Source organism: Streptosporangium nanhuense, from assembly GCF_059358815.1.
In genome coordinates this window covers 57672-170640 of record NZ_JCADBG010000018.1, presented here as the reverse complement: position 1 = coordinate 170640, position 112969 = coordinate 57672, and the positions used below count along the sequence as shown (strand labels likewise).

114 protein-coding genes and 1 tRNA gene (2 of these 115 only partly in view) are annotated in these 112969 nt (G+C 69.7%); 84 read left to right on the top strand and 31 right to left on the bottom strand.

The annotated features are described in order from the left end of the window. On the bottom strand, positions 1-118 hold the start of the coding sequence (locus tag AC5L38_RS30765; protein WP_350970973.1) for a class I SAM-dependent methyltransferase. Its footprint begins 593 nt before the window's first position; only the first 118 of its 711 coding nucleotides appear in the window; the start codon lies at positions 116-118; its stop codon lies beyond the left edge, outside the window. Positions 119-504: 386 nt separating this feature from the next. Here AC5L38_RS30765 and AC5L38_RS30760 point away from each other — a divergent pair, with 386 nt between their 5' ends. The 3 genes from AC5L38_RS30760 to AC5L38_RS30750 all read left to right on the top strand — a co-directional run bounded on the left by AC5L38_RS30760 (position 505) and on the right by AC5L38_RS30750 (position 4419). Further along, positions 505-2730 carry an ATP-binding protein gene (locus tag AC5L38_RS30760; protein WP_495246294.1) on the top strand — a complete coding sequence of 742 codons (2226 nt, stop codon included), beginning with the start codon at positions 505-507 and terminating at the stop codon, positions 2728-2730. Positions 2731-2972: 242 nt separating this feature from the next. Then, positions 2973-3545, top strand: coding sequence for an RNA polymerase sigma factor (locus AC5L38_RS30755; protein ID WP_495246293.1), 573 nt, complete (start codon positions 2973-2975; stop codon positions 3543-3545). Then, positions 3532-4419 (top strand): hypothetical protein, encoded by an 888-nt coding sequence (locus AC5L38_RS30750; protein WP_495246292.1) that lies wholly within the window; start codon positions 3532-3534, stop codon positions 4417-4419. The genes AC5L38_RS30755 and AC5L38_RS30750 overlap by 14 nt, the downstream gene beginning before the upstream one ends. Positions 4420-4636: 217 nt before the next feature. Here AC5L38_RS30750 and AC5L38_RS30745 read toward each other — a convergent pair whose 3' ends face one another. Beyond that, the gene (locus AC5L38_RS30745; RefSeq protein WP_495246291.1) at positions 4637-5653 is read right to left on the bottom strand and encodes an adenosine deaminase; all 1017 of its coding nucleotides are present in this window, start codon (positions 5651-5653) and stop codon (positions 4637-4639) included. Between the two features lie 513 nt (positions 5654-6166). Between AC5L38_RS30745 and AC5L38_RS30740 the strand changes: the two genes are divergently transcribed. Next, positions 6167-8284 (top strand): ATP-binding protein, encoded by a 2118-nt coding sequence (locus AC5L38_RS30740; protein WP_495246290.1) that lies wholly within the window; start codon positions 6167-6169, stop codon positions 8282-8284. Continuing rightward, positions 8281-10317 carry an ATP-binding protein gene (locus tag AC5L38_RS30735; protein WP_495246289.1) on the top strand — a complete coding sequence of 679 codons (2037 nt, stop codon included), beginning with the start codon at positions 8281-8283 and terminating at the stop codon, positions 10315-10317. The genes AC5L38_RS30740 and AC5L38_RS30735 overlap by 4 nt, the downstream gene beginning before the upstream one ends. 86 nt (positions 10318-10403) lie before the next feature. Here the strand turns inward: AC5L38_RS30735 and AC5L38_RS30730 are convergent, their stop codons facing one another. Further along, positions 10404-11609: a pyridoxal phosphate-dependent aminotransferase gene (locus AC5L38_RS30730; RefSeq protein WP_495246288.1), complete on the bottom strand. Its 1206-nt coding sequence runs from the start codon at positions 11607-11609 to the stop codon at positions 10404-10406. 245 nt (positions 11610-11854) lie between these two features. Here AC5L38_RS30730 and AC5L38_RS30725 point away from each other — a divergent pair. The 50 genes from AC5L38_RS30725 (at position 11855) to truA (ending at position 51137) form a co-directional block, all read left to right on the top strand. Next, positions 11855-11927 (top strand) — tRNA-Trp (locus AC5L38_RS30725). 75 nt (positions 11928-12002) lie between these two features. Next, a complete protein-coding gene (gene secE / locus AC5L38_RS30720) occupies positions 12003-12251 on the top strand; it encodes a preprotein translocase subunit SecE (RefSeq protein WP_329089906.1) in 249 nt (82 codons plus the stop codon). Between the two features lie 77 nt (positions 12252-12328). Continuing rightward, positions 12329-13117: a transcription termination/antitermination protein NusG gene (gene nusG, locus AC5L38_RS30715; RefSeq protein ID WP_329089908.1), complete on the top strand. Its 789-nt coding sequence runs from the start codon at positions 12329-12331 to the stop codon at positions 13115-13117. A gap of 146 nt (positions 13118-13263) precedes the next feature. After that, positions 13264-13695 (top strand): 50S ribosomal protein L11, encoded by a 432-nt coding sequence (gene rplK, locus AC5L38_RS30710; RefSeq protein ID WP_495246287.1) that lies wholly within the window; start codon positions 13264-13266, stop codon positions 13693-13695. A 174-nt stretch (positions 13696-13869) separates the two neighbouring features. Continuing rightward, on the top strand, positions 13870-14583 hold the full coding sequence (rplA, locus tag AC5L38_RS30705) for a 50S ribosomal protein L1 (protein WP_389917231.1): 714 nt from the start codon (positions 13870-13872) through the stop codon (positions 14581-14583). 145 nt (positions 14584-14728) lie between these two features. Next, a complete protein-coding gene (locus AC5L38_RS30700) occupies positions 14729-15559 on the top strand; it encodes an SCO4651 family lipoprotein (protein WP_495246286.1) in 831 nt (276 codons plus the stop codon). A 539-nt stretch (positions 15560-16098) separates the two neighbouring features. Further along, positions 16099-16623, top strand: a complete 525-nt coding sequence (rplJ, locus tag AC5L38_RS30695) for a 50S ribosomal protein L10 (protein ID WP_362678388.1) — start codon at positions 16099-16101, stop codon at positions 16621-16623. An 84-nt stretch (positions 16624-16707) separates the two neighbouring features. Continuing rightward, positions 16708-17097 carry a 50S ribosomal protein L7/L12 gene (rplL, locus tag AC5L38_RS30690; RefSeq protein WP_389917234.1) on the top strand — a complete coding sequence of 130 codons (390 nt, stop codon included), beginning with the start codon at positions 16708-16710 and terminating at the stop codon, positions 17095-17097. Between the two features lie 368 nt (positions 17098-17465). Then, complete coding sequence (locus tag AC5L38_RS30685) at positions 17466-17993, top strand: Rv1363c family protein (RefSeq protein ID WP_495246285.1); 528 nt, start codon at positions 17466-17468, stop codon at positions 17991-17993. Next, positions 17990-18514, top strand: coding sequence for a hypothetical protein (locus tag AC5L38_RS30680; RefSeq protein WP_495246284.1), 525 nt, complete (start codon positions 17990-17992; stop codon positions 18512-18514). The genes AC5L38_RS30685 and AC5L38_RS30680 overlap by 4 nt, the downstream gene beginning before the upstream one ends. 443 nt (positions 18515-18957) lie before the next feature. Further along, complete coding sequence (gene rpoB, locus AC5L38_RS30675) at positions 18958-22425, top strand: DNA-directed RNA polymerase subunit beta (RefSeq protein ID WP_344746613.1); 3468 nt, start codon at positions 18958-18960, stop codon at positions 22423-22425. A 27-nt stretch (positions 22426-22452) separates the two neighbouring features. After that, complete coding sequence (locus AC5L38_RS30670) at positions 22453-26340, top strand: DNA-directed RNA polymerase subunit beta' (protein ID WP_495246283.1); 3888 nt, start codon at positions 22453-22455, stop codon at positions 26338-26340. Positions 26341-26924: 584 nt separating this feature from the next. Then, the gene (rpsL, locus tag AC5L38_RS30665; protein WP_435288898.1) at positions 26925-27224 is read left to right on the top strand and encodes a 30S ribosomal protein S12; all 300 of its coding nucleotides are present in this window, start codon (positions 26925-26927) and stop codon (positions 27222-27224) included. A 2-nt stretch (positions 27225-27226) separates the two neighbouring features. After that, positions 27227-27697 carry a 30S ribosomal protein S7 gene (rpsG, locus tag AC5L38_RS30660; RefSeq protein WP_012887827.1) on the top strand — a complete coding sequence of 157 codons (471 nt, stop codon included), beginning with the start codon at positions 27227-27229 and terminating at the stop codon, positions 27695-27697. Positions 27698-27784: 87 nt separating this feature from the next. Beyond that, entirely contained in the window at positions 27785-29833 is a 2049-nt protein-coding gene (fusA, locus tag AC5L38_RS30655) for an elongation factor G (protein WP_495246334.1), read from the top strand. Between the two features lie 160 nt (positions 29834-29993). After that, positions 29994-31187, top strand: coding sequence for an elongation factor Tu (gene tuf, locus AC5L38_RS30650; RefSeq protein ID WP_344913796.1), 1194 nt, complete (start codon positions 29994-29996; stop codon positions 31185-31187). Positions 31188-31521: 334 nt separating this feature from the next. Then, positions 31522-31830 carry a 30S ribosomal protein S10 gene (gene rpsJ, locus AC5L38_RS30645; RefSeq protein WP_030912931.1) on the top strand — a complete coding sequence of 103 codons (309 nt, stop codon included), beginning with the start codon at positions 31522-31524 and terminating at the stop codon, positions 31828-31830. A gap of 14 nt (positions 31831-31844) precedes the next feature. Then, complete coding sequence (gene rplC, locus AC5L38_RS30640) at positions 31845-32498, top strand: 50S ribosomal protein L3 (RefSeq protein WP_329089937.1); 654 nt, start codon at positions 31845-31847, stop codon at positions 32496-32498. Further along, positions 32495-33142 carry a 50S ribosomal protein L4 gene (gene rplD / locus AC5L38_RS30635; RefSeq protein WP_350970956.1) on the top strand — a complete coding sequence of 216 codons (648 nt, stop codon included), beginning with the start codon at positions 32495-32497 and terminating at the stop codon, positions 33140-33142. The genes rplC and rplD overlap by 4 nt, the downstream gene beginning before the upstream one ends. Then, entirely contained in the window at positions 33142-33444 is a 303-nt protein-coding gene (gene rplW, locus AC5L38_RS30630) for a 50S ribosomal protein L23 (protein ID WP_030912923.1), read from the top strand. The genes rplD and rplW overlap by 1 nt, the downstream gene beginning before the upstream one ends. 91 nt (positions 33445-33535) lie before the next feature. Then, the gene (rplB, locus tag AC5L38_RS30625) at positions 33536-34372 is read left to right on the top strand and encodes a 50S ribosomal protein L2 (protein WP_329089941.1); all 837 of its coding nucleotides are present in this window, start codon (positions 33536-33538) and stop codon (positions 34370-34372) included. A gap of 11 nt (positions 34373-34383) precedes the next feature. Next, the gene (rpsS, locus tag AC5L38_RS30620) at positions 34384-34662 is read left to right on the top strand and encodes a 30S ribosomal protein S19 (protein WP_012887835.1); all 279 of its coding nucleotides are present in this window, start codon (positions 34384-34386) and stop codon (positions 34660-34662) included. Positions 34663-34738: 76 nt separating this feature from the next. Beyond that, positions 34739-35092 carry a 50S ribosomal protein L22 gene (gene rplV / locus AC5L38_RS30615; protein ID WP_030912916.1) on the top strand — a complete coding sequence of 118 codons (354 nt, stop codon included), beginning with the start codon at positions 34739-34741 and terminating at the stop codon, positions 35090-35092. Beyond that, complete coding sequence (rpsC, locus tag AC5L38_RS30610) at positions 35092-35961, top strand: 30S ribosomal protein S3 (protein WP_344746699.1); 870 nt, start codon at positions 35092-35094, stop codon at positions 35959-35961. Before rplV ends, rpsC begins: the two co-directional genes overlap by 1 nt. A 2-nt stretch (positions 35962-35963) precedes the next feature. Further along, complete coding sequence (gene rplP / locus AC5L38_RS30605; RefSeq protein ID WP_030912912.1) at positions 35964-36383, top strand: 50S ribosomal protein L16; 420 nt, start codon at positions 35964-35966, stop codon at positions 36381-36383. Continuing rightward, positions 36383-36619 carry a 50S ribosomal protein L29 gene (gene rpmC / locus AC5L38_RS30600; RefSeq protein ID WP_030912909.1) on the top strand — a complete coding sequence of 79 codons (237 nt, stop codon included), beginning with the start codon at positions 36383-36385 and terminating at the stop codon, positions 36617-36619. The genes rplP and rpmC overlap by 1 nt, the downstream gene beginning before the upstream one ends. Next, a complete protein-coding gene (gene rpsQ / locus AC5L38_RS30595; RefSeq protein WP_326635528.1) occupies positions 36612-36893 on the top strand; it encodes a 30S ribosomal protein S17 in 282 nt (93 codons plus the stop codon). The genes rpmC and rpsQ overlap by 8 nt, the downstream gene beginning before the upstream one ends. A gap of 181 nt (positions 36894-37074) precedes the next feature. Further along, the gene (gene rplN, locus AC5L38_RS30590; RefSeq protein ID WP_012887841.1) at positions 37075-37443 is read left to right on the top strand and encodes a 50S ribosomal protein L14; all 369 of its coding nucleotides are present in this window, start codon (positions 37075-37077) and stop codon (positions 37441-37443) included. Next, a complete protein-coding gene (gene rplX, locus AC5L38_RS30585; protein ID WP_495246282.1) occupies positions 37443-37820 on the top strand; it encodes a 50S ribosomal protein L24 in 378 nt (125 codons plus the stop codon). Before rplN ends, rplX begins: the two co-directional genes overlap by 1 nt. Further along, the gene (gene rplE / locus AC5L38_RS30580) at positions 37820-38398 is read left to right on the top strand and encodes a 50S ribosomal protein L5 (RefSeq protein WP_329089947.1); all 579 of its coding nucleotides are present in this window, start codon (positions 37820-37822) and stop codon (positions 38396-38398) included. Before rplX ends, rplE begins: the two co-directional genes overlap by 1 nt. Positions 38399-38400: 2 nt before the next feature. Then, positions 38401-38586 (top strand): type Z 30S ribosomal protein S14, encoded by a 186-nt coding sequence (locus AC5L38_RS30575; protein WP_012887844.1) that lies wholly within the window; start codon positions 38401-38403, stop codon positions 38584-38586. A gap of 146 nt (positions 38587-38732) precedes the next feature. Further along, complete coding sequence (rpsH, locus tag AC5L38_RS30570; protein ID WP_329089949.1) at positions 38733-39131, top strand: 30S ribosomal protein S8; 399 nt, start codon at positions 38733-38735, stop codon at positions 39129-39131. A gap of 18 nt (positions 39132-39149) precedes the next feature. After that, on the top strand, positions 39150-39692 hold the full coding sequence (gene rplF / locus AC5L38_RS30565; protein ID WP_344746701.1) for a 50S ribosomal protein L6: 543 nt from the start codon (positions 39150-39152) through the stop codon (positions 39690-39692). Positions 39693-39694: 2 nt separating this feature from the next. Then, positions 39695-40078 (top strand): 50S ribosomal protein L18, encoded by a 384-nt coding sequence (gene rplR / locus AC5L38_RS30560; RefSeq protein ID WP_344746702.1) that lies wholly within the window; start codon positions 39695-39697, stop codon positions 40076-40078. 73 nt (positions 40079-40151) lie between these two features. After that, positions 40152-40784 (top strand): 30S ribosomal protein S5, encoded by a 633-nt coding sequence (gene rpsE, locus AC5L38_RS30555; protein ID WP_329089955.1) that lies wholly within the window; start codon positions 40152-40154, stop codon positions 40782-40784. A gap of 3 nt (positions 40785-40787) precedes the next feature. After that, positions 40788-40970 carry a 50S ribosomal protein L30 gene (gene rpmD / locus AC5L38_RS30550; protein ID WP_012887849.1) on the top strand — a complete coding sequence of 61 codons (183 nt, stop codon included), beginning with the start codon at positions 40788-40790 and terminating at the stop codon, positions 40968-40970. Positions 40971-40972: 2 nt separating this feature from the next. Continuing rightward, positions 40973-41428: a 50S ribosomal protein L15 gene (gene rplO, locus AC5L38_RS30545; RefSeq protein ID WP_495246281.1), complete on the top strand. Its 456-nt coding sequence runs from the start codon at positions 40973-40975 to the stop codon at positions 41426-41428. Between the two features lie 179 nt (positions 41429-41607). Continuing rightward, a complete protein-coding gene (gene secY, locus AC5L38_RS30540; RefSeq protein ID WP_389917241.1) occupies positions 41608-42927 on the top strand; it encodes a preprotein translocase subunit SecY in 1320 nt (439 codons plus the stop codon). Further along, positions 42927-43577 (top strand): adenylate kinase, encoded by a 651-nt coding sequence (locus AC5L38_RS30535; RefSeq protein ID WP_495246280.1) that lies wholly within the window; start codon positions 42927-42929, stop codon positions 43575-43577. Before secY ends, AC5L38_RS30535 begins: the two co-directional genes overlap by 1 nt. A 123-nt stretch (positions 43578-43700) precedes the next feature. Continuing rightward, positions 43701-44519, top strand: a complete 819-nt coding sequence (gene map, locus AC5L38_RS30530) for a type I methionyl aminopeptidase (protein ID WP_495246279.1) — start codon at positions 43701-43703, stop codon at positions 44517-44519. 32 nt (positions 44520-44551) lie between these two features. Next, positions 44552-44998, top strand: a complete 447-nt coding sequence (locus AC5L38_RS30525; RefSeq protein WP_495246278.1) for a DUF1707 SHOCT-like domain-containing protein — start codon at positions 44552-44554, stop codon at positions 44996-44998. Positions 44999-45109: 111 nt separating this feature from the next. Beyond that, positions 45110-45592, top strand: coding sequence for a hypothetical protein (locus AC5L38_RS30520; protein ID WP_495246277.1), 483 nt, complete (start codon positions 45110-45112; stop codon positions 45590-45592). 647 nt (positions 45593-46239) lie between these two features. Beyond that, complete coding sequence (gene infA / locus AC5L38_RS30515; protein ID WP_012887858.1) at positions 46240-46461, top strand: translation initiation factor IF-1; 222 nt, start codon at positions 46240-46242, stop codon at positions 46459-46461. A gap of 25 nt (positions 46462-46486) precedes the next feature. Further along, positions 46487-46600, top strand: a complete 114-nt coding sequence (rpmJ, locus tag AC5L38_RS30510; RefSeq protein WP_003956441.1) for a 50S ribosomal protein L36 — start codon at positions 46487-46489, stop codon at positions 46598-46600. A 213-nt stretch (positions 46601-46813) separates the two neighbouring features. Next, positions 46814-47194 carry a 30S ribosomal protein S13 gene (gene rpsM, locus AC5L38_RS30505; RefSeq protein ID WP_012887859.1) on the top strand — a complete coding sequence of 127 codons (381 nt, stop codon included), beginning with the start codon at positions 46814-46816 and terminating at the stop codon, positions 47192-47194. A gap of 45 nt (positions 47195-47239) precedes the next feature. Then, positions 47240-47644, top strand: a complete 405-nt coding sequence (gene rpsK, locus AC5L38_RS30500; protein WP_012887860.1) for a 30S ribosomal protein S11 — start codon at positions 47240-47242, stop codon at positions 47642-47644. A gap of 20 nt (positions 47645-47664) precedes the next feature. Further along, positions 47665-48291 (top strand): 30S ribosomal protein S4, encoded by a 627-nt coding sequence (gene rpsD / locus AC5L38_RS30495; RefSeq protein ID WP_030912875.1) that lies wholly within the window; start codon positions 47665-47667, stop codon positions 48289-48291. A 98-nt stretch (positions 48292-48389) separates the two neighbouring features. After that, the gene (locus tag AC5L38_RS30490; RefSeq protein ID WP_089210160.1) at positions 48390-49406 is read left to right on the top strand and encodes a DNA-directed RNA polymerase subunit alpha; all 1017 of its coding nucleotides are present in this window, start codon (positions 48390-48392) and stop codon (positions 49404-49406) included. A 152-nt stretch (positions 49407-49558) separates the two neighbouring features. After that, entirely contained in the window at positions 49559-50113 is a 555-nt protein-coding gene (gene rplQ, locus AC5L38_RS30485; protein ID WP_495246276.1) for a 50S ribosomal protein L17, read from the top strand. Between the two features lie 133 nt (positions 50114-50246). Next, positions 50247-51137, top strand: a complete 891-nt coding sequence (gene truA, locus AC5L38_RS30480) for a tRNA pseudouridine(38-40) synthase TruA (RefSeq protein ID WP_495246275.1) — start codon at positions 50247-50249, stop codon at positions 51135-51137. A 93-nt stretch (positions 51138-51230) separates the two neighbouring features. Here the strand turns inward: truA and AC5L38_RS30475 are convergent, their stop codons facing one another. The 3 genes from AC5L38_RS30475 to AC5L38_RS30465 form a co-directional block, all read right to left on the bottom strand. Continuing rightward, complete coding sequence (locus AC5L38_RS30475) at positions 51231-53606, bottom strand: hypothetical protein (protein WP_495246274.1); 2376 nt, start codon at positions 53604-53606, stop codon at positions 51231-51233. A gap of 391 nt (positions 53607-53997) precedes the next feature. Then, positions 53998-54936 carry a hypothetical protein gene (locus AC5L38_RS30470; protein WP_495246273.1) on the bottom strand — a complete coding sequence of 313 codons (939 nt, stop codon included), beginning with the start codon at positions 54934-54936 and terminating at the stop codon, positions 53998-54000. 35 nt (positions 54937-54971) lie between these two features. After that, positions 54972-55721, bottom strand: coding sequence for a CAP domain-containing protein (locus tag AC5L38_RS30465; protein WP_495246272.1), 750 nt, complete (start codon positions 55719-55721; stop codon positions 54972-54974). Positions 55722-56200: 479 nt separating this feature from the next. On the opposite strand from AC5L38_RS30465, the gene rplM reads away from it, so the two are divergent. The 3 genes from rplM to glmM all read left to right on the top strand — a co-directional run bounded on the left by rplM (position 56201) and on the right by glmM (position 58594). Next, positions 56201-56644, top strand: coding sequence for a 50S ribosomal protein L13 (gene rplM / locus AC5L38_RS30460; protein WP_344746717.1), 444 nt, complete (start codon positions 56201-56203; stop codon positions 56642-56644). 69 nt (positions 56645-56713) lie between these two features. After that, on the top strand, positions 56714-57235 hold the full coding sequence (gene rpsI / locus AC5L38_RS30455; RefSeq protein WP_495246271.1) for a 30S ribosomal protein S9: 522 nt from the start codon (positions 56714-56716) through the stop codon (positions 57233-57235). Positions 57236-57238: 3 nt separating this feature from the next. After that, on the top strand, positions 57239-58594 hold the full coding sequence (glmM, locus tag AC5L38_RS30450; RefSeq protein WP_495246270.1) for a phosphoglucosamine mutase: 1356 nt from the start codon (positions 57239-57241) through the stop codon (positions 58592-58594). A gap of 198 nt (positions 58595-58792) precedes the next feature. On the opposite strand, the gene AC5L38_RS30445 is transcribed toward glmM, so the two are convergent. The 9 genes from AC5L38_RS30445 to AC5L38_RS30405 form a co-directional block, all read right to left on the bottom strand. Continuing rightward, positions 58793-59248 (bottom strand): hypothetical protein, encoded by a 456-nt coding sequence (locus AC5L38_RS30445; RefSeq protein ID WP_495246269.1) that lies wholly within the window; start codon positions 59246-59248, stop codon positions 58793-58795. Between the two features lie 14 nt (positions 59249-59262). Then, complete coding sequence (locus AC5L38_RS30440) at positions 59263-60615, bottom strand: AAA family ATPase (RefSeq protein WP_495246268.1); 1353 nt, start codon at positions 60613-60615, stop codon at positions 59263-59265. A 46-nt stretch (positions 60616-60661) separates the two neighbouring features. Continuing rightward, positions 60662-61378 carry an ABC transporter permease gene (locus AC5L38_RS30435; protein ID WP_495246267.1) on the bottom strand — a complete coding sequence of 239 codons (717 nt, stop codon included), beginning with the start codon at positions 61376-61378 and terminating at the stop codon, positions 60662-60664. A gap of 2 nt (positions 61379-61380) precedes the next feature. After that, positions 61381-62295: an ABC transporter ATP-binding protein gene (locus tag AC5L38_RS30430; RefSeq protein WP_362678441.1), complete on the bottom strand. Its 915-nt coding sequence runs from the start codon at positions 62293-62295 to the stop codon at positions 61381-61383. After that, positions 62292-63194, bottom strand: a complete 903-nt coding sequence (locus AC5L38_RS30425) for an ABC transporter permease (RefSeq protein ID WP_495246266.1) — start codon at positions 63192-63194, stop codon at positions 62292-62294. The genes AC5L38_RS30430 and AC5L38_RS30425 overlap by 4 nt, the downstream gene beginning before the upstream one ends. Further along, positions 63187-64092, bottom strand: a complete 906-nt coding sequence (locus tag AC5L38_RS30420; protein ID WP_495246265.1) for an ABC transporter ATP-binding protein — start codon at positions 64090-64092, stop codon at positions 63187-63189. Before AC5L38_RS30420 ends, AC5L38_RS30425 begins: the two co-directional genes overlap by 8 nt. A gap of 84 nt (positions 64093-64176) precedes the next feature. Next, positions 64177-65124: a DUF389 domain-containing protein gene (locus AC5L38_RS30415; RefSeq protein WP_495246264.1), complete on the bottom strand. Its 948-nt coding sequence runs from the start codon at positions 65122-65124 to the stop codon at positions 64177-64179. Between the two features lie 118 nt (positions 65125-65242). Continuing rightward, positions 65243-65833, bottom strand: a complete 591-nt coding sequence (locus AC5L38_RS30410; protein WP_495246263.1) for a hypothetical protein — start codon at positions 65831-65833, stop codon at positions 65243-65245. A 200-nt stretch (positions 65834-66033) separates the two neighbouring features. Continuing rightward, the gene (locus AC5L38_RS30405) at positions 66034-66606 is read right to left on the bottom strand and encodes a TetR/AcrR family transcriptional regulator (protein WP_495246262.1); all 573 of its coding nucleotides are present in this window, start codon (positions 66604-66606) and stop codon (positions 66034-66036) included. A 90-nt stretch (positions 66607-66696) separates the two neighbouring features. Between AC5L38_RS30405 and AC5L38_RS30400 the strand changes: the two genes are divergently transcribed. After that, on the top strand, positions 66697-67530 hold the full coding sequence (locus AC5L38_RS30400; RefSeq protein ID WP_495246261.1) for an NAD(P)H-binding protein: 834 nt from the start codon (positions 66697-66699) through the stop codon (positions 67528-67530). Then, positions 67527-67745: a hypothetical protein gene (locus tag AC5L38_RS30395; protein WP_495246260.1), complete on the top strand. Its 219-nt coding sequence runs from the start codon at positions 67527-67529 to the stop codon at positions 67743-67745. The genes AC5L38_RS30400 and AC5L38_RS30395 overlap by 4 nt, the downstream gene beginning before the upstream one ends. On the opposite strand, the gene AC5L38_RS30390 is transcribed toward AC5L38_RS30395, so the two are convergent. The 4 genes from AC5L38_RS30390 to coaA form a co-directional block, all read right to left on the bottom strand. Next, positions 67709-68287 (bottom strand): GNAT family N-acetyltransferase, encoded by a 579-nt coding sequence (locus AC5L38_RS30390; RefSeq protein ID WP_495246259.1) that lies wholly within the window; start codon positions 68285-68287, stop codon positions 67709-67711. The genes AC5L38_RS30395 and AC5L38_RS30390 overlap by 37 nt on opposite strands. A gap of 36 nt (positions 68288-68323) precedes the next feature. After that, positions 68324-68599, bottom strand: a complete 276-nt coding sequence (locus AC5L38_RS30385) for a helix-turn-helix domain-containing protein (protein ID WP_495246258.1) — start codon at positions 68597-68599, stop codon at positions 68324-68326. Beyond that, positions 68599-69255: a DUF2975 domain-containing protein gene (locus AC5L38_RS30380; protein ID WP_495246257.1), complete on the bottom strand. Its 657-nt coding sequence runs from the start codon at positions 69253-69255 to the stop codon at positions 68599-68601. The genes AC5L38_RS30385 and AC5L38_RS30380 overlap by 1 nt, the downstream gene beginning before the upstream one ends. A 175-nt stretch (positions 69256-69430) precedes the next feature. Next, the gene (gene coaA, locus AC5L38_RS30375) at positions 69431-70366 is read right to left on the bottom strand and encodes a type I pantothenate kinase (protein ID WP_495246256.1); all 936 of its coding nucleotides are present in this window, start codon (positions 70364-70366) and stop codon (positions 69431-69433) included. A 186-nt stretch (positions 70367-70552) separates the two neighbouring features. Here coaA and glmS point away from each other — a divergent pair, with 186 nt between their 5' ends. The 12 genes from glmS to tsaD all read left to right on the top strand — a co-directional run bounded on the left by glmS (position 70553) and on the right by tsaD (position 82427). Next, a complete protein-coding gene (gene glmS, locus AC5L38_RS30370; protein WP_495246255.1) occupies positions 70553-72400 on the top strand; it encodes a glutamine--fructose-6-phosphate transaminase (isomerizing) in 1848 nt (615 codons plus the stop codon). Positions 72401-72577: 177 nt separating this feature from the next. After that, positions 72578-73993 (top strand): PhoX family protein, encoded by a 1416-nt coding sequence (locus tag AC5L38_RS30365; protein ID WP_495246254.1) that lies wholly within the window; start codon positions 72578-72580, stop codon positions 73991-73993. 39 nt (positions 73994-74032) lie between these two features. Then, positions 74033-74383, top strand: coding sequence for a holo-ACP synthase (locus AC5L38_RS30360; RefSeq protein WP_495246253.1), 351 nt, complete (start codon positions 74033-74035; stop codon positions 74381-74383). Positions 74384-74393: 10 nt separating this feature from the next. Further along, positions 74394-75965, top strand: a complete 1572-nt coding sequence (locus tag AC5L38_RS30355; protein WP_495246252.1) for an NAD(P)H-hydrate dehydratase — start codon at positions 74394-74396, stop codon at positions 75963-75965. Next, the gene (gene alr, locus AC5L38_RS30350; protein ID WP_495246251.1) at positions 75962-77089 is read left to right on the top strand and encodes an alanine racemase; all 1128 of its coding nucleotides are present in this window, start codon (positions 75962-75964) and stop codon (positions 77087-77089) included. The genes AC5L38_RS30355 and alr overlap by 4 nt, the downstream gene beginning before the upstream one ends. Before the next feature lie 20 nt (positions 77090-77109). Then, positions 77110-78201 carry an alpha/beta fold hydrolase gene (locus tag AC5L38_RS30345; protein WP_495246250.1) on the top strand — a complete coding sequence of 364 codons (1092 nt, stop codon included), beginning with the start codon at positions 77110-77112 and terminating at the stop codon, positions 78199-78201. 62 nt (positions 78202-78263) lie between these two features. Then, entirely contained in the window at positions 78264-78716 is a 453-nt protein-coding gene (tsaE, locus tag AC5L38_RS30340) for a tRNA (adenosine(37)-N6)-threonylcarbamoyltransferase complex ATPase subunit type 1 TsaE (RefSeq protein WP_495246249.1), read from the top strand. 264 nt (positions 78717-78980) lie between these two features. Beyond that, positions 78981-79649, top strand: a complete 669-nt coding sequence (locus AC5L38_RS30335) for a hypothetical protein (RefSeq protein WP_495246248.1) — start codon at positions 78981-78983, stop codon at positions 79647-79649. Positions 79650-79655: 6 nt separating this feature from the next. Next, positions 79656-80219, top strand: a complete 564-nt coding sequence (locus AC5L38_RS30330) for a class F sortase (protein WP_495246247.1) — start codon at positions 79656-79658, stop codon at positions 80217-80219. Between the two features lie 63 nt (positions 80220-80282). After that, positions 80283-80954, top strand: coding sequence for a tRNA (adenosine(37)-N6)-threonylcarbamoyltransferase complex dimerization subunit type 1 TsaB (gene tsaB / locus AC5L38_RS30325; protein ID WP_495246246.1), 672 nt, complete (start codon positions 80283-80285; stop codon positions 80952-80954). Further along, on the top strand, positions 80951-81403 hold the full coding sequence (rimI, locus tag AC5L38_RS30320) for a ribosomal protein S18-alanine N-acetyltransferase (protein WP_495246245.1): 453 nt from the start codon (positions 80951-80953) through the stop codon (positions 81401-81403). The genes tsaB and rimI overlap by 4 nt, the downstream gene beginning before the upstream one ends. Further along, positions 81396-82427, top strand: coding sequence for a tRNA (adenosine(37)-N6)-threonylcarbamoyltransferase complex transferase subunit TsaD (tsaD, locus tag AC5L38_RS30315; RefSeq protein WP_495246244.1), 1032 nt, complete (start codon positions 81396-81398; stop codon positions 82425-82427). Before rimI ends, tsaD begins: the two co-directional genes overlap by 8 nt. A gap of 165 nt (positions 82428-82592) precedes the next feature. On the opposite strand, the gene AC5L38_RS30310 is transcribed toward tsaD, so the two are convergent. Then, positions 82593-83651 carry an alkene reductase gene (locus tag AC5L38_RS30310; protein ID WP_495246243.1) on the bottom strand — a complete coding sequence of 353 codons (1059 nt, stop codon included), beginning with the start codon at positions 83649-83651 and terminating at the stop codon, positions 82593-82595. 108 nt (positions 83652-83759) lie between these two features. On the opposite strand from AC5L38_RS30310, the gene AC5L38_RS30305 reads away from it, so the two are divergent. Further along, the gene (locus AC5L38_RS30305) at positions 83760-84413 is read left to right on the top strand and encodes a MarR family winged helix-turn-helix transcriptional regulator (protein ID WP_495246242.1); all 654 of its coding nucleotides are present in this window, start codon (positions 83760-83762) and stop codon (positions 84411-84413) included. 48 nt (positions 84414-84461) lie between these two features. Here AC5L38_RS30305 and AC5L38_RS30300 read toward each other — a convergent pair whose 3' ends face one another. Continuing rightward, the gene (locus tag AC5L38_RS30300; protein WP_495246241.1) at positions 84462-85793 is read right to left on the bottom strand and encodes a hypothetical protein; all 1332 of its coding nucleotides are present in this window, start codon (positions 85791-85793) and stop codon (positions 84462-84464) included. A gap of 238 nt (positions 85794-86031) precedes the next feature. Further along, positions 86032-87198, bottom strand: a complete 1167-nt coding sequence (locus tag AC5L38_RS30295; RefSeq protein WP_495246240.1) for a class I SAM-dependent methyltransferase — start codon at positions 87196-87198, stop codon at positions 86032-86034. A 243-nt stretch (positions 87199-87441) separates the two neighbouring features. On the opposite strand from AC5L38_RS30295, the gene groES reads away from it, so the two are divergent. The 3 genes from groES (at position 87442) to AC5L38_RS30280 (ending at position 90397) form a co-directional block, all read left to right on the top strand. Further along, entirely contained in the window at positions 87442-87753 is a 312-nt protein-coding gene (gene groES, locus AC5L38_RS30290) for a co-chaperone GroES (RefSeq protein WP_329090052.1), read from the top strand. Between the two features lie 91 nt (positions 87754-87844). Next, entirely contained in the window at positions 87845-89467 is a 1623-nt protein-coding gene (gene groL / locus AC5L38_RS30285) for a chaperonin GroEL (RefSeq protein ID WP_495246239.1), read from the top strand. Positions 89468-89758: 291 nt separating this feature from the next. Next, a complete protein-coding gene (locus tag AC5L38_RS30280; protein ID WP_329090055.1) occupies positions 89759-90397 on the top strand; it encodes a sigma-70 family RNA polymerase sigma factor in 639 nt (212 codons plus the stop codon). 246 nt (positions 90398-90643) lie between these two features. Here AC5L38_RS30280 and AC5L38_RS30275 read toward each other — a convergent pair whose 3' ends face one another. Together AC5L38_RS30275 and AC5L38_RS30270 are read right to left on the bottom strand one after the other, a co-directional pair. Beyond that, positions 90644-91021: a DUF5319 family protein gene (locus AC5L38_RS30275; RefSeq protein ID WP_326635634.1), complete on the bottom strand. Its 378-nt coding sequence runs from the start codon at positions 91019-91021 to the stop codon at positions 90644-90646. A gap of 78 nt (positions 91022-91099) precedes the next feature. After that, entirely contained in the window at positions 91100-92137 is a 1038-nt protein-coding gene (locus tag AC5L38_RS30270) for a helix-turn-helix transcriptional regulator (protein WP_495246238.1), read from the bottom strand. A 559-nt stretch (positions 92138-92696) separates the two neighbouring features. Here AC5L38_RS30270 and guaB point away from each other — a divergent pair. The 3 genes from guaB (at position 92697) to AC5L38_RS30255 (ending at position 96480) form a co-directional block, all read left to right on the top strand. Next, positions 92697-94178, top strand: a complete 1482-nt coding sequence (gene guaB, locus AC5L38_RS30265) for an IMP dehydrogenase (protein WP_495246237.1) — start codon at positions 92697-92699, stop codon at positions 94176-94178. A gap of 155 nt (positions 94179-94333) precedes the next feature. Then, entirely contained in the window at positions 94334-95452 is a 1119-nt protein-coding gene (locus tag AC5L38_RS30260; protein ID WP_495246236.1) for a GuaB3 family IMP dehydrogenase-related protein, read from the top strand. 101 nt (positions 95453-95553) lie between these two features. Beyond that, a complete protein-coding gene (locus AC5L38_RS30255; protein WP_495246235.1) occupies positions 95554-96480 on the top strand; it encodes a hypothetical protein in 927 nt (308 codons plus the stop codon). Positions 96481-96499: 19 nt separating this feature from the next. On the opposite strand, the gene nagA is transcribed toward AC5L38_RS30255, so the two are convergent. After that, entirely contained in the window at positions 96500-97636 is a 1137-nt protein-coding gene (gene nagA / locus AC5L38_RS30250) for an N-acetylglucosamine-6-phosphate deacetylase (protein ID WP_495246234.1), read from the bottom strand. 221 nt (positions 97637-97857) lie between these two features. On the opposite strand from nagA, the gene AC5L38_RS30245 reads away from it, so the two are divergent. Next, positions 97858-99600: a glycerol-3-phosphate dehydrogenase/oxidase gene (locus AC5L38_RS30245; RefSeq protein WP_495246233.1), complete on the top strand. Its 1743-nt coding sequence runs from the start codon at positions 97858-97860 to the stop codon at positions 99598-99600. A gap of 128 nt (positions 99601-99728) precedes the next feature. Here the strand turns inward: AC5L38_RS30245 and AC5L38_RS30240 are convergent, their stop codons facing one another. Both AC5L38_RS30240 and AC5L38_RS30235 read right to left on the bottom strand, forming a co-directional pair. Further along, a complete protein-coding gene (locus AC5L38_RS30240) occupies positions 99729-102641 on the bottom strand; it encodes a M36 family metallopeptidase (protein WP_495246232.1) in 2913 nt (970 codons plus the stop codon). A 264-nt stretch (positions 102642-102905) separates the two neighbouring features. Further along, positions 102906-105200: a beta-propeller domain-containing protein gene (locus AC5L38_RS30235; RefSeq protein ID WP_495246231.1), complete on the bottom strand. Its 2295-nt coding sequence runs from the start codon at positions 105198-105200 to the stop codon at positions 102906-102908. 146 nt (positions 105201-105346) lie between these two features. Here AC5L38_RS30235 and AC5L38_RS30230 point away from each other — a divergent pair, with 146 nt between their 5' ends. Together AC5L38_RS30230 and AC5L38_RS30225 are read left to right on the top strand one after the other, a co-directional pair. Further along, entirely contained in the window at positions 105347-106870 is a 1524-nt protein-coding gene (locus AC5L38_RS30230) for a succinic semialdehyde dehydrogenase (protein WP_495246230.1), read from the top strand. Positions 106871-106902: 32 nt separating this feature from the next. Beyond that, positions 106903-108594 (top strand): FAD-dependent oxidoreductase, encoded by a 1692-nt coding sequence (locus AC5L38_RS30225; protein ID WP_495246229.1) that lies wholly within the window; start codon positions 106903-106905, stop codon positions 108592-108594. 107 nt (positions 108595-108701) lie between these two features. Here AC5L38_RS30225 and AC5L38_RS30220 read toward each other — a convergent pair whose 3' ends face one another. The 3 genes from AC5L38_RS30220 to AC5L38_RS30210 all read right to left on the bottom strand — a co-directional run bounded on the left by AC5L38_RS30220 (position 108702) and on the right by AC5L38_RS30210 (position 110946). Next, entirely contained in the window at positions 108702-109445 is a 744-nt protein-coding gene (locus tag AC5L38_RS30220) for a helix-turn-helix domain-containing protein (RefSeq protein WP_495246228.1), read from the bottom strand. Between the two features lie 462 nt (positions 109446-109907). Beyond that, entirely contained in the window at positions 109908-110444 is a 537-nt protein-coding gene (locus tag AC5L38_RS30215; protein ID WP_495246227.1) for a hypothetical protein, read from the bottom strand. Positions 110445-110478: 34 nt separating this feature from the next. Next, positions 110479-110946, bottom strand: coding sequence for an Lrp/AsnC family transcriptional regulator (locus AC5L38_RS30210; protein ID WP_440073361.1), 468 nt, complete (start codon positions 110944-110946; stop codon positions 110479-110481). Between the two features lie 65 nt (positions 110947-111011). Here AC5L38_RS30210 and AC5L38_RS30205 point away from each other — a divergent pair, with 65 nt between their 5' ends. Beyond that, positions 111012-112394 (top strand): pyridoxal phosphate-dependent decarboxylase family protein, encoded by a 1383-nt coding sequence (locus AC5L38_RS30205; protein ID WP_495246226.1) that lies wholly within the window; start codon positions 111012-111014, stop codon positions 112392-112394. 14 nt (positions 112395-112408) lie between these two features. On the opposite strand, the gene AC5L38_RS30200 is transcribed toward AC5L38_RS30205, so the two are convergent. Then, positions 112409-112816 (bottom strand): winged helix-turn-helix transcriptional regulator, encoded by a 408-nt coding sequence (locus AC5L38_RS30200; protein WP_495246225.1) that lies wholly within the window; start codon positions 112814-112816, stop codon positions 112409-112411. Positions 112817-112899: 83 nt separating this feature from the next. Here AC5L38_RS30200 and AC5L38_RS30195 point away from each other — a divergent pair, with 83 nt between their 5' ends. Next, a protein-coding gene (locus AC5L38_RS30195) for an NAD(P)H-binding protein (RefSeq protein ID WP_495246224.1) crosses the window boundary here: on the top strand, positions 112900-112969 show its 5' portion. 761 nt of this gene lie beyond the right edge of the window; the window shows 70 of its 831 coding nt (coding positions 1-70); the start codon lies at positions 112900-112902; the stop codon falls past the right edge of the window.

The following is a 112969-nucleotide window of genomic DNA, read 5'->3' as shown; positions in this document are numbered from 1 at the left end:
CCAGCATGGACCGGCCCACGTGCGGGGCGACCATGTCGAGCTCGTACTGCCGGTAGTTCTTGGCCTCGTCCCCACCCAGGTGGTTCTCCAGGGCCTCGTCACCGGCCGCGGGTTGCACTACGCGGTCATACCCAGACATGCGGTTCCGTCCAGCTCGCTTACGGAAGGGCCGCGGCGAGGCCACGGCCAGGGACAGCCAGAGTCTAGTGGCGCTTCCCTCGCGGCGTTCCCTTAAACGCTTCACGACCGGGGCCGCTCCCCGGGACGAGGACCCTCCCGGCGGGCGGCACGCCCTTCGTTCCCACCCCGATTACCGGCTCCGCCGAATCAGCCATAAAGCACCAGCATTTCCAAGCCTCACGCCGTACGGAGGAAGTTCGACCTCGACCCGGCGGTGAGATTTGCACCGGGGGAGAAGGAAACCCCCCTGGGAAATGGCGGGCCGCCCGGTTCGTGATTTGGAAACGATGCGATTCCCGGTGAGTGAAAAAGGAGCGCGAATCGATGGAAAAGATCCAATGGTGGCGCGGGAACCTGTCCGCGGAGACGAATGGCTTCATCGGCAGGGAAAGCGAGACGCGGCGGCTGCTGGGGTTCCTGGCCGGCGCGCCGCTGACCACGGTCACCGGTGTCGGGGGCGTCGGCAAGTCACGAATCGCGGTCAGGGCCGCGCGGGAGCGGCAGGAGCACTACCCGGACGGCACCTGGCTGGCGGAGCTCTCCGGCGAGCGCAACGGCGATCTGCTCGCCCACACGGTCGCGGCCGTCCTCGGCCTCCCGGAGCGGTCCGCGCGGTCGCAGGCCGAGACGCTCGTCGAGTTCCTCGCGAGCAGGAGACTCCTGCTGCTCCTGGACGCCTGCGAGCACCTCCTGCCCGCCTGCCGCGACCTCGTCGGCGAGATCCTGGCGGCGGCACCCGGCGTACGGATCATCGCGACCTCCCGCCGCCCCCTCGGGCTGCCACAGGAGGCGTTGCTGCACGTCGAGCCCTTCGAGACACCCGGCCCCGGGACGTCCGCCCGGCGGACGGAAGGCACCGGAGGCACCGGAGGCACCGGAGGCGCGGAAGGCACGGCCCCCGGGGGCACGGCGCCGGAGGGGGCGGCGGGAAGGGCTGGAACGGAAAGATCGGAGCCGAAGGGAGAACCCCCCGATGAGCCGGAGAAACCGGGGGGCGACGACGCGCTCCGCCTCTTTCTCGCCCGGGCCGGGGACGTGCGATCCGGTCCGGAGACGATCCGGGCCGGCACGGAGACGACCCGGCCCGGCCTGACGACCCGGCCCGGCACGGCGGCCGCGGCCGCGGCCAGGATCTGCCGGCGGCTCGACGGCGTGCCGCTCGCCGTCGAACTGGCCGCCGGAGGGCTGGTTTCCCTGCCGGTGGAGCGGCTCGCCGACCACCTGGACGACCACTTCGAGGTCTCCCGGGGCCGGGCGCCGATCCCCCGCCACCGGATCCTGCGCGCCGCGATCGGCTGGAGCCACGAGCTGTGCGCCCCGGAGGAACGCCTGCTCTGGGCCAGGCTCTCGGTCTTCGCCGGAGGCTTCGACACGGCGGCGGCCGAGTGGGTGTGCGGCGACGAGCACCTGGACGACGTACCCGGCCTGCTGGAGAGCCTGGCGGAAAGGTTCCTCCTCGTCCGCGTGCCCGGCGGCTACCGGCAACCCGCCGCGGTCAGGGAGTACGGCGGGGAGCGGCTCGCCCTGCTGGGCGAGGACGCCCGGCTGGCGCAGCGGCACCGCTACCACTACCTCGACCTGGCACGCAGGGCCGAGGCCGACTGGTACGGCCCCGCCCAGGAGGAGTGGGCCGCCCGGCTCGCCTTCTCCATGACCGACCTCCGTCTCGCCCTCGACCCCGCCTCCCCGACGTCCGTCGAGCTCGCCGGAGCGCTCTGGATCCTCTGGTTCTGCCTGGGCCGGCTGAACGAGGGCCGCTACCACATGACGCGGGCGATCGAGGCGGCTCCCGTCACCGACCCCGGGCTGCCCCGGCTCCTGTGGGCCGACGGCTGCGTGGCCATCGCCCAGGGGGAGCTGGAGGTGGGCCGCCGCCGGGCGGAGGAGGCGCTGTCCGCGGCCCTCGACTGGGGTGACTACGCGGCGGCCGGGCACGCCCAGCTCCGGCTGGCCAGCAGTTCCCTGTGCTCGGGCGCCCTGGAGGACGTCGAGCCCCGCGTCGAGCGCGTCCGCGAGTACTTCCGCCGCGCCGACGCCGCCACCGTCAGCGAACCCCTCGCCCTGGTGACCGCGGCCATGGCGGTCACCTGGCGGGGCGAGTTCGACAGGGCGGTCTCCGTACTGAAGGAGGTGCAGCGGCTCTGTGACGCGCGCGGCGAGCGCTGGGCCCGCGCCTGCGGCGACTACGTCCTGTCCATCGCCCAGCTGGGCCTCGGCAGGGTGGCCGAGGCGGCGGAGGCCGCCCGGCAGTCGCTCGACGTCAAGTGGCGCCTGCGCGACGCCGCCGGGGTGGCGCTGGCGGTCGACCAGCTCGCGGTGATCGCCGCGGTCGAGGGCGACGGCCGGCGCACCGCCAGGCTCCAGGGGGCGGGGGTACGGCTGTGGGCCACCTTCGGGCTCCCGGGGTGCCGCTCGGAGGGCATGTCCGAGCCGAGGACCGTCGCCGAGCGGACGGCCAGGCAACTGCTCGGCGACGAGATCTACGACGCGGTCTTCGCCGAGGGCTACGAGGCCGACCCGGACGCGGCGGTCGCCTATGCCCTCCTCTGAAAGGCCTTCCTCTGAAAGGCTCTCCTCTGAAAGCCCTCACCCCACGGGGGGCTTTCGCTCCGCTGGAAGTCCTCACCCCCTGAGGGCCCTCGCCCCGCCGAAGGCACACCCCGCCGGAAGCCCTCGCCTCTACGGAAGTCCCCGCCCCGCCGAAAGCCCCCGTCCCGCCGAAGGCTCCCGCCCTCGGCGGCCGATTCCGATCGCGCTCGCGGACAGGGGCTTCCGCAGACGGCTCATATGCGGTGAAATCTCTCACGACATCCGCGAAGGAGCCCCCGACGGACGACGACGAGGCGATCACCCGGTCGCTCGCCGGTGACCTGGACGCCTATGAGGTGCTGGTCACCCGCTACAGCGCGCTCGCGCACCGGACGGCGGCCATGCTCGGGGCCGCCGACGAGACCGAGGACGTGGTCCAGGAGGCGTTCGTCAAGGCACACCGCCACCTGGCCTCCTTTCGCAGGGACGCGCACTTCCGCCCCTGGCTGCTGCGGATCGTGGCCAACGAGACGCACAACCTGACCCGCTCCCGCGGGCGCCGCGACAAGCTGGCCGCGCGGCTCACCGAGGCCGTTCCCGTCCCGGGTGAGGGGCCCGAGGAGGCGGCGGTCGCGACCGACCGCAGGGCGCGACTCCTCGACGCGGTGCGTACGCTGCCCGAACGGGAACGCGAGACCGTGGTCTGCCGGTACTTCCTACAGCTGTCGGAGGCCGAGACCGCCCAGGTGCTCGACCTTCCCGTCGGTACCGTCAAGTCGCGGACCTCCCGTGGCCTGGCCCGTCTGCGTGAGGAGGTGGCCCGTGACCTCACCTGACGACCTCGAAGCCATGCTCCTCGACCTCGGCCGGTCCCTCGACGTCCCGTCCCCGCCCCCCGCCGACGTCGCGCGAGCCGTACGAGCCCGCCTCGAAGCACCACTCGCCCCCGAGAAAGCGGCCCCCGGGAAAACCGCCCCCGAGACGGCGGCACCGGCCACCGGGACACCGGCGAGGACCCCTGGAGCTCCCGCCCCCGAGGCGCCCGCGGTCCCCGGTGGTCCCGGAACGCTTCGGCGCGGGTGGGAGGCGCTGCGCGCCGGGGGCCGGGCGCGCCGGCGGGCCGCGGTCGCCGCCGTCGCGATCCTCGTCGCCCTGCTGCTGGGGGCGACGCCCGCGGGAAGGGCGGCGGTCGTGGAGATCCTGCGCTTCGCGGGGGTCGAGTTCAGGACCGGCGGTCCCGGGCCGCTGCCCTCGGGAGTGCCCCAGCCGCTGCCTTCAGGAGTGCCCCAGGCGCTGCCCGGCGAGCGCCGGGTCACCCTGGAGCGGGCGCGGGAACAGGTGGCGTTCCCGATCTCCCTCCCGGCCGCGCTCGGCGACCCCGCCGAGGTCAGGGTGAGTGACGGAGGCAGGGTGGTCTCGCTGTTCTGGCCCGGCCTCAGGCTGGACGAGTACGACGGCAGCCTCCATCTCGTCTTCCGCAAGGAGCTCGGCCCGCCCTGGCCGCAGGAGACCGGCGTGGGCACCTCGACGGCACAGTGGATCCCGGTCCACCACGGCCTGACCTACCTGCCCAGGAGCGGCGGCCAGGCCGCGATCCGTCCCCGCCCGGCCGGGCCCACCCTCATCTGGCAACGGGAGCGGGTCGGCCTGCGCCTGGAGGGCGTCGGAGAGCTCAGCCGCGCCCTGGAGATCGCCCGCTCGGTCCGCTGACGCCGGCCGCGAAGCCTCGCCGGTCCGAGGCCTCGCCCGTCCGACGCCTCGGCGGCCGGCGGGCCGCGCGGCGCGTCGCGGCCGGAGATCGCCCGCTCGGCCTGGCGGTCTGACGGCCGGACACGTCGGTGGCCGTTGGGCCGTGGTCGAGGGTGTCCGCTTGACGCACCGGGCGGACGTGTCGGTGGCCGGTGGTTCGTAACCGGGAAGCGCCCGCTCAGTCCGCCGCCAGCCAGTCGTCGATCTCCTGGAGAAGCTTCTTGCGTACGTCGTCCGGAGCCGCCGACGCCCGTACCGACTGGCGGGCCAGCTCGGCCAGCTCCGGGTCGGAGAAGCCGTACACCTGCCTGGCGAGCTCGTACTGGGGCAGCAGCCTGGCGCCGAACAGCAGCGGGTCGTCGGCGCCCAGCGCGATCGGCACCCCCGCCTCGAACAGGCGCCGCAGCGGCACGTCCTCGGCGCGCTCGGCCACCCCGAGACCGACGTTGGACGTCGGGCAGACCTCGCAGGTGATCCCCCGGGCCGCGAGGCGTTCCATGAGCCTGGACGATTCGGCCGCCCGCACCCCGTGCCCGACCCGGTCGGCGTCCAGCACGTCGACGCACTCGGCCACGCTGGCCGCGCCCAGCAGCTCCCCGCCGTGCGGCACCGCCAGCAGCCCGGCCCGCTTGGCCAGCCGGAAGGCCCCGTCGAAGTCGCGGGCCCGGCCGCGCCGCTCGTCGTTGGAGAGCCCGAACCCGACCACGCCCTGATCCATGTAGTGCGTGGCGAGGCGGGCGAGCGTCTTGGCGTCGAGGGGATGGCGGGTACGGTTGGCGGCCACCACGACGGCGATCCCTATCCCCGCGTGGTCGGCGGCCCTGTGCGTCGCGTCGAGCATCAGCTCCATGGCCGAGGTGAGCCCGCCGAACTTCGACGCGTACCCGGAGGGGTCGATCTGGATCTCCAGCCAGCGCGATCCCTCGGCGGCCTCGTCCTCGGCGGCCTCGCGCAGCAGCCGGTAGACGTCGCTCTCCCGCTGCAGGACCGAGCGCGCGATGTCGTACAGCCGCTGGAAGCGGAACCAGCCCCGCTCGTCGGTCGCGCGCAGCTGGGGCGGCCAGTCCTCCTCGAGCGCGTCGGGAAGGTGTAACCCGTGCTCGCGGGCGAGCTCGACGAGGGTCGAGTGCCGCATGGAGCCGGTGAAGTGCAGGTGCAGGTGCGCCTTGGGCAGTTCGCTGAGGGGACGTGGCATTTCAATATGGTGCCGCAACCCCGGGCGGCTCCGACCGACGGCCCCAAGGTTTTGGTCCCAACGTGACGGTCCCAACGTGACGGTCTCAACGTGACGATCTCAACATGACGGGCCCAACGTGGCGGGCCGTTCGCGCGTCGGGGGTCACCTGGACGGCGCGGGGGAGGGCTCACCGCAGGGATCATGAGGTCCGGACCACGCGGGGAAACCCGGCGACGGGGCCAGGACCCTGGTCGCGGCCCGGACCCGAGATCGAGAAGGCCGCCGGGGGAGTCTCGCCGGCCGCCCGGTTCCGTGGGTGCCCCGCCCCCTTCCCGATGTTTCATGGGTCTTTTCCCAATTGCCCATTTATAGGTTTTAAGGTGTTATTTCGGACGAGTGTCGCGGGGTTCGGGGCACACCCGCCCATACCCCATCCCCCGTTATATCGAGGAAATTTAGGAAACGGGCTTTCAGTGGACCATGTCTCCGTGCGACCGTGGAGGCACACGTTGTCAGGACGCTGGGGCTGCCATGGAAGCGGACGTCTTCGTCGGCAGGGAAACAGAACTCGCCGACGTATCCGCGCTGCTCGAAAGGGTCCGGCACGTCACGCTGACCGGTCCGGCCGGGGTCGGGAAGACCGGCCTCGCCCTGCGGCTGGCCGGCGCCCTCGAACCCGCGTTCCCCGGCGGCGTCCACATCGTGGAGCTGTCGGAGGCCCCCACCGACCTCGACTCCCTGGCCGAGACGCTCGCCGACGCGATCGGCACCCGCCGCGAGCCCGGCACCCCGGCGCTGCGGGCACTGGTCGACGAGTTCCTCGCGCGCCGGACCCTGCTCGTCCTCGACACCTGCGACCGCGTCGTCGGCGCCACGGGCATCCTGGTCGGCCTGCTGCTGCGCTCGGTGGAGGGACTGCGCGTCCTGACCACCAGCAGGCAGCGGCTGGGCCTGCCCGGCGAGCACCTCTACCCGGTCGGCGGCCTGCCCGACGCCGACGCCGTCCATCTGATCACCGTCCTCGCCGGTGACAGGCTCGGCGACACCGATCCGGACGAGCTCTGCCGGCGCCTCGACAACCTGCCGCTGGCGATCCGGCTCGCCGTGGCCGAAGGTTCTCCCAGCGACACGGGCACCCTCGACGGGCTCGCCGCCTCCCTCGACGGCCGCCCGATCTCCACCGCCGGGCTCGCCGCCTTCGACGGCCACGTGACCTCGCCCGACGAGCTCGCCTCGGCCCTCGAAGGCCGTGCGGTCCCCGTGGCCGAGCGCGCGATCCACGCGAGCAGGATCGGCGCCGCCCCGCGCGGGCGGGCCGCCGCTCCCCGGCGGCACAGCTCCATGCGCGTCGCCCTCGGCTGGAGCCACGAGCTCTGCACCCCGCAGGAGCGCCTCCTGTGGGCGCGGGCCTCGGTCTTCGCCGGCACCTTCGACATCGAGGCCGCCGAGGAGGTCTGCGCGGGCGGAGCCCTCGCCGCCAAGGACGTCCTCGACGGGCTGCTCGGCCTGCTCGACAAGTCCGTCCTCGTCCGCGAGGAGGGCGAGGGCGGGGTCCGCTACCGCCTGCTCAACACCGTCCGGGAGTTCGGCCTGGTCTGGCTGGAGCGGCTCGGCGAGACCGACGAGATCCAGCGCCGCCACCGTGACCACTACCTCGCGCTGTCCGCCCGCGCCGAGATGAGCTGGCAGGGCCGCCAGCTGGAGTGGTACCGCAGGCTGGTCCTCGAATGCGGCAACATGCGCGGCGCCATCGAATACTGCTACGCCCGTCCGGCGGAGTACCGCAAGGGCCTGGACCTGGTCGGCAACCTGTGGTTCCTGTGGGCGTGCTGCGGCATGCAGGCACCCGGCGACGACCTCCTCCAGCGCGGCCTCGACCTTGATCACACCCCCAGCCCCGAGCGGGTCAAGGCCCTGTGGGTGCACGCCTGGGTCTCGATCCAGCGCGGCGACCTCGTACGCGCCGAGCGCATCCTCAGCGAATGCGCGGCCGAGGACGCCGACGGCTACGCCACGGCCTACGTCAGCCAGTTCAAGGCCCACCTGGCCGTCGTCAGGGGCGACGTGGTGGAGGCCCTGCGGCTCATCAAGCACGCCCGGGTGCGCCACCGCTCCACCGGCAACGTCTTCCCGGGCTTCCTGCCCACCTACACCGTGGTCGCCACCGCGATGATGCTCGCCGACCACAACGACCAGGCCGTCTCCGTGCTGCGCGAGGGGCGCGAGCTCTGCGAGTCCTGCGGCGACTACTGGACGCTCATCCGCCTCGATCTCCTCCTGGCCCAGGCCGAGCACGCCCTCGGCAACACCGCCCCCGCCCTCGAGTACGCCTGCACCTCCCTGCGCGGGGCCCGCCTGTTCGGCGACAGCATCTCCCTCATGGAGGCGCTGGAGGTGTTCGTCGTGATCGCCGAGGCGTGCGCCGACGACTCCTTCGCCGCGACCATGTTCGGGGCCTCCGGCGCCGCGTGGAAGAGCGCCGGCGTCCCGCCCAGCCGCTCGCCCATGATCGCGAGCCGGCTCCGCGCGGCCGAGCTGAGGCTGCGCGGGCGCCTGGGCAGGGCGGAGTTCGACCGGCTGGAGGCGCGGGGAGGTTCGATCAGCCTGCGCGACGCCGTGGAACACGCACTCCAGGGAGACTTTTCTTGACGCGCTGCGGCAACCTGCCGGCCGAGATGAACAGCTTCGTCGGCCGCACCACCGAGCTCGACGAGATCGCGAAACTCCTCACCCGGACGCGCCTGCTCACCCTGCGCGGCCCGGGGGGCGTCGGCAAGACGCGCCTGGCCCTGCGGGCCGCGCGCAACGTGCGCGACGAGTACCCCGACGGCGTCTGGGTGGCCGAGCTCTCCGCCGAGACCGACGGCGGCCTGCTCATCCACGGCGTCGCCGGAGTGTTCGGCCTGCACACCCAGGCCGAACGCCCCGCCCTGGAGTCCCTCGTCGAGTACCTCGCCGACCGGCGGCTCCTCATCGTCCTCGACACCTGCGAGCACCTGGTCGACTCCTGCGCGGCCATGGTCGTGGCCGTCCTGACCGGTGCTCCCGACGTCCAGATCATCGTGACCAGCCGCCAGGACCTCGGCCTGCCGCTGGAGGTCGTCATGGTCGTCGAGCCCTTCCCCGTCCCCCCGCCCGAGGCCCCCGACCTCGCCGAGCACGACGCGCCGAGCCTCTTCCTCGACCGGGCCAGGGCCGTGGCCCCCGGGCTGCGCACGGACGGGCGGGCCATGATGGCCGTCGCCAGGCTCTGCCGCAGGCTCGACGGCATGCCGCTCGCCATCGAGCTGGCCGCCAGCCACATGCGCGGCCTGTCGGCGACCCAGCTCGCCGACCAGCTCGACGTCCACTTCAAGCCGCTGACCGACCGCGAGGGGCCCCTGCGCCACCACACCCTCCGCACCGCCGCCGGCTGGAGCCACGAGTTGTGCACGCCCGCCGAACGCCTGCTCTGGGCCCGCCTGTCGGTCTTCCCGGCGGCCTTCGGCACGGAGGCGGCGCGCGGCGTGTGCGAGGACGAGCGCCTGCCCGACGTCCCCGGCGTCCTCGCCGCGCTCGCGGCCAAATCCGTCGTCGCCCGCGTGGGCGACCGCTACCGCCTGCTCGACACCATCAGGGACTACGGGCGCGACTGGCTCACCGAGCTGGGCGAGAGCGGCGCGATGACCCGCAGGCACCGCGACCACTACCTGTCCGCCGCCCGGCGCATGGGCGCCGAATGGTGCGGCCCGCACCAGCTCGAATGGGCCCGCTGGGCGCGTGAGGAGCTCCCCAACATCCGCGCGGCCCTCGACCGCTGCCTCACCACGGGCGACCACGGCGGCGCCCTGGAGCTGGCCGGAGCCCTGTGGGTGCTCTGGTGCCATCTGGGGCTCGTCCGCGAGGGCCGCCACTATCTCGACCGCGCCCTGGCCGCCGCCCCCGTCACCGACCGGGCCAGGTCCAGGCCGCTGTGGGTCGCCGCCCACCTCGCGCTCATCAGGGGGGACATGTCCCTGGCGCGAAGCAGGGCCGAGGAGGCCGTCGAGAGCGCGCGGCGGCACGGTGACGGCGACGCCGAGGCGCACGCCCTCCTCGCCCTCGCCGAGACCCGCCTGTTCACCGGCGATCTGGACCTGGAGGGCGCGCGGGCCTACGCGCGGCGCGTGGCCGCCGGGCTGAACCCCACCTCACCGGGGACGTTCTTCCTGCCCTCCTTCCTCGCGATGGCCGCCACCTTCGGCGGCGACTTCGACGAGGCGGTGAGGATCCTGGGCGAGGCGCGCCCCCGCAACGAGGCGCGAGGGGAGGTGTCACAGCGCGCCATGGACGACTACGTCCTCTCCCTGGCCCTCTTCGGCCGGGGAGACGTCGCGGAGGCCGCCGCGGCGGCCAGGGCGGCGCTGGAGGTCAAATGGCGGCTGCGCGACACGCTCGGCAGCGTCCTCGCCATCGACCAGCTCGCCAGGATCGCCGTCGCCGCGGGCGACGGCCACCGCGCCGCCTGGCTCCTGGGCGCCGCGCAGCGCATCTGGACCACCTTCGGGCCGCCCGCAACCGAGGCCGACACCCTGACCGCGCTCCGCGAGGCCGCCGGGGCCCGCGCCAGGGACCTGATCGGCGAGATCGCGTACGCGCGGGCCTTCAACGAGGGCTCGGCCTGCCACTTCGAGGGCGCCGTGACCTACGCCCTGAAAACGTGACCTACGCCCTGAAAACGTGACCTACGCCCTGAAAGACTGACCGGCCGGTGCCCTGAGGGACCACCGGCCGGGGAGGAGCCTCGTGCTCAGCCCGCCTGGCCGAGGAACTTGGCGAGGCGGCTCACGCCCTCGGCGAGGTCGTCGTCGCCGAGCGCGTAGGACAGGCGGAAGTAGCCCGGGGTGCCGAAGGCCTCACCGGGGACGACCGCCACCTCGGCCTCCTCCAGGATGATCTCGGCCAGCTCGGCGGAGGTCGCCGGGCGCCTGCCGCCGAACTCCTTGCCCAGCAGCGCCTTGACCGACGGGTAGGCGTAGAACGCGCCCAGCGGCTCGGGGCAGAGCACGCCCGGGATCTCGTTGAGCATCCGGACCATCGTCCGGCGGCGCCGGTCGAAGGCGCCGCGCATCTCCGCCACGGCCGCCAGGTCGCCGGTGACGGCGGCCAGCGCGGCGGCCTGGGCGACGTTGGAGACGTTGGAGGTGGCGTGCGACTGCAGGTTGGACGCGGCCTTGACGACGTCCTTGGGGCCGATCAGCCAGCCCACCCGCCAGCCGGTCATCGCGTAGGTCTTGGCGACGCCGTTCAGGACCACGACCTTGTCGCCCAGCTCGGGGACCGCGGTGGCGATGCTCGCGAACGTCGCGTCGCCGTACGTGAGGTGCTCGTAGATCTCGTCCGTGACGACCCAGAGGTCGTGCTCGACGGCCCAGCGGCCGATCTCGGCGACCTGCTCGGGGGTGTACACCGCGCCGGTCGGGTTGGACGGGGAGACGAAGAGCAGGACCTTGGTGCGGTCGGTGCGCGCCGCCTCCAGCTGCTCCACGCTCGCCAGGTAGCCGGTGGTCTCGTCGGTCACCACGTCGACCTGGACGCCGCCGGCGAGCTTGATCGCCTCGGGGTAGGTCGTCCAGTAGGGGGCGACGACCAGGACCTCGTCACCCGGGTCGAGCAGCGTGGCGAACGCCTCGTAGACGGCCTGCTTGCCGCCGTTGGTGATCAGGACCTGGGACGCGTCCACCCGGTAGCCGGAGTCGCGGAGCGTCTTGTCGGCGACCGCCTGCTTCAGCTCGGGAAGGCCGCCGGCCGGGGTGTACTTGTGGAACCGGGGGTTCCGGCACGCCTCGACGGCCGCCTCGACGATGTAGCCGGGAGTCGCGAAGTCCGGCTCACCGGCGCCGAAGCCGATCACCGGGCGGCCCGCCGCCTTCATCGCCTTGGCCTTGGCGTCCACGGCGAGCGTGGCGGACTCGGAGATCGCGGAGATACGCGCTGAGATGCGAGGACGGGTCATACCCCCATGGTTACAGACCTGTGCCGATGTTTCCGCCGGGTATCCATCATGCGGACGCTTCCCCCGCAAGCCGTACCAACACCGGTAAAAATCCGCTGACCTGGGCAATCTCCTGCCGGTTCGACGCGGTGGCCATTCACCCGTAGACTCCGGCATGTTCTTTCCGCCGCATGCGTGAACCGGCGGTCAAGACCGTGAGCCACGGACAAACTTCGGTCCAACCGATGTATGGTGGTTCATGTCTTAGGGCACTAGCGCAATTGGTAGCGCACCGGTCTCCAAAACCGGCGGTTGGGGGTTCGAGTCCCTCGTGCCCTGCTAGGAGCGGTCCGCGCATCAGGCGTCCAGCGCGCCGCTTATGTGCGTTGGACTCGATGGATTCAGGTGAGGACTGTGGCGATCGACACGCGCGGCGAAACCGCAGACAAGCCGAGCGGTGAGAAGAAGACTAAGCGCACTTCTCCCGCCCTTTTCTACCGACAGGTGGTCGCCGAGCTGCGTAAGGTCATCTGGCCTACGCGCAAGGACCTCATTTCGTACACCATCATCGTCCTGGTCTTCGTTCTGATCATGGTCGGGATCGTGTCGGCTTTGGACGCGCTGTTCACCGAGGGCGTGCTGAGAATCTTCGGCGGAGCCTGAGACGCGGTCTCCGGCGGGGGCTAGAACCAGTCCCGCGGACGAGTCCATCAGCCATCGACGAAAAGAGAAAGAGCACCGTGTCCGAGTCTGCACAGTCGGCCGGCGAGTCCCGCGAAGAGCGCGAGGACGAGCTGGAGAAGGCCGTCGACGTCACCGAGGATTCGCTTGACGAGTCCGACGGGCAGGACGTCGACGCCGAGACCGACGCCGACGCCGAAACCGAGGCCGAGCAGGCCCCGGCCGGCGCCGTCGACGAGGACGGTGACGTCCTTCCCGACGTCGACCCGGTCGAGGAGTTCAAGCGGCACCTGCGGAGCCTGTTCGGCGAGTGGTACGTCATCCACTCCTACGCCGGCTACGAGAACCGCGTGAAGTCGAACATCGAGACCCGCACGCAGTCCCTCAACATGGAGGACTACATCTTCCAGGTCGAGGTGCCCACCCACCACGTGACCGAGATCAAGAGCGGCAAGCGCCAGCTGGTCAAGGAGCGGGTGCTGCCCGGCTACGTGCTGGTCCGGATGGAGCTCACCGACGAGTCCTGGTCCGCGGTGCGTAACACGCCCGGCGTGACCGGTTTCGTGGGCCTCTCCAACAAGCCGAGCCCGCTGAGCCTCGAAGAGGTCGCCAAGCTGCTCGCGCCGGAGCCCTCGGAAGAGGTCAAGAAGTCCACCGCGAAGGCCTCCGCCGCGACGGTCGACTTCGAGGTCGGCGAGTCCGTCACCGTCATGGACGGCCCGTTCGCCACGCTGCCCGCCACGGTCAGCGAGATCAGCGCCGAGTCGCAGAAGCTCAAGGTGCTCGTGTCGATCTTCGGTCGCGAGACCCCGGTCGAGCTCTCGTTCAACCAGGTCTCGAAAATCTAGACCGGTCGCGTAGACTTCATCAGTCTGCCCCGCGGTCGCGGGGATGGTTCCAAGTTCGCGGCACTGGCCGACGTGCACTTGCCGCGGGCCCCGCTGTCGCGGGGATCTGGAACATCGTTCAGAGAAGCAAGGACCCGGAGAGAAGCATGCCTCCTAAGAAGAAATTCGCCGCGCTGGTCAAGGTCCAGCTCCCCGCTGGCCAGGCCACGCCCGCGCCGCCGGTCGGTACCGCCCTCGGTCCGCACGGCGTCAACATCATGGAATTCGTGAAGCAGTACAACGCTGCCACCGAGTCCCAGCGCGGCAACATCATCCCCGTCGAGATCACCATCTACGAGGACCGCACCTTCACCTTCATCACGAAGACGCCCCCGGCGCCTGAGCTGATCAAGAAGGCCGCCGGTGTCGCCAAGGGTTCGGCCGTCCCGCAGAAGGACAAGGTGGGCAAGCTCACCAAGGAGCAGCTGCGCCAGATCGCCGAGACCAAGATGCAGGACCTCAACGCCAACGACGTCGCGGCCGCCGAGAAGATCATCGCCGGTACCGCCCGCTCGATGGGCATCACGATCGTCGACTAGCACCACCCGCCGTACGGCCCGGCGGTGATCTCGTGGAGGCGAACGGCGTCCGCGAGACCGGCGAGGACCGGCGGCGAGCGCGATCTCGGTCGCGCGAACCATCCAACGTCGAAGTAAGTGGAGGGGCCGGCGCAGGCCCGTACCACGGACACTCGGATTCACAGGAGTGAGCAAGTGAAGCGCAGCAAGGGATACCGCGCCGCAACGGCGCAGGTCGACCGCGAGACCCTGTACAGCCCGGTCCAGGCGGCCAAGCTGGCCAAGGAGACCAACGTCGCCAAGTTCGACGCCACCGTCGAGGTGGCCCTGCGGCTGGGCGTCGACCCCCGCAAGGCCGACCAGATGGTCCGCGGCACCGTCAACCTCCCGCACGGCACCGGCAAGACCGCCCGGGTCCTGGTCTTCGCGACCGGTGACCGTGCCGAGGAGGCCCGCGCCGCGGGTGCCGACATCGTCGGTGCCGACGAGCTGATCGACGAGGTCGCCAAGGGCCGCCTCGACTTCGACGCCGTCGTCGCCACCCCCGACCTCATGGGCAAGGTCGGCCGTCTGGGCCGCGTGCTCGGCCCCCGTGGCCTGATGCCGAACCCCAAGACCGGCACCGTGACCCCGGCCGTGGGCAAGGCCGTCACCGACATCAAGGGCGGCAAGATCGAGTTCCGTGTCGACCGGCACGCGAACCTGCACTTCATCATCGGCAAGGTGTCCTTCGGTGAGCGCCAGCTCATCGAGAACTACGCCGCCGCCCTCGAAGAGGTGCTGCGTCTCAAGCCGTCCGCGGCCAAGGGCCGCTACGTCAAGAAGGTCGTCTTCTCCACGTCCATGGGCCCCGGCATCCAGGTCGACCCCAACCAGACGCGGGCGCTGACCGCCGAGCTCGACGCCTGATAGCAGACGTCTTCCAAGGAAGGCCTCAACCGAATGGCCATTCGGTTGAGGCCTTTCTTCGTTCTCTCGGACGACGCGCCCGGCTTTGCCGAAGCGTAGTGTCGTAAGTCAGGATCATCGGGGGAACGAAAGGGTGGAAGACGAAATGCGCCGATTGGCTCCCGCACTTGCACTGGGAGCGGCCGCGCTCGTCGCGGTCGTGGGATGCGGTGCACAGGGCACCAGCTCCCTCGGAAACGTGAAACTCGCCGCGGCGGACGCGGTGCAGCAGAGCGCGCAGAAGGCCGAGGAGGTCACCTCCTACTCCGCTGACGTGGTTCTCGACGCCAGCGGCGGCGAGAAGCAGTCGGGCAAGATCCAGGGCAGCATGCTCTACCAGAGCAAGCCCCAGCTGGCCACCGACATCAGGCTCGACACGATCACCTTCGGCGGACAGAACGTGCCCGGCGGGGCGCGGGCCATCCTGTCGGGTGACACGGTCTACGTGAAGTCCGAGCTCATCAACAGGTTCGCCGGCACCACCAAGCCGTGGACCAAGGTGTCGCTCGGTGAGCTCGACGCCAAGGGGCAGTCCGAGATCAGGAAGTTCATGGACCAGGCCCAGCAGTTCGACCTGGCGGGCACCGTCAAGCTGCTGACCGCGTCGAAGGACGTCAAGGCGGTCGGCACTGAGACGGTCGGCGGGGTCGACACGACGCACTACAGCGGCACCTTCCCGGTCGCCGAGGCCGCCCAGCTGATCGACCCGGCCAAGCGGGAGAACCTCCAGGAGCAGCTCTCGCACGCCAAGAACGTGAAGTTCGACCTCTGGGCCGACGCCCAGAGCCTGCCCCGCAAGGTGACGCTCAGCGGCTCCGAGAAGGAGGCGACGTTCAACCTGACGGCGCTCTTCAAGGGCTTCAACGAGCCTGTGGAGATCACCGCCCCGCCCGCCGACCAGGTGGGCGACCTGCCCGAGCACCGCGGCGGAAACTGACGTTTCCCCGAGATCCGCGCCCCCGGCCCAACGGCCGGGGGCGCGAGCCCTTTCCAGGGCTCCCCTCCCTCCCGCGGTTTCCTCTCCGGGGCGGCGTCCAGGGCCGTTCTCGGCGTCGCACGAGGGGTCGTCGAGGTCTCGTACGAGGGGTCGTGCGAGGGGTCTTCCGGGGCTGACGTCAGAGGGCGTTCGAGACCCGGACATAGGGGTTCGAGACCCGTCCCCTCCGTCGGAGCGAGAGGCGCCTCCGGGGCCGGTGTCGCGGGAGATCCGGAGCCTGATCTTTCCTTCTCGCTCCTGAGCGGCTTCGAGTTGGCATTCGGAACGGCAGGACGTATGCTGTCAACGCCGAAGACCGCCGGTCGTCGTCAAGCCGCATGGCCTGATGACTTAAGGATCCACGTCAGTGGACGGCCCGCGTAGGTGTGATGTGAGTTTTCATCTGGACTAACCTCCTCATGTGAGCCCCGTGCGCCTGCGCCGGGGCTTGTTCGCTTTCCAGGGCCCTTTGCCCCGGCGGCACATCTGGAAGGAGGCCCATGGCGAAGGCAGAAAAGGCAACGGCTGTCGCTGAGCTGAAGAGCAGCTTCGACGGCTCCAATGCTGCCGTTCTGACCGAATACCGCGGTCTCACCGTCGCTCAGCTCAAGCAGCTGCGCGTTTCCCTCGGTGAGAATGCGAAGTTCGCCGTGGTGAAGAACACGCTGACCAAGATCGCGGCCACCGAGGCCGGGTTCAACCAGCTCAACGACCTGCTCGCGGGTCCGTCGGCGATCGCGTTCGTCAACGGCGACGTGGTCGAGGCTGCCAAGAGTCTGCGTGACTTCGCCAAGGCCAATCCCCTCCTGATCATCAAGGGCGGTGTCGTCGACGGCAGGTCGATGACGCCGGACCAGATCAGCAAGCTTGCCGACCTTGAGTCGCGCGAGGTTCTCCTCGCGAAGCTGGCCGGCGCACTGAAGGCGAAGCAGGGCCACGCGGCCGCCGTCTTCAACGCGCTGCCCACCAACATGGCTCAGCTGGCCGAGGCCCTGCGTGCCAAGCGCGAAGGCGCCGGCGAGTAGGTCCGCGCAGGCGGTCACAGGGGATTAACGCAAACCGCGGTCCCGACTTTCTTTAGTAGTTCAGACCCGTATGGAGGAACCATCATGGCGAAGCTCAGCACCGACGAGCTGCTCGACGCTTTCAAGGAAATGACTCTCCTTGAGCTGTCCGACTTCGTGAAGCTCTTCGAGGAGACCTTCGACGTCAAGGCCGCTGCCCCCGTCGCCGTCGCCGCCGCTGCCGCCCCCGGCGCCGCCGCCGCCGAAGAGGTCGAGGAGCAGGACGAGTTCGACGTCATCCTCGAGGCCGCCGGCGAGAAGAAGATCCAGGTCATCAAGGAGATCCGCGCCCTGACGAGCCTGGGCCTCAAGGAGGCCAAGGACCTCGTCGACGGCGCTCCCAAGTCCGTCTTCGACGGCAAGGTCAACAAGGAGCAGGCCGAGAAGGCCAAGGCCGCCCTTGAGGGCGCCGGCGCTTCGGTCACCGTCAAGTAGTTCGTTCCACCGAGAAGAGCGGGTCCACCAAGTGCCGGTGGCCCGCTCTTTTCGCGTTTTCGCCTCCGGTCGGGACCGTGCGTCGACGGCGGCCATGTGGCAGGGGCCTCGCCGCGCGGGGGTGAGGGGCACCGGTGGCACCGGTGGCACCGTGAACCGCCGGCACCACGAAAGCCTCCCGGCGACCCGCGAGGTGATCTCACCGTTTCGGGTACGAGGCGAAATGACCCGCGGCATGTGCGCGAAGGCCGTTATGCGGATCTGCGTGGCGGGTTATGATCCGGCGATCGGGGAGCATGCCGTCCCGGGCGGCGAAGCAGCCGCGCTCGCCGGCCCGCGTTCCGCAGACCGTGCGATGGGAGAGACGCATGGCAGTGCAGGCCACCCGCTCCCGTCGCTCGCGCCGCTCCCGCCGTCCGTTCAGGATCGCCGGGCCGGTGCTGGGGGTGCTGATCGTGGGGCTGCTGGTCGCCGCGTGCTGGATCGGTGCCACTCTGCGCGACGCCCAGACGGCCGCTGACGACAGGCAGGCGGCGCTGCGGGCGGCGGGGGCCCACGCCGTGTATCTGCTCTCCGTCGGCTACAGGAGCGTCGACAACGACATCGGGCGCATTCTCGACACCTCCACGGGCGCGGCCAGGGCCGAGTACGCCAGGACCGCCGCGGAGCTCAAGAAGAGCACGGTGAAGGACAAGATCCTCCAAACAGGCGCGCTGCGGGCCTCAGGGCTCGTCTCGCTGCGGGGGAGCACGGCCCAGGTGATGGTGGTGGGCGACGCGGTGGTCCGGCGCGAGGGGAGCAAGGACGCTCCACAGGAGCTGTTCTACCGATGGAACATGGAAGTGACCAAGGTGGGGGGAGCCTGGCTGGTGTCCAGGGCGGAGCTGGTGCTGTGAGGCGTGCCTCCCGGTTGGCGATCGGGCTCATGGCCGCCGTCGCGCTCGCGCTCGCGGCGGCCGTCTGGATCATGTTCACCGACCTGAGCCGGTTGCGCGCGGACGAGACGGCGGGACGGGAGGCGCTCGCCGCCGCCCGTGCGGTCGCCCCCGACATGCTCTCGTATGACTATCGTACGATCGAACAGGATTTCGCAAGAGCGGGCGGATACACCACCGGGGCGCTCAGCCTGCACTACCGGCAGCTGGCCAGGAGCATGGCTCCGCAGGCGAGGAAGCAGAAGACGGTGCAGCAGGCCGCGGTGACCGGGGCCGGGGTGGAGTCGGTGGAGTTCGGTGACTTCGGCAGGGTCGAGGTGCTGCTCTTCATGAGCATGAGCACCGTCAGGACCCCCGAGGGAGAGAAGGAGCCCCGCCGGGTCGTCAGCCAGAACCGGGCCAGATTCATCATGGTCAAGAAGGATTCCCGCTGGCTGGTCTCGGAGCTGTCCACCCTGCTCGGAGACCCTCCCCCACCTTGATCGGCGTGTCGCTTTACCCAATTGTTAGTAAAGCCTTGGTTTAGCTTGGGCATGGGGTTGGGTACATCGGCCATGGCAGCGTCGATCGTCAGTCGATCCCTCGGCTAGCGTTCGATCCGCCGGGTGACTCAGCGTCAGCCGCACCAGGTCGGACATCGTCTCCGGTCTTGTGGTGTACGCAGGTCACCCGGTGGGAAAACTCCCAGGGTCTCGGCTATTTCCCGGCCGAAATGTCAGCTCCCGGGCTTGACGTTTCGGCTCTGACGGGCGATGCTGCGACCAACGTGGAGCTTGCAGCGAGACTGAAGTGGACAGGTGTATGCCGTTCGGCTACACTGCCCCTTTGCGCTGCCCTTTGACGACCCGCTTCTTTTGGTGCTCTGATGCATGGTCGTCTGGCGTGCGTGTAGTCAGTCCGCCGCGAGCCCTCGGAAGGACATCTGTTGGCAGCCTCGCGCAACGCCTTCGCCGTACCCGCCGGTCCCCGTCGTGTGTCTTTCGCACGAATTCAGGAGCCGCTAGAAGTTCCTGACCTTCTCGCTCTTCAGACCGAGTCCTTCGACTGGTTGCTCGGCAACGAGAAGTGGAAGGGGCGGGTCGAGGCGGCTCGCCAGGCCGGGCGCAAGGACGTTCCGGCCCAGTCGGGCCTCGAAGAGATCTTTGAGGAGATCAGTCCCATCGAGGACTTCTCCGGGACCATGTCCCTGTCGTTCCGCGATCACCGGTTCGAGCCGCCCAAGTACTCAGTCGATGAGTGCAAAGACAAGGACATGACCTACTCCGCCCCGATGTTCGTCACGGCGGAGTTCATCAATAACACCACTGGTGAGATCAAGAGCCAGACCGTGTTCATGGGCGATTTCCCGCTCATGACCGGCAAGGGCACTTTCATCATCAACGGCACCGAGCGTGTCGTCGTCTCCCAGCTGGTCCGGTCCCCGGGCGTCTACTTCGACCGCAGTGTCGACAAGACCTCCGACAAGGACCTCTATGGATGCAAGGTGATCCCTTCCCGGGGCGCCTGGCTCGAGTTCGAGATCGACAAGCGTGACAGCGTCGGTGTCCGCATCGACCGCAAGCGCAAGCAGGCCGTCACCGTCCTGCTCAAGGCGCTCGGCTGGACCAGCGAGCAGATCCTTGAGCGTTTCGGTCAGTACGAGTCCATGCGCGCCACCCTGGAGAAGGACCACACGGCCGGCCAGGACGACGCTCTGCTCGACATCTACCGCAAGCTGCGCCCGGGCGAGCCGCCGACCAAGGAGTCGGCGCAGACGCTGCTGGAGAACCTGTACTTCAACTCCAAGCGTTACGACCTCGCCAAGGTCGGCCGATACAAGATCAACAAGAAGCTCGGGGTCGACAGCGAGATCACCCAGGGCACGCTCACCGAGGACGACATCGTCGCCACCATCGAGTACATCGTCCGGCTGCACGCCGGCGAGGTCGAGATGCCCGGCGCCAACGGTGAGATCGTCGTCGAGACCGACGACATCGACCACTTCGGCAACCGCCGTCTGCGCACGGTGGGCGAGCTCATCCAGAACCAGGTCCGCCTGGGCCTGGCCCGCATGGAGCGCGTCGTCCGCGAGCGGATGACGACCCAGGACGTCGAGGCGATCACGCCGCAGACCCTGATCAACATCCGCCCGGTCGTGGCGTCGATCAAGGAGTTCTTCGGCACCTCCCAGCTGTCGCAGTTCATGGACCAGACCAACCCCCTGGCCGGCCTGACGCACAAGCGTCGTCTGTCCGCGCTGGGCCCCGGTGGTCTGTCCCGTGAGCGGGCCGGCTTCGAGGTCCGTGACGTCCACCCCTCGCACTACGGCCGCATGTGCCCGATCGAGACGCCGGAAGGACCGAACATCGGTCTGATCGGCTCGCTGGCCTCCTTCGGCCGGGTCAACTCCTTCGGGTTCGTCGAGACCCCGTACCGCAAGGTCGTCGACGGCCGGGTCACCGACCAGGTCGACTACCTGACCGCGGACGAGGAGGACCGGCACGTCATCGCCCAGGCGAACACGCCGATCGGCCCTGACGGAACGTTCCTCGAGCCGCGCGTGCTCGTCCGCAGGAAGGGCGGGGAGTTCGAGTCCCTGCGCGCCAACGAGGTCGACTACATGGACGTCTCGGCACGCCAGATGGTGTCCGTGGCGACCGCGATGATCCCGTTCCTGGAGCACGACGACGCCAACCGCGCGCTCATGGGCTCCAACATGCAGCGCCAGTCGGTGCCGCTGCTCAAGAGCGAGGCGCCGCTGGTCGGCACCGGCATGGAGTACCGTGCCGCGACCGACGCCGGCGACGTCATCACCGCCGACAAGGCGGGCGTGGTCGAGGAGGTCTCCGCCGACTACGTCACGGTGATGAACGACGACGGCACCCGCACGACCTACCGGGTCGCCAAGTTCAAGCGCTCCAACCAGGGCACCTGCTTCAACCAGAAGCCGATCGTCAAGGAAGGCGACCGGATCGAGGTGAACCAGGTCGTCGCCGACGGTCCCTGCACCGACGACGGCGAGATGGCCCTGGGCAAGAACCTCCTCGTGGCGTTCATGCCGTGGGAGGGTCACAACTACGAGGACGCGATCATCCTCTCCCAGCGTCTGGTGCAGGACGACGTCCTCTCCTCGATCCACATCGAGGAGCACGAGGTCGACGCCCGCGACACCAAGCTGGGCCCCGAGGAGATCACCCGGGACATCCCGAACGTCTCCGAGGAGGTCCTGGCCGACCTCGACGAGCGCGGCATCATCCGCATCGGTGCCGAGGTCGTCCCCGGCGACATCCTCGTCGGCAAGGTCACGCCCAAGGGCGAGACCGAGCTGACCCCCGAGGAGCGCCTGCTCCGCGCGATCTTCGGTGAGAAGGCCCGCGAGGTCCGTGACACCTCCCTGAAGGTGCCGCACGGCGAGCAGGGCAAGGTCATCGGCGTCCGCGTGTTCAGCCGCGAGGAGGGCGACGAGCTCCCCCCCGGCGTCAACGAGCTGGTCCGCGTCTACGTGGCCCAGAAGCGTAAGATCACCGACGGCGACAAGCTGGCCGGCCGGCACGGCAACAAGGGCGTCATCTCCAAGATCCTCCCGGTCGAGGACATGCCGTTCCTCGAGGACGGCACCGCCGTCGACATCATCCTCAACCCCCTGGGCGTGCCCGGCCGAATGAACGTCGGCCAGGTCCTGGAGACCCACCTCGGGTGGATCGCCGCCAGAGGGTGGGACATCACCGGCATCCAGGAGGCCTGGGCCGAGCGGCTGCGCGACAAGGGCTTCGCCGAGGTCGACCCGCGCACCAACATGGCCACGCCGGTGTTCGACGGTGCCAACGAGGAAGAGATCATCGGGCTGCTCGACAACACCCTGGTCAACAGGGACGGCGGGCGCATGGTCGGCGCGAACGGAAAGGCCCAGCTGTTCGACGGCCGTTCCGGGGAGCCGTTCCCGCACCCGATCTCCGTCGGCTACATCTACATCCTGAAGCTGCTCCACCTGGTCGACGACAAGATCCACGCTCGTTCGACCGGCCCCTACTCCATGATCACCCAGCAGCCGCTCGGCGGTAAGGCCCAGTTCGGTGGCCAGCGCTTCGGTGAGATGGAGGTCTGGGCCCTGGAGGCGTACGGCGCCGCCTACGCCCTGCAGGAGCTGCTCACCATCAAGTCCGACGACGTCCTGGGCCGCGTGAAGGTCTACGAGGCGATCGTCAAGGGCGAGAACATTCCCGAGCCTGGCATCCCGGAGTCGTTCAAGGTCCTCATCAAGGAAATGCAGTCGCTGTGCCTGAACGTCGAGGTGCTCTCCAGCGACGGCATGTCCATCGAGATGCGCGACACCGACGAGGACGTCTTCCGCGCCGCGGAGGAGCTCGGCATCGACCTGTCCCGGCGTGAGCCGAGCAGTGTCGAAGAGGTCTGATCTAGAAGCTGAGGAGGGGATTACATAGTGCTCGACGTCAACTTCTTCGACGAGCTTCGGATCGGCCTCGCGACCGCCGACGACATCCGCCAGTGGTCGCACGGCGAGGTGAAGAAGCCCGAAACCATCAACTACCGGACGCTCAAGCCCGAGAAGGACGGACTCTTCTGCGAGAAGATCTTCGGTCCGACTCGCGACTGGGAGTGCTACTGCGGTAAGTACAAGCGCGTCCGCTTCAAGGGCATCATCTGTGAGCGCTGTGGCGTCGAGGTGACCCGCGCCAAGGTGCGTCGTGAGCGGATGGGCCACATCGAGCTGGCCGCGCCCGTCACGCACATCTGGTACTTCAAGGGTGTCCCGTCCCGTCTGGGATACCTGCTCGACCTGGCCCCGAAGGACCTCGAGAAGGTCATCTACTTCGCGGCCTACATGATCACGCACGTCGACAAGGAAATGCGCGAGCGTGACCTGCCGTCGCTCGAGGCGAAGATCTCCGTCGAGCGGCAGCACATCGAGCAGCGCCGTGACGCCGACATCGAGGCTCGCCAGCGCAAGCTGGAGACCGACCTGGCCGAGCTTGAGGCCGCGGGCGCCAAGGGCGACCAGCGCCGCAAGGTCCGCGAGGGCGCCGAGCGTGAGATGCGGCAGCTGCGCGACCGGGCCCAGCGCGAGCTGGACCGGCTGGACGAGGTCTGGAGCCGCTTCAAGAACCTCAAGGTCCAGGACCTCGAGGGCGACGAGCTGCTCTACCGCGAGATGCGCGACCGTTTCGGCCGCTACTTCCGCGGTGGCATGGGCGCCCAGGCCATCCAGGAGCGTCTGACCAACTTCGACCTCGCTCTCGAGGCCGAGAACCTGCGCGAGACGATCCGCAGCGGCAAGGGCCAGAAGAAGGCCCGCGCGCTCAAGCGTCTCAAGGTCGTGTCGGCGTTCCTGAACACCCGCAACTCGCCCAACGGGATGGTCCTCGACTGCATCCCGGTCATCCCGCCGGACCTGCGCCCGATGGTGCAGCTCGACGGTGGCCGGTTCGCGACCTCGGACCTGAACGACCTGTACCGCCGGGTGATCAACCGGAACAACCGCCTCAAGCGGCTTCTCGACCTCGGTGCCCCCGAGATCATCGTGAACAACGAGAAGCGGATGCTCCAGGAGGCCGTCGACGCGCTGTTCGACAACGGCCGTCGTGGCCGCCCGGTCACCGGTCCGGGCAACCGTCCCCTGAAGTCCCTCAGCGACATGCTGAAGGGCAAGCAGGGCCGGTTCCGCCAGAACCTGCTGGGCAAGCGAGTCGACTACTCCGGCCGTTCGGTCATCGTCGTCGGCCCGCAGCTGAAGCTGCACCAGTGCGGTCTGCCCAAGCAGATGGCGCTGGAGCTCTTCAAGCCGTTCGTGATGAAGCGCCTGGTCGACCTGAACCACGCGCAGAACATCAAGTCGGCCAAGCGGATGGTCGAGCGTGCCCGGCCGGTCGTGTGGGACGTCCTCGAAGAGGTCATCACCGAGCACCCCGTGCTGCTCAACCGCGCGCCGACCCTGCACCGCCTGGGCATCCAGGCCTTCGAGCCGCAGCTGGTCGAGGGCAAGGCCATCCAGATCCACCCGCTCGTCTGCACCGCGTTCAACGCGGACTTCGACGGTGACCAGATGGCCGTGCACCTGCCGCTGTCGGCCGAGGCGCAGGCCGAGGCCCGCATCCTGATGCTGTCGACGAACAACATCCTCAAGCCGGCCGACGGCAAGCCCGTGACCATGCCCACCCAGGACATGATCATCGGCCTCTACTCGCTGACCACGCTCAAGGACGAGGACGAGAACGGCGTCGGCAGGGGCCGGGTCTTCGGCTCGGTGTCGGAGGCGCTCATGGCCTTCGACCGCCGCGAGCTGGACATCCAGTCGCTGATCCAGATCCGGATGAAGGGCGACGTCCCGCCGCCCCGCGGCTGGGCCGCCCCCGAGGGCTGGGAGTCGGGTGACAGCTACCGCCTGGAGACCACCCTGGGCCGTTGCCTGTTCAACCAGACCCTGCCGGCGAACTACCCGTACGTGAACTCGCAGGTCGGCAAGAAGCAGCTGTCGGTCATCGTCAACGAGCTCGCCGAGAAGTACCCCAAGGTCGAGGTCGCCGCGGCGCTCGACGCCCTCAAGGACGCCGGTTTCTACTGGGCGACCAGGGCCGGTGTGACGATCTCCATCGAGGACGTCATCGCGCCGCCGAACAAGGCCGACATCATGGAGACGTACGAGCGCAGGGCCGACAAGGTCCAGCGTGAGTACGAGCGCGGTCTGATCACGGACGAGGAGCGCCGTCAGGAGCTCATCGAGATCTGGACGCACGCGACCAGTGACGTGACCGACGACATGCAGAAGGCGTTCCCGAAGACCAACCCGGTCTGGATGATGGTCCAGTCGGGCGCCCGAGGAAACCTGATGCAGGTCCGGCAGATCTCCGGCATCCGCGGTCTGGTGTCCAACACCAAGGGTGAGACGATCCCGCGTCCGATCAAGGCCTCGTTCCGCGAGGGCCTGTCGGTGCTGGAGTACTTCATCTCCACCCACGGCCAGCGGAAGGGTCTGGCGGACACCGCGCTGCGGACCGCCGACTCGGGTTACCTGACCCGTCGTCTGGTGGACGTCGCGCAGGACGTCATCGTCCGCGAGATCGACTGCGGCACCGACCGCGGCGTCCCGCTGCACGTCGCCGACCGCGACGCCCAGGGCAACCTGGTCAAGGCGGAGAACGCCGAGAGCAACGTGCACGGCCGCATCCTCGCCGAGGACGTGGAGGTGGACGGCAAGATCATCGCGCCGATGGGTGTCGACATCAACGACATCCACGTCACCGCGCTGGTCGAGGCCGGTGTGGAGACCGTCAGGACCCGCAGCGCTCTCGTCTGCGAGGCCAAGATCGGTGTCTGCGCCACCTGCTACGGCCGTTCGCTCGCGACCGGCAAGCTCGTGGACGTCGGCGAGGCGGTCGGCATCATCGCCGCCCAGTCGATCGGCGAGCCCGGCACCCAGCTGACGATGCGGACCTTCCACACCGGTGGTGTGGCGGGCGCCGACATCACCCACGGTCTGCCCCGTGTGCAGGAGCTCTTCGAGGCGCGCGTCCCCAAGGGCGTCGCCCCGATCAGCGAGGCCGAGGGCCGGGTCCGCATCGACGAGACCGACAAGACGCGGAAGATCGTGATCGTCCCGGACGACGGTTCCGAGGAGGTCGCGTATCCCGTGTCGATGCGGTCGCGCATGCTGGTCTCCGACGGGCAGCGCGTCACGGTCGGCCAGCAGCTGATCGCCGGTGCGGTCAACCCCAACGAGGTGCTGCGCATCCTCGGCCCCCGGGCCGTGCAGCTGCACCTCGTGGCGGAGGTCCAGCAGGTCTACCGCTCGCAGGGTGTGTCGATCCACGACAAGCACATCGAGATCATCGTGCGGCAGATGCTCAAGCGCGTGAACGTGCTGGAGTCCGGCGACGCCGACATGCTGCCCGGTGAGCTCGTCGAGCGGCCGCGCTTCGAGCGGATCAACCGCGAGTGCGTGGCGGAGGGCGGCACGCCGGCCTCCGGACGCCCGGTGCTGATGGGCATCACCAAGGCCTCGCTCGCCACGGAGTCCTGGCTGTCCGCGGCGTCCTTCCAGGAGACGACCCGAGTGCTCACCGACGCGGCGATCCACGCCAAGTCGGACTCGCTGCTCGGTCTCAAGGAGAACGTCATCATCGGAAAGCTCATCCCGGCCGGTACGGGCATGCCCCAGTACCGCAACATCCGGGTCGAGCCCACCGAGGAGGCCAAGGCGGCCATGTACACCGTCGGCGGCTACGACGGCTCCGCGGCCGACTACACCTTCGGCTCGGGCTCCGGTGAGGCCGTGCCGCTGGAGGAGTACGACTTCGGGCAGTACAACCGCTAAGCAGGACAACCGCCAGGCGGTACGAACGCCGAAGTGGTCACGGGCGGCGCCCGGTCCCCGGAAGGGGGCCGGGCGCCGTCGCCTTTTGTCCCCGTTTCCGGCGTTCGCTCCTCGCCCCGGTTCCGGTAGCGGGGGATGTGGACCTTTCTTGACCGGAATGTTGCGGCGAAAGCCGTACGTTAATGCGGAGAACGGCCGGAGAAGTGCCTGGCGGCGGGTAAACTCGACACGGACCCAGAAGCGGTCGGTCGGAAACCGGTCGCGGGAGTCATGACACGAACACCGGCGCCTGGCGGACGCACCCGTTTTGACGTGTTGCGTTGGGCTGGGTAGTCTTTTCCTTCGTGCCCATGTCTTCATGGGCCTTCATGCGTGCGCGTCGACAGGTTTCCCGTTGGGGAGTCGGCAGAGGCGCCGCGTGGCCTCCTCCACCGGACCGGCCTTAACCGGGATGTGGCGCGGAACCTACGCGACACGCCCGACCGCGTGGGTCGGAGGGGATGAAAGAACCGCAGGTCATGACACCGGCAGTACCTGCAAAATGCACGACATTCGAATTACCGGCTAGCACGAACGGAGACGCGGTGCCCACGATTCAGCAGCTGGTCCGCAAGGGCCGCCAGGACAAGGTCACCAAGACCAAGACCCCGGCGCTCAAGGCCAGCCCTCAGCGACGCGGCACCTGCATGCGCGTTTACACCACGACCCCGAAGAAGCCGAACTCCGCCCTCCGCAAGGTCGCGCGTGTCCGGCTCACCAACGGCATCGAGGTCACGGCCTACATCCCCGGTGTCGGCAAGATCATCCGCGGCTCGCTCGACACCCAGGGTGTCCGTAACCGCAAGCAGGCCCGTAGCCGTTACGGCGCGAAGAAGGAGAAGTAGGAATGCCTCGCAAGGGTTCTCCTGGCCGTCGTCAGCTCATGGCTGACCCGGTTCACAACTCGCCCCTGGTCACCGCGCTCATCAACAAGGTGCTCCTGGACGGCAAGCGATCCATCGCCCAGTCCATCGTGTACGGCGCCCTCGAAGGCGCCAAGGAGAAGACCGGCAACGACCCGGTCGTCACCCTGAAGCGCGCGCTGGACAACGTCAAGCCCACCCTTGAGGTCCGCAGCCGCCGTGTCGGTGGCGCGACCTACCAGGTCCCGGTCGAGGTGCGCGCGGCGCGCAGCACCACCCTGGCCCTGCGCTGGCTGGTGCAGTACTCCCGCGCCCGCCGCGAGAAGACCATGACCGAGCGCCTCATGAACGAACTGCTCGACGCCAGCAACGGCCTCGGCGCAAGCGTCAAGAAGCGCGAGGACACCCACAAGATGGCCGAGTCCAACAAGGCCTTCGCCCACTACCGCTGGTAACAGCGGGTTCGACGAGACGACGAGGACGCGAGAGAAGTGGCCACCACGACCGCTCTTGACCTGGCCAAGGTCCGCAACATCGGGATCATGGCCCACATCGACGCGGGCAAGACCACGACGACCGAGCGCATCCTGTTCTACACCGGTATCAACTACAAGATCGGTGAGGTCCACGAGGGCGCAGCCACGATGGACTGGATGGAGCAGGAGCAGGAGCGTGGTATCACCATCACCTCCGCTGCCACGACCTGCGAATGGCTCGGCCACACGATCAACATCATCGACACGCCGGGCCACGTGGACTTCACGATCGAGGTGGAGCGTTCGCTCCGCGTCCTCGACGGTGCCGTCGCCGTGTTCGACGGCGTCGCCGGTGTCGAGCCGCAGTCCGAGACGGTCTGGCGTCAGGCCGACCGTTACGAAGTGCCCAGGATCTGCTTCGTCAACAAGATGGACCGGGTCGGCGCGGAGTTCCACCGCTGCGTCGACATGATGGTCAGCCGCCTGAACGCGACCCCCGCCGTCATCCAGCTTCCCTGGGGCGTCGAGGCCGACTTCAAGGGCGTCATCGACCTGGTCAAGATGAAGGGCCTGCTCTGGAGCGCCGAGGCGGCCAAGGGCGAGATGTACGAGACCGTCGACATCCCGGCCGAGCACGCCGAGATCGCTCGCGAGTGGCGTGACAAGCTCGTCGAGACGGTCTCCGAGAACGACGACGAGCTGATGGAGCTCTTCCTGGAGGGCGTCGAGCCCACCGAGGAGCAGCTGGTCGCGGCCATCCGCCGCGCCACGCTGGCCAGCGCCATCAACCCGGTCCTGACCGGCACCGCGTTCAAGAACAAGGGCGTCCAGCCCCTGCTCGACGCGATCGTCGCCTACCTCCCCGCCCCGATCGACATCCCGGCCTTCAAGGGCCACGCGGTCGGCAAGGAGGAGGAGGTCATCGAGCGTCACGCGGACGTGACCGAGCCCTTCTCCGCTCTCGCCTTCAAGATCATGAGCGACCAGCACCTGGGCCGTCTCACCTACATCCGCATCTACTCGGGCACGCTCGAGACCGGCACCGCCGTGGTCAACTCGGTGAAGGGCCGCAAGGAGCGGATCGGCAAGATCTACCAGATGCACGCCAACAAGCGCGAAGAGCGCCCGTCGGCCGTGGCCGGTCAGATCGTCGCCGTGATGGGTCTGAAGGACACCACCACCGGTGACACCCTGTCGGACCCGGCTCACCCCGTGGTCCTGGAGTCGATGAACTTCCCGGCGCCGGTCATCAGCGTCGCCATCGAGCCCAAGACCAAGGGTGACCAGGAGAAGCTGGGCACCGCGATCCAGCGTCTGGCCGAGGAGGACCCGTCCTTCCAGGTCCGTCGTGACGACGAGACCGGGCAGACGGTCATCTGGGGTATGGGCGAGCTCCACCTGGAGATCCTCGTCGACCGGATGCGCCGCGAGTTCAAGGTCGAGGCCAACATCGGCCGGCCTCAGGTGGCCTACCGGGAGACCATCCGCCGCAAGGTGGAGAAGGTCGACTACGTCCACAAGAAGCAGACCGGTGGTTCCGGCCAGTTCGCCAAGGTCATCATCGACATTGAGCCGCTGGGCGAGGGCAACGACGGTTACGAGTTCTCGAACAAGGTCTCCGGTGGCCGCATCCCGAGGGAGTACATCCCCTCGGTCGACGCGGGCGCCCAGGAGGCCGCCGAGTTCGGTGTTCTCGCCGGATACCCCATGGTCGGGGTCAAGGTCACCCTGCAGGACGGTGCCTACCACGAGGTGGACTCGTCCGAAATGGCCTTCAAGATCGCTGGTTCGATGGCCTTCAAGGAGGCCGCGCGCCGTGCGGACGCCGTAATCCTGGAGCCGATGATGGCCGTCGAGGTCACCACGCCCGAGGACTACATGGGTGACGTCATCGGTGACCTCAACGGTCGCCGCGGGCAGATCCAGGCGATGGACGAGCGCTCCGGCGCCCGGATCGTCAAGGCGCTCGTGCCGCTCTCTGAGATGTTCGGCTACGTGGGAGACCTCCGTAGCAAGACGCAGGGACGCGCGAGCTACAGCATGCAGTTCGACTCCTACGCGGAAGTGCCTGCGCACATCGCCAAGGAGATCGTCGCGAAGGTGCGGGGCGAGTAGTCCAGCACCGTTCCGCGTGCGGGAGGACGAGGAATCGTCTTCCCGCCACCGGAGGGGTGCGGGGCGAGAGCTTTCTCGCCGGCCGGTTCCGCCAGGGACCGGCCTCCCCAAGCCCGAATATGAAGACGCAAGTCACGTCAGAATCTCTAAGGAGAGAGCAGTGGCCAAGGCCAAGTTCGAGCGGACCAAGCCGCACGTAAACATCGGCACCATTGGGCACATCGACCACGGCAAGACCACTCTGACCGCGGCGATCACCAAGGTGCTCCACGAGCGTTTCCCGAACCTCAACGAGGCGACCCCGTTCGACAAGATCGACAAGGCGCCCGAGGAGAAGGCTCGTGGTATCACGATCTCCATCGCGCACGTCGAGTACCAGACCGAGAAGCGCCACTACGCCCACGTGGACTGCCCCGGTCACGCCGACTACGTGAAGAACATGATCACCGGCGCGGCTCAGATGGACGGTGCGATCCTCGTGGTCGCCGCCACCGACGGTCCGATGCCGCAGACGAAGGAGCACGTCCTCCTGGCCCGCCAGGTCGGCGTCCCCTACATCGTCGTGGCCCTCAACAAGTCCGACATGGTGGACGACGAGGAGATCCTGGAGCTCGTCGAGCTCGAGGTCCGCGAGCTTCTCTCGGCCCAGGAGTTCCCCGGCGACGACCTGCCGGTCGTCCGCGTCTCGGCGCTGAAGGCGCTCGAGGGCGACGCCAAGTGGGGCGACTCGATCATCGAGCTCATGACCGCCGTGGACGAGAACGTCCCCGAGCCGACCCGTGAGACCGAGAAGCCGTTCCTGATGCCGATCGAGGACGTCTTCTCGATCACCGGTCGTGGCACGGTCGTCACCGGCCGTATCGAGCGTGGCATCGTCAAGGTCAACGAGACTGTCGACATCATCGGCATCAAGGAGACCAAGACCACCACCACGGTCACCGGTGTCGAGATGTTCCGCAAGCTGCTCGACGAGGGCCAGGCGGGCGACAACGTCGGTCTGCTCCTCCGTGGCATCAAGCGCGAGGACGTCGAGCGCGGCCAGTGCATCATCAAGCCGGGCACGACCACCCCGCACACCGAGTTCGAGGCCCAGGTCTACATCCTGAGCAAGGACGAGGGCGGCCGCCACACCCCGTTCTTCAACAACTACCGCCCGCAGTTCTACTTCCGTACGACCGACGTGACCGGCGTGGTGAACCTCCCCGAGGGCACCGAGATGGTCATGCCCGGCGACAACACGGAGATGAACGTCGCGCTGATCCAGCCCATCGCGATGGAGGACGGTCTCAAGTTCGCCATCCGTGAGGGTGGCCGCACCGTCGGTGCGGGTCGAGTGACCAAGATCATCAAGTAGTACGATCGCGGAGAGGCGGTCGGCCCTCGAAACAGGGCCGACCGCCTCCCCACGAGGGGACCACGCCGCAGGGCGCGGACCCCGGCAGGACCCCACGAACCGTGATCTCGCAGTTGGTTCGGCCGAAGGATGACCGAACTAATTGCCAGATCACGGAAGAAAGCGCGGACTCACAGCGTCTGCTACGTGGGGCATGTGCGGAGAACGCCGCCCCAGGGCGAGACGTGCTCCGGCACGACGTGGCGGGACCGTCCCGGACGGACCCGGCCATGACACAGCGGCAACAGGCCGCACGTAACTTTTTCAGACGACAGTGAAGGACACCGAGGCCATTATGGCGGGACAGAAGATCCGCATTCGGCTCAAGGCCTATGACCACGAGGTCATCGACGTCTCGGCCAAGAAGATCGTCGAGACGGTGACAAGGACTGGCGCCAAGGTCGCGGGCCCGGTGCCGCTGCCGACCGAGAAGAACGTGTACTGCGTCATCCGCTCGCCGCACAAGTACAAGGACAGCCGCGAGCACTTTGAGATGCGCACGCACAAGCGGCTGATTGACATCATCGACCCGACGCCGAAGACGGTCGACTCGCTCATGCGACTCGACCTTCCCGCCGGCGTTGACATCTCGATCAAGCTCTGAGGGAACGCACTGACATGGCTAACAAGATCAAGGGCGTCCTGGGCAAGAAGCTCGGCATGACCCAGGTCTTCGACGCGGACAACCGGATGGTCCCGGTGACCGTCGTCGAGGCTGGCCCGTGCGTCGTGACCCGCGTCCGCACCGCCGAGAAGGACGGCTACACCGCCGTCCAGCTGGGCTTCGGCCAGGTCGACCCGCGGAAGGTCAACAAGCCGCTCGGCGACTACCTGCGCAAGCACGACATCACCCCGCGCCGTTACTTCGCGGAGATCCGCACCGACGACGCGAGCGACTACACCCTGGGCCAGGAGCTCCTCGCCGACACCTTCGAGGCCGGCCAGTTCGTCGACGTGACGGGCAAGAGCAAGGGCAAGGGTTTCGCGGGTGTCATGAAGCGTCACGGCTTCAAGGGCCTCGGCGCCTCGCACGGTACGCAGCGCAAGCACCGCTCGCCCGGTTCCATCGGTGGCTGCGCCACCCCCGGCCGCGTCTTCAAGGGCGTGCGCATGGCGGGCCGGATGGGCAACGTCCGCACGACCGTCCAGAGCCTCAAGGTTCACGCCGTGGACGCCGAGAAGGGCCTCATCCTGATCAAGGGTGCGATCCCCGGTGCCAACGGCAGCCTGGTCCTGGTCCGCACCGCCGCCAAGAAGGGGGCTGCCAAGTGAGCACCATTGACGTCCTCGACGTGAAGGGCGAGAAGGCCGGGACCGTCGACCTGCCGGAGGACATCTTCGGGACGAAGGTCAACATCCCGCTGATCCACCAGGTCGTCGTGGCCCAGCTCGCCGCTCGCCGGCAGGGCACCCACAAGGCGAAGACCCGCGGTGAGGTCCGAGGCGGCGGCAAGAAGCCGTACCGCCAGAAGGGCACCGGCCGCGCCCGCCAGGGTTCGACCCGCGCCCCGCAGTTCACCGGCGGTGGCACCGTCCACGGCCCGGTCCCGCGGGACTACTCGCAGAAGACTCCCAAGAAGATGAAGGCCGCCGCCCTGCGCGGGGCCCTGTCCGACCGGGCGACCGGCGGCCGCGTTCACGTGGTCAGCGGTCTGGTCGAGGGGGAGACCCCGAAGACCAAGGCGGCTCTCGAGTCGCTTCGCAGGCTCACCAAGGCCCGCAGCGTCCTGGTCGTCGTCGACGAGGGTGACGAGCTCAGCTGGCTGAGCCTGCGCAACGCTCCCGAGGTCCACCTCCTGGACGCCGGGCAGCTCAACACCTACGACGTGCTCTGCTACGACGACGTCGTCTTCACTCAGGACGCCTACGACCAGATCGTGGCGCGTCTGAGCAAGAGCGGGAAGGAAGACGCCTGATGGAGAAGATCGCCGACCCGCGCGACATCATCATCAAGCCGGTTGTCTCCGAGAAGAGCTACGGCTTGATCGACGAGCACAACAAGTACACGTTCCTGGTGCGGAAGACGGCCAACAAGACGCAGGTCAAGATCGCCGTTGAGAAGATCTTCGGTGTCAAGGTCGCCAGCGTCAACACCATCAACCGCCAGGGCAAGCGGAAGCGGACCAGGTTCGGCTACGGCCAGCGCCCGGCCACCAAGCGAGCCATCGTCAGCCTGGTCGAGGGCGACCGGATTGACATCTTCGGCCAGATCGGCTGACGCGCTCGCTCAGTAAGTACAGGGAGAAAGCCCCTCACCGCCTGGTGAGGGGCATTCGACCGGATTAACCGACGAAGGATGAACGAAAAAGATGGGCATCCGTAAACTCAAGCCGACGACCCCGGGTCGCCGCGGCGCCAGCGTCTCGGACTTTGCCGAGATCACGCGCAGCACGCCCGAGAAGTCGCTGCTTGCACCCCTGCACAGCAAGGGTGGCCGTAACGTCCACGGCCGAGTCACCACCCGTCACCAGGGTGGTGGCCACAAGCGCGCCTACCGGATCATCGATTTCCGGCGTCACGACAAGGACGGGATCCCGGCCAAGGTCGCTCACATCGAGTACGACCCGAACCGCACGTCCCGCATCGCGCTGCTGCACTACGCCGACGGGGAGAAGCGCTACATCCTCTGCCCGACCGGCCTCAAGCAGGGCGACAACATCGAGAACGGCCCCACGGCCGACATCAAGCCGGGCAACTGCCTCCCGCTGCGCAACATCCCGACCGGTACCTTCATCCACGCGGTGGAGCTCCGTCCGGGCGGTGGCGCCAAGCTGGGCCGGTCCGCCGGCGCGCAGATCCAGCTCCTCGCCAAGGAGGGCCAGTACGCCACGCTGCGTATGCCCTCCGGTGAGATGCGCCAGGTCGACGTCCGCTGCCGGGCCTCGATCGGCCAGGTCGGCAACGCCGAGCAGGCCAACATCAACTGGGGCAAGGCCGGCCGCATGCGGTGGAAGGGCAAGCGCCCCACCGTCCGCGGTGTCGCGATGAACCCGGTCGACCACCCGCACGGTGGTGGTGAGGGTAAGACCTCCGGCGGTCGTCACCCCGTCAACCCCAAGGGCAAGCCCGAGGGTCGTACCCGTGCGGCGAACAAGGCCAGCGACCGGCTGATCATCCGCCGTCGTACCAAGCGGAAGAAGCGGTAGGAGCAGCCAAAATGCCACGTAGCCTTAAGAAGGGTCCCTTCGTGGACGACCACCTTCAGAAGAAGGTGGATGTCCAGAACGAGAAGGGCACCAAAAACGTCATCAAGACGTGGTCGCGGCGCTCCATGATCGTGCCCGACATGCTCGGTCACACGATCGCCGTTCACGACGGCCGCAAGCACGTCCCGGTGTTCGTCACCGAGTCGATGATCGGCCACAAGCTCGGTGAGTTCGCTCCCACGCGAACCTTCCGCAGCCACGTCAAGGAAGACCGCCGCAGCCGGCGATAAGCGCCTCAGGACGAGGACGTCGAGCCTCACAAGGCGAAACGGACTCGGCCAAAACGAAGGGTAAGAGGAGTAAGCGATGGAAGCCAGGGCTCAGGCGCGGTTCGCGCGCCACACGCCCATGAAGGCCCGCCGTGTGGTGGACCTCATTCGCGGGCTGCCCGCTTCGGAGGCGCAGGCCGTGCTGCAGTTCGCTCCCCAGTCGGCGAGCGAGACCGTGTACAAGGTGCTCTCGAGCGCCATTGCCAACGCGGAGCACAACTTCAAGCTCGACCGTGACACGCTCTTCGTGAGCCGTGCCTGGGTCGACGAGGGCCCGACGCTGAAGCGGTTTCGTCCCCGTGCTCAGGGTCGTGCCTATCGGATCAACAAGCGGACCAGCCACATCACCGTGATCGTGGAGTCCCGCGAGCCGAAGGGGAGGACCCGCTAGTGGGTCAGAAGGTTAACCCGCACGGGTTCCGCCTCGGCATCACGACCGACTTCAAGAGCCGGTGGTATGCCGACAAGCTCTACAAGTCGTACGTTGCCGAGGATGTGGCGATCCGCCGCATGCTCAAGAAGGGCATGGAGCGGGCCGGCATCTCCAAGGTGGAGATCGAGCGGACCACCGACCGGGTACAGGTCGACATTCACACCGCCCGTCCGGGCATCGTCATCGGCCGCCGCGGCGCCGAGGCGGACCGGATCCGCGGTGACCTCGAGAAGCTGACCAAGAAGCAGGTCCAGCTGAACATCCTCGAGGTCAAGAACCCTGAGATCGACGCTCAGCTCGTCGCCCAGGGTGTGGCCGAGCAGCTGTCCAGCCGTGTCTCGTTCCGCCGTGCCATGCGCAAGGCGATGCAGTCGGCGATGAAGAGCGGCGCCAAGGGCATCCGGGTGCAGTGCTCCGGTCGTCTCGGCGGCGCCGAGATGTCCCGTTCGGAGTTCTACCGCGAGGGCCGCGTGCCCCTGCACACCCTCCGCGCGGACATCGACTACGGCCTGTACGAGGCCCGCACCACCTTCGGCCGTATCGGCGTGAAGGTGTGGATCTACAAGGGTGAGGCTCCGACCAGCCGCGCCGAGCGCGAGGCGGCTGCCGCCGGTGCTCGTGCCGGCCAGCGTCGTGACCGCGACGACCGTCGCGGCCCCGGCGCCGGTGGCGGCGACCGTCCCCGTCGTGGCGGCGGCGCCGGTGGCGCCCGTCGTGGCGCCGGTGCCGGCCGTGGCGACCGCGCCTCCGCCCCCAGGAACGAGGCGGCCTCGCAGGCCGCCCCCGAGACCGGCCCGGCTGCGCAGCCGGGTGCTGAAGGGAGCTGACCATGCTGATCCCGCGCAGGGTCAAGCACCGCAAGCAGCACCGGCCCGACCGTCACGGCGCCGCCAAGGGTGGCACCAGGGTCGTGTTCGGCGAGTTCGGCATCCAGGCGATTGAGCACTCCTACGTGACCAACCGCCAGATCGAGTCGGCTCGTATCGCGATGACCCGTCACATCAAGCGTGGCGGAAAGGTCTGGATCAACATCTATCCGGACCGCCCCCTCACGAAGAAGCCCGCCGAGACCCGCATGGGTTCCGGTAAGGGTTCGCCCGAGTGGTGGATCGCGAACGTCAAGCCCGGCCGCATCATGTTCGAGCTTTCGGGTGTCGCCGAGCCGGTGGCTCGCGAAGCCCTTCGCCGTGCGATGCACAAGCTGCCGATGAAGTGCCGGTTCGTCAAGCGTGAAGTGGGTGAGGCGTGATGGCTAAGGGCCTGACCGCCGGTGAGCTGCGGGTGGAAGACCAGGACACCCTGGTCACGAAGCTGAAGGAAGCCAAGGAGGAGCTGTTCAACCTCCGCTTCCAGGCAGCTACCGGTCAGTTGGAGAGCCACGGGCGGTTGCGTGCCGTCCGCCGCGAGATCGCCCGTATCTACACCGTGATGCGCGAGCGGGAGCTCGGAATCGTCACGGTAGAGAAGGAGTCGATCGATGGCTGAGGCCACGGAAACCACGACCGAGACGCGGAACTACCGCAAGACCCGTGAGGGTCTGGTCGTCAGCGACAAGATGGACAAGACTGTCGTGGTCGCTGTCGAGGACCGCGTCAAGCACCCCCTGTACGGCAAGGTCATCCGCAGGACGACCAAGTACAAGGCGCACGACGAGGCCAACACCTGCGGTGTCGGCGACCGTGTCCTCCTGATGGAGACCCGGCCGCTGTCCGCCAGCAAGCGCTGGCGGGTCATCGAGATCCTCGAGAAGGCCAAGTAGGCAACGCGCCTCGTGGGGGGTGACACCGTCACCCCCCACGACGGCGTCCAAGGGGGCGAAGCGATCTTCGCCCCGCCTGCGGCGGCGGTCCTGCGAAGGGCTGTCGCCGGGGGAAAAAGACCCAGCAGGTTCCGCAAGGCTCACCCACGGGTGAGAACCAGCGAGACAAACAGGAGTTCAAGTGATCCAGCAGGAGTCGCGGCTCAAGGTCGCCGACAACACCGGTGCGAAGGAAGTCCTTTGCATCCGTGTGCTCGGTGGCTCGGGCCGGCGCTACGCGGGAATCGGTGACATCATCGTCGCCACGGTCAAGGACGCCATCCCCGGCGGCACCGTGAAGAAGGGCGATGTGGTCAAGGCCGTCATCGTCCGCACTGTCAAGGAGCGCCGCCGGCCCGACGGTTCCTACATCCGCTTCGACGAGAACGCCGCCGTCATCATCAAGGACAGCGGCGACCCCCGGGGCACCCGCATCTTCGGTCCTGTCGGACGTGAGCTGCGTGACAAGAAGTTCATGCGGATCATCTCGCTCGCGCCGGAGGTGTTGTAATGCCGAAGCTTCATGTGAAGAAGGGTGACCTCGTCCTGGTCATCGCCGGCAAGGACAAGGGTGCCAAGGGCCGTGTGATCGCCGCCCACCCGCGCGACGAGCGCGTGGTGGTCGAGGGCGTCAACATGGTCAAGAAGCACTCCAAGGAGACCAACCAGGGTCCGCGCGGCGCCAAGGCCGGTGGCGTGCAGACCATGGAGGCTCCCATCCACGTGAGCAACGTCAAGAAGCTCAAGGATGAGAAGCCGGCCAAGGACGAGAAGCCTGCCAAGAAGGAGTCGGCCAAGGCCGCTTCCGAGGACACGGCCAAGGACGACAAGCCCGCCAAGAAGGAGTCGGCCAAGGCCGCTTCCGAGGAGACGGGTGAGGACAACTGATGACCGCGAACACCACTGAGACCGGACAGCGGGCCCTCCCGCGGCTCAAGCAGCGCTACCGCGAAGAGATCATCGCGAAGCTGAACGAGCAGTTCGAGTTCGAGAACATCATGCTGGTGCCCACCATCACCAAGATCAAGGTGAACATGGGCGTCGGCGAGGCCGCGCGCGACTCGAAGCTCATCGAAGGCGCCGTCCGCGACCTCACCGTGATCACCGGCCAGAAGCCGGCGGTCGTCCGCGCCCGCAAGTCCATCGCCCAGTTCAAGCTGCGCGAGGGCATGCCGATCGGCGCGCACGTCACGCTTCGCGGTGACCGCATGTGGGAGTTCCTCGACCGGCTGCTCTCGCTGGCGCTGCCCCGCATCCGTGACTTCCGCGGTCTGTCGCCCAAGCAGTTCGACGGCAACGGGAACTACACCTTCGGTCTCACCGAGCAGGTCATGTTCCACGAGATCGACCAGGACAAGGTCGACCGCCAGCGTGGTATGGACATCACGGTCGTGACCACCGCTAAGACCGACGACCAGGGCCGGGCGCTGCTGAAGCAGCTCGGATTCCCGTTCAAGGAGGCCTGATCATGGCGAAGACGTCGCTCAAGGTCAAGGCTGCTCGCAAGGCCAAGTTCGAGGTCCGGGCGTACACTCGGTGCTCGCGCTGTGGTCGTCCCCGCGCCGTCTACAGGAAGTTCGGCCTGTGCCGCATCTGCTTCCGCGAGATGGCGCACCGGGGCGAGCTGCCCGGCATCACCAAGTCGAGCTGGTAGCCCTCCGCGCGGCCCCGTGAGCGATCACGGGCCCGCGCGCGGCACCGGCCGCACATAGAAGTCGTATTCACCGGGCGCCGACTACAGGCGCCCATGACCGCACCGTAGGTCCCCTGTGGAAACCGCGGTGAGGAAGGCCACCGGCCATGACGATGACGGACCCGATCGCAGACATGCTGACGCGTCTGCGAAACGCGAACTCGGCGTACCACGACAGCGTGGCGATGCCGTACTCGAAGATCAAGGCGCACATCGCCGAGATCCTCCAGCAGGAGGGTTACATCCAGTCCTGGAGCGTCGAAGACGCCAAGGTCGGAAAGAACCTCGTGGTGGAGCTGAAGTTCGGGCCGACCCGTGAGCGGTCCCTCGCGGGCCTGCGCCGGGTTTCCAAGCCCGGCCTGCGGGTTTATGCAAAGAAGGACAACCTGCCCCGAGTCCTGGGCGGACTGGGCGTCGCGATCATCTCGACGTCCGGCGGTCTCATGACGGACAAGCAGGCCGGCAAGCGTGGAGTGGGCGGGGAAGTCCTCGCCTTCGTTTGGTAAGAGGGGAGAACGAACAGCATGTCAAGAATCGGACGGCTGCCCATCCCCGTACCGAACGGAGTGGACGTCGCCATCGACGGCCGGGACGTCACGGTCAAGGGTCCCAAGGGCACGCTTTCACACACGGTCGCGGAGCCCATCGCGATCGCCAAGGGTGACGACGGCAACCTGAACGTCACCCGTCCCAACGACGAGAACAAGGTCCGTGCGCTGCACGGCCTGTCCCGCACCCTGGTCGCCAACATGGTGACCGGTGTGACCCAGGGTTACTCGAAGACCCTGGAGATCGTGGGCGTCGGTTACCGCGTGCAGGCCAAGAGCCCGACTCAGCTCGAGTTCGCTCTCGGCTTCAGCCACCCGGTGATCGTCGACGCCCCCGAGGGTGTCACCTTCCGCGTCGAGAGGCCGACGCTGTTCCACGTGGACGGCATCGACAAGCAGAAGGTCGGCGAGATCGCCGCGAACATCCGCAAGCTGCGCAAGCCCGACCCGTACAAGGGCAAGGGCGTGCGCTACCAGGGTGAAGTTATCCGCCGCAAGGTCGGAAAGGCTGGTAAGTAGGCATGGCTGGCAAGACTGCGTTCGGCAAGCACACGGCCGCCCGCGCCGTCTCGCGGGCCCGCCGCCACGGCCGAGTCCGCAAGAAGGTGGCCGGTACGGCCACGCGTCCGCGCCTGGTCGTCAACCGCTCCACGAAGCACCTCTTCGTGCAGATCGTCGACGACACCCAGGGCCACACGCTGGTGAGCGCGTCCACCATGGACGCCTCCCTGCGCACGGCGGAGGGCGCCAAGACCGACAAGGCCAAGCAGGTCGGCGAGCTTCTCGCTCAGCGGGCCAAGGCAGCCGGGATCACCGCGGTCGTTTTCGACCGGGGTGGCAACCGCTACGCGGGCCGCATCGCGGCGCTGGCAGACAGCGCACGCGAAGGCGGACTGGAGTTCTGATGACTCCGTCCCAGGATCGCAATCCAGGATCGCAACCTATGGCCCGTCTTACGAATGAGAAGAGGAACCACTAATGGCTGGAGCTCCGCGTCGCGGTGGCGCCGCCGGTGGCGAGCGGCGTGACGGTCGTCGTGACGATCGCCGCGGTGGAAACGCTGACAAGGGCGTCTCGTACATCGAGCGCGTTGTGAAGATCAACCGAGTGGCCAAGGTCGTGAAGGGTGGTCGTCGCTTCAGCTTCACCGCCCTCGTCATCGTCGGTGACGGCAACGGCATGGTCGGTGTCGGCTACGGCAAGGCCAAGGAAGTCCCCGCGGCGATCGCCAAGGGTGTCGAAGAGGCCAAGAAGCACTTCTTCAAGGTGCCCCGCATCCAGGGCACCATCCCGCACATCGTGCAGGGCGAAGAGGCCGCCGGCGTCGTCTTCCTGCGTCCGGCCTCGCCCGGTACCGGCGTCATCGCCGGTGGCCCGGTGCGCGCCGTGCTGGAGTGCGCCGGTATCCACGACGTGCTGTCCAAGTCGCTCGGCTCGGACAACCCGATCAACATCGTGCACGCCACGGTGGCGGCCCTGAAGGGCCTCAGCCGTCCCGAGGAGATCGCGGCCCGCCGCGGCCTCCCGATCGAGGACGTCGCCCCCAAGAGGATGCTCAAGGCTCGCGCCGAGGGCCTCGCGGAGGCCGCGGCCGCGAAGGCGGTGAGCTAGTCCATGGCGCGCCTGAAGATTACCCAGGTCCGTTCCAAGATCGGTGGCAAGCAGAACCAGCGTGACTCGCTGCGCTCGCTCGGTCTGAAGCGAATCGGCGACGTCGTTGTCAAGGAGGACCGCCCGGAGATCCGCGGCATGGTCACCGTGGTGACGCACCTCGTCACCGTGGAAGAGGTCGACTAGACATGGCAGAGAACACTCCGCTTCGCATCCACCACCTGCGTCCGGCCCCCGGCGCCAACAAGTCGAAGGTCCGCAAGGGCCGCGGCGAGGCGTCCAAGGGCAAGACCGCCGGTCGTGGTACCAAGGGCACGAGGGCCAGGAACAAGGTCCCGCTCGGCTTCGAGGGTGGCCAGGTTCCGCTGCAGCGGCGCCTGCCCAAGTTCAAGGGCTTCTCCAACGCCCTGTTCAAGACGACCTACCAGGTCGTCAACCTTGACAAGCTCGGCGAGCTGTTCCCCGACGGTGGCGACGTCAACGTCGACACGCTCGTCGCCAAGGGCGCGGTTCGCAAGAACCAGCTCGTCAAGGTGCTGGGAACCGGTGACATCTCCGTGGCGTTGAACGTGGAGGCCCACGCCTTCTCGGCCAGCGCCAAGGACAAGATCGCCGCTGCCGGGGGCTCCGTCTCCGAGCTGTAGGCGTTATCATCACGCGGCGCGGGGGCTCGTAATGGGCTCCCGCGCCCGTAGTGCGTTAGAGTTCGCTGGACAGTGGGCCTCGACTCATTTCCTTGGGCTCATTGACTGGATATGGCAAAGATGGAACACCCCCGCACCATCGCTGACCGACCTCGCCTTTCAGGCGCGCAGGAGGGACCGTGCTGACCGCATTTACCCGAGCGTTCCGTACGCCGGACCTGCGTAAGAAGTTGCTCTTCACTTTGGGCATCATCGCGCTGTTCCGACTTGGGTCGGTCCTTCCGACTCCGGGTGTGCATACCGAGAACATCAGCCGTTGTCTCACCCAGGCGCAGGCGGGGGACGCGGGCAACATCTACGGAATGGTGCAGCTGTTCAGCGGCGGCGCCCTTCTGAAACTTTCAGTTTTCGCCCTCGGCATCATGCCGTACATCACCGCGAGCATCATTCTTCAGCTGCTCGTCGTGGTCATCCCGCGCCTGGAAGCCCTCAAGAAGGAGGGGCAGGCCGGACAGACCAAGATCACGCAGTACACCCGTTATCTGACGGTCGGCCTGGCGGTCCTGCAGTCGACCGCCTTCGTGGCCCTGGCCCGCAGCGGCCAGCTGTTCCCGCAGTGCCGCGAGGAGATCCTCCTCGACAAGGACAACGTCTTCGCCATCGTCACGATGGTGCTGACCATGACCGCCGGTACCGCCGTGGTCATGTGGCTGGGCGAGCTGATCACCGACCGCGGCATCGGCAACGGCATGTCGATCCTGATCTTCACCCAGGTCATCGCGGTCTTCCCGTCCGAGCTGCTGAACATCGCCCGCCAGAAGGGCGGCTTCGTCTTCGCCGTGGTCATCGTCGTCGGTATCGCGATGATCGCCCTGGTCGTGATGGTGGAGCAGGCGCAGCGCCGGATCCCGGTGCAGTACGCCAAGCGCATGGTCGGCCGCAGGATGTACGGCGGGACCTCGACCTACATCCCGCTGAAGGTCAACCAGGCCGGCATCATCCCGGTCATCTTCGCCTCCTCGCTGCTCTACCTCCCCCAGCTGATCACGACGCTCTTCACGAACACCCAGGAAGAGCCGCACCCGATCATCCAGTGGATCTCGCAGGAGTTCGGCGGCGGCGGGACCACCCCGACGTACATGATCACGTTCTTCCTGATGATCGTCTTCTTCACGTACTTCTACGTGTCGATTACCTTCAACCCCATTGAAGTCGCCGACAACATGAAGAAGTACGGTGGGTTCATCCCGGGTATCCGCCCGGGTCGCCCGACGGCCGAGTACTTGAACTACGTGCTCATGCGACTCACCGCTCCCGGCGCGCTGTATCTGGGCCTGATCTCCATGGTGCCGATCGTCGCGCTGGCGCTCGTCGGCGCGAGTCAGAACTTCCCGTTCGGAGGGACGAGCATTCTGATCATGGTTGGTGTCGGCCTTGACACCGTGAAGCAGATCGAGAGCCAGCTGCAGCAGCGCAACTATGAAGGCTTCCTGAAGTAGTGCGCCTCGTCCTGGTCGGGCCCCCCGGAGCGGGTAAGGGGACACAGGCCCAGTTCGTCGCATCGAACCTGTCGATCCCGAAGATTTCGACAGGTGACATCTTCCGCGCCAATGTCTCGGGCGGCACGGAGCTCGGCAAGCTTGCCAAGGAATACATGGACCGCGGCGACCTCGTGCCCGACGAGGTCACCATCGCGATGGTCCGCGACCGTCTCGCCGAGAACGACGCGCAGGACGGTTTCCTGCTCGACGGCTTCCCCAGGAACGTGCCCCAGGCCGAGATCCTGAAGAAGATCCTCGCCGAGTTCGAGGTCGGTCTGGACATCGTCCTGGAGCTCGTGGTCGACGACGAGGAGGTCGTCCGCAGGCTCGCGGGCCGCCGGACCTGCAGCCAGTGCGGCCGCATCTGGCACGTCGACTTCGACGACAAGAAGGACGACGTCTGCGACGCCTGCAACGGCCGGCTGTACCAGCGGGACGACGACAAGGAGGCGACCGTCAGGCACCGCCTGGAGGTCTACCAGGAGCAGACCGCCCCCCTGGTCTCCTTCTACGCCGACGAGGGGATCCTGGTCGGCGTCGACGCCACCGGTCCGGTCGAAGAGGTCACCCAGCGCGCGATGGAGGCTCTGAACCCCTTCATCGGCTAGCGAAGCGACGGCATCGAGCACGCCACCCATGGGTTTCTCATGGGTGGCGTGCTGTCATTTAGGGCAGAATCGGGGGAATTGGGCTCCCGGACCGCCCGTTGAACCACCCCAGGGGGTGTGCACGTGTTCAAGAAGAACAAGCATGGAATCCAGATGAAGACGCCCGAGCAGGTGGACAAGATGCGGGCGGCGGGTCTCGTGGTCGGCCGTACCCTGCAGCTCCTGCGGGAGAGCGTCCAGCCGGGCATGACGCCCCTGGACCTGGACGCGATCGCGGAGGAGGCGATCAGGGCCGAGGGGGCGATCCCCTCCTTCAAGGGCTACCAGGGCTTTCCCGCGACGATCTGCGCCTCGGTCAACCACGAGGTCGTCCACGGCATCCCGACTGACCGCCGTCGCCTGGAGGAGGGCGACATCATCTCGATCGACTGTGGCGCCATCCTGGACGGCTGGCACGGCGACTCGGCGATCACGGTCCCGATCGGCGAGGTGGACCCCAAGCTGACCGAGCTGATGAGGGTCACCGAGGAGGCCATGTGGCGGGGCATCGCCGCGCTCACCGTGGGCCGCCACCTGTCCGACATCGGCCACGAGGTGGAGAAGTACATCCGCTCCCAGGGGCGCTACGGCATCCCGCAGGAGTACGGCGGCCACGGCATCGGCACCGAGATGCACATGGACCCGTGGGTGGCCAACCACGGCAAGCCCGGCCGGGGCCCGAAGTTCGAGGCGGGCATGTGCTTCGCCGTCGAGCCCATGGTCAACCTGGGGACGGACAGGACCAAGGTGCTGGCCGACGACTGGACCGTGGTCACGATCGACGGGAAGGTCTCCGCACACTTCGAACACAGCGTCGCCGTGACACATAATGGACCTTGGGTACTGACCGCCCTTGACGGGGGGAAAGAGCGGCTTGCCGATCTGTTGGGAGACGCGGGCTGACGCGGGCCCGCCGGCGAGCGGATGTGGTTGACATGGCGGCTGGTCCGGAGATGCGAGCCTCCGACGGAGATCGTGACAAGGTCGCTTCGGTCCTGAGGGAGCACTACGCCCAGGGCCGCCTGACCACCGAGGAGTTCGACGAGCGGCTCGAACAGCTCTACACCAGCAAGACGTACGGCGAGTTGGCCGTGCTCACCTCCGACCTTCCCGACGTCGACCTGCGCCGGCTCCCCGAGACCCCCTCCCGCGCCCCTGAGCGCGTCAAGGGGGACCGCGCGAAGGACGGGCAGGGCGAGGGCCTGGCGGCCGCCTGGGGCGTCTGGGCGACGGTCAGCGGCATCAACTGGATGATCTGGCTCATCATCGGGATAACCGGCGACTTCCCCTACCCGTGGCCCCTGTGGGTCACGGGGCCGTGGGGCATCGTGTTGCTGGTGGCGACGATCGCCGCGGGCGCGGGGCGGGGGAAGAACCGGTAATAGTGCACGCTGGGGGTTGAGTGTGCATTCCTCCGCAGAAGAGCCCATTGAATCTTCCTAACGTGAGCGGTGTCCGGACAGCCGGACCCCGGTTCACAGGAGGAAGATTCAATGAGCAAGATCCGCACAGCCCTGGTCGGAGCGGCGCTGGCAGGTTCGCTGGCCGCGGGCGTGGTCGCCGCCCCCTCGGCGATGGCCTCCGCCGCACAGGCTCCGGCGGGGTCCGCCGTGGCGGCCCAGGAGACCCAGGCGTCGAGCAAGCACTTCTTCGGTCCGTACTACTCGGGCTTCGGCGGTGGCGAGGGCTTCGGCAAGCGCTCCTACTTCAAGGGCTACTGGACCAGCAGCGGCGGCCGCTACTGGTTCTACGGCGACCTGTTCGACCGCGACCGTGACCGCCAGCGCAGCTACGTGTGGTTCAAGTGGCACGACAGGTTCGGCTCGCACAGCAAGGTGTTCAGCACCTTCGGCCACTCCGGCTTCAACAAGTTCGGCGGGTTCAAGAAGAGCAACGGCTTCGACGACTTCAAGATCCGGGTCTGCGAGGGCGGCAACAAGTTCGACGACTGCGGTCGCTGGGGCGACGCCTTCTGAGGACCTCGTACGCCTTGCGGGGAGACGGTCCGAGAGGCCGGGGTCATCGGGTGAGGGCGGGGGCCCTTCGACGGGACGCCGACCGAGGGGTGTTGATCAGGGAGTGTCTGTCGAGAAGTGCCGGTCGAGAAAGGTCGGTCAAGGAACGTTGATCGATAAGGTTGGCCGAGCAAGCCCTCCGGCGCCGGGTCGCCGGAGGGCTTTCCCGTGCCCGGGGAGCTTTCCCGTGCACGAGGGGCTTTCCCGTGGCGGGAGTGACGGGGATGTTCACGCGGGCCGCCGGTTCCGGGTGGCCCTGGCGGGGGCTGCCACCCGGACGGAGGCCCGGCGAGAGGGCGGGGAGCGGGAGTGGGCGCCGGGGTGCTGGTCTGACCTGGCCGGACGTGCCACAATGGGGACACGGGTTTTCACACGTCGAGCCGTGCCGTCCGTCCCGCTCGGGATCTGCGGTATCCTTTGTAGCGGTTGTGTCAAGGCACCGGCCGTGTGTTTCGCATTTCCTCGCCCGGTGCCGTACACTCCTTCTTCGGTTCACTATGACCATTGCGCATCGGCGGTGTCGCAACCGCCGCTCTCATCGAAGCGCTGGGTCGCGGCTGCTTAGTGTTCCGAAGCCTCAGACGACCGATCAGTGAAACGCGAGGGACATGGCCAAGAAAGACGGCGCCATCGAGATCGAGGGCACTGTGGTTGAGTCGCTCCCGAACGCGATGTTCCGGGTGCAACTCGACAACGGCCATAAGGTCCTGGCCCACATCAGCGGGCGGATGCGGATGCACTACATCCGAATCCTTCCTGACGACAGGGTTGTCGTCGAACTGAGCCCCTACGACCTCAGTCGTGGGCGGATCGTCTACCGATACAAGTAAGCGCGTCTGAGGGACGAATAGGACTATGAAGGTCAAGCCGAGCGTCAAGAAGATCTGTGACAAGTGCAAGGTGATTCGCCGGCACGGTCGCGTCATGGTGATCTGCGACAACCTGCGCCACAAGCAGCGTCAGGGCTAGTCGCTCCAAAAAAAGGCCCCCGCGAGAGTCCGCTCCTAAGAGGCGGACTCGATCCATGTGGGGCTTTCACGTAATCGTGTCTCACACCTGCGTCGGCGGCTCACGCCGTACCCCGCAGGAGACCCCCGGTCGGAGGCCGGGGCCCTCACCCCGGGCATGGGGAGGGGAAGTGAGGCGCAGGACCTCCGCCACAACGAAGGAGAATGCCCGACCATGGCTCGCCTGGTTGGTGTAGACCTCCCCCGCGACAAGCGGCTGGAGATCGCTCTCACCTACATTTTCGGAATCGGCCGCACTCGTGCGCTCGAAACCCTCAAGGCCACCGGCGTCAACGGCGACCTGCGGGTTCACCAGCTGACCGACGAAGAGCTGGTGCCGCTGCGCGACTACATCGAGGCGAACTACAAGATCGAGGGTGACCTCCGTCGCGAAGTTCAGGCCGACATCCGTCGCAAGATCGAGATTCAGTGCTACCAGGGCATTCGGCACCGCCGTGGCCTTCCCGTGCACGGTCAGCGCACGCAGACCAACGCACGCACCCGTAAGGGCAAGAAGAAGACCGTGGCCGGCAAGAAGAAGCCCGGTAAGAAGTAGTCCGCGTAGCCGCAGGACCGAAGACCTCAGGAGTGAAGGCAAAGAATGCCTCCTAAGAGCCGCCAGGGTGCACCCAAGAAGGTGCGCCGCAAGGAAAAGAAGAACGTCGCTCACGGGCACGCCCACATCAAGAGCACGTTCAACAACACGATCGTCTCGATCACCGACCCGAGTGGGAACGTGATCTCCTGGGCCAGCGCCGGCCACGTCGGGTTCAAGGGCTCTCGTAAGTCCACCCCGTTCGCCGCGCAGATGGCCGCGGAGAACGCCGCCCGCCGCGCCATGGAGCACGGCATGCGCAAGGTCGATGTCTTCGTCAAGGGCCCCGGCTCCGGCCGTGAGACCGCGATCCGGTCGCTGCAGGCGACCGGCCTCGAGGTCGGGTCCATCCAGGACGTCACCCCCGTGCCGCACAACGGCTGCCGTCCGCCCAAGCGCCGTCGCGTCTGACGCCCAGGAGAAGATAGAAAATGGCTCGTTATACGGGTGCGGACTGCAAGCTCTGCCGCAGGGAGAAGACCAAGCTCTTCCTCAAGGGCAAGAAGTGCGAGTCCGCGAAGTGCCCCATCGAGATCCGTCCTTACCCGCCGGGTGAGCACGGCCGCGGCCGTCCCAAGGAGTCTGAGTACCAGCTCCAGCTTCGTGAGAAGCAGAAGACCCGCCGCATCTACGGCGTCCTCGAGAAGCAGTTCCACAACTACTACGAGGAAGCCAACCGCAAGACCGGCAAGACCGGCGAGAACCTCCTCCAGATCCTGGAGAGCCGTCTCGACAACGTGGTCTACCGCGCCGGTTTCGCGGAGTCGCGCGACGCCGCCCGCCAGCAGGTCCGTCACGGCCACATCCTGGTGAACGGCAAGAAGGTCGACATCCCGTCGTACCGCGTGCGCGAGCACGACATCGTCGAGGTCCGCGAGAAGTCGCGCAACCTCCTGCCCTACGAGGTGGCCCGCGCCACCGCCGGTGACAAGACGTACCCGGCGTGGCTGGGCGTCGTCCCGGACGCGCTGCGCGTCCTGGTCCACCAGCTCCCGGTCCGTCAGCAGATCGACACCCAGGTCCAGGAGCAGCTGATCGTCGAGCTCTACTCCAAGTAGAGGCTCCTCAGGTGCCGTACGGCTTTGCCGTACGGCACCTATGCTGTTGTTCGAGCGGCGTCAAATAGCGGGCGCCGCCATGCAAGGGAGACACACACATGCTGATCGCTCAGCGTCCCTCCCTCCTTGAGGAGTCCCTCGAGGAGACCCGGTCCAAGTTCATCATCGAGCCGCTGGAGCCGGGTTTCGGCTACACCATCGGCAACTCGCTGCGCCGCACGCTGCTGTCGTCCATCCCGGGCGCGGCCGTGACCAGCATCCGCATCGAGGGCGTGCTGCACGAGTTCACCACCGTGCCGGGCGTCAAGGAGGATGTCACCGACATCATCCTGAACCTCAAGGACCTGGTCGTCTCCTCCGAGCACGACGAGCCCGTGGTGATGTACCTGCGCAAGCAGGGCCCCGGTGACGTCACCGCCGCCGACATCGCGCCCCCGGCCGGTGTCGAGGTGCACAACCCCGAGCTGCGCATCGCCACCCTGAACGGCAAGGCGAAGCTGGAGATGGAGCTGACCGTCGAGCGCGGTCGCGGTTACGTCTCCGCCGCGCAGAACAAGCAGCCGGGCCAGGAGATCGGCCGCATCCCGATCGACTCCATCTACTCGCCGGTGCTCAAGGTCACCTACAAGGTCGAGGCGACCCGAGTCGAGCAGCGCACCGACTTCGACCGTCTGATCCTGGACGTCGAGACCAAGCCGTGCATGAAGCCCCGCGACGCGGTGGCCTCCGCCGGCAAGACCCTTGTCGAGCTGTTCGGCCTCGCCCGCGAGCTGAACGTCGAGGCCGAGGGCATCGACATCGGCCCGTCGCCGACGGACGCGGCCCTCGCCGCCGACCTGGCGCTGCCGATCGAGGAGCTGAACCTCACGGTCCGCTCCTACAACTGCCTCAAGCGCGAGGGCATCCACACCGTGGGTGAGCTCGTGGCCCGCAGCGAGCAGGACCTTCTCGACATAAGGAACTTCGGTGCCAAGTCGATCGAAGAGGTCAAGCAGAAGCTGCACGAGATGACGCTCGCGCTCAAGGACTCCCCGCCCGGGTTCGACCCGAGCGCGGTGGCCGGCGGCGGCTACGACGACGACGACAGCGCCTACGTCGAGACCGAGCAGTACTGAGTTCCGGGACGCCTCACGGCGTCCCGCGACACCGGGCGGCTCCTCGTCGCCCCGGGTGTCACCGAGTTTCACGATGACGGGAGCCCTCCGGCTCCCGGCCCGACCCCGGTACCTCGTACGGCCGGGGCGGGTTTACTCCCAAGGAGAACGTTATGCCTAGGCCCACCAAGGGTGCCCGTCTCGGCGGCAGCCCGGCCCACGAGCGGCTGATCCTGGCGAACCTCGCCACGCAGCTGTTCCAGCACGGCCGGATCAAGACCACCGAGGCCAAGGCGAAGCGTCTGCGTCCGGTGGCGGAGAAGCTGATCACCAAGGCGAAGAAGGGCGACATGCACAACCGTCGCCAGGTGCTGACGATCGTCAGGGACAAGAGCGTGGTCCACCACCTCTTCACCGAGATCGCCCCGACCTTCGCCGAGCGTCCCGGCGGCTACACCCGGATCACCAAGATCGGTCTCCGTAAGGGCGACGCCGCCCCCATGGCCGTGATCGAGCTGGTGTCCGAGCCGCTGAACGCGGTCAAGGTCGGCAAGACCCCGGCCGCCGCCCAGGCCGCCGCGCCCAAGGCGGAGGAGGCCAAGGAGGCCGAGGTCGAGGAGACCAAGGCCGACGAGGCCAAGGCCGAGACCACCGAGGAGACGAAGGCCTCCGAGGAGACGACCGAGGCTCCCGCCGAGGAGACCGAGGCCAAGAAGGACAACGCCTGATCTCTCAGGCCCCGTGAAAGGGCCCGGCACCTCCCGCACGGGGGCGCCGGGCCCTTTCCGTTTCCCAGGCGGCCTCTTCCCGGACGTCCTGGGAGTTCCCGAGAACCCGTGAGAGTTCCAGAGAGGAACCATCGTGGTACGGCTGAGGCTGGATCTCGCCTATGACGGCACCGACTTCTCCGGCTGGGCCAAGCAGCCCGGCCGGCGTACGGTCCAGGGGGAGATCGAGGAGGCGCTCGGCAGGATCCTACGACTTCCCGAGCCTCCGGCGCTGACCGTGGCCGGGCGGACCGACGCGGGCGTGCACGCCCGCGGGCAGGTGGCCCACGTCGACCTGGACCCCGGCGCGCTCGGCGCGCTGGACGGCCGCGGCCGCCGCGGCGGGGCGGGGGGAGCGGAGGGCCCCGAGCCCGGATCCGCGGGGGAGCTCGACGAGAGGCTCTCTGCCATGCGCAGGAGGCTCGCCGGGGTCCTGCCCCCCGATGTACGCGTGCGTCTCGTCACGGTGGCTCCTGAGGGCTTCGACGCGCGGTTCTCGGCGCTGTCGAGGCGGTACGCCTACCGGATCTCCGACGCCCCGGGCGGGGTCGACCCGCTCCGCCGCCGCGAGGTCGTCTGGTACAACCGGCCCCTCGACGTGGACAGGCTGAACGCGGCCGCCGCCGCCCTCCTCGGCGAGCACGACTTCGCCGCGTTCTGCAAGAAGCGCGAGGGCGCGACCACGATCCGCGAGCTCCAGCGGCTCGACTGGGTCCGCGCGGACGGGCTCGTCGTCGCGACGGTGAAGGCCGACGCGTTCTGCCACTCCATGGTCCGGGCGCTCGTCGGGTCGCTGCTGCCCGTCGGTGAGGGCCGGCTCCCGGTCGACTGGCCGGGAGGGGTGCTGGCGAGGGCCGTACGGGACTCGGGGGTGCACGTCGCGCCCGCGCACGGGCTCTGCCTGGAGGAGGTGCGCTATCCCGGCGCCGAGGAACTCGCCCGGCGGGCCGCGGAGACCCGCCGGGTGCGGACGCTCAGCTCGTGACGCGGCGCTCCACGATCTTCGCGGCCCGGTCCAGCTCGTGACGCGATGCTTCACGACCTTCGCGGTCCGGTGCGTGGCGCGCCGCTTCATGGTCTAACTCGTGACGCGGCGCTCCACGACCTTCGCGGTCTGGTCGCGGAAGGCGCCGCTGACCTTGCCCAGGGCCTTCTCCTTGGCGGTCGGCGTGTGGCCGTCGCTGAAGGTGGCGTAACTGAACACGATGTAGCGGCCCCACACCATCCCGGCCGCGTAGCCGCCCGCGATGTGCACCCGCTCGCCGCCCGTGCCGGCGGCCGAGGGCAGGCCGCGGAACCAGAGGTTGTCGCCGAGGTTCTTGGCCTTGTCGGCCGCGACCGCGGACTCGCGGGTGGGCAGCACGGCGATCCCCGTGGTCACGGCGTATTTCCGCTTGCTGTCCACGTACGTCGCCCGCAGCACCCGGCGGCACTCCTGGCTGCGCAGGGTTCCGGCGAACCTGCCGGACGCGGCCTTCTGGCACTGCTCGGTGACGTCGGTCTTGACCCTGGTGAACGTCGTCCCGGCCACGGACACCTTCTTGCCGAAGGCGGCGGCCACGGTCATCGTGCCCGGGTCGGTCTTCTCGGAGTTGAGCATCGTGGTGTTGATCGGCTCGGGCTCGCTGGTGATGTCCAGGTCGTCGGTGGGGTCGAGGGTTCCGGAACTGGGGATCGGGTCCGTCGCGTTCGCCGACTGCTTGGCGCTGAACGACTGGTAGGCGAAGAAGGCGCCGGTGCCGATGCCGACCACCACGACCGCGACCACTGCCGCGATCAGCGTCGTACCGGCCCTGCTGCGGGCCGGCGCGGGGGGAGGGGGCGGGGGCTCGGGGGTGAACGCCGAGAGCGGGGTGAACGCCCCGCGGGTCGCCGTCGGCTCGCCCGCCGGGGCGGAGGCCGCCGGCGGGGGCGGGGGCACCGGGAACGGCGGGGCGACGCCTGTGACGACGGGGATACCGCCCGGCGGGGTCGCGTCCGAGACGGGGAAGGGCTGCACCGCCGTGGGGGCGGGGTCGGTCTGGGGCGGTGTGTCGAGGGGAGGCGCGGGCACCGGTGAGATCGTCTCCGGTTCCGGCCGGGTGACGGTCTGGGCCACCGGCGCGGGCATGGGGGGCCGGTCCGCCGGGGCGGAGCCGGACAGGGCGGGGAGGGGCTCGTCCGGCGAGGCGGCCGGTGAGGGCGCGGGGGCCTGCTGCGGGGAGACCTGCTGAGGGGAGACCTGGTGCGGGGAGACCTGCTGACGGGAGACCTGGTGTGGTGAGGGCTGCGCGGGAGCCTGCCGGGTGAGCGGGTCCTGCCGGGGGGCGGGGCCGCGGTCGGACTCCAGGAGGTCCCCCGGCCCGGGGTGGCCCGGCGCGGCGGATCCGGTGGCGCGGACGTCGACCGTGGTGTCGCCGCTCTCGCCAGGCTCCTGGGGAGCGGCGTCCGGCGGCCACACGGCGATGTCGCCGGGCTCTCCCGGGCGGGCGGCGCCCTCCTCGGGATCGGTCCACACCGGCTCGCCGGTCGCGGCGGGCCAGGGGGCCTCCTGGCCGGACGAGGGCCAGACCTGCATGCCCGCGGCCGCGGCCGTGAAGGCGGGCGGCGGCTGCCAGGGCGGTGCGCCCGGCACGATGGGCGCGGTGGACAGCGGCTGATCGCTCCGCGGCGCTGAACCCCCCTGCTCGTGGCGCTCGCCCTCGCCGACCCCGCCGGGGCGCGAGGGGGCGGCCGGGTCCGTCGGCCAGGCGGGGGAGGACTCGTCCCCGAGCGGAGGCGGCCAGGCCGGGGAGGTCGCGTCCGAGGTGGCGGGAGCGCCCGGCCAGGACGGGCCGGGAGGGTCGCCGGGCTCGGGGGGACCGGGCCAGGGCGCCGACGGCAGGTCGGCGGGAGAGGGCCAGGCGGGTGAGGTGGCGTCGGAGGGGAGCGGCGGCGGCCAGGCGGGAGAGGTCGCGTCCGAGGTGGCGGCGCCGGGCCAGGAGGAGCCCGAGGCCTCGCCCGGGTTCGGCGGGCCGGGCCAGGCGGGAGGGGAGGGCTCCGGGGGTGTGGGGGAGTTGATCCAGGCCGGAGGGGTCGGTTCGGGCCGGGAGAACTCCGACCAGGTGGGGGCCGAGGGGGCGGGCGGGAAACCCGGTCGCGGGCCTGAGGGCTCGGAGGGGGCGCCTCCTGAAGGGCCGGGCGGGAACCCGGGGCGCGGGTCCGAGGGCTCGGAGGGCAGATCCGGCCGGGCGCTTCCCGAGGGGCCGGGCGGGAACCCGGGGCGGGAACCCGGGGCCTCGGAGGGGGCGCCTCCTGAAGGGGCGGGCGGGAACCCGGAACGCGGGCCCGGAGCCTCGGAGGGGGCGCTTCCCGAGGGGGCGGGCGGGAACCCGGGCCCGGCGGGATCGGAGGGCTCGGGGGAGAACCGGTGCCGCGGGGGGCCGGAGGGCTCCGGATACGGGAGCGGCTCCGGCTGGGGCACGGAATGGGGCACGGACTGAGGCACGGACGGGGGCGCGGAGTGCGAGGAGCCGGGCCAGGGGGCGGGTGGGTCCTCCTCCGGCTGGGCGTACCAGTCGTAGGGGGCCCCGTCGCCGGGGACCGTCCATGGCTGAGCGGCCCCGGGGGCCGCCTCCGGCCACGCGGAGGGGCTGTGGGGCTGCTCGTCACCTGTGAGATCGGTCCGTAGCACGTGGGGCGAGGGCTGGCCGAAACTCGGCGGCGGCGTCGCCGGTGCTGCCGAACCCTCGGCTTCACGTTGGTGCTCGGACCCGGATTCCTGGCCACGCATACGAGGCAGCCTAGCGACAGCCGGAGATCGTCATGCGGGTATGGCCGTATCGTCTGCCGGGTTCATGCCTCAAAGTGCTGGTATGACCTCATGATCAAGGCCGTTTTCCGGTCAGCGAACGTGACTCCAGGGCGGGGGTGACGGTCGCGTCCGCCACGCCGAAGGCCGCCTGGTTCAGCTTCTTGACCTCGGTCTTCTTCGGCAGGTGGCCGTCTTTGTACTGGAACCAGACCATCACCGCGTAGTGACCGTGGCGCCATTCGCCCACGAAGGCCTCGCCGGTGCCGAGAAGTTTGGTGACCTTATCCTTACCTGGCAGCGGTTTGAGGTATTCCTCCCGCTCCTTGCCGGAGCCGACCGAGACGACCTTGGACGCCCCCGCCGACGTCTTGAGGTTGGCGACCCCGATGGTTCCGATGATCTTCCCTGAGGCGTCGCGGAAGCTCGCCCGCAGGAGCTGGTTGCACTTGGCCGCGACGAGGGCCTTCTGGAGCTTCTCCCCGACCACCGCCTTGTCGCACTTCTTGTCGGGCCTGCGCGTGGTCATCAGGTAGGTCTGCCCGCCGATCTTCACCTTCTTGCGCTTGAACACCTCGTTCAGGGTGAGAGGGTGCGGGTCGCCGGCGCGGGAGGAGGCGAAGCCGAACTTGCCCTGCGCGGTGTCGGCGGGCGGCACGACGGGGGCCTCGGCGGTGGGTTCCGTCGCACCGGGCACCGGGGCGGGGTCGGAGTTGGCCAGCACGGCCAGGCCGATGCCCGCGGCGACCAGCGCGGCGAACGCCCCGGCCGCGATGAAGATCGGGCGGCGTGAGCGGGGCCCCTCGTCGTACGGGCTCCACATCTCCTGGCGGGGCCGTTCCCTGGGCGGTTCGGCGGGGCGTCCCCGTGGCCCGGTGGGCTGGGTGGCCTGCGGAGGGGACTCGGGGGCGCGCTTGTTCGGCGAGGCGTCGAACCAGTGCTGGCCCTGCGCGGGCGGCGACGCGTCAGGCCGGTCGTAAGGCTGGCGACGCGGTGGCTCCACGGGAAAACCCATGCGCCGAGCGTAGCTCGGTATCGGAGCCGGTTGGCTCAGGAGTATCCGAAGTCCTGGGTCCACCAGGGCCCGTCGGGCCCCTGGACGGCCCCGACCCCGGTGGCCGTGAGCTCGCAGTTGAGGATGTTGCGCCGGTGGCCGCTGGTCCCCATCCAGCTGCGCACCGCCTCGTCGGGGGAGGTGTAGCCGCGCCCGATGTTCTCCGCGCCGCCGTCGCGGTAGCCGGTGGCCTCCATCCGCTCCCAGGGGGACGTGCCGTTGGCGGAGGTGTGGGAGAGGTTTCCCGCCGCCGCCATCCCGGCCGAGTGCCTCCTGGCGGAGGCCGTCAGCCGCCTGTCGATGCGCAGTGGCGCGCACCCGGCCCGCCTGCGCTCGACGTTGATGAGCCGGACGACCTCGCGCTCCATTGCGCCGAGGGCGGAGGTGGCGCCGTCGCCCTCTCCGTTGAGAAGGAAGCGGGAGGGGCCGTCCTCACCGGAGCCGCCGCGAGACGCGCCGGCGGTCGGGGTGGGGCGCGCGCGCCGGTCCTGGGGGACGTCGGGGGCGGTGGAGGAGCGGGCGACCCGGGAGAGCGGGGCGCGGTCGGCCTGTCCGGCCAGGGCGCCGCTGGGCGTGGGCCTGGCCGGCCCGGTGTCGTTCAGGTAGATCTGGTCCGCGGCGTTCTCGTCGCGGCTGCCCCTGCCGATGATGAAGCCGACCAGCAGGACCGCCAGCAGGCACGCGAACACCCCCATGCGGCGCAGGCGCGCTCGCTGGGTATGCCCGGGGTGAGGAAGCTGCCACATACCGCTATCAAAGATAGGGATGTTTGCGGTGAGGAAGAAGGGAATGTTGAGAACATATTGGAACCGTTCCGTGAAGGTTCCGGCGCGGCCGTTCCGAGATCGTCGCTCGGCGTCCTTCGAAGGGGAGCGCGGGAAAGGCCGTATCGCCCGGTCCGGGCCCTGGTGAGGGCCCCTTGGGGTGGTCGTCCCGTCCCGTCGCCCCGCGCGTGGCGGTTTCCGGGCATCGCCGGGGGGCGGGTAGGATGCCAGGGGAACCGGCGAAGAGTCATGTCGTTTTGCAAGCACTCTCCCGCACCGGTATCCTGCTAGTTCGTTGTGTGCGAATTGGTCTCCTCTGTAGACCGATACGCGGCGCGTCCGGCGTCATCTCCTCTGTTCATGGAGACGGAAGGTCCGGGCTGTCGTGTGCCCGCACCTACCGACCATGTTGCTGTCCTCTCCGACAGCGCCGAAGACGCGACCAAAGAAGGCATACGACCGTGCGCACGTACACACCCAAGCCTGCCGAAGTCGAGCGTCAGTGGCACATCATCGACGCCACCGACATCGTGCTTGGCCGGCTGGCCAGCCACGTCGCGATCCTGCTTCGCGGTAAGCACAAGCCGACCTTCGCCAACCACGTCGACACCGGTGACTTCGTCATCGTCATCAACGCCGACAAGGTCGCGCTGACCGGTAACAAGCTTGAGCAGAAGAAGGCCTACCGCCACTCGGGCTACCCGGGCGGTCTGCGCTCCATGACCTACGGCGAGCTCATGGACAAGCGTCCCGACCGCGCCGTCGAGAAGGCCGTGAAGGGCATGCTGCCCAAGAACGCCCTCGGCCGGAAGATGATCAAGAAGCTCAAGGTCTACGCCGGTTCCGAGCACCCGCACCAGGCGCAGCAGCCGGTGTCTTTCGAGCTCACCCAGATCGCCCAGTAGTCACTAGCTGCTTGTCGCCAGCAGCGTTGGCCGATGGCCGACGCCGAGTAGGAAAGTTAGAGGAGAACCGTGGCTGAGTCCACCGGTGTCGAGACGCCCGTCGAGGCCGAGCAGGAGACGTACTCCTCGGAGGAGTTCCCCTCCGAGTACACCTCCGAGTCCACCGCCAGCGGCGACGTCGCCGTCCGCAAGCCCATCACCACCGGCAACTCGTACGGCACTGGCCGTCGCAAGGAGTCCGTGGCCCGCGTGCGCATCGTTCCGGGCACCGGCAAGTGGACGATCAACGGTCGTACGCTTGAGAACTACTTCCCGAACAAGGTCCACCAGCAGATCGTCAACGAGCCCTTCGTGGTGCTCGGTGCCGAGGACCAGTTCGACGTCATCGCCCGCATCAACGGTGGCGGCGTGACCGGCCAGGCCGGCGCCCTGCGCATGGGCCTGTCCCGCGCGTTGACCGCGCTGGACGTCGAGGTCAACCGCCCGCCGCTGAAGAAGGCCGGCTTCCTGACCCGTGACGCCCGCGCCACCGAGCGCAAGAAGTACGGCCTCAAGAAGGCCCGCAAGGCTCCGCAGTACAGCAAGCGTTAAGCGTTGGGGCGCCTCTTCGGCACCGACGGGGTACGTGGGGTCGCCGGTCGCGACCTCACGGCCGAGCTCGCCATGGACCTGTCCGTGGCCGCGGCTCATGTCCTCGGCGATGCCGGGGCGTTCAATACCAGCGTCGGGCGGCGTGGCCGTCCCGTCGCCGTCGTGGGCCGGGACCCTCGGGCTTCAGGAGAATTCCTGGAGGCCGCGGTGGTCGCCGGCCTCGCGTCGTCTGGTGTGGACGTTCTCCGGCTCGGCGTGCTGCCCACCCCGGCGGTTGCTTACCTGACGACGGCTCTCAGAGCCGACATGGGCGTGATGATCTCCGCCTCCCACAATCCCGCTCCCGACAACGGGATCAAGTTCCTCACCCGAGGCGGCTACAAGCTGCCCGACACGGTGGAGAACGAGATCGAGCAGCGGCTCGGCGAGAAGTGGGAGCGCCCTGTCGGTGCCTCGGTCGGCCGCGTACGCGAGGCGTACGGCGAGGCCGACCGCTACGTGTCGCACGTGCTGTCCACCGTCAACGGCCGTCTCGACGGCCTGAACGTGGTCCTCGACTGCGCCCACGGCGCCGCCCACATGGTGGCTCCCGAGGCGCTGCTGCGGGCCGGGGCCACCGTGGAGACGATCGGGGCGCGCCCCGACGGTCTCAACATCAACGCGGGGGTCGGCTCCACCCACCTGGACAAGCTCCAGCAGATCGTGATCTCCCGCAACGCCGACGTGGGCATCGCCTACGACGGCGACGCGGACCGCTGCCTGGCCGTCTCGCACACCGGCGAGATCATCGACGGCGACCAGATCATGGCCGTGCTGGCGATGGCCATGCGCGCCGAGGGGAAACTCGTCGGTGACACCGTGGTGGCCACGGTCATGTCCAACCTGGGCTTCAAGATCGCGCTCAAGAACGCCGGTGTCGACGTCGTCGAGACCGCCGTCGGCGACCGCTACGTCCTGGAGGCCATGCGGGCCGGGGGTTACAACCTCGGTGGCGAGCAGTCCGGCCACGTCCTGATGCTCGACCACGCCACCACCGGGGACGGCCTGCTGACCTCGCTGCACCTGCTGGCGGTCGTGGCGCGGGAGAAGAAGTCGCTGGCCGAGCTGGCCTCGGTGATGACCCGCCTGCCGCAGGTCCTGGTCAACGTGAAGGACGTCGACCGGTCCAAGGCCTCGGCTCCCGAGCTGACCGCCGCGGTCAGCGCCGCGGAGTCGGAGCTGGGGGAGACCGGGCGCGTGCTGATCCGGCCGAGTGGCACCGAGCCGATGATCCGCGTCATGGTCGAGGCTGCTTCGGCCGAGCAGGCCGAGCAACTGGCCGGCCGGCTGGCCGACGTCGTCCGCACGGCCTGCGTCTGAACGATCGAAGCACGGCCCGCACTTCGGTGCGGGCCGTGTTTTTCATGTGCAAGGCTTTTGTGATGCCCCGCTTCGGACGCACGATTTTCGCATCGAGCCCGCAGCGCCGGCCTCTTGCCGCCCGGCAAGGACACCACCTGCGGCGGTCGCCCTCGTGACGACTCGGAGCAATGGGGTACAGGGCCCGTACCCCATTGCTCAGGAGTGTGACCGAAGCTGCGCGTCCAAGGTCCAGATGCCGACCTCCACATTGACGACCCTCGCGCGGTAGAGCTCTCGTTCGGTCAGGATGCAGAGGTCGCCCAGGCCAAGCTTGGTCATCACATGATCGGCGAATGTTGTCCCGGTTCCCGCGCCCGCGAGAAGCGATCGGAGGAAGTCTTCCCCCCACTCGACGGTGTGTAGCACCCAGGGGGCCTGGTTGGTGACGACCAGTTTGAGAAGATCGCTCAGCTTGTCGGCATGCTGCCTGCGGAGTTTCCCGTCGGCGAGTTGCGCGATGTGGTTGCCGGTCTCGATGACCGCTGTGATGGGCAGGATGAGATCGCACTCCTGCCTCTTCTTCTTCAACTGGTCGATGACCGGTTGGTGGTCCTGGTTTTTCCCGGGGATGTCGAGAAGGTTGCAGAGCACAGAGGTATCGACGAACTCCACTCTCCGTGCCATCGTCAGCCGATTCCCATCAGCCGGTCGAACTCGGTGAAGTCACGATCCGGGGCAGGGGCATGTTCCAGCAGGCCGGAGGCGACGACCGTACCGAGGTCGCCCTGGGCCATCAGGCCGGGATATCCCTCCATCTCCGGGAGTTTTCTGAGGTGGGAGAGGCCCGTGGCAGGGTCACGAGAGCAGACAACGACATGTTGGTGCTCTGTCGGCCGCAGTGCCGAGAGCAGGGCGGGGCTGTGGGTCGTGAAGATCACTCGGGATGCGTGGTCCAGGGTGGCCTGTCTGACAAGGTCGAGGACCTGGGTGGCCTGGGAGGGATGCAGGCCGTTCTCCAGCTCCTCGATGACCAGAGTCGGGGATCTGTCGTCGTCCGACGCCCCGCGCCCGTCGAGGTCAAGGTCTTGCCCCTGTCGGAGCAGGCTGGTGGCGATGGCCGCGAATCTCAGCAGGCCGTCGCTCATCTCCCTGGCAGGCGTGATGGCATCCTCCTCCCTGAGGGCCAGCATCACGTCGTTGAGCTGCGAACGAATGATCTCGACTCCGGTCACCTCATACTCGACGAGGCTCTGTACGCGGGTGACAAGCTGCCGGAACCGCTGGGGGTCGTGTTCTCTCATGTGGTTGATCACCGCGGGGAGGTTCTCCGCGGTTCGGCGCAGCCGGATGTCACGACTGGGAACGTACTGCCGCATGAGATGTGGAACGGGGTCAAGACGGAAGACCCCGCGAAGCGTCTCCAGGACGTCCTCGGCAGCGGTGATGACACGCCGTTCGGCCTCCGTCTCGCCCGCCAGCCGGAAGGGAAGCTGACTGGTGAGGAGTCGGGTGGACCGGAACGGGGCTCGGGGGTCCCGCCCTCGGCGTCCGTTGTACCAGGTGGCCTCGATGCTTCCGGCTCCCGGATTCGGGTCCGTCGTTCTGAGGAGGTCGTGCTGTATCCGGCTCACCGGGTTACGCGTCGAACGGTTTTTACCCGAGAGGCCGGTGAGAGTCTCACTGATGATCTCCGGCTCCGGATGGAGTCGGATTTCGACATCAAGGTGGATGTCGAAATAGCCTTTGCCGAGTCGCTCGGGAGCCAAAATGCTGCATCCCAGTTGAAATCGGTCCGCCCCGTGGGGAGGGCACCCTTCTATGCCCCCGCGAAGGGGGCCCTCGTCGCCTCGTCTGCTGTCGAGCGCGTCGACGAGATCCGCTCCCGAGGCCAGCCGGGAGAGCACTTCAAGCCCGTCCAGGGCATTGGACTTTCCGCTGCTGTTACGGCCGATGAGCGTGGTCATGTCGCCTATGGGAAGTGACGCGTCACGAAAGGTCTTGAACTCGGTGAGGCGTAGTGCCATCAGGCGAGACTTCATAGGGAAACCGTACACGCGCCCTCCATGACAGAGGGCGCGCACGCGGTCACTCGTCGCCGGTGAGGGAGAAGCTCCGCAGGCGTACGCCAGCCCAGACGACCGCGCCGACGGTGACGACGGCGAGGGCGGGGACGGCGAAGCCGAGGGCGATCTCGGTGGAGAAGAACGCCGAGGACGACAGCTGGTCGGCGATCGTCTGGGCCCACTGCTGGATGGAGAACCTGCGGGCGCCGGGGACGAAGTTGCCGACCACGCCCTCCCAGACGAGCGCGTAGACGATGCCGATCGTGACCGCGTGCCGGGTCAGCACGCCCAGCAGCATGAACACCGCCGCGTACGCGATCCCGCCGACGAGGGAGCCGAGCGCGAAGCCGTACGCGATGCCGGATTCGAGGTTGACCAGCAGGTAGGCCGCGACGAAGGTCGGCACGGCGGCGAACAGGGCGAGCATCGAGGCGGCGACCACGAACTTGGTCCGCGCGATCACCGGGCGGGAGATCGGCTTGGACAGCAGGTGGATGATCGTGCCGTCGTCGATCTCGGGGGCGATCACCCCGGTCCCGGCGATCAGGCCGAGCAGCGGCAGCATGGTGCCGATGGCGAAGGTCTGCATGAGCGTGACCGCGGTCCGCTCGTCGGCGGCGCCGATGAACCTCAGCAGCGCGGCCATGGCGATCAGCACCAGGGGCAGCATGATCAGCAGCCAGATCCGGCGGCGGCCGAGGAGCGCCCGGTAGGAGATTCCGGCGATGACACCGTTCATGGTCAGCTGCTCCTGTTGATCAGGTAGGAGAAGACGCTCTCCAGGTCTTCGTCGGCGGGGGAGACCTGCAGGATCCGGATGTCCGCGTCCTTGGCGACCCTGGGCAGCAGCCGGGTGAAGCGCCGGAAGTCGACGGCGTGCACCTCAAGGCCCGCCTCGGTCAGCGAGACCGAGCCCGAGGAGGCGTCGGCGATCAGCGCGGACGCCAGGCGGCGGTCGTCGCTGGAGCGGACCCTGAACAGGTGCGGGCGGTCGGTCATCCGGCGCCGGATCTCGCGGAAGTCACCGGAGGCGGCGTGGCGTCCGGCGACCAGCACCTCGATGTGCTGGGCGACCCGTTCCACCTCCTCCAGGATGTGCGAGCTGAACAGGATGGTCTTGCCCGCGGTGCCCATGGCGCGGACCAGGTCCATCAGGTGCAGGCGCTGGCGTGGGTCCATGCCGTTGAACGGCTCGTCGAGCAGCAGGACCTGCGGGTCGTGGACGAGGGCCGCGGCCACCTTGACGCGCTGGCGCATGCCCTTGGAGTACGTCTCGATCCTGCGGTCCTTGGCGCTCTCCATCTCCACCAGGGCGAGCGCCTTGCGCGCGGCGTCGTCGGGGTTGGGCAGGCGGTGCAGCCTGGCGCTGGACAGCACGAACTGCCAGCCGGTGAGGAAGCCGTAGACGGCCTCGCGCTCGGGGACCAGGCCGATGGAGCGGTAGATCTCGTGGTTGCGCCAGATGCGGTCGCCGTCGAGGGTGACGGTGCCGCCCGAGGGGGCCAGGAACCCGGCCATCATGTGCAGCAGCGTGGACTTGCCCGCGCCGTTCGGGCCGAGCAGCCCGGTGACGCCGGGGCCGACGGTCATGGTGATGTCGTTGACGGCGACCACGTTGCCGTACCAGCGGGACACCTGGGCCAGTTCGATCTTCATCGGGAGGCCGCCTTACGGTAGCGCGCGATCAGGGCCGTGACGGACAGGGCGATCAGCGCGACCATGATCACTGCCGCGACCAGGGATCCGCCGCTCGCGGGGTAGATGACGCCCGCGGTGGGCGCCGCCCCGAAGACGCCGACGTGTACGGCGGCGTCGACCAGGAAGAACGGGTTGATCAGCCACGCCCAAGCGGCGGTGGTGTCGTCGCCCATCGACTCCAGCGTCGCGAACAGCACGGTCGACACGGCGGAGGCGAGCAGGTAGAAGGCGATGACCGCGGCCACGCCCAGGCCGCGCCTGGGGGTGAACGAGGCGATCGCTATGCCCAGGCAGGCCAGCAGCAGCGCGTAGCAGACCGCGCCGGCCATGGAGGTGAGGTATTCGGCGGTGTGCGTGTCGCCGGGCAGGTCGATGACCACCTCGCCGATGTAGAGCACGGTGAGGGGTGCCGCCAGCAGCAGGAACATGGCGACGGTCATCGCCGCGAGCTTCGCCCCGACGTAGTCCCGGATCGTCACCGGGCGCGACAGGTAGAGCGGCAGCACCCGGAAGCGCAGGTCGGGTGCGACGGCGTACGGCGACTGCGAGGCCAGGAAGATCGCGAGCACGGCCTGCATGATGACGGCGTACTCGGTGTAGCGCATCCCCTCCTGCTGGGCCAGCGCCATGATCGCGATGGAGACGACCGCGGGCAGGAGCATGACGCCCAGGAGCACGAACGGGATGATCTTCGAACGGGCGGTGCGGCCGAGCCCGAAGATCCCGCGCAGGCTGTGCACGGTCAGCGCGGCGGTGGCGTGGCCGCGGCCGAGCCGCGGCCCCTCGTAGTGGCGGTATCCGATGTCGTGGATGACACCCGTGGGCCCTGACATGGACTCGGAGACGGACTCAGACATTGGCGGGCTCCCTGAAGACGTCCTCGATGCGCTGGCGGCCCTGCTCCACGCGGACGAGGCAGAGGTCGAGCTCGCAGACGGCGTCGCGGAGGGTGTCGAAGGTCTCCGGCGCGCGGACGTGGACGAGCAGCAGCCTGCCGTGCGGGGTGACGGTCTCGCCCAGCTCGGTCAGGCGGGCCGCCAGTGCGTCCTGGCCCTCCTCGACCTCGACGGTCACGGTCTGGGTGATCTGGGTGAACTCCCCGATGGCCGAGGAGCGCAGCAGCTTGCCGCCGTCGATCACGATGACGTGGTCGCAGATCCGCTCCAGCTCGCCCAGCAGGTGGGAGGTGACCAGCACGCTGATGCCGAACTCGGAGCCGATCCTGCGGATCAGCGAGAGCATCTCGTCGCGGCCCCGCGGGTCGAGGCCGTTGGTGGGCTCGTCCAGCAGGACCAGGCGCGGGTCGTGCACCAGGGCCTGGGCCAGCTTGACGCGCTGCTTCATGCCGGTGGAGTAGCCGCCCATCGCCCGGTAGCGCTCCTCGTACAGCCCGACGTGGCGCAGGACGTCGGCGGCGCGCTCGCGGGCCGCGGTGCGCGGCAGGCCCGACATCTGGGCCATGTGCACGGTGAACTCGGTGGCGGACAGGTCGGGCGGCAGGCAGTCGTGCTCCGGCATGTAACCCACGACCCGGCGGATCTCCGCCCCCCGGGTCGCCGCGTCCATGCCCAGCACCGTGGCGCTTCCCGCGCTGGGTTCGAGCAGGCCGAGGAGGATCTTGATCAGCGTGGATTTGCCCGCGCCGTTGGCGCCGACCAGGCCGGTCACACCGGGGCCGACGGTGACGGTGAGCTGGTCGAGCGCCGTCACCCGGGGGAAACGTCTGGTTAGTCCCTCGGTGGCGAGGATAGTCATGCTCGGACACTATCCGTCGCCACAGGTGCGCACCTCCGTCACGCGAAGGAGTCTCGCCTCGTCCGAATGGGCAATTCTCGGCCGTCAACCTCCACCCGGGCGGGCCGGGAGTCTCATCCCGAACCGGGACCAGTAGGCCTTCTGGACGAGGAGCGTCATCACGCCGGAGATGACCATGCCCGCGACGTTCACCCCGAGCTGGACGGCCGAGGCGGTCATGTCGCCCCAGCGGGCCAGCGCGGCGGCGACCGCGAAGTATCCGGCGGCGGGGACCGTGGTGACCGAGATGAAGACGCCGACCAGGGCCGACGACTTGCCCGCGGTGACCGAGAGCACCCCGGCGGCCCCGGCGAGCAGCGCGACGATGAACGACCACCTGTCGGGCTTGACGATGAACTCGATCTCCTCGTGGCCGTTCAGCGAGTTCACGCCGATCCAGCCGAGCCCCCGCGAGACCAGCGCGCAGACGAAGGTGATCGCGATGGCGGCGGCGAAGCCCAGGACCAGGGTCCTGGACGCGCGGCCGATGAGGTCCCGGTCGGTGCGGAGCAGGCCGAAGCAGATGGCCGCGATCGCGCCGAACTCCGGCCCCATCACCATCCCGCCGATGATGAGGATCGGCGAGTTGACGATCACGCCGATCGCCGCGAGCAGCGTGGCGATCGTGAGGAACGCCAGGAACGCCCAGGTGAGCCGGGTGTCCTCGTCGACCCGCTGGGCGAACTCCGCCCAGACCACGGCGTCGTCGCTGTCACCGGGCGCCTCCTCCTGGGCGCGCTCGGCCACCTCCGAGATCGACAGGTCGACCTGCTCGGCCGCGATCGAGCCCTCCGCGTGCAGGCCGAGCTCCTGGAGCCGGTCGATCACCTCGTTGGCGGACTCGCGGGCGATGTCGAACTGGAGGAGGTCACCGGCGGGGGAGCGCGCGGCACCGGGGAACACGACGATGTTGACCACCCCGACGCACCCGTCGAGCACCTCCAGCACCTTGCCCGACAGGTCCGGTGGACTGATCACACGTAGATGCAGCACGGGCCAACCCTAGGACGTGTGTCCCGGCCCGTTGAAGCCCTGAACCGGATGGCTGTCTTGCGGCCGCGGTCTCATCCGGCCCGTGCCCGGGCCGCTGTCGTCCAGGTGCCGGGGTCTCTCAGGGGACCTTGATGGCGGGGTCGGCGCTCAGGTGCCGGAGCAGACCGGCCGTGCGGGCCGCCTGCTCGGCGTCCGCGCCCGTACGGTGGCCCGACTCGATGGCGCCCGCGAGGGCCGCCAGCTCGTGCGGCGGCAGGAAGGCGCGCGCCGCGCGCAGCCGCAGCAGGACTTTTCTGCCGCCTTGCTCCTGGGCGTACATGTACAGGTACGGGAGCCGGCCGCCGGTCAGGTCTCGGGCCCTTGAGCACTCGGGGAAGGAGTCGAGCCAGACGCGGGCCCGCGCGAGGTCCACCCTGCGCGTCGTGAACGCGCTGTGGACCTCCACGACGCTTCCCTCCATCTCCGCCCGGAAGCGGAAGATGCCGAGGACGACGATGAGGAAGATCACCAGGACCACGACGAAGGGCACCATCAGGATCTGTAGTTCGAGAGCGGATCCTTCGGCGGACAGCTGAACGGCTCGTTCGAGCTTCGAGATCACGAACAGTGGGAAGCCGACGAAAGGGACGGCGAGGAGGATGGCGCCGATCTTCATACCGGTGCTCGCGCCAACGCTCAGCTTCAGCGGCCCGCGGGATGGCATGCTCACATATCGGATGCTAATCCACTCCACCGACTGAGTCTTGGTGCTGTGCCGACATATATAACCGCAGGTGGAAGCGTTTTTTACCTTTGATGGTGATTGGTTCTCGTAGCGGTGGCCCCGGGCGTGTCGTCGATCTTCCGTGAGCCCGGCACGGACGTCCCGGCGAGCCCGGCACGGGCCGCCGAGCCCACCGGCGCGGGCCCTCAGGCGAGTGAGTCGATCCAGCGCTCCAGGCGACGGCACTCCCCGGTCATGAGCTCGGGGTCCCTGAAGGTGTTGGTGAGGAGCGAGATGCCCTGGTAGGCGGCGACCAGGGCGATCGCGAGCTCGCGGGAGTCGGCTCGGCCCATGGACCGGAACTGCAGCTCGGCGTAGTCGATCAGCAACCGCATGACCTCGGCCGCGGCGCGGTCCAGGCCGTCGGTGCGCTTGTCGAGCTCCGAGCAGAGGGTCCCGGTGGGGCAGCCGTACCGTGCGGTGAGCTCGCGCTGCTCGGCCCAGCCGCGCAGGAGTGCCTTCAGGCGGTCCTGGGGGCCGGTGCGCAGGTCGAGCGAGGCGGTCATCGCCCGGAAGTTGAGCGCGTGCGCGTCGATCGCCGCCTCGACGAGCTGGTCCTTGGTCTTGAAGTAGTAGTAGACGTTGCCCAGGGGGACCTCGGCGACGCGGGCGATGTCGGCCAGCGTCGTCCTCTCGACACCCTGCTCGTGCAGGACCCGGGACGCGGCGGCCACGAGCCGTTCCCGCTTGCCCTGCTTCGTTTTGGTTGAGTCAGTCATCTCACTGAGAAGTGTAGACAGCCGGTGCGGCGGCTGGCTATGGTCCGCTTAGTCAGTCAACTAACTCAGCTACGGCGGACGGAACTTTTCATGATCGTGGTTACGGGATCGACCGGGAACGTCGGACGGGTGCTCGTACGGGCGCTGGTCGAGGCCGGAGAGCGGGTGGCGGCGGTCTCACGGCGACCTTCGGCAGTGCCCGAAGGCGCGACGCACCACACGGCCGACCTCGCCGACCCGGAGAGCCTCCGGCCGGCGCTCGACGGAGCCGACGCGCTGTTCCTCCTCGTCGCCGGTGCCGGTGAGCACCTGGACCCGCGGGCCATCCTCGACGTCGCCGGAGCCGCCGGGGTCCGGCGGGTCGTCCTGCAGTCCTCCCAGGCCGCCGGGACGCGACCGGAGTCCGGCTCCCACTCACCCCTCCGGGCGTTGGAGGACACCGTCATCCGGTCGGGCCTGGAGTGGACCGTCCTGCGGCCGGGGGGCTTCGCCTCCAACGCGTTCGCGTGGGCGGAGACGATCCGCTCGCGGAGGACGGCCGCCGCGCCGTTCGGCGACGTCGGGCTGCCGGCCGTCGACCCGGCCGACATCGCCGAGGTCGCGGCCGTGGTCCTGCGCGAGGGGGAGCACGCCGGGCACACGTACGAGCTCACCGGCCCGGCGCCGATCACCCCGCGTCAGCGGGCTCAGGCGATCGGGGACGCGCTGGGCGCGCCGGTGCGGTTCGTCGAGCAGAGCCGCGAGGAGGCCCGGGAGCAGATGCTGCGTTTCATGCCCGAGCCGGTCGTGGACGGCACCCTCGCCATCCTGGGCGAGCCGTCGGACGCCGAACGGCGGGTGAGCCCCGACGTGGAGAGGATCCTCGGCCGCGCCCCCCGCACCTTCGCCGAATGGGCGCGGCGCAACGTCGACGCTTTCCGGTGACCCGCCCGCGACGGATCACGCCGGGTGATGCCGAAGCCGGGGTCGCACGAGACGATCACCGGCCGGAACCGGTCCCCCGGCTGGTCGCGGCCACCGCCGGCGCCCGCCAGGCCCTCCCAGGCCCTCTCACCTGGAACCGCACCGACCCCCTGCTGCGCCTGGACGAGCGGCTGCGCTCCTACGGCCTGCCCGCGGGCAGGTCCTCCAGTACGTAGATGTCGTAAAGGTCGTTGACGGACGACGCCGGGGCGTCCACGCTCCCGACCTGCCGCCAGCCCCACGACCGGTAGAGCCGCTGGTTGCGCTCCAACCGCGGCTCCACGGCCAGCACCGCCCGCCGCGCCCCGCATCCGGCCAGCGCCGCCTCGGTCAGCCGCCTGGCGACGCCGCGCCCGCGGTGGCCCGGCAGTACGCCCAGATCCACCAGGTGCCAGGTGCGGGAACCGGACTCGTGGGTGAACCCGGCCGGGAGCGGGTCACGCATGCCGTTCCACCAGCGACCGCCCTCCCGCAGGAACGCCCCGTAGGCGAAGCCGACCAGCAGCCCGTCCTGCCGGGCGACCGCGAGCCGGAACCCCCGCCGTCCGAGGAGGTCGGCGTAGGAGGCACGCTGGTGCTCGAACTCGGCGGGCCCCTCGCCGTTGGGCGGGGCACCGAACGACTTCCGGTACGCCGCACCGACCTCCTCGGTGATCGCCCCGGCCTCCTCCGGGCCCAGCACCTCCACGATCACCCGACCGCTCGCCGTCTCGCCCACGGCACCCGCCTTCCTCACCGGCTCCCGTTCCGGGAACTATCCGCGCGGCTCCGACCGAAACGGCGGGGAAGGCGGCGGCCCGGACGGTGAAGGTCTGTACCGCAGCAGTTCGCCGGGCTGGCAGTCGAGTTCCTCGCATATCCGGGAGAGCGTGCTGAAGCGGATCGCCTTCGCGTGCCCGTTCTTCAGGATCGACAGGTTCGCCAGCGTTATCCCCACCCGGAGAGACAGATCCGTGAGAGTGATGCCGCGCTCGGCGAGTATCTCGCCGAGCGCGACCTCGATGCCGTGCTCCAGGACCTCGTCCTTCATCACACGGTTCCCTCAAGGTCCTCAAGCATGTGCCGCCCCTTCCGAACGACCTCGGACACGGCCAGCGCGCAGAGACCGATGAGAGCGGCACCGGTGAAAGCGGGTGGGGACAGCTCGTCGTAGTAAGCGCCGGTGCCGAGCACATGGATCGAGAGCGTGCTCTGGACCATGCCCGCGGTGAGCCAGATCACCAGCGTGCCGACGAGCTGGGTCACGCCGATCAGGCGGAGGCCGCGGGTCGTCCGGGCGGAGAACAGGGACCGGTCGCTCCTGAGCCCGCCGGCGAGAAGCCGCGCCATCCACCAGAAGGACAGAAGGTTCACCACGGCCAGGGGAAGCCAGGTCAGCAGATGGTAGAGCCCCGCGGCGAGGTCTCCACCCGCCACGCGGACCGTGGCCCGCAGATGATCGCCGGCGAGCTCGACGCCCGGGGGCAGTGAGGTGCCGAGGTTGACGCTGTCGGCCGGGATCGACACGGGAACCGTCCCTCCCTGGCCGAGCGCCAGCATGACGCTGACGGCGAGTTGCCGTATCGACAGGAGAGCGACGGCGAGAACCGCCAGGAGAAGTGCCCCGTACAGCCACCTCAGCCAGAAGTCGCGGCGTGTCCCCGGGGGTGCCGGCTCTGATTCGGGGGTGGACGTGGGTGGTTCCATACCAACCTCCCTATCGAATATCGATATTATCGAAAAACGATAACTCGCCGTGGGGGACGGGACAACCCCCGAGCTTCTCCCGGCGCCAGGCGCGTTCGAGCCCCGCGCCGTTCGCCGGTTCCCGGTGTTTCCCCGTGAGGGTCGGCGAGCCGCCGCGTCGCCGGGGCGAGGAGGGTCAGATGCGGCGGAGGCGGACGCGCTGGATGGAGTGGTTGGCGCCCTTGTGGAGCACCAGGTCCGCCCGGCCCCTGGTGGGGGCGATGTTCTCGACGAGGTTGCGCTCGTTGATGTCGCGCCAGACGTTCTTGGCGAAGTCGGTCGCCTCCTCCTCCGACAGGTCGGCGAGATACCTGAAGTAGGACTTCGGGTCCTCGAAGGCCGTGCGGCGGAGCTTGTGGAAGCGGTCCACGTACCAGTCGCGGATGTGCTCGACCTTGGCGTCCACGTAGATGGAGAAGTCGAAGTAGTCGTTGATCGCCAGGGCGGTGGGCGGGGCGGGCTGCAGGACGTTGAGGCCCTCGACGATGAGGATGTCGGGACGGCGTACGGTCTGGGTCGCGCCGGGCACGATGTCGTACTCCAGGTGGCTGTAGACCGGGGCCGTCACCTCCGGCAGGCCCGCCTTGACGTCGGCGACGAACCTGACCAGGGCCCGCCGGTCGTAGCTCTCGGGGAAGCCCTTCCTGTGCATGATGTCCCTGGCGGTGAGGACCTCGTTCGGGAACAGGAAGCTGTCGGTGGTGATCAGCTCCACCCGGGGGTGTTCGGGCCAGCGGGCCAGCAGGGTGTGCAGCAGCCTGGCCGTGGTCGACTTGCCGACCGCGACGCTTCCGGCGATGCCCAGCACGTACGGCGCCTCCCGCCTCCCGCCGCCGAGGAAGGTGTTGAGCGCCGCGCTGCGCTGCCTGGCCCCGGTGAAGTGGAGGTTGAGCAGCCGGGTGAGCGGCAGGTAGATGTCGGTGACCTCGGCCAGGTCGATCGGATCGTCGACGCCGCGCAGCTCCTCCAGCTCGTCCTCGGTGAGGGTGAGGGGGGTGTTCTTGCGGAGCTCGCTCCACTGCGCCCGGCTCAGCTGCACGTACGGTGTCGCGGTGTCCAAACCGTTGGCCATGGTCAGAGAGCCTACTGATCGGCCTGATGTGCGCTCTCTCGGGGTGCTGATCCGCCGGGAGTGGGTTCCCGCCGGGTATTGATCCGCCGGGAATGGGTTCCCGCCCGGTACCGGGCGGGATTCTTGGGCTGTCGAGGGGGTTCTCCATAGACGCGCCGGACGATCTCTCAGGGAGGAGGTAGGACAATGTGCGGAATAGTGGGATATACGGGACAGCGGTCGGCGATCGAGGTCGCGGTCGAGGGGCTGGGCCGGCTGGAGTACCGGGGGTACGACTCGGCGGGGATCGCGCTGGTCGGGGCGGACGGCCTGGCCGTGGAGAAGCGGGCGGGGAAGCTGGCCAACCTCCGGTCGGCGCTGGTCTCGCGGCCCACGCCGCCGACCGAGGCGACGACGGGGATCGGGCACACCCGGTGGGCCACCCACGGGGCCCCGACCGACCGCAACGCCCACCCGCACACCGACTGCGACGGGCGGATCGCGGTCATCCACAACGGGATCATCGAGAACTTCGCCGCGCTCAGGACCGAGCTGGAGGGCGCGGGGCACCGGATCGTCTCCGAGACCGACACCGAGGTGGTGGCGCACCTGCTGGAGGAGTTCGCCGCCGGGGGGCTCATGGAGGCGATGCGCCGGGTCTGCCCGCGGCTGCGGGGGGCGTTCACCCTGCTCGCGGTCTCGGCCGACGAGCCCGACGTGGTGGTCGGGGCGCGGCGCAACTCGCCGCTGGTGATCGGCAGGGGGGACGGGGAGAACTTCCTCGGCTCGGACGTGGCGGCGTTCATCGCGTACACGCGCGACGCGGTGGAGCTGGGCCAGGACCAGGTGGTCGAGCTGCGCCCCTCGAAGATCACGGTCGTCGACTTCCAGGGTCTCCCGGCCGTGACGCGTGACTACCACGTCGACTGGGACGCCGCCGCCGCGGAGAAGGACGGCTACGACCACTTCATGCTCAAGGAGATCGCCGAGCAGCCCCGGGCCGTCGCCGACACGCTGCTGGGCAGGATCGGCCAGGACGGGCGGCTGGTACTGGACGAGATGCGGCTGTCGGACCAGGAGCTGCGCGACATCAACAAGATCATTCTGGTCGCCTGCGGGACCTCGTACCACGCCGGGCTCATCGCCAAGTACGCCATCGAGCACTGGGCCCAGCTGCCCTGCGAGGTCGAGCTGGCCAGCGAGTTCCGCTACCGCGACCCGATCCTCAACCGCGACACGCTCGTGATCGTGATCAGCCAGTCGGGCGAGACGATGGACACCCTCATGGCGGTACGGCACGCGCGCGGGCAGCGTTCCCGGGTGCTGGCGGTCTGCAACGTGAACGGCTCCACGATCTCCCGCGAGTCCGACGCCGTCCTCTACACGCACGCGGGCCCCGAGGTCGCGGTGGCCTCCACCAAGGCGTTCCTCACCCAGCTGGTGGCCTGCTATCTGGTGGCGCTCTATCTCGCCCAGGTCAGAGGGGTGAAGTTCGGCGACGAGATCACCCAGATCGTCGACCGGCTGGCGCAGACGCCGTCCAAGGTGAGCGAGGTCCTCTCGACCGTCGAGCCGGTCCGCGCGCTGGCCAGGTCGCTGGCCGACGAGCGGTGCGTGCTCTTCCTGGGGCGGCACGTGGGTTTCCCCGTCGCTCTTGAGGGGGCGCTGAAGCTCAAGGAGCTGGCGTACATGCACGCCGAGGGCTTCGCGGCGGGGGAGCTGAAGCACGGCCCGATCGCGCTGATCGACAAGGGGCTCCCCGTCGTGGTCGTCGTCCCCTCGCCGTCCGGCCAGAGGGTGATCCATGACAAGATCGTGTCCAACATCCAGGAGATCCGGGCCAGGGGTGCGAGGACCCTCGTCATCGCCGAGGAGGGGGACGTCGCGGTCGAGCGGTACGCCGACACGCTGATCCACATCCCGGCCGTGCCGACCCTGCTCCAGCCGCTGGTCGCCACGGTGCCGCTCCAGGTCTTCGCCTGCGAGCTGGCCACGGCCAAGGGGCACGACGTCGACCAGCCCCGCAACCTCGCCAAGTCGGTCACGGTGGAGTAAGCCGTGCCCGGGAGTTCTCCACAGCCTGTGGACAAAGTCTATGGATTACCCACGGCCGGAAGTGGGTATGGAGGCTGCCCGCCCCCTTGACAGATTAATTGTCGATAAATGCCATATAGCGGTTTACTGGGACGGATTAACGTGGCGTGAATCCACCGGACCCAGGGGAGCCGCAAGATGGATCGTCGTCGTTTCCTCGCCCGGAGCGGTGCGCTGGCCGCACTCGGGGTGGCCGGCCCCTTCGCCGGTGTCGCGCGGGCGGGGGCGAACGGGGAGCTCCTGCCCGGCACCGGGTACGGGCCGCTGAGGCCGGTCAAGGACGAGCGGGACGGCGTGGTGCGCCTCCACCTGCCCGACGGCTTCCACTACAGGTCCTTCAACGCCGCCGGCGACAAGTACAGCGACGGATCCACCGTCCCCTCCAGGCACGACGGCATGGCCGCGTTCCGGGGGCCCTCCGGCAGCGCGATCCTCATCCGCAACCACGAGGTCAACGGCCCGGTCGGCGCGTTCGGCGACCCGGCCAGGGCCTACGACCCGGCGGCGGGCGGCGGCACCTCGACCCTCCGGGTCACCCGCTACGGCAAGGTGCTCAAGTCCGCCCCCAGCCTGACCGGCACCCAGATGAACTGCTCCGGCGGCCCGATGCCCTGGGGCGCCTGGGTGACCTGCGAGGAGACCGTCAACGGGCCGGACGTGGGCAACGACTCCACCGGCCAGGACAACAGCAGGCTCACGCAGAAGCACGGCTACATCTTCGAGGTCCCGATCGACGGCAAGGCCGGGGGGCCGATCAGGAACGCCGGGCGGTTCGCCCACGAGTCGGCCGCGTTCGACGGCTTCACCGGCGCGATCTACCTCACCGAGGACAACTTCAACTTCGCCTCCGGCTTCTACCGCTACCTGCCTCCCAAGAACCCGCTGGTGGCCCGTCGCATCCTCGACGGCGGCAAGCTCCAGATGCTGGCGGTGCGGGGCGCCCCGGGCAAGGACCTCTCGCTCGGCCAGCCCAGGGGGGCCTCGTACGCGACCACCTGGGTGGACATCGACGACCCCGATCCCGCCTTCATCGGCACCCCCACCAACCTCGTCGCGAGCCAGGCCGTCGGCAACCAGGGCAGGGCCAAGGGGGCGGCGCTCTTCTCCCGGCTGGAGGGGGCGATCAACCACCACGGCACGATCTACTTCGTCTCCACCCAGGGCGGCGCGACCGCGCCCGCCGACACCCCGGCCAACGGCTTCGGCAGGGGACGTGGCCAGGTGTGGGCGTACGAGACGTGGAGCGGGCGGCTCAGGCTCGTCTACGAGTCGCCGGGCGCGGTCACCCTCGACCTGCCCGACAACGTCACCGCCAGCCCCCGGGGCACCCTGGTCCTCTGCGAGGACGGCTCGGGTGACAACTACCTGCGTGGCCTCACCCGCCGGGGCGAGATCTTCGACTTCTCCCGGCTGGTCCCCGTCGAGGGCGACTCCGGCGCCGAGTTCGCCGGCTCGACGTTCGGCCCCGGAGGCCACACCCTCTACGTCAACATCCAGGCGACCAGGGGGATGAGCTTCGCCATCTGGGGCCCCTGGCAGCGCGGCGACTTCTGACCCCCTTCTGATCCCCGGGCCGGTGACTAGCCTGGGAGGATGATCGTTGGTATCGGCGTCGACGTCGTGGACACGGCCAGGTTCGAGGCGACGCTGGCGCGGACGCCCGCGCTGCGGGGGCGCCTGTTCACCGAGGGGGAGAGCACGCTGGGCACGGCCTCCCTGGCCGCCAGGTTCGCGGCCAAGGAGGCCGTCGCCAAGGCTCTGGGCGCGCCTCCCGGGCTGCGGCACCTGGACGCCGAGGTCGTCCGAGGGGAGCACGGGCGGCCCGAGCTGCGGGTGACCGGGCGGGTGGCGGAGGTCGCCGGGGAGCTGGGCGTGACCCGATGGCACCTCTCCCTGACCCATGACGGGGGCGTCGCCATCGCCTACGTGATCGCCGAGGGATAGATTCGGTGGAATGCGGACCGCGTACACCTCCGACCAGATCAGGGCGGCCGAGGCGGCGCTGATGGCGACGCTGCCCGAGGGCACCCTGATGGAGCGGGCGGCCACCGGGCTCGCGGTGGCCTGCGCCAGGATGCTCGGCGGGGTGTACGGCTCGCGCGTCGTGCTGCTCGTCGGCGGCGGCGACAACGGCGGCGACGCCCTGTACGCCGGGGCCCGCCTGGCGGCCAGGGGGGTCAGGGTCGACGCGCTGCTCGCCGGGACACGCGTCCACGCGGGGGGCCTTGAGGCCCTGCGCCGCGCGGGCGGCCGGGTGACGGACCTGCGCTCCGATCACGGCCCCGCGCGGGACCCGGCCCCGGGAGGCCCGGCTCGGAGAACCCCGGAGGACCCGGCGGGAGCGCGCGTCCGCGCCCTGCTCGGCGCGGCCGACCTGATCGTGGACGGGATGCTCGGCATCGGCGGGGCCGGGGCGCTCAGGGAGCCGTACGCGACCCTGGCCCGGCTCGCGAACGACGCGCCCGGCGAAATCGTCGCGGTGGACGTGCCGAGCGGCGTGGACGCGAGCAGCGGCCGGGTGGAGGGCCCGGCGATCCGCGCGGACGCCACCGTCACGTTCGGGGCGTGGAAGAACGGCCTGCTCGTCGATCCCGGCGCCGGGCACGCGGGCCGGACGGAGCTCGTCGACATCGGCCTCGGCCCCCACCTGCCCGACCCCGACACGGCCGTGCCGACCGACCCCGACGTGGCCGCGCTGCTGCCCAGGCCCGGCGCGTCGTCCGACAAGTACCGCAGGGGCGTCGTCGGGATCGCGGCCGGCAGCGAGCGCTACACCGGCGCCGCGGTGCTGGCCGTGGGCGGGGCGCTGCGGGCCGGGGCGGGCATGGTCCGCTACGCCGGGGTCGCCGAGCCGGTGGCCCAGGTACGGGCCCGCTGGCCCGAGGCCGTGATCACCACGCTCGCCCCAGGCGAGGGCGTCGAGGAGGTGGGCCGCGTGCAGGCGTGGGTGCTCGGCCCCGGCCTGGGCACCGGCGACGAGGCGCGCGCCATCGCCCGCTCGGTGCTGTCGAGCGAGGTTCCCGTGCTCGTCGACGCCGACGCGCTGACCCTGGCCGCCCAGGACAGGTCCCTGCTGCGCCGGGGCGCGCCGGTGCTGGTCACCCCGCACGCGGGCGAGCTCTCCCGCCTGATCGGCGTGCCGAGGGAGCGGATCGAGGCGCGGCGCCTGGAGAACGCGCGGCGGGCGGCGGCGGAGCTGGGCGTGACGGTGCTGCTCAAGGGCTCGACCACGCTGGTCGCCGAGGACGGGCGGCCGGTCAGGATCAACCCCACCGGCAGCCCCTGGCTCGCGACCGGCGGCACCGGCGACGTGCTGGCCGGTCTGGCGGGCGCGCTGCTGGCCGCCGGGCTGAGCGGATACGACGCGGCCTCCTGCGCCGCCTACCTGCACGGGATCGCCGGTCGGCGGGGCCCTCTCACCGCCTGGGACGTCGCCGAGGCCCTGCCCGAGGCGGTGCGCTCCCTGCTTGACGGACCGGTCGACGGCACCAGGCACGGTGGCTCACCTGCCAAACTGGGGGAATGAGTTTCCCGATGACTCCCGCCGAGGCACGGGTTGACCTCTCGGCGATCCGTGAGAACCTGGCGCTGCTCGCGAGCCACGCCCCCGGAGCCGAGGTGATGGTCGCGGTCAAGGCCGACGCCTACGGGCACGGGCTGGTCCCCGTCGCGCGCGCCTGCGTGGAGGCCGGGGCGGGACGGCTGGGCACCGCCTACATCCGCGAGGCCCTGGAGCTGCGGGCCGCCGGGATCACCGCGCCGATCCTGGCCTGGATCATCCCGCCGGGCGAGCCGCTGGAGCAGGCCGTCGGGCACGACGTCGAGCTGTCGGCGGGCTCGGCCGCCAAGGTCGACGCGATCGCCGACGCCGCCGCCGCGATCGGCGGGACGGCCAGGGTCCACCTGAAGGCCGACACCGGCATGTCGCGCGGCGGCGCGACGGCGGCCGACTGGTCCGCCCTGGTCGACCGGGCGCTGCGGCGCCGGGCCGAGGGCACGATCGAGATCGTCGGGCTCTGGTCCCACTTCGCCTGCGCCGACATCCCGGGAGACCCGTCCATCGCGGCCCAGCTGGCCGCCTTCGACGAGGCGCTGCTCGTCGCGGAGAAGGCGGGCGCGGGAGGCTCCCACGTCGTCAGGCACATCGCCAACTCGGCGGCCCTCCTGACGCTGCCGCAGGCGCGCTACGACCTGGTCCGCCCGGGCCTCGCGGCCTACGGGCTGAGCCCGGTGCCCCAGCTCGGAGACTTCGGGCTGCGCCCGGCGATGACGCTCGCCGCGCGGATCGCCCTGGTCAAGCGGGTGCCCGCCAGGTCGGGCGTGTCCTACGGGCATCTGTACGTCACGGATCGGGAAACGACGCTTGGCCTCGTCCCGCTCGGGTATGCGGACGGGGTTCTGCGGCACGCCACCAACCTGGCGGAGGTGCTGACCGGCGGCCGCAGGCGGCGGATCGCGGGCAGGGTCTGCATGGACCAGTTCATGATCGACGTCGGGGACGACCCGCTGGCGGAGGGTGACGAGGTGATCCTGTTCGGCGACGGCTCGCGGGGTGAGCCCACCGCTCAGGAGTGGGCGGATTCCCTCGGCACGATCACGCATGAGATCGTGACCAGGATCGGTTCTCGGGTCCCGCGCGTTTACCGGTGAAAGGCAGCTCAGGGGGTCGCATGAGTAGTACCAGACGGCGCAGGGTCGGTATCGCGGGCGCGATCGTCGGTGTCGCGTCGGCGGGGGTGGCCGCCGGGGCCCTCGCCAAGCGGTACGCCGTCGGGCGCATCAGGCTCCGCCCGGACCTGGAGGCGAGCGAGCCGCTCGGAGAGCTGCGCGGCCGCCCCACCACGGTCACCACCTCCGACGGCGTCCCCCTTTACGTCGAGGTCGACGGCCAGGAGGAGGCCCCGCTGACCGTGGTCTTCTGCCACGGCTACACGCTCAACCTCGACTCCTGGCACTACCAGCGGCGCGACCTGGGCGGCACGCACCGCCTGGTCCTGTGGGACCAGCGCTCCCACGGCCGCTCGCCGCGCATCCCGATGAAGGACTGCTCGATCGACCGGCTCGGCGACGACCTGGCCGAGATCATCGAGGCGCTGGTGCCCGGCCCGTGCGTGCTCGTCGGCCACTCCATGGGCGGCATGACGATCATGGCGCTCGCCGACCGGCATCCGGAGCTGTTCGGCGACAGGATCAGGGGCGTCGCGCTGATCTCCACCTCCACCGGCAAGCTCGGCGAGATCTCCCTGGGCCTGCCCGCCCTGCTGTCGAAGGCGGTGCACAGGGTCACGCCGAGCACGGTGTCGATCCTGAGGCGCGGCGGCTCGCTGGTCGACAAGAGCCGCCAGGTCGGCAATGACGTGGCCTTCCTGGCCCTGCGATACCTGGGTTTCGGCGACTCCAGGAACGTCAGCCCCACGGTCGTCGACTTCGCCGAGTCGATGATCCGCTCCACCCCCTTCGAGGTGATCGCCGAGTTCTACCCGGCGCTGATGTCGCACGACAAGCTGAGCGCGCTGCGCGTGCTGGAGGAGGTCCCGACCTCCATCATGGTCGGCGACAAGGACTGGCTGACGCCCGTCGACCACAGCAGGGCGATGGCGGCGGCGCTGCCGAGCGCCCGGTTCACCGAGGTTCCGGAAAGTTCGCACCTGGTCCAGCTGGAGCGTCCTAACGTGGTCAACGACGCTCTGCACGACCTGCTCAAGCGGGTGGACGCGGGCGAGGCCGCCGACGCGGCCGACGCCGGCGACCTGGACGAGTGAGCCCAGGGGTCCGGAAGAGGCGTTGTGAGACACCGAGAGGCATCGACAGGAGTGACGAAGCGGTGAGAATCGTGGCGACCGCCGAGGACATGCGGGAGCTGGGCGAGGAGCTGGCGGCGCTGCTGCGCCCGGGAGACCTGGCGGTGCTGTCGGGCCCGCTCGGCGCGGGCAAGACGACCCTGGTGCAGGGGATCGCCGAGGGGCTCAAGGTGCGCGGCCCGATCACCTCGCCGACCTTCGTCATCGCCCGGGTGCATCCCTCGCTCTCGGGGGGCCCGCCGCTGGTCCACGTCGACGCCTACCGCCTCGGGGGCGACCTGGAGGTCGACGACCTGGACCTGGACGCCTCGCTGGAGGAGTCGGTGACGGTCGTGGAGTGGGGCGAGGGCCTGGTGGAGGGGCTCGCCGACGACCGGCTGGAGATCCTCATCGGCAGGGGCGCGTCCGGCGAGCCGGGCGAGGAGCGGACCGTGACCCTCCGAGGGGTCGGACCGCGCTGGCACGGCGTCGTCTGAATCGTCAAGTCATCCGAACAGTCTCGTCTCGTCAGGGGCGGCACCGGCGCCGCTGACGCCGGGAGTCGTCAAGTCATCTGAACAGTGTCGTCTGATGTGCCTACGAAGCCGGAGAAATCCTGGCACGCTGGCACTACGCCCCATTGGTCTAGATCGTCAGGCGTGATGATCGACTCTGGCGGGTTTGCCCATGTTTAATGGGGAACAGGTGGGAAATCGTGCCGGGCGAGGGTCGTCGGCCGGAGGGCGAAGTGGAGTTCGACGGTGCCAAGCGTCAAGCGTGTCGCGGTTCTGGGAGCCATCGTCCTTTTCGGACTGGTCGGGTGCTCGGCGGGTGCCGAAACGGCCGGTCCGTCCGGCACCCCCACCCCAACCCCGCCTGATTCCGGCATCAGCCGGCAGGACATCGAGGTCCAGCTCCAGCCGGCCCGTGCCAAGGCCGGGCAGAAGGTGTGGATCCTGGCCAACTGCCCGATCCCGCAGGGAGGCCCCGAGCATCGCGGCACCGCCTCCTCCCGGATCTTCCGCACCCCGGTGACCCTCGACCCGATCCTCGCGACGCCGACGCCCGACCCCGCCTCGACCGCCACCCCGACGCCGCGCCCGTGGGTGCGCGGCCAGGCCACCGTCGCCGAGGGCACCGCCCCCGGGGTCCACGAGGTCAACGCCAGGTGCGAGGGGACCAACGACACCGGCAGCGCCAACCTCAGGATCGTGGCCGACACCGAGCCGAGCTCCACCCCCTCCTCCGAGCCCACCTCCAGGCCGACCAGGACGATCATCAGCACCGAGGCGCCGGGTACGGGCGGCGGCGGCACCGCGGCCGGAGGCCCCGCCGACTCGGGCGCCCCGATCGGCACGACCGGTGTCCTGCTCGCCCTCGCCCTGGCGGGCGGCATCGGCATCGCGGTCGTGCGTCGCCGCCGTTCGTAGTCCTCGATGGCCGATTCAACCCGCTGGTCCAGGATCGTCCTGGCCGGAGTGATCACCGGTGCCGTCATGGTCGCGTTCGGCAACAGGGGCGGTGACGTCACGGAGAAGGAGAAGGCGCCCGCCCGCACCTCGATCGTGCCCAGCCGCATCGACATCCCGTCCCTGGGGATCAAGGCGCCCCTGATGAAACTCGGCGTGACGGACGGCCGGGTCGACCTGCCGCCGTACGAGAAGCCGAACGTCGCGGGGTGGGTCAAGGACAGCGCGGTCCCCGGCGACCAGGGGTCCGCGGTGATCCTCGGGCACGTGGACACCAAGACCGCGCCCGCGGTCTTCTACAAGCTCAAGGACATGCGGGAGGGGCAGGTCATCAAGGTCGTGCGCAGCGACGGCAAGGTGGCCCAGTACCGGGTGGACACGATCGAGCAGATCAGCAAGCACCGCTTCCCCGCCGACAAGGTCTATCTTGAGGACGGCCTGCGGCTGATCACCTGCGGCGGCGACTTCGACTGGGACAGCAACGAGTACCGCGACAACCTCATCGTCTACGCCACCCTGGTCAAGACCTGAACGCGGGGTTCGCCCGGGGGAGGTGCCCCGGAGACCCCGCGGGACGGGATAGGCTAACTGTTCGTGCTGGTCCTGGCCTTTGACACCGCCACCCCCGCCGTCACCGCAGCTCTGCACGACGGTGAGAGGGTCCTCGCCGAGTCGACGACGGTCGACGCGCGCCGTCACGGCGAGCTGCTCGTGCCCACGATCGAGACGGTCCTGCGGGAGGCCGGAGTCTCGCTCGGCGACGTCACCGCCGTCGTCGCGGGCTCGGGCCCCGGTCCCTACACAGGCCTCCGGGTCGGTCTGGTGACCGCCCAGGCCCTCGCGACGTCGCTGGGCGTCCCGGCGTACGGGGTGTGCACCCTCGACGCGCTCGCGTACGGCAGCGGGCTGGCCGAGCCGTTCCTGGTGGCCACCGACGCCCGGCGCAAGGAGGTGTTCTGGGGCCACTACCGGGACGCGCGCACCCGGCTGTCGGGCCCCGCGGTGGACCGGCCCCAGGATCTGCCCGGCGAGCTCCCGCTGGTCGGCGCGGGCGCGCGGATGTACGCCGAGATCGTCGGCGCCTCCCGAATCCTGGACGCGCCGGAGTATCCCCACGCGGGCGCGATGGCGGCACTCGCGGCCGGACAGCTCGGTAAACCGGGCGCCACGGGCGCCCCGGACGCCGTGCTCGGCCCGCCCCGCCCGATCTACCTGCGCCGCCCTGACGCCAAGGTGCCCTCGGCGCCGAAGAGGGTCTCCACATGACCGTCGTGCTGCGCCGGATGACCGCTGAGGACCTGCCCGCGGTCATGGAGGTCGAGCGGAAGACCTTTCCCGCCGACGCCTGGAGCGAGGGCATGCTCCGCGGCGAGCTCAACGACCAGCCGAGGACCAGGCACTACGTGGTGGCCCTGGTCGACGACGTGATCGTCGGCTACGCGGGCCTCGCCGCGGCGGGGGACCAGGCCGACGTGCAGACCATCGCCGTCCTGGCCGAGTGGCGCCGGACCGGCGTCGGCGGCGCCATGCTGACCGAGCTGCTCGCCGAGGCCGCCCGCCGGGACGCCGTGTCGGTCTTCCTGGAGGTGCGCGCCGACAACCCGGGCGCGCAGGCCGTCTACGACAGATTCGGGTTCGAGCGGATCGGCGTGCGCCGCCGCTACTACGAGGACGGCACCGACGCGATCATGATGAGGAAGGATCTCCATGGGTGACGAACCGGTGGTCCTGGGCATCGAGACCTCCTGCGACGAGACCGGGATCGGCATCGTCAGGGGGCACACCATGCTGGCCAACGCCATCGCCTCCAGCGTCGAGCAGCACGCCCGCTTCGGCGGGGTGGTGCCCGAGGTCGCCTCCAGGGCGCACCTGGAGGCGATGACCCCGACCGTCGAGCTGGCGCTGGGGCGGGCGGGGATGCGCCTCGCCGACATCGACGCCATCGCGGTCACCGCGGGGCCCGGCCTGTCCGGCGCGCTGCTGGTCGGCGTCGCCGCCGCCAAGGCGTACTCGCTGGGCCTGGGCGTGCCGCTGTACGGCGTCAACCACCTGGCCGCCCACGTCGCGGTGGACCAGCTGGAGCACGGCGCCCTGCCCAAGCCCTGCATCGCCATGCTGGTCTCCGGCGGGCACTCGTCCCTGCTGCTGGTGCCCGACGTCGCCAGGGACGTCATCTCGCTGGGGTCCACGGTGGACGACGCGGCGGGCGAGGCGTTCGACAAGGTGGCCAGGGTGCTGGGCCTGCCGTTCCCCGGCGGCCCGCACATCGACAGGGTGGCCCGCGAGGGCTCCGGCGCGGCCATCGCGTTCCCGCGCGGCAAGTACGACGACGGGACCCTCGACTTCTCCTTCTCCGGCCTGAAGACGGCCGTGGCCCGGTGGGTGGAGGCCAGGGAGAAGGCGGGCGAGGCGGTCCACGTGCCCGACGTGGCGGCGTCGTTCCAGGAGGCCGTCGTCGACGTGCTGACCCGCAAGGCGCTGCGCGCGTGCGCCAAGTACGACGTCCAGGACCTGCTGATCGGCGGCGGGGTGGCGGCCAACTCCCGGCTGCGGGCGATGGCCCAGGAGCGCTGTGACGCGGCCGGTGTCCGGTTGCGGGTCCCCAGCCCCGGGCTGTGCACGGACAACGGCGCCATGGTGGCCGCCCTGGGTTCCGACCTGGTGGCGGCCGGCATCACGCCGTCGGGACTGGACATCCCCGCCGACTCCTCGATGCCCATCACCACCGTCCACGTCTGACGGGCTCGTCCCTCGTGGGGGGTGCGCCGGTCACGCGTGCCCGTCCGGCCGTCGCGCCCCCGTCGGGCGGCGGCTGCGCGGGCTCTTCCCGGCGGGGTGTCCCGGGCGGAGTGCGGGGTGTCATGGGCGGAGTGCGGGTGTCCTGGGCGGAGTGCGCGGGGTGTTTCAGGCGGAGTGCAGGGCCAGCACCGGGTAGTCGGTGTAGCCGCGGTGGTCGCCGCCGAAGGCCGCAGTGTGGTCGGGCTCGTTGAGCTCGGCGCCGAGGCGCAGGCGGATCGGCAGGTCGGGGTTGGCCATGAACGACGCGCCCAGTGCGATCAGGTCGGCGCCGCGCCCCAGCCACCGCTCGATCCGGGCCGCCGGGTCGCTGATCGAGGTGTCGTTGACGATCAGGGCGTTCGGCCAGGACTTGATGAGCCGCTGGTCGAGGTCGTCGACGCCGCTGGGCAGCAGGTGCAGGTAGGCGAGGTCGAGTTCGGCGAGCTCGGAGACCAGCGCCGGGTAGACCTCGTGCATGTCGTCCTCGACCAGACCACCCGCGCCGTTGCCGGGCGAGAACCGGACGCCGACCTTGGAGGCGCCGATCCGGTCGGCCATCGCCCGCGAGACCTCCACGCCGAAGCGGATCCTGTTGGCCACCGACCCGCCGAAGTGGTCCTCGCGCAGGTTGGCGTTCTGCGACAGGAACTGGTGGACGAGGTAGCCGTTGGCGCCGTGCAGCTCGATCCCGTCGAAGCCCGCGTCCACGGCGCGCTCGGCGGCGTCTGCGAAGTCCTGGATGGTCGACTCGACCTGGGCGGCCGTGAGTTCGAGCGGGGCGGGGTTGTCCTGCATGCCGGAGGGGGTGAAGATCTGGCCCTCAAGCCTCACGGCGGACGGCCCGATGGGCAGGTGGCCGCTGTTGTCGGGGTGGCCGATCCGGCCGGAGTGCATGAGCTGGGCGAAGATCCTGCCACCCACCGCGTGGACGGAGTCGGTGACCTCGCGCCACCCGGCCACCTGCTCGTCGGTGTGCAGGCCGGGGGTGTTCATGTAGCCCTGCCCCGCGGAGCTGGGCTGGATCGCCTCGCTGATGATCAAGCCCGCGGAGGCTCGCTGGGCGTAGTAAAGGGCGTTCAGCGACGAGGGGATCCCGTCGACGTAGGACCGTGACCGGGTCATGGGTGCCATCACCAGGCGGTTGGGCAGCTGGAGACCAGCGAGCGAGAACGGTGTGAAAGGCATGACGACTCCTTCTTTGGCTGGCCAACTTGGCTAGCCAATATGCAGTTTTACAACTTGGTCGGCCAACATGCAAACCGGTAGTCTGGGGAAGGACGGAAGGACCTGAACATGGCGGAGCCGCTGATCGACGAGAAGCGCGACGCGACCGAGGGCTTGGCGGCCTGCGAGGACGCCACGGCCGGGGACGCGATCGAGCACGGGGCCGAGGGCGTGGTCAGGGGCGTGACGGGAGACGGGGGCGGGGACGCCGCCGGGGCGTACGGTGAGGCCATCAGGAACTGCGGCGAGTCCGACAGCGACCTCAACTGCCTGATGGCCACCGCGACGCGCGGCCATCGCGTGCTGCTCGCAGGCCTTCTCGGGGAGATCGACCTCTACCCGGGCCAGGAGCGCGTGATGATCGCCCTGTGGGACAACGGCCCCCAGTCGCAGAACAGCCTGGCGAAGATAGTCGGCATCGACGTGTCCACCATGACCAAGACCCTGCAGCGCCTGGAGCGCGGCGGGTTCGTCAGCCGCAGGCCCGACGCGGCCAACCGGCGGATCAGCATCGTCGACGTCACGCCCAGGGGGCACGCGCTCCGTCCCGAGGTGAACCGGGTCCTCGCCGAGGTCCATCGCCGGATGACCCATGGGCTGACGGTTCGGCAGATCGAGGAACTGCTGGCCCTGCTCTCCACGGTGAGGGTCAACCTGTGCCGCGAGGCGAAAACCGTCGAAGGCGACGGGAGCCACAGGGACGGCGCCGCTCACGCCGGCTGACGACGGCCGTACGGGGCCGGGGGCACCCGGAGCCGGGGCCCCCGGGAGTCAGTCCTTGTCGCCCCTGGTGGGGCGGAGCAGGGCCTCGGCCAGGGCGAGCATGGTCTCCTCCAGGGCGCCCAGGCGGCGGGTGAGGTCGGTGTGCGCGGGCTCCACGGTCTCGCTCAGCGCCTCGGAGAGCTGGTCGCGGTCGGGCAGGGCGCGGAGGGTCTCGGCCAGCGGGGCCAGCGCGGCCTCGGCCCGGATGACGCGCTCGTCCAGGGAGTCGAAACGCTCGCGCTGCTCGTCGGTCTGGTCGCCGATGAGCGCGCCGACGCCCAGGACGGCGGGCAGGACCTCCAGGCGCTCGTCCAGGCTCTCCAGGCGCTCGGTGGACTTCTCCGCGTGCCCGTCCAGCGTGGACAGCCGGGAGTCGATGACGTCCATCCGGCCGGTGAGGCGGCCCTCGATGTCGTCGAGGCGCTCCTCGAGGGTGTCGAAGCGGCCGCCGGCCGCCATGCGGTGGCCGTCGAGCCGGTCGATGCGGCTGTCGATGCGGTTCTCGACGGCGGCGGCGCGCTCGTCGATCCTGGGCACGACCAGGTCGACCCTGGCGCCCACCTGCTCGACCCTGCCGTTGACCTGCTCAACCCTGGCGCCGACCTGCTCGACCCTGCCGCTCACCAGGTCGACCTTGCCGTTGACCTGCTCGACGGCGGCGAGCATCCGGTCGGCGGCGGTGCCGACGGCCTGCTGGACGCTCGCGGCCAGGTCGAGCATCCCCGCCTCGACGCGCCCGGCGCGCTGGGAGAGGTCGGCCAGCGCCCTGTCCAGGCGGCTGAACCGGTGCGCCGCGATGCCCATGTCGGCCTGGAGCCTGCCGAGGTGCTCGGCCAGCTGCCGCACCTGCTCGTCGAGGCCCAGCGTGCCGTCCGAGATCGCCCGCAGGCGGGTGAGGGCCTCGTCCACGCTCTCGCCCACGGTGCCGAGGTCGGTCCACAGGCTCGGCAGCTCGCCGAGGGGGGTGACCCGGTCGCGGACGGTGTCGACCCGGCGGCCGAGGGAGTCGACCCGCTCGCCGACGGCGTCGACGTGGTCGCGCACCGCCTCGACGTGCTGGGCCAGGCCCTCGGCCCAGGAGGGCGGCTTGGCGGCGATGTCGTCCAGGCGCCCGTGGACGGACTCCAGCGTGCCGTTCAGCCCGCCGATCTCGCGCTCCCTGACCTCGCGCAGCAGCCACTCCATGCCCTCCAGGCGCTGCCGGATCTCGTCGAGCACCGCGCCCTGGGTCCGCTGCTCGTAGACGTGGTCCTGCGCCGCGCGGGCGAGGAGCTCGCGCATCCGGTCGGAGATGGCGGTCTGGCTGCCTGCCTGGAGCAGGGTGTGGTCGGAGTGATCCACCGAGAGCTCCTTCACTCGCCGACGCTCAGCCGCGCGGTTGGATTTGATGGGATTTGCCGATGAACGAGATGAAACCGCAGGTGAGAGAGAACTCCCGCCCGGCAACCTTAGCCCCTGGATCAAGGTTTTCCGGCGGCGAGATTAAAAGAGAGGAATTGCCGGTTGGCTGGAAGAATTGACTATTTTGGCTGGTCAACCAGGGCTGATCCGGCCGGTTATGTGAGATCGATCCGGCCGGTCAGAGGGGGTCGCACACGAAAGCGAACGGCCGGTCGCCGATTCGGGTGAGAATGACCACCGCGGATTCGTCACCGGAAAGCCGGAGCTCTTTCCTGAGGCGGTCGACGTCCACCGCGGAGCCCCGCTTCTTGATCGTCACATTCCCCGCGCCGCGCTCCCGGAGCACCGCGCGCAGGCGCTTGAGCGAGAACGGCAGCGTCTCGCGGACCTCGTACCGTGACGCCCACGGCGTCGGCACCGCGGCGTCGCCGGTGATGTAGGCGATCTGCGGGTCGAGCAGGTGCCCGCCGACCGCCGCGGCGATCTCCGCGACCAGGTGGGCCCGGATCGCCGCGCCGTCCGGCTCGTAGATGTAGCGGCCGGCGGGGCCGGTGGCGGGATCGCCGAGGGCGGGGTCGGGCGTCATCGTGGCGCCCGAGGGCAGGATCGTGGCCCGGCGCCCCGTCTCGCCCGCCAGCGCGCCGCACCAGATCACGGCCTCCTTGACGTCGCCCCTGTACGAGACCCACTCGGCCTCCGCGCCCTCAGGGACGAACTCGTACGGGATCCCGGGGGCGACCTTCAGGCAGGCGGCCCCGGCCCCGGCCACCATCCCCAGCACGGCGGGCCAGGGCGGCGAGTAGCCCATCGGGTCGAAGGTCCTGCCCCGCACCGTACGGCGCGCCGGGTCGGCGAACAGGACGTCGAAGGCGGCCGGGTCCAGGGTGGAGGCGTCGGCGGCGCGGACCGAGACCCGGTCGCCGAAGCCCAGGGCGTCCGCGTTGGCCTGGGCGATCGCCGCGGTGAGCGGGTCGGTGTCGACGGCCTCCACCGAGCACCCGGCCCTGGCCAGGGCGAGGAGGTCGCCGCCGATGCCGCAGCAGACGTCGGCGACCCGCGAGCCCGCCGGGACGCGCCGCGCCCGGTGGTCGGCGACCTCCCGGCGGGTGGCCTGCTCCAGGCCGGTCCGGGTGAAGTACATGAGATCGGCGTCGGCCCCGAACTTCTCCCGCGCGCGCAGCCGGAGCGTGGCCTGCGTGAGCGCCGCGGAGGTCAGGTCCGCGTCGTAGGTCTTCCTCAGTCTGGTCACCGCCGCCACCGGGTCGTCGCCGGCGGTCCCGGCCGCCGCGTCCAGGGCCTCCTGGCCGCGCGGGGTGAGGAGTTCCCGGAATGCGTCGAGATTCACACCGGCCGACGCTACCGCCTCAGCCGTAAGGGTTCGCGAGGGGCTTCCACCTGGCTTGACGTTCGCGTGAAGCGCAGAAGGGGTGCTTCGTGTTGACTGTCAAGGCCACCTTGCATACTGTTCCGTATTGGCACTCTCCCGGTGAGAGTGCCAAATACATGCGACGAGGCAGGTCTGACACCCGCGACGGCAGACCGCTGGTCGCCTCTTCTAGATCGTTCACATCTGAAGGGGAGGTCCGACGTGACGACCGCCACCAAGGTTCCCGTTAAGCCGCTCGGCGACCGCATTGTGGTCCAGCCGCTTGAGGCCGAGCAGACCACCGCTTCCGGTCTGGTCATCCCGGACACCGCCAAGGAGAAGCCGCAAGAGGGCAAGGTCCTCGCGGTGGGTCCCGGCAACTGGGATGAGGAAGGCGAGAAGCGCATTCCGCTCGACGTCAGCGAGGGCGACGTGGTCCTCTACAGCAAGTACGGCGGCACCGAGGTGAAGTACAACGGCGAGGAGTACCTCGTGCTCTCCGCCCGTGACGTGCTCGCCATCATCGAGAAGTAATTCTCAACTTCACAAAGATGACGTATCGAGCCCCGGGTCGCGACAGCGCCCGGGGCTTTGATGCGCCGACGTACTTATAGAGAGGATTGTCATGCCGAAGACCCTGTCGTTCGAGGAGGACGCGCGCCGAGCTCTCGAGCGCGGCGTGAACGCTCTCGCGGACGCGGTCAAGGTGACGCTGGGCCCGCGTGGTCGTAACGTCGTCATCGACAAGAAGTTCGGTGCGCCCACCATCACCAACGACGGTGTAACCATCGCCCGCGAGGTCGAGCTGGAGGCGCCGTACGAGAACCTCGGCGCCCAGCTGGCCAAGGAAGTGGCGACCAAGACCAACGACGTCGCCGGTGACGGCACCACCACCGCGACCGTCCTGGCCCAGGCCATGGTCCGCGAGGGCCTGCGCAACGTGGCCGCCGGAGCGCAGCCGCTCTCCCTCAAGCGCGGTATCGACATCGCGGCCAAGGCCGTCAGCGACCGGCTCATCGAGTCGGCCCGCCCGGTCGAGGACAAGAAGGAGATCGCGAATGTGGCGACGATCTCCGCGCAGGACGCCAGGATCGGCGAGCTGATCGCCGAGGCGTTCGACAAGGTGGGCAAGGACGGTGTCATCACCGTCGAAGAGTCCAACAGCATGGGCCTGGAGCTCGAGTTCACCGAGGGTCTCCAGTTCGACAAGGGTTACCTGTCGCCCTACATGGTGACCGACCAGGAGCGCATGGAAGCGATCCTGGAGGACCCCTACATCCTGATCACCCAGGGCAAGATCGCCTCGGTCTCGGACTTCCTGCCGCTGCTCGAGAAGATCGCGCAGACGAAGAAGGCCCTGCTCGTCATCGCCGAGGACGTCGAGGGCGAGGCCCTCGCGGTCCTCGTCACGAACAAGATCCGTGGCACCTTCACCTCTGTCGCCGTCAAGGCGCCGGGCTTCGGCGACCGCCGCAAGGCCATGCTGCAGGACATCGCCATCCTCACCGGTGGCCAGGTCGTCAGCGAGGAGATCGGCCTCAAGCTGGAGCACGTCGGCCTGGAGGTGCTGGGCACCGCCCGGCGCGTCGTCATCACCAAGGACTCCACCACCGTCGTCGACGGTGCCGGTGAGGCCTCGGCGATCGCCGACCGCGTCAAGGAGATCAAGCTCGCCATCGAGCAGTCCGACTCCGACTGGGACCGCGAGAAGCTCCAGGAGCGCCTCGCCAAGCTCTCCGGCGGCGTCTGCGTGCTCAAGGTCGGCGCGGCCACCGAGGTGGAGCTGAAGGAGAAGAAGCACCGCCTGGAGGACGCCATCTCGGCGACGCGCGCGGCGATCGAGGAGGGCATCGTCTCCGGCGGTGGCTCCGCGCTCATCCACGTCGCCAAGGTCCTCGACGACCTGGGCCTGACCGGCGACGAGGCGACCGGCGTCTCCATCGTCCGCAAGGCGCTCGTCGAGCCGGCCCGCTGGATCGCGGAGAACGCCGGTCTCGAGGGCTACGTCGTGACGGCGAAGGTCACCGAGCTGCCCGTCGGCCAGGGCTTCAACGCCGCCACCGGCGAGTACGGCGACCTGATCGGCCAGGGCGTCATCGACCCGGTCAAGGTCACCCGCTCGGCCGTCCAGAACGCGGCCTCCATCGCCGGCATGCTGCTGACGACCGAGGCCCTCGTGGTGGACAAGCCCGAGGAGGAGGCCCCGGCCGCCGGCGGCCAGGGTCACGGCCACGGCCACGGTCACTGATCGACCACCGGTCGGCCACTGATCGATCATCGGTCCCGAACGGCTCGCGTCTCCCCGGAGGCGCGAGCCGTTCGCGTTTCGCGGTAAACCGAAAACGATCTCAAGCGTCACGCTGGACAGAACGACAATCGCGGTTCTCACGAATAGTCGACGTATTTAGCAATCGAATGAAATATTTGCACATTCTGTAGTCGATGTTGTCGCCGTTCGATTACGCCCCGTTATCTCCGCCTCAATGTGACCAATCCGTAGCCGTTTGCGATGACGACAGTCACTACCAGGGCGGGCATCATGCCTAACGTGACCGAGGGATGCGTCGCCGACGCCAAAAATGGGGTGAGGCTTGCGACGAGGTCTGACGGGGTCGCCCACAGGGACGATCTCAAGGATCTGACGAGCCTCGCCGTTCAGGGGGATCGCACCGCGATCGAATCTCTGATCGCGCAACTGCGGCCGATGGTCGTCCGATATTGCCGTGGTCGTCTGGGCCGGGTTTCCGGTCAGTATCACATCGCGGACGACGTGGCCCAGGAAGTATGCATAGCGGTGCTGTCCGCACTGCCCCGCTACCGTGACATGGGACGCCCGTTCGCGTCCTTCGTCTTCGGCATCGCGTCTCACAAGGTGGCCGACGCGCTGCGCAGCTCCGTACGATCCGCCGTGCCCACCCAGGACCTTCCTGACGGGCCCGACGAGGGTCCGGGGCCGGAGGAGACCGTGGTGCGTTACATCGAGGCCGAACACGCCCGCCGGCTGCTGTCGAGGCTGCCGGACAACCAGCGCGAGCTGCTCATGCTTCGAGTGGTGTCGGGCCTTTCCGCCGAGGAGACCGGTAATGTACTTGGCATGTCACCAGGTGCGGTTCGTGTGGCCCAGCACAGGGCGCTGGCCCGGCTACGAGCGATGGCGGAGCTGGAGTCGATAGCTTGACCGCGGAGCAGTCGAGCAGGGAGCGCGAGCGCAAGCCCGAACCGCGGGACGGGGCTCGCGACGACCCGGAGCGAGAACGATCATGACAACGGTTCACCCGCGACGTCCGGCTCGGAGATACGGGCCGGACGAGGACCCGGCGGTAGCCGAGACCGAGGAGCTCGTGGAGGCGCTCTCCGCCAGGAGGCCCGTCCCCACCTCGGACGCCGCGGTCGCCCTGCTGGCGGCCCTGATCGGCGACGTGGATCAGCGGTGTTCTTCGGTGTCGATCACGCCGTCCACGTAACCACGGGCGTATTCCCAGCTCACGTAGTCGGTGGGGTTGGGCTGGTAGGCGGGCTCGTGCACCTGGGGCTGGCCGTTCTCGATCATCTGGCGCAGGTTGCCGCGCAGCAGCTCCCAGTCGAAGTAGTGCTGCTCCCCGCACTCGGGGCAGTCGAGCACCAGGCCGAGCACCCCCTGGGGCTCCAGCAGTGAGCGGAAGACCTCCACGTCGGCGAGGTCGGTCATGGCCTCGTCGCGCTCGTCCGTCGTCAGCGGCTCGGGATCGTCGGGATCGCCCAGCGCCGCCGCCGGGTCGTCGGGGTCATCCGCGAACGGGTCGCGAGGGACATCGTCGAGCACGATCCCACCTTATGGCCTGGATGTGACAGACAGGTTCCGAACTGCACGAGTAGGACGCTTCCGGGCGGCACGGGCAGGTCAGGGGCCCGGAGCCGGCTCGGGGCCCCGGGCGAGCCAGCCGCGCCGGGAGGCCTCCACGCCGGCCTGGAAACGGGACTGCGCCCCCAGCTCGGCCATGGCGTCGGCGAACCTGGCGCGCACCGTGCGGACCGAGACGCCCAGCTGGCGGGCGATCATCTCGTCGGGCACCCCCTGGGCGGCCAGCCGCAGCACCCGGACCACCCCGTCGTCGCGGTAGGTCCAGGGCAGGCGGGCCCCGCGGGCCCACAGCTCCTCGAAGAGCGAGCGCAGCGCGGCCACCACGACCGGAGCCCTGACCAGGTGGAAGTTGTAGGCGTTCTCGGCGAGCGCGCCGCCCCACTGGGCGGGCATGCCCGCGGCGTCGTCCCCCGCGACGAGGAACCAGCTGGGCAGCGTGTCGAAGGTGCGCACCTCGGCCCCGGCCCGCTCGAACTGGTCCAGCTTGTCGCGCAGGCCGGGGATCTCCAGGGTGTGGACGGGGATGGCGACCCGGCAGGAGAGCAGGCCGTCGCGCTGGGCCCCGATCCACTGGTCGGCGTAGCGGTGCGCGAAGTCGCTCATCGTCCGCCGGTCGGGGATGCCGGAGAGCAGCTGCAGCGGCGGGGCCTGGACCGCCATGCCGATCACGCTCTCGTACAGCTCGTCGGCGCCCCCGACCAGGTCCACGGAGAACTGGCCGGTCTGGTAGTCGCGCCCGGCGTCGTACTGGTGGATGAAGCCGCGGATCGAGCCGAGGACGGTGTCGATCCTGCGGCTCTCGGCGGCGAGCCGGTCGAGCCTCTCCGCGATCAGGTGGCCGAGGGCCGCGGCCGGGTGGCGGGCGAGGTACTCGCCCCCCTGCTCGTCGACCACGCCCAGCCGTACCAGGGTGGCCAGCTCGCGGGCGAGCGGCTCGGGCGGGCGGTTGGTGGCCTGGGCGAGATCGGCGCAGGTGGCGCGGTGCAGACGCAGGACCGCGTTGTAAATGATCGTCTGGGCCGGGGTGAGCCCCAGCGTCTCCAGCGGGTCGGGAAGGGTGGGGGTGTCGGTACTCATCAGCGAGGGACTCCTGCACGTGACACGAGATCTGGCGAGGATAACCCGGCGAATCATCCCTGTCCGGGCGTTGCTCCTACTCGCATGCCGCCGCGTGCAGCTTCGTGCAATTGCACGTTTGAACATTGCAGGACGAACGCATCGTGACGCACTCTTGACGCAGCGTCGGCAGAAGGCGCGGATCACGCAGCCAGCCGGATGCGGAGGGGGGTTCGGTTGGCGTAACGGCATCTCCGCGCCGATGCCGGTGATCCGGAGGACCGAGCGGGTCACCGACCGCTCGGTCCTCCGCTTTTCCCCGGGCCCTCGGGGGCCCGTCTTCCCCCCGGGCTCCCCGGGGCCCGTCTTCCCCCCGGGCTCCCCGGGGCCCGTCTCTTCCCGGAAAGGCCCGGGAAGGCCCGGGAGGCCCGGCAAGCCCCGGTGCCCCGGCAAGCCCCAGGAAGACCTTTGCGCCCCGGATTTCCCCCGGGTCCACCGGGTTTGGCGCCAGACTCTAAACTGTGACCCGGGGGTCGGCGCCTTTCCCCGTCATGAGAGCGCCGCGGCAGGAGGGTTGCAGATGGCCAAGTTCACCGAGCCGGGGCTCACGTTCGACGACGTGCTCCTCGTTCCCGCGTATTCGGACCTGCAGCCGGGGCAGGCCGACACCACCACGCGGCTTTCGCGAGGCATCACCCTGCGGATCCCGCTGGTCTCCGCGGCGATGGACACGGTGACCGAGGCCCGCATGGCGGTGGCGATGGCGCGTCAGGGCGGCATCGGCGTCCTGCACCGCAACCTGTCGATCGAGGACCAGGCCCAGCAGGCCGACCTCGTCAAGCGCTCCGAGGCCGGGATGGTCACCAACCCGGTCACCTGCTCCCCCGACGAGACGCTGGCCGACGTCGAGCGCCTGTGCGCGACGTACCGGATCTCCGGCGTCCCGGTGACCGACGAGACCGGCGTGCTGGTCGGCATCGTCACCAACCGCGACATGCGCTTCGAGACCGACGAGCACCGTCCGGTACGCGAGGTCATGACCCCGATGCCGCTGGTCACCGCGCCGGTCGGGGTCTCCACCGACGACGCGTTCGCCCTGCTCAAGCAGAACAAGATCGAGAAGCTCCCGCTGGTCGACGCCGGGGGCCGGCTGCGCGGGCTCATCACCGTCAAGGACTTCACCAAGAGCGAGCAGTATCCCCTCGCCACCAAGGACGCCGACGGCCGGCTCGTCGTGGGGGCGGCCGTCGGCGTCGGCGGCGACGCGGAGAAGCGGGCGATCGCGCTGATCGAGGCCGGGGTCGACGTGATCGTGGTGGACGTCGCGCACGGCCACTCCAAGGGCCTCGCCGACATGATCGCCAAGATCAAGTCCAACAGCCGGGTCGACGTGATCGGCGGCAACATCGCCACCCGCGCGGGCGCCCAGATGCTGGTCGACGCCGGGGTCGACGCGGTCAAGGTCGGGGTCGGGCCCGGCTCCATCTGCACCACCCGCGTGGTCGCCGGTGTCGGCGCCCCGCAGGTGACGGCGATCCACGAGGCCTCGCTGGCCGCCGGCCCCGCCGGGGTCCCGGTGATCGGCGACGGCGGCCTCCAGTACTCGGGAGACATCGTCAAGGCCATCGCGGCCGGGGCCGACACGGTCATGCTCGGCTCCCTCCTGGCGGGCTGCGAGGAGTCCCCGGGTGAGCTGATCTTCATCAACGGCAAGCAGTTCAAGTCGTACCGGGGCATGGGCTCGCTCGGCGCGGTCCGCAACCGCGAGCGCGGCGGGGCCTCCTTCAGCAAGGACCGCTACGCCCAGGGCGACGTCGGCAACGAGGACAAGTTCATCCCCGAGGGCATCGAGGGGCAGGTCCCCTACCGCGGCCCGGTCGCCGCGGTGGCCCACCAGCTCATCGGCGGCCTGCGCCAGGGCATGTGGTACTCCGGGTGCCGTACGGTCGCCGACATGCACGTGCGGTGCGAGCTGATGCCGATCACGGCGGCGGGCCTCAAGGAGAGCCACCCGCACGACATCCAGATGACGGTCGAGGCTCCCAACTACCACGGTCGCTAGGGCGGGCCCGCGCCGGGCACGCGGGAGAACGTGGCGTGCGCCGTGCGCGCACGGGACGCCGCGCGCACGGCCGTACCGCATGGAACGCGGCGTGCATGGCGCACGCCCGGAACGCGGCGTGCCCCACGCACGCACGGAACGGGAAAGATAGACATATGACTCAGGTGGAGATCGGCCGCGGCAAGAACGGCCGTCGTGCCTACGCGCTCGACGAGATCGGCATCGTTCCGTCCCGTCGCACCCGCGACCCGGAGGAGGTCTCGATCGCCTGGCAGATCGACGCCTACCGCTTCGAGCTGCCCGTCGTGGTGAGCCCGATGGACAGCGTGGTCTCGCCGAAGACCGCCATCGAGGTCGGCAGGCTCGGCGGTCTCGCCGTGCTCGACCTCGAAGGGCTGTGGACCCGGTACGACGACCCGATGCCGCTGCTGGAGGAGGTCGCCGAGCTCAAGGGCGAGCCCGCCACGAAGCGGCTGCAGCAGATCTACGACGCGCCGATCAAGGAGGAGCTGATCGGCCGCCGCATCGAGGAGATCCGCGCCGCCGGGGTGGCGACGGCCGTCCGGCTGTCCCCGCAGCGCACGGTCCAGTACCACAAGGCCGTCATCGACGCGGGCGTGGACATCTTCGTGATCCGCGGCACCACGGTCTCCGCCGAGCACGTCTCCGGCCGGGCCGAGCCGCTCAACCTCAAGCAGTTCATCTACGAGCTCGACGTCCCCGTGGTCGTCGGGGGGTGCGCCACCTACACCGCGGCGCTGCACCTGATGCGGACCGGCGCGGCCGGGGTGCTCGTCGGCTTCGGCGGCGGCGCCTCGCACACCACCCGCACGGTGCTGGGCGTGGTGGTGCCGATGGCCACCGCGATCTCCGACGTGGCCGCGGCCCGCCGCGACTACATGGACGAGTCCGGCGGCCGTTACGTCCACGTCATCGCCGACGGCGGCATGGGCACCTCCGGCGACATCGCCAAGGCGATCGCGGTGGGCGCGGACGCGGTCATGGTCGGCTCGCCGCTGGCGAGGGCCGTCGAGGCCCCCGGCCAGGGCTTCCACTGGGGTTCCGAGGCGCAGCACCCCGAGCTGCCCAGGGGCAAGCGGGTCGAGTTCGGCACGGTCGGCACGCTGGAGCAGATCCTGCACGGCCCCTCCTCGGTGGCCGACGGCTCGATGAACCTGATGGGCGCGCTCAAGCGCACGATGGCCACCGCCGGATACTCCGACCTCAAGGAGTTCCAGCGGGTCGAGGTCGTCGTCGCCCCGCAGGTCAGCTGAGATCTACCGGGGAAGGGCCTCACCGGAGCCCCTTCCCCGGGAGCTCCCGCGTCGGCGGTAACCGAAATGACGTGCTTGAAGAAATCTGTGAGCATTCATACGTGCCAAATGATCGGGAGCTCCGGGTCGCCCTCAAGGAAGGGCCGTTCCACGTCGCGTTACGTGCCGCGGTGGAGACCCGCGGGCTGACCCTGAGCGGGCTCCGCCAGCAGCTCGGGGAACGCGGCCTCCGGGTCGGGATGACGAGCCTGAGCTACTGGCAACAGGGTCTGCGCCGCCCTGAGCGCCCCGAGTCGCTGCGCGCCGTACGGGCCCTGGAGGAGATCCTCGTCCTGCCGCCGCGCTCTCTCATGGCCCTTCTCGGCCCGCCCCGGCCGCGCGGGCGGGACGCGAGGAAGCTGCCGGTGGGCGCCCTGCCCTACTCCGCGATCATGGGATCCTCCCGGACGCTGTCGGCGATGATCCACGATCTGGACGGGGTGGCCGACGACCGGCGCCTGCACATCGCCGGGATGTACGAGACGCTGCAGATCGGCCCTGACCGCAGCACCGTGCGGCGCGAGACGCTCCAGGTGGTTCAGGCCCACGAGGAGGCCACCGACCGCTACATCATGGTCTACCGGGGCGACCTGGGGTGCGACGTGGAGCGCGTGCGCGTCCGGGCCCTGGAGGACTGCCGGGTCGGCCGGGTCCGCCGCGACGGGCCGACCGCCCTGGTCGTGGCGGAACTGCTGTTCGACCAGGTGCTGCGGCCCGGCGAGACGCAGATCATCCGCTACGAGCTGGCCGATCCGAGCGGCGTGGAGACCGTCGAGTACGAGCGGGGCTTCCGGCACCCGGCCGGGCAGTACGTGCTCCGGGTGAACTTCGCGCCGCAAGCCCTCCCGGTGCGCGTCCAGCGGTTCGCCCGGCACGGCACCGGCGCCGAGGACCTCGGCGAGCTCTCCCTCAACGCCCACAACGCGGTGCACCTGGTGGCCGGGTCGCTGGAACCCGGCCTGGTCGGCATCCGCTGGGACTGGTCCTGACCCTCCCGGATCCAGGGGTTCAGCGGGGCTCGGTGATCCAGGTGCCGCCGCGCATGACGCCGGAGACCTCCAGGTCGTCGGTGAGCACCACCAGGTCGGCCCGCTTGCCGACGGCGACGGATCCCAGGTGGTCGGCGAGACCGAGGACCCGCGCGGGGGTCAGGGAGGCGATCTCGGAGGCCTCGGCCAGCGACAGGCCCACCTCGCGCACGGCGCGCCGGAACGCGACGTCCATGGTCAGGGTGCTGCCCGCGATGCTGCCGCCCTCGGCCAGCCGGGCCACTCCGTCCACGACGTTCACGGTCATCGGGCCGAGCCCGTAGACGCCGTCGCCCATGCCCGCCGCCGCCATGGCGTCGGTGATCAGCGCGGTCCTGCCGGGACCCGCGACCTCGAAGGCCAGGCGCGTCATCGCCGGATGCAGGTGCACGCCGTCGTTGATCAACTCGACCGTGACGCGCTCGTCCTGGAGCAGCGCGGCGATCGGCCCGGGGTCGCGGTGGTGCAGCGGCGGCATCGCGTTGTAGAGGTGGGTCGCGACGCTGCCGCCCGCCTCGATGCCGGAGATCGTCTGCTCGTAGGTGGCGTCGCTGTGGCCGAGGGCGGCGATCACGCCGCCTGCCACCGCCTCCCGTACGGTGTCCAGCGCGCCGGGCAGCTCGGCGGCGATGGTGATCATCCGCACGTGGCCGCGCCCGGCCTTGAGCAGCCCGGAGAGCTCCCCGGGCGAGGGCTCGCGCAGCAGCGCCGGGTTGTGCGCCCCGCACCGGGCGGAGGAGATGTAGGGGCCCTCGAAGTGGATCCCGGCCAGCAGGCCGTCCTCGCACAGGTCGGCGAGGGAGGCGGCGGCCCGGGCCAGGTCGTCCGGGGAGGCGGTGACCAGGCTGGCCATGAGCGTGGTGGTGCCGTGGCGGGCGTGCAGGTCGACGGCCCGGCTCGCCTGGTCCGGGTCGCCGGTGGGGAAGGAGCCACCCGCCCCGCCGTGGTTGTGGATGTCGACGAAGCCCGGTACGACGTACCGGCCGCCGAGACCGAGCCCGGCGCCGGGGGCCGAGCCCTGGCCCACGTGGGTGATGCGGCCGTCTTCGATGGTGAGCCAGCCTTCGTGGACACCTTCGGGGGTCACGACGCGGGCGTCGGCGAGTGTGATGCTCATGCTCCCCATCCTCGCTGGTCCCCGGGAGAACCGGCTCCCGGCACTCCCGGTGGGAGGTTTCCGGGTATTGCCCCTCCTTTGGCCTCTCGTTGTCTTCCCGCTGTTCACAGGGGTATGGCGTGAATCACCACCGCCGTTTCCTACCGGTCGGTAATGGTGCCTAGGGTAGATGGGTAGATACCTCACGTAAGGCGACAAGCCGCACCCCAGGGGGTTGCACAATGACGGCGCGAATGGGCACCGGACGGCTCGGTCCTGCCGAGCGGTCCGCCGCACTGGCGCAGATGGGCGCCGAGGAACTCGACGTGGTGGTGATCGGAGGCGGGGTCGTCGGAGCGGGAGTCGCGCTGGACGCGGCGACCCGAGGCTTGTCGGTCGGGCTGCTGGAGGCGCGTGACTTCGCCTCGGGGACCTCCTCCAGGTCGTCCAAACTGATCCACGGCGGCCTGCGCTATCTGGAACAGCTCAACTTCGATCTGGTCAGGGAGGCGCTCCAGGAGCGGGCCCTGCTGCTGCAGCGGATCGCCCCGCACCTGGTGCGGCCGGTGCCCTTCCTGTTCCCGCTGACGCACTACGGCTGGGAGCGGCCCTACGTCGGCGCGGGACTGGTGCTGTACGACACGATGGGCTTCTCCACCGGCCTCGCCCGGGGAGTGCCCGGCCACCGGCACCTGTCGCGCAAGAGGGCGCTGCGGCTCGCGCCCGCGCTGCGCAAGACGGCCTTCTCCGGCGCGGTGCAGTACTGGGACGCCCAGGTCGACGACGCCCGCCACGTGATGACCACCCTGCGGACGGCGGCCATGTACGGGGCCAACGTCGCCTCGCGGGCCCAGGTGGTGGGTTTCCTGCGCGAGGGGGAGCGGGTCACCGGGGTCCGGGTGCGCGACCTGGAGGGCGGCAGGGAGCTCGACGTGCGGGCCCGCCAGGTGGTCAACGCCACCGGGGTGTGGACGGACGACGTCCAGGAGATGGTCGGCGGGCGCGGGCAGATCCACGTGCGCGCCTCCAAGGGGATCCACCTGGTGGTGCCGCGCGACCGGATCCACTCGCTCACCGGGATCATCCTGCGCACCGAGAAGTCGGTGCTCTTCGTCATCCCCTGGGGCCGTCACTGGATCATCGGCACCACCGACACCGCGTGGAAGCTGGACCGGGCCCATCCGGCGGCGTCGCGGTCGGACATCGACTACGTCCTCGACCACGTGAACGAGGTGCTCTCGGTCCCGCTCACCCGCGAGGACGTCGAGGGCGTCTACGCCGGGCTGCGCCCGCTGCTGTCGGGGGAGTCGGAGGAGACGTCCAAGCTCTCCCGCGAGCACGTGGTGGCCCATCCGGTTCCGGGGCTGGTCATGGTGGCCGGGGGCAAATACACGACATATCGTGTTATGGCGAAGGACGCGGTCGACGCCGTGGCGCACGGCCTGGACCAGCGGGTCCCGCCCTCCTGCACCGACCGGGTCCCGCTGGTCGGGGCCGAGGGCTACCAGGCGATGTGGAACTCCCGGCAGCGGCTGGCCCAGTCCTCCGGGCTGCACGTGGCCAGGATCGAGCACCTGCTCCAGCGGTACGGGTCGATGATCGACGAGGTGCTGGCGCTGATCGAGCGGGACCCGTCGCTGGCCAAGCCGCTGACGGGGGCCGACGACTACCTCCGGGCCGAGGTGGTCTACGCGGCGACCCACGAGGGCGCCCGGCACGTGAACGACGTGCTGACCCGGCGTACGCACATCTCGATCGAGACCTTCCACCGTGGCCTGGGCGTGGTCGAGGAGACGGCCCAGCTGCTCGCCGAGCCGCTGGGCTGGGACGCCGAGCAGGTCAAGCGCGAGGTGGAGTACTACACCAAGCGCGTGGAGTCCGAGCGGCTCTCCCAGGAGCAGGACACCGACCAGGAGGCCGACGCCATCCGCCTCGGCGCCCCGGAGATCGTGCCGGTGGCCAGTCCCGAGACGAACCCGGTGTAGCCCTTGAAAAACGGAAAGTCCCCGGGCCCCGAGAGACTCGGGGCCCGGGGACTCCTCCGGAGGGACTGACGGTACCCCGGAGGGCCTGCCGGCCCCTCGGGAGGGACCGGCAGGACGTTTCGGAGGGGCTAGCGGGTGAAGGCCTGGAACTCGGCCGCGCGCAGGTGGTCCCTGGCGGGGCTGGCGGTGGCGCAGTCGGTGGCGGAGTTGGGGTCGGCGTCCTGCTCGCCGGCGTAGACCGGGTTGCCGGTGCACTGGGTGGAGACGGCCCGCAGGGTCAGGTGGGTCGCGGTGGTCGTGGGGATCTTGAAGGACTCGACGATCAGGTCGGCGCCGCGAGGACGCGGCCTGCGCGTGTCGAAGGCGTCGGCCGGGCTGGTGTAGACGACCGAGAAGGACGCGGGGGAGGAGCAGTCCTTCTTCGAGGCGTCACATGCCAGGACCTCGAAGGCGCGCAGGGCGCTGAAGCGGTTCTGGCTGCCCGGGTCGGCCGGGTCGGCGGGGGCCGGGGGCCTGAGCAGGGCGCTGACCTGCACGCGGCGGATCTTCTCCGGCTTGGTCCCGGCCAGGTCCACGGTGACGGACTTGCCCTTGACCGGCCCGGTGAGGGAGGCCCAGTTCGTCGCCTCCGTCTCGTCGATCAGCTTGGCCTGGTTGGCGCCGTCACCGGTCGCGGTGGCGCCCAGTGCCGCCGAGGCGAGGTTCTCCGGCAGCGCGAGCGGCAGCGGCAGCTTCACGCCGGGCAGCACCGCGAACTTCACCCGGGTGTGCCCGAACCCGTTGCCCGCGACCACGAAGTCGTAGATCCCGGGGGTCATCTCGACGGTGTCGCCGAGCGGGGTCGCCGGGTCGGTGTCGGCCACCGGGACCACGCGGGCCTCGTAGTCGCCGACGTACAGCCGCAGCGCGGCGTCCTTGGCGCCGAGGAGCGGCTTGAGCTGGATCTTCCCGTTCTTGCCGGCCGGGTCGACGAAGCTCGGCGTCGGGTCGGGGTCGTTGCCCCCGACGCTCGCCGCGCCCTGGCCGAGGCCGTGCTCGGCGAACGCGCGCCACATGATGGCCTGGTTCGCGCCGCCGAAGCGGATGGCGTCGGCCGCGAGCAGCGCGTCGCGGTGGTCGACGTAGCTGACCGCGCCGGAGGCCATCAGCAGCAGCGCGTCGAAGGAGACCTGCGCCCAGCGGCGGTTGCCGGGGCACTGCGCGAGCGGGGTCGCGCCGTCGGCGCACGCCTTCTGCCTGGCCGGGGTGCCCTGGCCGTACTTCTGCACGAAGGCCTTGCGCACGTCGTACTGGGTCGCCGACCAGATCTCACCGTCGGCGTGCACCTGCTGGCCGACGATGTCGTACCCGATGCCGCTGTAGTTCAGCGGGGACTTGGACATGTCGTAGTTGCGGATGCCCGCCTTCTTGTCGCCGGTGACGTAGCCGCCGGTGACGTACGGGGTGTCGCCCGCGGGGCGGAAGCCGTACTCGGAGAGGTACTCCATCGCGAACAGGTCGGAGGTGCTCTCGTTCATGGCCCCGGCCTGGGCGCCGCTCCACCCGGCGTTCGGGCCGCCGACCATGCGGCCGGAGATCGCGTGGGTGTACTCGTGCCCGATCACCGACATGTCGTAGTCGCCGTCCACGCAGGGCGAGTAGAACGAGCCCGCGATCGGCTGCCACATGTACATGTTGGTGATGGGCGCGACCCCGTCGGGGCCGGTGATCTGGTTGGCGTTGTCGCGCACGCTGAGCACCCGGGCGCCCGCCTGGGCGTTGCCCTGCTCGGGGTCGCCGCCGAGGCCGCCGCGCTCGCCGTTGTCGTTCTGCATGTTCCAGGCGGTCTCGGTGAAGCCGAGCCGGTAGGACCAGTCGTGCATGCGGTTGTGCATGACGTGCAGGTTGGAGATGGCGGCTTCGAGGTCGGCCTCGCCCGGCTGGTCCAGGGAGGCCGGGTCGCACTTGGCCGTGTACCACTTGTTGGTCCACGGGTAGGCGTACTCGCGGTTCGGCGTGGCCACGTTGCTGCGGGTGCCGACGGAGAACGCGTCGCCGCTGGCGCGGTTCTCCACGGTCCTGGCGGCGTTGCCGACGCTCGTGTTCGTCGGGGTGTCCGTGGCGTGGTCGACGTCCCACGGCTTGCCGGTGGCCGGGTCGGCGCCGACCACGTCGCAGCCGGGACCGGCCTTGGCGCACCACGTCGCGCGGGTGTCGGTGGAGGAGTAGTCGGCCGGGGGATTGGCCGGGAACGCCTCCCAGCGGGGGTCGTCCGGCGCGCTGTGGTGGTCGACCAGGTTCTCGCGGGTCAGGATCTCGCCGCTGACCGCGTCCACGTGCGTCGTGTACGCGGCGGGCTCGCCCTCGCCGCCGCCGATCAGGGTGACCTGGAACGCGTTGTGCGTCCCGTCGGGCGCGGGCACCGCCGTGGCGGTGGCCTTCTTGACGGTGGCCGTGGCCAGGTCGATCCCGCCGTCCCTGGCCGCGATCTCCAGCGCCTGCCGCTCGGTGAGCCTGGCGGCGGGAGGCGCCTCGGAGGAGCGCGAGAGGGTCGAGGTGACGTGGAGGACCTTGCCGCCCTTCACGCCGACCACGACCTGGCCGTCCACGCCCGCGGGCAGGCCGCCGAACCTCTGCCGCAGGAGTACGGCGTACCCGTCCCCGATGGGGTTGGCGGCGATCTTCTCCAGCGCGTCCACGGCCTCGCCGGAGAGGCCGAAGAGGCTCTCGTTCGCCTTGAGGTAGGCCCGTGCGGCCCGCTCGGGGTCGGCGTCCAGGCCCTCGGCGAGGGGGGCGGAGCCGGTGACGACGGCCGGGGTGCCGAGAGCGTTCCACCGGATCGTCGCGGCGCTCGCCGCCGCCGACCTGGAGAGCGAGGCGGGGGGCGCGACGCTGCCGCGCCGGTTGTCCAGGTCGGGCTTGGCGCCGTGTTCCGCCTGGAAGTCGTGGGCCTTGGGGGGTTGCCCGCCGGGTTCGCCCTGGGCGATCCCCGGCAGGGGTATGACGAGCGCCGCTGTGGCGGCGGCGATGACGGTAACGCGTGACCAGGGTTTGGTCGGCACCGGTCCTCCTGCGAAAGATGGCCGTCGCCGGCCACGCCACACGCGGATCACGTGCGTTGCGCAAGAGGTAACACCGATTCAAGTGTCATGACAAGATCTTGTAAAGGTGCATATGTCGGTGTTATGGGGCGTCCGGGGGTGCGTGAACGAGTGCGCCCCCGGCGGTCGGGCCGGGGGCGCGGGCCGGGGAGCCGGTCCAGGTCAGGGCGGGTCGGGAGTTCGGGACGAGCCTGGCCGGGGCTTTCGGCGGGGAGTCCCGGAAGGTCAGGAGAAGGGGATCCAGGCCTGGTCGGCCAGGTCCTTCATGTCGCTGACCTTCAGGCCGAGGTCGGAGACCGTCCACAGGCTGTCGCCGACCACGACCGAGCGGCGGATGCCCGGGTCGTACCAGGCCCTGCGGCCGTTGTCCGACGACTTGGGCGCGGGGTGGACGACCGTTCCGGTCCTGGTGACCGCGGAGTCGTCGATCTTGAGGACCAGGGCGGTCCCGTTGGTCTGCTCGGTGCCCGTCCACGAGCTCAGCGGGAGGACCGCCATCCCCGTACTGGGCCAGTACAGGAAGGCGTGCGGGTCCCACTCGGCCTCGGAGCCCGAGTCCTTCTGGAACATCTGCGACAGGCGGCGGGGGGCGGCCGGGTCGCCGACGTCGAACAGGGACACCTGGGTGCCGAGCGTGCGGCCCTGCTCGCTCGCCTCCTGGCCCACGCCGATCAGCCGCCCGTCGCCCGCCGGGTGCAGGTACGCCGAGTAGCCGGTGATCTTCAGCTCGCCCGTCTTCCTCGGGGCCGCGGGGTCACGCAGGTCGAGCGTGTAGAGCGGGTCCACCTGCCTGAACGTCACCACGTAGCCGACGGGGCCGATGAAGCGGACCGAGTAGATCCGCTCGCCCTGTCCGAGTCCGCCGACCTCGCCGATCTTGACCAGGGTGTCGGCGTCGAGCACGTAGACGGCGCTGGAGGTGTCCGGCGCGGCGGTCGGGGAGCCGGTCGAGGTGTCCCGCGTGCCGGTGGAGGTGGTGGCGACCCGCAGGTGCCCCTCGTGCTCCGACAGGGAGTACTGGTTGAGCAGCCTGCCGGAGACCTTGCCCGAGGCGACGTAGCGGGGTGCCCCGGCCGCGGTGATGTCGAACCGGTGCACCTCGGTCTCCTCCGGCGGCGGCTCAGGGGTCACCTCGGCCGTCGGCGTCGTCTCGGCCGTCGGGGCCGGTGAGGTCGTGTCGCTCGGCGAGACGGTCCCGATAGGGAGGGGGGTGTCTGTCGGGGAGGTCGGGGCGGGGGTGCCGGTCGTCGTGGTGGGGTCCGGGACCGGTGAGGAGGGCGGCTCGGGGAGCAGGCTCGGGGCCGGGTCGGCCGCCGAGACGGACGCCGGGGTGGCCGCGGGGGTGGGCGTCGAGGTCCCGGGGACGGGCGTGACGGTCGCGGACCCGGACGGCGAGGGCGTCACCGGAGTGGGAGTGGTGGTGGCGGTGAGGGTGGGAGCGGGTGTCGCCGGGGTGTCCTCGACGATCACCGGGTCGATCGGCCGGGGCCACCACCAGCGCGGGTTGCTGGCCACGTACAGGCTGGTGCCCGTCCCGTAGACGATGTCGCCGTCGGCCGCGACGCCGATCGGGGCCGTCTCGGCGAGCGCCTGTGACAGGTCGAGGCTGTGCACGGTCAGCATCGACGTCCCGCTGTACTGCGCGGGGTGGCTGACCTGCCCGCAGTCGACCTTGCGGTCCGAGGACGCGCCGTCCGCGGTCGTGAGCTCGTACTTCGGCAGCCAGGCCTCGATCGGCGCCTTGGCGACGATCTTCGCGTTGCGCCGGGTGCGCTCGTCGTCCGACAGTCCCTGGGTCCCGGTGTCGGGGAACTCGAGCCGCGGCTGGCTGCGGACCACGATCCGCACGGTCGAGCCGACCATCCTGGCGTCCACGTGGGCGCCCTCGGGGGTGAGCGAGCCGATCACCTTCGGCTTCTCCGACAGGTCGACGAGGACGTAGCGCGGTCCCGGGCTCGCCGCGCGCTTGGCCGTCGCGCCGTAGGGGATGATCCCGCCGCCGGAGAACAGCACCAGGGCCCGGTCGCCGCTGAGCAGCAGGTCGGCCGGGGCCCACGCCTGCTCGGGGTTCACGAGCTTCAGCGTGCCGGTGACCTTCCTGGTCGCGGTGTCCACCACCCGCAGCACGCCGCGGTTCACGGTGATCACCCGGTCGCCGTCGGTCTTCACCAGGTCGGGCTCGTCGACCCCGGCCTCGTGCGTGTTCGTGGTGGAGTGCTCGGGCGCGCCGGACGCGCTCTTGGCGGAGGCGTCTGCGCGCGACGCCGTCTCCGCGTACATGACCACGGGGCCGCCGATGCCCCAGGGGCCGACGCTCTTCGCCGTCGCCGCGCGCAGACCGGCCAGCATGTCGTCGCAGTCGCTGTAGGAGACCAGCTTGACGTTCCCCAGATCGACCGGCGCCGTCGTACGGCCTCCAGCGGTCCCCGTCTCCGGCGACGTCCCCGTCGAAGTGCACGCCGTGGCGAGCAGCGCGGCGGCGAGGGTGACCGCGCCGGCCGTACGGATCGATGTCCTCATGCCCCTACGACGGATCGGGAGGACAAGTGGTTCAACACCTCGCTACCCGCCGGTAGCCATGGCACGCCTCCCACGATTACGCTGCGAACATGGCCGTTCCCCCTGAAATGACACGGGCCGAGATGACACGGATCCTCGCTCCCCGCATGATCGAACGCGTCGTGCGGCACGTGACCTCCGACGGTAAGACGCGGGAGATCACGGCGCCGTTCACCGGCGAGGTCCTCGCCGAGATGCCCGTCTCCAGCGCCGACGACGTCCGTTCCGCCCACGCCGCGGCGCGGGAGGCACAGCGGGCGTGGGCGGCCAGGCCCGCGCGGGAGCGCGCCGAGCCCTTCATGCGCCTGCACGACGCCATCCTCGACCGCCGCGAGGAGATCCTCGACGTGGTCCAGTGGGAGACCGGCAAGGCCCGCAGGCACGCCTTCGAGGAGGTCCTCGACGTCGCGGGCTGCACCCTGTACCACGCGCGCCGGGCCCCGGGCCTGCTGGAGCCGAGGAGGCGCGCCGGGATCCTGCCCGTCGCCACCAGGACGGTCGAGACGCGCCAGCCCCGGGGGACGGTGGCCCTGATCTCACCGTGGAACTACCCGCTCTCGCTCGGCGTCACCGACGCCGTCCCCGCGCTGCTCGCCGGGAACGCCGTGGTCCACAAGCCCGACACCCAGACCGCGCTGTCCACGCTGTGGACGATCGACCTGCTGGTCTCGCTCGGCATGCCCAGGGAGATCTGGCAGGTCGTCCTCGGCGACCCCGAGGAGGTGGGCGAGGCGCTGCTCGACGGCGCCGACTACGTGGCGTTCACCGGCTCCACCCGGGGCGGCCGGAAGATCGCCGAGGGGGCGGCCAGGCGGCTGATCGGCTGCTCGCTGGAGCTCGGCGGCAAGAACCCGATGCTCGTGCTCGACGACGCCGACCTGGACGCGGCGACCCAGGGCGCGCTGCGCGCCTGCTTCACCAACGCCGGGCAGCTGTGCCTGTCCGTCGAGCGGCTCTACGTCCACGACTCCGTGCACGACGCGTTCGTGGAGCGGTTCGTGCGGCAGGTCGGCAACATGAGGCTCGGCGCCGGACTCGACTGGAACGTGCAGATGGGCTCGCTCTCCTCCCGGCGGCAGCTGGAGGCGGTCGGCGCCCACGTGGACGACGCCGTCGCGAAGGGCGCCCGGGTCCTCGCCGGGGGGCGGGCGCGCCCCGACCTCGGCCCGCTGTTCTACGAGCCCACCGTCCTGGCCGACGTCGACGAGACCATGGACCTGTGCCGGGCCGAGACCTTCGGCCCCGTCGTCGCGATCTACCGCTTCGGCGACGACGACGAGGCGGTCGAGAGGGCCAACGACACCGCGTACGGCCTCAACGCCTCCGTCTGGACCCGCGACGTGCCGCGCGGGCGGGCCCTGGCCTCCCGGATCAGGGCGGGCTCGGTCAACATCAACGAGGGGTACGGCTCCGCCTACGCCTCCTACGACGCGCCCATGGGCGGCATGAAGTCCTCGGGCCTCGGCCGGCGCCACGGGAGCGAGGGGCTGCTGAAGTACACCGAGGGACAGACCGTCTCCAGCCAGGCGTCCTGGCTGGGCTTCGAGCCGATCCTCGGCATGGCGTACGAGAAGTACGCCGACACCCTCGCGACCGCCTTCAAGGCCATGAAGACGCTCCACCTCAAGTGAGGGGCCCCGGGGGCGTGTTCGAAGGGAGCGGTGTGTTCGACCACGACGTGCTGGTGATCGGATCGGGGTTCGGCGGGAGCGTCTCGGCGCTGCGGCTGGCGGAGAAGGGCTACCGGGTCGCCGTGCTGGAGGCCGGGCGCCGCTTCGACGAGGCCACGCTCCCCAGGACCTCCTGGCGGGTCCGCGACTTCCTGTGGGCCCCGGCACTGGGCCTGAAGGGCATCCAGCGCATCCACGTGCTTAGGGGCGAGAAGGGCACCGGCGTCATGGTCCTGGCGGGCGCCGGGGTCGGCGGGGGCTCCCTGGTCTACGCCAACACCCTCTACGAGCCGCCGGACGCGTTCTTCCGGGACGCCCAGTGGTCGTCCATCACCGACTGGAAGGCCGAGCTGGCCCCGTACTACGACCAGGCCTCGCGCATGCTGGGCGTGACGCCCAACCCGACGGTCACCCCGGCCGACGAGGTGGTGCGCGCGGTCGCCGAGCGGATGGGCGTGGGCGACACCTTCCACCTGGCGCCGGTCGGCGTCTTCTTCGGCGCCCCGGGCGTGGAGGTGGACGACCCCTACTTCGGCGGCGCGGGGCCGCGCCGCAGCGGCTGCACCGAGTGCGGCGAGTGCATGACGGGCTGCCGCCACGGGGCCAAGAACACGCTGGTCAAGAACTACCTCCACCTGGCGGAGCGGGCCGGGGCTACGGTCCTCCCCGAGACCACGGTCACCTCGGTCGTCCCGGTGGACGGCGGCTACCGCGTCGAGACGCGCGGCACGGGCGCTCCCTGGCGCCGCCGCGCGCTCACCGCCGAGCACGTGATCTTCGCGGCGGGGACGTACGGCACCCAGCGCCTGCTGCACCGGCTCAAGGCCTCGGGTGCGCTGCCCCGGCTCTCCGACCGCCTGGGCACCCTCACCAGGACCAACTCCGAGGCGCTGCTCGGGTTCGAGCGCCTCTCGGTGGAGGGGGAGAAGCTCAACCGGGGGGTGGCGATCACCTCCTCGATCCACCCCGACGCCCACACGCACATCGAGCCGGTCCGCTACGGGGACGGTTCCAACGCGATGGGCATGCTCCGCACCCTGCTCGTCGACGGCGGCGGCGCCCCGCGCTGGCTGAGGTTCCTCGGCGAGGCCCTGCGCGCGCCGCACCGGGCGGCGAGGCTGCTCAACCACCGCCGGTGGTCCGAGCGCGGCATCATCGCGCTGGTCATGCAGGCCAAGGACAACTCGATCACCCTGTCCGCGCGCAGGGGGCTGTTCGGCCGGAGACTGCGCTCGGAGCGGGGCCACGGCGAGCCCAACCCCACCTGGCTGCCCGCCGGTCACGAGTTCGTCAGGCACGCGGCCGAGGAGGTCGGCGGCGTCCCCGCGGGCTCCTGGCTCGACCTGTTCGACATCCCGGCCACCGCCCACTTCCTGGGCGGCTGCGCCATCGGCGCCGGGCGCGACACCGGGGTGATCGACCCCTACCACCGCGTCCACGGCTACGAGGGCCTGCACGTCGTCGACGGCTCGGCGGTCTCCGCCAACCCGGGCGTCAACCCCTCCCTCACCATCACCGCCCAGGCCGAACGCGCGATGGCGCTGTGGCCCAACCGGGGAGAACCGGACACCCGCCCCGCCCAGGGCTCCCCGTACGCCCGCCTGTCGCCCGTCGCCCCCCGGAACCCCGCCGTCCCGTCCGCCGCCCCCGGAGCCCTGCGCCTGCCCATCGTCGGCATCACCTGACGGGAGAAGCTGGGTCTCGCCGATCTCCATGCGGCCGCCTCCGGTGAGTGAGCACGTCCACCGATCGCGGGGTGTTCACGAGCGGGTCCGGTCCGTCGCAAAAGAGGTCACTGTCCCCATTTCTCCGGCTCTCGTCGCCCGTACTCGACGAGGAGTTCCAGAGCCCGCCGCTGGCCAGGGCTCATATCGGTCAGCATCATCTGCCCGAACCGTGCCGTGCCGGCGACGGCGGCCGTCTGGTCCGCGGTGAGCTCGGCGGGCATGTCCGTGGGCAGCAGGCCCGGCAGCATCGCGTAGAGCTCACCCGCGATCTCCTCGACGAGAGGGTCGTTCGCGTCGGCGTCCGCCAGCGCGGCCAGCTTCATGTCCCACCCCTGCCACGGCGAGTCCTGCCCGACACCGGTGAGATAGGAGTCCACGAGTTCGGGCAGTGCCACCTCCGCCGCCCGGAGGATGCCGATCTCGTCCTGGGGCAGATCGAGGCCACGGACGGCCGCGGCGAGCTCGGGGGACAGCGTCGGATCGTCGCCGTGTTCGAGGAGGCGCGCTATCACGGCACGGCGGCGCTGAATCTCCGACTCCCCTTCGGCCAGCTCCGCGTCCAGCTCGGTCAGTATCTCCCTCACGTCCACCCCACCCGTGTCCGTCAGGGCGTCGGCGACCTCGCCGAGTCCCATGCCGAGTGCGGTGAGCTTGCGGATCTGCAGCAGGCGGCTCAACGCGCTCATGCCGTAACTTCGATAACCGCCGGCGGTACGCTCCGGCTCGGCGAGCAGCCCGATCCGGTGATAGTGACGTACGGTCCGCGGAGTCACACCCGCGAGCTTGGCGATCTCGCTTATCAGCAACATGGCGAACAGTAGAACCCCTGCCCTTGCGACAAGGTCAAGTCCGCTGTGGTCGCCGTACGAGCCGACATCGGTCACAGGGCCTCGGAAACGACGAGGTCCCGTCTGGCAAGCGCGTATGAGCGGACGGCGGCTTGTCTCGTGCGACGAGCTCCCCGCCGACGACCGGGCTGGGACGTGCCCCACGACCCCTCGGTGATCGCCAAGATCCGCGCTTCGGTGGATGACACCCTCACCGCCTGGCCGTTGGCGCACCTCGCTGACGACGTGGTCCTCGTGGCCGGGGAGCTCCTCGCCGGCGCCGCCGTCCACGGCACCGCCCCGGCCACCCTTTCCCCGCGGGCCGGAGCCGGTGAACTCCGTCTGGAGGTGACCGACCACAGGCCGGCGTCGGTGTCACTTGGAAGTACTTCGTCCGGCACGGTACGCGAAGGCGGGTGGCGAGCCGACGATCGAAGGCCGATGTCAGGCCACCGCGTGGTGGAGGCGCTCGCGATCCTTCTCCGGAAGCCGTTGCTGGAGGCGCCGGGCGCGGATGAGCGAATCCGCGATCTCGCACACCTCGGCGAGCTCCACTTCCATGGGCGAGACCTCGGCGAGGCGATTTCTGTGAAGCCAGGTCGCCACTTCCGCCCACGACCACAGGCTCGCGCGGGGACGCCGCACCTTCGGTTCGGGAAAGCCTCCCGGCCCGCGGCGCCCGACGGCCCAGTGATCGGCCGTGGCGAAGGTCCGGCCGGTCCGGTCGGCGATCTCGGCGAGCGTCACGAGATCCTCGCTCACCCCGGTCACCTCGACTCCCGCCGAGCGCCCCTGGACGATCGCGGACGCGATCGCCTCCACCGCCCCGCCGGCCTCGCGGTCGAACGCCGCGACGCCGGGTCCTCCCGCGACGGGGTCGAACGACACCGTGGCGTCGTCCCATCCGGCCTCGTACAAGGCGTCGATCACCGTTTCACCGCTCGGAGCCGTGAAGTGGAGTTCGAAACTGTAGACGTTCATGGGGCTCACGCTCCCTCTGATAGGTCGTTGTGGGTCAGCCGGCGGGGCGTTGGACGGGCTGGGTCTCGGTCCGGTAGATGAGGGTCGTCTCGACGTGCACGATCTCGGGCCGGATCAGGAACTTCTCCAGGAGCAGGCGGTGCAGGCGGTCGGCGTCGGCGACCGCCACGTGGACCAGGAAGTCCTGGGGACCGGCCACGTGGAACAGGGCGATGGTCTCGGGCAGGCCCAGGACGAAGGCCCGCAGCGGGTCGACGAGCTGGCTGGTGTGCGGCCGGACCCGCAGGGCGAGCAGCGCCTGAAGGGGACGGCCCAGCGTCGCCGGGTCGACCTCGGCGCGGAAGGCGCCGATCACCCCGCGCCTCCGGAGAGAGCGCACCCGCTCCAGCGCCGTGGAGGGGGCGACGCCCACGCGTTCGGCCAGGTCCTTGTTGGGGAGTCGCGCATCCTTCTGCAGCTCGGCCAGAATTCGCCGGTCCACCGAATCCAGTTCGACGCTCACCGGGTTCACCTCCGTCGGATTCGGCCCACATGGCGAGCCGTCGTGAATTCCACCAGTATCCCCGTGTGACATGGAACGTTGAGGAATTCGTGAACGCGGCGGGCGTGACCGTCGACGAGCTGGCCGCCTACGTCGACGAGAGCCAGCGGGGCGTGCCGCGCGTCGTCGGCCGCCGGCCCCCAGGCGAGCTGGCCGAACGGCTCGGGCTCGTCCGGTGGATCCGCGAGGGCGGTATGACGCCGGAGGAGTACCGGGAGTTCCTGCGCACCTACCTCGCCGAGGGTACGCGGCTGCACCATCCCGCCTACCTCGGGCACCAGGTCGCCACCCCCGACTTCCCCGCGGCGCTCGCCGACTTCGTGCACGGCGCGCACAACAACCCGATGGCCATCTACGAGATGGGAGCCTCGGCGGCGACGGTCGAGTTCGAGGTCCTGCGCTGGATGCTCGGCAAGGTCGGCTTCGGCGAGACGGGGGGCGGGGTCCTCACCCACGGCGGCTCGCTGGCCAACCTCACCGCGCTGCTCGCCGCGCGGGCCGCAGCCGCTCCCGACGCGTGGACCGAGGGCGTTCCCGGCGACCTCGCCCTGCTCGCCCCGGAGTCGGCCCACTACTCGCTCGCCCGCGCCGCCGCGATCCTCGGGCTGGGGGAGCGCGCGGTCATGCCGCTGGACGTGGACGGGCTCGGCAGGATCGACGTCGCCCGCCTGCCCGACGCCCTGGAACGGGTGCGCCGGGCGGGACGGCGGCCGATGGCCCTGGTGGCGAACGCCTGCGCGACCGGGACCGGCCTCTACGACAACCTGCGCGGCACCGGGGAGTTCTGCGCCGCCAACGGCGTCTGGTTCCACGTGGACGGCGCCCACGGCGCCTCCGCGCTGCTGTCCGGCGGGCACCGCCACCTGCTCGACGGGATCGAGCTCGCCGACTCGGTGGTCTGGGACGCGCACAAGATGCTGCGCACCTCCAGCCTGGCCGCCGCGGTGCTGACCCGGCGCGAGGGCGACCTGGACGCGGCCTTCCGGCAGCGGGCCAGCTACCTGTTCTACGGGGAGCAGGGCTTCGACCTCATCGGCAGGACCGTGGAGTGCAGCAAGGCCGAGCTGGGCCTGAAGGTCTTCCTCAACCTGGCCTGGCGGGGCGAGCGGGGCCTGGGCGAGTACGTCGCGAGCCGCTACGCCACCGCGCACCGCTTCTGGGAACTGGCCCGCGAGCGGCCGGGCTTCGAGTGCCCGTACGAGCCGGAGAGCAACATCGTCTGCTTCCGGTACGGCACCGGCGACCAGGCGGACATCCGCGAGCGCCTGATGGAGGACGGGGCCTTCCAGCTGACCTCGGCCGAGGTCGGCGGGGTCCGCCATCTGCGGATCACCGTGATCGCCCCCGCCACGGACGACAAGACGCTGGAGGCGCTGCTCGACCGCATCGCCGGGCCGCAGGAGCGATGAGCCCCCGGCGGGCCTCAGTGGATTCCGGAATCGGGGTGGGCGGCGTCCCAGCGGCGGCGCGACTCGGCGATGCCGTCGCGGTGCTCGGCCGACCAGTCGGCGAGGGTCCGCACCAGGTGGGTGAGGCTGTGCCCGGCCGGGGTCAGCTCGTAGTCGACCTGCGGCGGGACGACGGCGTGGACGGTCCTGGAGATCAGGCCGTCGCGCTCCAGGCGGCGTACGGTCAGCGTGAGCATCCGCTGCGAGATGCCGGGCACGGCCCGCTGGAGCTCGCGGAACCGGCGCACCCCCTGGGCCAGCTCGACGACCACCAGCACCGACCACTTGTCGCCGATCCGGTCGAGGACCTCGCGGATGCCGCAGTCCTCGCCCCCGCAGGAGACGACCGGCTCCGTGGTTACCGCGGTGTGCCCGACTGACATCGAAGTGCCTCCTTATGCCATGCGTCCTGGTTGTCGATGATGGACCCGGTTGTCGAAGAGAACCAACTACGCGGGGAGATCTCATGATTCTCATGACGGGGGCGACGGGCGCGCTGGGGCGGCTCGTCGCCGCGCGGCTGGCCGGGCGGGACG

What these genes read in the sequence shown, in the direction of transcription:
- rpmC (WP_030912909.1), top strand. Translation starts at nt 36,383, where the DNA reads ATGGCTAAGGGCCTGACCGCCGGTGAGCTGCGGGTGGAAGACCAGGAC.
- AC5L38_RS30380 (WP_495246257.1), bottom strand. Translation starts at nt 69,255, where the DNA reads ATGGAACCACCCACGTCCACCCCCGAATCAGAGCCGGCACCCCCGGGG.
- AC5L38_RS30520 (WP_495246277.1), top strand. Translation starts at nt 45,110, where the DNA reads ATGAGCAAGATCCGCACAGCCCTGGTCGGAGCGGCGCTGGCAGGTTCG.
- rpsQ (WP_326635528.1), top strand. Translation starts at nt 36,612, where the DNA reads ATGGCTGAGGCCACGGAAACCACGACCGAGACGCGGAACTACCGCAAG.
- AC5L38_RS30280 (WP_329090055.1), top strand. Translation starts at nt 89,759, where the DNA reads ATGCCTAACGTGACCGAGGGATGCGTCGCCGACGCCAAAAATGGGGTG.
- rplJ (WP_362678388.1), top strand. Translation starts at nt 16,099, where the DNA reads ATGGCGAAGGCAGAAAAGGCAACGGCTGTCGCTGAGCTGAAGAGCAGC.
- rpsE (WP_329089955.1), top strand. Translation starts at nt 40,152, where the DNA reads ATGGCTGGAGCTCCGCGTCGCGGTGGCGCCGCCGGTGGCGAGCGGCGT.
- AC5L38_RS30425 (WP_495246266.1), bottom strand. Translation starts at nt 63,194, where the DNA reads ATGTCTGAGTCCGTCTCCGAGTCCATGTCAGGGCCCACGGGTGTCATC.
- AC5L38_RS30465 (WP_495246272.1), bottom strand. Translation starts at nt 55,721, where the DNA reads ATGTGGCAGCTTCCTCACCCCGGGCATACCCAGCGAGCGCGCCTGCGC.
- AC5L38_RS30685 (WP_495246285.1), top strand. Translation starts at nt 17,466, where the DNA reads ATGGCAGTGCAGGCCACCCGCTCCCGTCGCTCGCGCCGCTCCCGCCGT.
- rplX (WP_495246282.1), top strand. Translation starts at nt 37,443, where the DNA reads ATGCCGAAGCTTCATGTGAAGAAGGGTGACCTCGTCCTGGTCATCGCC.
- rplB (WP_329089941.1), top strand. Translation starts at nt 33,536, where the DNA reads ATGGGCATCCGTAAACTCAAGCCGACGACCCCGGGTCGCCGCGGCGCC.
- AC5L38_RS30270 (WP_495246238.1), bottom strand. Translation starts at nt 92,137, where the DNA reads ATGAGTACCGACACCCCCACCCTTCCCGACCCGCTGGAGACGCTGGGG.
- AC5L38_RS30740 (WP_495246290.1), top strand. Translation starts at nt 6,167, where the DNA reads ATGGAAGCGGACGTCTTCGTCGGCAGGGAAACAGAACTCGCCGACGTA.
- rplP (WP_030912912.1), top strand. Translation starts at nt 35,964, where the DNA reads ATGCTGATCCCGCGCAGGGTCAAGCACCGCAAGCAGCACCGGCCCGAC.
- rplO (WP_495246281.1), top strand. Translation starts at nt 40,973, where the DNA reads ATGGCAGAGAACACTCCGCTTCGCATCCACCACCTGCGTCCGGCCCCC.
- AC5L38_RS30490 (WP_089210160.1), top strand. Translation starts at nt 48,390, where the DNA reads ATGCTGATCGCTCAGCGTCCCTCCCTCCTTGAGGAGTCCCTCGAGGAG.
- AC5L38_RS30260 (WP_495246236.1), top strand. Translation starts at nt 94,334, where the DNA reads ATGACTCAGGTGGAGATCGGCCGCGGCAAGAACGGCCGTCGTGCCTAC.
- rpmJ (WP_003956441.1), top strand. Translation starts at nt 46,487, where the DNA reads ATGAAGGTCAAGCCGAGCGTCAAGAAGATCTGTGACAAGTGCAAGGTG.
- rpsS (WP_012887835.1), top strand. Translation starts at nt 34,384, where the DNA reads ATGCCACGTAGCCTTAAGAAGGGTCCCTTCGTGGACGACCACCTTCAG.
- infA (WP_012887858.1), top strand. Translation starts at nt 46,240, where the DNA reads ATGGCCAAGAAAGACGGCGCCATCGAGATCGAGGGCACTGTGGTTGAG.
- AC5L38_RS30435 (WP_495246267.1), bottom strand. Translation starts at nt 61,378, where the DNA reads ATGAACGGTGTCATCGCCGGAATCTCCTACCGGGCGCTCCTCGGCCGC.
- AC5L38_RS30345 (WP_495246250.1), top strand. Translation starts at nt 77,110, where the DNA reads ATGAGTAGTACCAGACGGCGCAGGGTCGGTATCGCGGGCGCGATCGTC.
- rpsM (WP_012887859.1), top strand. Translation starts at nt 46,814, where the DNA reads ATGGCTCGCCTGGTTGGTGTAGACCTCCCCCGCGACAAGCGGCTGGAG.
- AC5L38_RS30760 (WP_495246294.1), top strand. Translation starts at nt 505, where the DNA reads ATGGAAAAGATCCAATGGTGGCGCGGGAACCTGTCCGCGGAGACGAAT.
- AC5L38_RS30235 (WP_495246231.1), bottom strand. Translation starts at nt 105,200, where the DNA reads ATGAGGACATCGATCCGTACGGCCGGCGCGGTCACCCTCGCCGCCGCG.
- rplL (WP_389917234.1), top strand. Translation starts at nt 16,708, where the DNA reads ATGGCGAAGCTCAGCACCGACGAGCTGCTCGACGCTTTCAAGGAAATG.
- AC5L38_RS30330 (WP_495246247.1), top strand. Translation starts at nt 79,656, where the DNA reads ATGGCCGATTCAACCCGCTGGTCCAGGATCGTCCTGGCCGGAGTGATC.
- AC5L38_RS30360 (WP_495246253.1), top strand. Translation starts at nt 74,033, where the DNA reads ATGATCGTTGGTATCGGCGTCGACGTCGTGGACACGGCCAGGTTCGAG.
- rpmD (WP_012887849.1), top strand. Translation starts at nt 40,788, where the DNA reads ATGGCGCGCCTGAAGATTACCCAGGTCCGTTCCAAGATCGGTGGCAAG.
- AC5L38_RS30200 (WP_495246225.1), bottom strand. Translation starts at nt 112,816, where the DNA reads ATGTCAGTCGGGCACACCGCGGTAACCACGGAGCCGGTCGTCTCCTGC.
- rpsK (WP_012887860.1), top strand. Translation starts at nt 47,240, where the DNA reads ATGCCTCCTAAGAGCCGCCAGGGTGCACCCAAGAAGGTGCGCCGCAAG.
- AC5L38_RS30245 (WP_495246233.1), top strand. Translation starts at nt 97,858, where the DNA reads ATGACGGCGCGAATGGGCACCGGACGGCTCGGTCCTGCCGAGCGGTCC.
- AC5L38_RS30700 (WP_495246286.1), top strand. Translation starts at nt 14,729, where the DNA reads ATGCGCCGATTGGCTCCCGCACTTGCACTGGGAGCGGCCGCGCTCGTC.
- groL (WP_495246239.1), top strand. Translation starts at nt 87,845, where the DNA reads ATGCCGAAGACCCTGTCGTTCGAGGAGGACGCGCGCCGAGCTCTCGAG.
- rplE (WP_329089947.1), top strand. Translation starts at nt 37,820, where the DNA reads ATGACCGCGAACACCACTGAGACCGGACAGCGGGCCCTCCCGCGGCTC.
- AC5L38_RS30400 (WP_495246261.1), top strand. Translation starts at nt 66,697, where the DNA reads ATGATCGTGGTTACGGGATCGACCGGGAACGTCGGACGGGTGCTCGTA.
- AC5L38_RS30355 (WP_495246252.1), top strand. Translation starts at nt 74,394, where the DNA reads ATGCGGACCGCGTACACCTCCGACCAGATCAGGGCGGCCGAGGCGGCG.
- rpsG (WP_012887827.1), top strand. Translation starts at nt 27,227, where the DNA reads ATGCCTCGCAAGGGTTCTCCTGGCCGTCGTCAGCTCATGGCTGACCCG.
- rpsH (WP_329089949.1), top strand. Translation starts at nt 38,733, where the DNA reads ATGACGATGACGGACCCGATCGCAGACATGCTGACGCGTCTGCGAAAC.
- AC5L38_RS30430 (WP_362678441.1), bottom strand. Translation starts at nt 62,295, where the DNA reads ATGAAGATCGAACTGGCCCAGGTGTCCCGCTGGTACGGCAACGTGGTC.
- rpsJ (WP_030912931.1), top strand. Translation starts at nt 31,522, where the DNA reads ATGGCGGGACAGAAGATCCGCATTCGGCTCAAGGCCTATGACCACGAG.
- AC5L38_RS30730 (WP_495246288.1), bottom strand. Translation starts at nt 11,609, where the DNA reads ATGACCCGTCCTCGCATCTCAGCGCGTATCTCCGCGATCTCCGAGTCC.
- rimI (WP_495246245.1), top strand. Translation starts at nt 80,951, where the DNA reads ATGACCGTCGTGCTGCGCCGGATGACCGCTGAGGACCTGCCCGCGGTC.
- AC5L38_RS30305 (WP_495246242.1), top strand. Translation starts at nt 83,760, where the DNA reads ATGGCGGAGCCGCTGATCGACGAGAAGCGCGACGCGACCGAGGGCTTG.
- AC5L38_RS30575 (WP_012887844.1), top strand. Translation starts at nt 38,401, where the DNA reads ATGGCGAAGACGTCGCTCAAGGTCAAGGCTGCTCGCAAGGCCAAGTTC.
- AC5L38_RS30385 (WP_495246258.1), bottom strand. Translation starts at nt 68,599, where the DNA reads ATGAAGGACGAGGTCCTGGAGCACGGCATCGAGGTCGCGCTCGGCGAG.
- AC5L38_RS30745 (WP_495246291.1), bottom strand. Translation starts at nt 5,653, where the DNA reads ATGCCACGTCCCCTCAGCGAACTGCCCAAGGCGCACCTGCACCTGCAC.
- AC5L38_RS30405 (WP_495246262.1), bottom strand. Translation starts at nt 66,606, where the DNA reads ATGACTGACTCAACCAAAACGAAGCAGGGCAAGCGGGAACGGCTCGTG.
- AC5L38_RS30215 (WP_495246227.1), bottom strand. Translation starts at nt 110,444, where the DNA reads ATGAACGTCTACAGTTTCGAACTCCACTTCACGGCTCCGAGCGGTGAA.
- AC5L38_RS30525 (WP_495246278.1), top strand. Translation starts at nt 44,552, where the DNA reads ATGGCGGCTGGTCCGGAGATGCGAGCCTCCGACGGAGATCGTGACAAG.
- AC5L38_RS30230 (WP_495246230.1), top strand. Translation starts at nt 105,347, where the DNA reads ATGATCGAACGCGTCGTGCGGCACGTGACCTCCGACGGTAAGACGCGG.
- AC5L38_RS30470 (WP_495246273.1), bottom strand. Translation starts at nt 54,936, where the DNA reads ATGGGTTTTCCCGTGGAGCCACCGCGTCGCCAGCCTTACGACCGGCCT.
- AC5L38_RS30420 (WP_495246265.1), bottom strand. Translation starts at nt 64,092, where the DNA reads ATGACTATCCTCGCCACCGAGGGACTAACCAGACGTTTCCCCCGGGTG.
- coaA (WP_495246256.1), bottom strand. Translation starts at nt 70,366, where the DNA reads ATGGCCAACGGTTTGGACACCGCGACACCGTACGTGCAGCTGAGCCGG.
- fusA (WP_495246334.1), top strand. Translation starts at nt 27,785, where the DNA reads ATGGCCCACATCGACGCGGGCAAGACCACGACGACCGAGCGCATCCTG.
- rplQ (WP_495246276.1), top strand. Translation starts at nt 49,559, where the DNA reads ATGCCTAGGCCCACCAAGGGTGCCCGTCTCGGCGGCAGCCCGGCCCAC.
- guaB (WP_495246237.1), top strand. Translation starts at nt 92,697, where the DNA reads ATGGCCAAGTTCACCGAGCCGGGGCTCACGTTCGACGACGTGCTCCTC.
- rpsD (WP_030912875.1), top strand. Translation starts at nt 47,665, where the DNA reads ATGGCTCGTTATACGGGTGCGGACTGCAAGCTCTGCCGCAGGGAGAAG.
- AC5L38_RS30220 (WP_495246228.1), bottom strand. Translation starts at nt 109,445, where the DNA reads ATGTTGCTGATAAGCGAGATCGCCAAGCTCGCGGGTGTGACTCCGCGG.
- alr (WP_495246251.1), top strand. Translation starts at nt 75,962, where the DNA reads ATGAGTTTCCCGATGACTCCCGCCGAGGCACGGGTTGACCTCTCGGCG.
- rplR (WP_344746702.1), top strand. Translation starts at nt 39,695, where the DNA reads ATGGCTGGCAAGACTGCGTTCGGCAAGCACACGGCCGCCCGCGCCGTC.
- glmS (WP_495246255.1), top strand. Translation starts at nt 70,553, where the DNA reads ATGTGCGGAATAGTGGGATATACGGGACAGCGGTCGGCGATCGAGGTC.
- rplV (WP_030912916.1), top strand. Translation starts at nt 34,739, where the DNA reads ATGGAAGCCAGGGCTCAGGCGCGGTTCGCGCGCCACACGCCCATGAAG.
- AC5L38_RS30440 (WP_495246268.1), bottom strand. Translation starts at nt 60,615, where the DNA reads ATGAAGTCTCGCCTGATGGCACTACGCCTCACCGAGTTCAAGACCTTT.
- tsaD (WP_495246244.1), top strand. Translation starts at nt 81,396, where the DNA reads ATGGGTGACGAACCGGTGGTCCTGGGCATCGAGACCTCCTGCGACGAG.
- rplW (WP_030912923.1), top strand. Translation starts at nt 33,142, where the DNA reads ATGGAGAAGATCGCCGACCCGCGCGACATCATCATCAAGCCGGTTGTC.
- rplK (WP_495246287.1), top strand. Translation starts at nt 13,264, where the DNA reads ATGCCTCCTAAGAAGAAATTCGCCGCGCTGGTCAAGGTCCAGCTCCCC.
- AC5L38_RS30365 (WP_495246254.1), top strand. Translation starts at nt 72,578, where the DNA reads ATGGATCGTCGTCGTTTCCTCGCCCGGAGCGGTGCGCTGGCCGCACTC.
- AC5L38_RS30310 (WP_495246243.1), bottom strand. Translation starts at nt 83,651, where the DNA reads ATGCCTTTCACACCGTTCTCGCTCGCTGGTCTCCAGCTGCCCAACCGC.
- rplF (WP_344746701.1), top strand. Translation starts at nt 39,150, where the DNA reads ATGTCAAGAATCGGACGGCTGCCCATCCCCGTACCGAACGGAGTGGAC.
- rplC (WP_329089937.1), top strand. Translation starts at nt 31,845, where the DNA reads ATGGCTAACAAGATCAAGGGCGTCCTGGGCAAGAAGCTCGGCATGACC.
- nagA (WP_495246234.1), bottom strand. Translation starts at nt 97,636, where the DNA reads ATGAGCATCACACTCGCCGACGCCCGCGTCGTGACCCCCGAAGGTGTC.